Origin of the sequence: Leucobacter chromiireducens (assembly GCF_051993095.1) — a bacterium.
GTDB classification, from domain to species: domain Bacteria; phylum Actinomycetota; class Actinomycetes; order Actinomycetales; family Microbacteriaceae; genus Leucobacter; species Leucobacter chromiireducens.
The window spans coordinates 2,513,187-2,623,313 of record NZ_CP197024.1 but is presented as its reverse complement, the minus strand read 5'-3'; the positions used below and the strand labels follow the sequence as shown (position 1 = coordinate 2,623,313).

The following is a 110,127-nucleotide window of genomic DNA, read 5'->3' as shown; positions in this document are numbered from 1 at the left end:
GCCAGCTTTGGCGATGACGCGCTGCAAAGCTGGGGGTGGCGCATTCCCTTCCTGATCTCGGCAGTGCTCATCATTATTGGTCTGGTGATTCGTGCCCGCGTGGAAGAGTCGCCGGTGTTTGAGCCTGCGCCCGTGAACGCACGCCCCGTGCGCGACGCGATCGTGCAAAACTGGCGATCCCTGCTGCTTGCCATCGGCATTATGGCGGTGCCGAGCGGAAGTTACTACATCACGAGCACCTACTTCACCTCCTATGCGACCGTGGACGCTGGGATCAACGCAACACTCGTGCTCAACGTGCTCACCATCGGCTCATTCGTTGAGCTTGTCGCGACGCTCCCCGCTGCGTGGCTCGCTGACCGCTTTGGGCGCATCCGTGTGCTGGTGATTGGCATGGTGGGGCTTGGAGTGTTCGGAGCGCTGACCTTCCTGGTGGTCAGCCTGAATCTCGGAGGGCCTGGCCTCCTCATCCTGGTGTTCGCGCTGCTGCGGCTCGCAGGATGTAGCGCATACGCCCCACTCGCCGGTGTTATGGCGCAGATGTTCCCGCCGCAGTCGCGCTACACCAGCATTTCGCTCGGGTATCAGGTGGGCGCGGCTATTTTTGGCGGCTTCTCGCCCCTTGCGGCGACGCTCCTCGTCGGCGCAACGGGCAGCGTGTGGGCGGTCGTGGCGTTGCTCGGTGCGCTCGTTACGGTCGCGGTGTTCTGTGCGCTGCGCGCGCCCCAGTACGTTGATGTGGTCGTCGGTGCAGGGCAGGCTGACCCCGTCGTTGCTGCCGAGGTGCCTCGCGTATGAGCGCCGCAGCGTCGGTGCGTCACAACTGGTTCTCGCGGGCAGAGGTCGCGGGCGGGGTGACGCTGCTCCGCGAACCGCGTGTGCACGGACTGTTGCGCTGCAATATCTGGCGCTTCGACGGGGATCGACCGCTCTGGGTGGACGCCGGAACCGGCGTGCGTCCTCCACTCGCAGAGTTTCCGGAGGACGCGGCGAGGTCACCGGTACTGGTGCTCACTCACGCGCACGTTGACCACACGGGCGGTGCGGCCGAGTTCGGGGATGTTCGAATGCATCCCGCTGACATGGGGCGGGCGCGCACGCCGCCACTGCCGCTCACGCGGGAGGCGGTCACCCGACACCTGGGTCTCGGGCCTGCTCCCCTCGGCGTGCCATTGCCGGACTCCCTGGTGCAAGAGTGGGGGACGGCTGGCACCCCTGCCGTTGCAGGGGTAGGGCCAGAGGGGCCCACCACTTCGCTGCACGAAGGAGAACTGCTCATTGCGGGGGACTACCGCTTCGAGGTGCTTGAACTTCCCGGCCACACCCCCGGGAGCATCGGGCTCTGGGATGACCGCTGCGGCGTTCTCGTCTCAGGTGATGCGCTCTATCGGGGCACGCTCCTCGATGATCTCCCCGAATCAAATCGCGCCCGCTACCACGCAACGATGCAGCGAATTCTGAACTTGCGCCCACGCCAGGTGCTTCCGGGGCACGGGCCTCCCCTCACGGCAGAGGAGACCGCTGCAATTGCCAGCGAATACCTCTCCCGCCGGGCACACGCCGCAGATACGTAGCCGAAACACACCGACAGAAAGGATGCACCAATGCACCTGCTCAACCGCGCTGACAGCGCGCTCATGATCATTGATCTCCAGGAGGAGTTCTATCCGATCGCGCGAAGGGACGTGCACCGGGCCACGCTCGCCCGAGTTGTTGACAATGCAGCGTGGCTTGCCGGGGTTGCCAGCGCGCTCGAGATTCCCGTCATCGTGACCGAGGAAGACCCTGCCGGGAACGGGCCAACCGAGCGTGTCATTCTTGACGCTTTGGAACCGAGCGCACAGGTGCTCCCGAAGACCTCGTTTGGGGTGGCCGGTGAGCCGCGAGTTTTGGAAGCGCTTCGTGCCACTGGCAAGGAAACCGTGGTTCTTGCAGGCGCGGAGACGGATGTCTGCGTTGGGCACTCTGCCCTGGGCCTGCAAGCGTTGGGCTTTCGAGTGGTGGTGGTGAGTGACGCAACGTTCTCTCCCGGAGAAGCGCACGATCATGGCGAACGGCGGCTCGCAGCGCGAGGTATCGAGATGCTCGCCGCGAAGGGTGTCTACTACGACTGGCTGCCGCGTCTTGAAGAGACCCGGGCATTCCGGCAAGCGAATCCGGCGCTCGGACACCCTCGCCACTTCAACCTCTAACGCGTTGGTTCCGGGGCGTCCCGCACGCTCCGGAACTGACCGTCCGGCCTAGAGAGGGTCTCTATTTTTCCTGCCCAAAAGTAGAGACTTTCTACAAGCGAGTTCATGGTGGCAACGCAGTGCGTTGTGGGGGAGGGAATGCGCGGTTGTCCCGCCAGGGCGGGGAGCCTAGCCTGGCTGCAGGTCAACCGACGACCGCGGATGCGGTCACGCGCGCACGCCAAAGGAGCACCGATGAGCGACACCACCCCCAAGGACCCCCGCATCAACACCAGCGTCGTGAGCGACGCGCTGCTGGGCAAGTGGAAGAAGGAGCGGCTCGAGTCTCGCGCGCTCGCCGCAGATCCTCGCCTGCACACGATCAACGGTCAGTCGATGGACGAGCACCGCGCACGCGTGCTTGAGCAGCTTGGGATCCTGGTGGAGCACGGCGCGATCCAGCGCGCATACCCGAGTGATCTCGGCGGCGGCGACAACCACGGCGGCAACATTGCCGCATTCCAGGAGCTGGTGCTCGCCGATCCGTCACTGCAGATCAAGAGCGGGGTGCAGTGGGGCCTCTTCGGCGCCGCGATCCTGCACCTCGGCACACGGACGCACCACGAGAAGTGGCTGCCCGACGTGATGAGCTTGAAGCTGCCCGGCGCGTTCGCGATGACGGAGATCGGCCACGGCTCGGACGTCGCCTCCGTGGGCACCACCGCCACCTACGATCCCGAGACGGAAGAGTTCGAGATCCACACGCCCTTTACCGGGGCGTGGAAGGAGTACCTCGGCAACGCGGCACTGCACGGCCAGGCCGCCGTCGTGTTCGCGCAGCTCATCACGCGCGGAGTCAACCACGGCGTGCACGCGTTTTTCGTGCCGATTCGCACTCCCGAAGGGGAGATGCTCCCCGGCGTGGGGAGCGAAGACGACGGCGTGAAAGGCGGCCTGAACGGCATCGACAACGGCCGCCTGCACTTCACGCACGTGCGGATTCCGCGCGAGAACCTGCTGAATCGCTACGGCGACGTCGTCGCGGACGGCACGTACTCCTCGTCGATCGAGAGCCCGGGCCGCCGCTTCTTCACGATGATCGGCACGCTCGTGCAGGGGCGTGTTTCCCTCGACGGATCCGCGGTGAAGGCGATGATGGCCGCGCTGACGATTGCGATCCGCTACGGCAGTGAGCGCCGGCAGTTCCCGGGTGCCTCCGGCCGCGAGACCGTGCTGATGGACTACGGGCAGCACCAGCGCCGCCTGATTCCGCGCCTCGCGCAGACCTACGCGATGGCGTTCGCGAGCGAGCGCCTACTCACCGTGTTTGACGAGGTGTTTTCGGGCGCGAAAGACACGGACGAGAACCGCGAAGACCTCGAGACGCTCGCCGCCGGCCTGAAGTCGCTCTCCACCTGGGCCGCGCTCGACACACTGCAGGAAGCGCGCGAGGCAACCGGTGGGGCGGGCTTCATCGCGAAGAACCGACTCACTGGGCTCCGGGCCGACCTCGACATCTACGTCACCTTCGAGGGCGACAACACGGTGCTGCTGCAGCTCGTGGGCAAGCGCCTGCTCACCGACTACGCGAAGCAGTTTGCGGGCGGCGACAAGGCCGCGATGGCGAAGGCCGCCGCAAGCCAGCTGGGCGACCGCGTGAGCCGCTTCGGCCTGCGCCAGATGGGGCAGAGCATCGCGGATCTCGGACAGGTCGCGCGCTCCGTCGAGAGCCTGCGAGCGCCCGAGTCGCAGCGCGCGCTCCTCACCGACCGCGTCGAGACGATGGTGTCGGAGATCGCCATGGCGCTCCGCGAGGCGACGAAGCACGTGCCGAAGGGTGACGCCCGCGGCAAGGCGATCGCCAACGAAGAAGCGTTCAACGCGCAGCAGCACAAGCTCATCCAGGCGGCGCGCGCGCACGCCGAGCTGCTGCAGTGGGAGGCATTCACGGAGGAGCTCGAGCGCATCTCGGATCCGGGCTCGAAGCAGGTGCTTACCTGGCTGCGCGACCTCTTCGGCTTCGGACTGATCGAGGAGCACGCGGCCTGGTACCTCGTGCAGGGCCGTATCTCGGGGCAGCGCGCTGAGGCCGTCACCGCGTACATCGATCGCCTGATTGCGCGCCTGCGCCCCCACGCACTCGACCTGGTCGACGCGTTTGGGCTCGCCCCCGAGCTGCTCCGCGCCGAGATCGCGACGGGCATCGAGGCCGAGCGGCAGGAGGAAGCGCACGCCTACGTCGAGGCACAGCGCGCGGCAGGAACCTGGCCGATTCACGAGAAGGAACTGCGCAAGCGCGCGAAGCAGGAGGGGCGCGCATAGCGCTCACGTTTTCGCGTGCGACACACGCCGCCACAGGGGCTGCGCAGCATCTGCTGCGCAGCCCCTGTGAGGTATTAGAGTGAGCGGTATGGCACTGCGAACGCTGTATCCGCCGATCGAACCGACCGCGCACGGCATGCTGCCCGTCGGCGACGGGAACGAGATCTACTGGGAAAGCTGCGGCAAGCCCGACGGCAAGCCCGTCGTCTTCCTCCACGGGGGCCCGGGCGGCGGCTGTTCGCCCGACCACCGGCGCTTCTTCGATCCGGATCGCTACCGCATCGTGCTGTTCGACCAGCGCGGCTGCGGGCGAAGTATGCCGCACGCGAGCGCGCCGGACGCAGACCTCAGCGCGAACACTACCTGGCACCTCGTGGCGGACATTGAGCGGCTGCGTGAGCACCTGGGCATTGAGCGCTGGCAGGTGTTTGGCGGCTCCTGGGGCTCCGCGCTGTCGCTCGCGTACGCACAGACGCACCCCGAACGGGTCACGGAACTGGTGCTGCGCGGCATCTTCACACTTCGCGAGAGCGAGCTTGCCTGGTTCTACCAGGATGGCGCCTCGCACCTCTTCCCGGACGCGTGGGAGGACTACCTCGCGCCGATTCCCGCGGCCGAGCAGCATGAGCTGATCGCCGCGTACCACCGTCAGCTCACCGATCCCGATCCCGCGGTGCACACACCGGCCGGAGTCGCCTGGACGGTGTGGGAGAACACCACGATTCGGCTGATTCCCGACGAGGACGCGATCGCTGCGGCACGGGCGAACACCGCGGCAGCGGTCGCCTTCGCCCGCATCGAGAACCACTTCTTCACGAACGCCGGGTGGTTCGAGGAGGGGCAGCTGATTCGCGATGCCGCCGCGAAGCTGAGCGGCATCCCCGGTATCATCGTGCAGGGGCGGTACGACGTGTGCACCCCCGCGCGGACCGCCTGGGATCTGCACCGGGCCTGGCCCGCGGCAGACTTCGAGATGGTCGCCGACGCGGGGCACGCAGCGAGCGAGCCGGGGATCATTGACGCACTGGTGCGCGCGACTGACCGCTTCGCAGAGTCGGGAGTCGCCCAGACTCCCGAAAGCAACCGAGAGTGAGACGCCCATGACGTTCAATGACAACGTGCGGATCGACACCAGTAAGGTGACGAAGCGCGGCGGCGCCCGCCGCGGCGGAATGATCGCGGGCGGGGGCATCGGCGTTGCCCTGCTGCTCGCACTCGGCTCCCAGTTGTTCGGCGTGAACCTCAACATGTTCGCACCCGCCATCAACAGCGCGCTCGGCTCGGGCACCGTGATCTCTGAGCCGCAGTCGGGCTCGCTCGACGGCTGCGCTGCCGGTGCGGATGCGAACCGCGACGTCGAGTGCCGCATGGCCGCGGCGAGCGACTCACTCGACCGCTACTGGGCAACGCAGGTCGGCAACTACCGCGCCCCTGGCCCGGTGGTGCTGTTCAGCGGCCAGACGCAGTCGCCCTGCGGCGCGGCTTCGGCGGCGACGGGTCCGTTCTACTGCCCGTCCGACGAGACGATCTACATTGACGTCGCGTTCTTCAACACCCTGAACCGCGACTACGGCGCATCGGGCGGCTCGCTCTCGCAGATGTACGTGCTCGCGCACGAGTGGGGTCACCACATCTCGAACCTCATCGGTTCGTTGCAGAGCGTCGGCCGCGAGTCCGGCCCCGCCTCGGGTTCCGTGCGGCTGGAATTGCAGGCGGACTGCTTCGCCGGCGCGTGGGTGCAGAATGCCTCGACCGTCACCGACGATCAGGGGGTGCCGTTCCTGAAGCCCGTCTCGCAGCAGGAGATCGCTGATGCGATGAGCGCAGCGGCGGCCGTGGGCGACGACCACATCATGGAATCGGCGGGCATGGGCGTGAACCCCGAGCGCTTCACGCACGGCACCTCCGAGCAGCGCCAGCGCTGGTTCCAGATCGGCTACCAGCAGGGCCCCACGGCCTGCGCGACCTTCGACGTGCCCGCGTCGCAGCTCTAGCTCGCGCGAAGAAAACAGTGCGGGATCCGGGCGACGCATCGCCCGGATCCCGCACTGTTTGTGTGTGTTAGCGCTTCCGACCCGGCCGCGGTGGCTTCTTCTTCGTGGCGGCGAGCTGTGCGCCGCGTGAGCCCGGCTTCGGCCCGGCCTTCTTCTTCTGCGGCTGCTGCGGCTTCTTTTTTGCGGGCTTCGGATCGCGCGCCGGCGGCTCCGTGTCGGCCGCCGTGCGCGAGCTGCGCGCCGTGCGGCCACGAATCACGCCGACGAGCTGCTGCACGTCGGCGCCGTCGCGCGCGACGTCCCAGCTTGCCCACACCGCGGTGCGCGGCACATCGTCAGCGCCGGTGAGCGGAATCAGACGATGGCGGCGCTTGTCCACGAGGTGGCGGGCGAGCATGGTGGGCAGCAGGATCGCGCCTGCGCCGGTAGCGACGAGCTCCAGGGCCGCGGGCACATCCTGCGGCATCCACTCGGGATTCTCCCACGGCGCCGCGTCAGGCCACTCCGCGGGATGATCGGGGTGATCGAGCAGGTGCACCGCGCCGAGCGCATCGAGCGCGATCGATTCGCGCTTCGCGAGCGCGTGATCGACGTCGACGACGAGGGTGATGGTCTCTTCGTAGAGGCGCATGGCGTGGCGGGTGCGCGCCGCTTCCTCGCTACCGGCGGGGCGGCGCCCCGGGAGCGCTCGCTCGAGCATCACGTCGCACGCGACGCTCGCCGAGCGGCCGAAGGCCACGTTCACCGGGACCAGCTCGAGCGGAGATCCCGTGACGGTCTCCCAGCGCTCGGCCCACTTGCTCGGGGCGATGCCGCGCGCGAAGGCAAGCTGCAGCGGGGCGTGAGTGGGCTCGCTCATAGCGCGACCTCCGAATAGATCTCGTGGGTGTAGGGCAGTCGTGCTGCCGAGAGCGCCAGCCGGTAGTCGGGCGATTCCGCGTGCCGCAGCGGGGTGCCCTCCTCCCGGTAGCGGGGGAGCGCGAGTGAGGCGTGCCCCTGCGGCGGCTGACCGCTCGCGGGAACGACGCGCCACCAGGGCACCGCGTGGCCGTAGAGCGCCATCACGCGGCCGACGGCGCGCGGCGCCGAAGAACCGATCGCGAGGGCAACATCGCCGTACGTCATGACGCGCCCCGCCGGGATTCGGTGCACCACGGCGAGCACGGCGTCAACGAACTCGGGGCTGGGCATGGAGTAAGCCTACGGCGTGCGCGACGTCATCACTGGGCACGCGCCGTGTGCGCGGGGCTAACCGATGGCTGAGACGCCCAGCAGTTTGCCGATCGTGTAGGTGACGGCGACTGCGATTCCACCGAAGGTGAGCTGGCGCACCGCACCGAGCAGCCAGTTGCGGCGCGTGGTGCGCGCGGCGAGGCCACCGGCAAGGAGCAGCCCCAGCCCGCCGAACGCGAGCCCCCAGCCGAGCGTGCCGAACCCGAAGAGGAACGGCAGGATCGGGATCAGGGCGCCGACGCTGAACGACAGGAGCGAGGAGATCGCGGCCACCCAGGGTGATGGCTTCTCCTCCGGGCTGAGCCCCAGCTCGTGGGCGAGGTGCACGCGCACCGCCTGCTCGCTGTTCGTGTGCACCTGGCTGGCGGCCACGCGGGCCACCTCCTCCTGCATGCCGAGCCGCTCGAAGAGGAGCGCCAGCTCGGCCTGCTCACCCGCGGGGTTGCGGGTGTGCGCCTCGCGCTCGGTGCGCACCTCGGCGTCGAGCTGCTCGTTCGCGGTGCGCACCGAGGTGAACTCGCCGAGCGCCATGGAGATTGCGCCCGCGATGAGGCCGGAGACACCCGTGACGACAACCATGCCGGGGGAAGCGCCGGCAGCAGCGATACCGGCGATGAGGCCCACATTCGATACGAGTCCATCCATCGCCCCGAAGACCGTCGCGCGCAGCCAGCCCGATGACACGTCTGCGTGGCGGTGGTCGTACTCGTGTGGGTGTGCGATGTTGATCTCGCTCATGGTCGTTCGTTCCCCCGTTTTTCCGCGCGATTCCGCGCACGAAAGGCAACGGTAGCAAGCTTCGGAGGGGAGGGAGAACCCCGCAAAACGCTTCGAATTGACGCCGTGTTGGGGTTCGAGATGCCGAACTTTGAGGAACTGCGAGCCGGCGCCACGGTTTCGCCTAGGTAAGCCACCTGGCACTACGCAATTTCGCTCCTGCGACCCGCAGATTGGGTGTCTGGAGCACGGATTCTGCGGTGCTCGTCTTCCGACGCGCGCATCGCGCGGCGAGACTGGAACCCGTTCCCGCCCCGCTGCGCCCACGAAACGGAGTCTCCGATGCACGCACGCACCCCCGCACTGCGCCGCCTGGCCCAGGCCGCCCTCGGTGCTGCCGTGTGCTCCGGGCTCTTGCTCGCGGGAACGGGTGCGGCGCATGCCGATACCGGCGTCGACGCGAGCGCGCCGCAAACGATCAGTGGCACGGGCATCCCCGAGCTGGGCGGTGCGGAGAGTGCGGGCTGGTTCCTCGTTGCGGGTGCGGCGTACCTGATCGCGGGTGGCGTGCTGTACGCGCGGCGACGTCGTGCCGCGGCGCTTAGCCGGGCGTACCCGGCGGCGTAAGCGCGAGCGTTGCGCCTTGCCACCGGCCACGCAGCCAGCGGTCGTGTGACGCGATGACGAGCGCGCCGGGGTAGTCGGTGAGCGCCGCCTCCAACTCTTCCACGAGCGTGAGGGAGAGGTGATTCGTCGGCTCGTCGAGCAGCAGCACGGGCGGGGGATCCGCGATGAGCAGGGCGAGCGCGAAGCGGCGGCGCTGCCCCACGCTGAGGGCTCCCACGGCGCGCTCCGCATCGCGCGCGGCAATGAGTCCGCTCGCGGTGAGTGGGGTCGCCTCGGCGCGCTCGGGGCTGAGTGCCTCCTGCCACACCTCTGCGAGCGTGCGTGACGGGTCGGGAAATGCGAACTCCTGCGGCAGGAAGCCCACGCGTGCCCGGCGCTGCACGGTGCCCGTCTCGGGGGCGAGTCGTCCGGCGAGCACCGCGAGAAGCGTCGACTTTCCCGCCCCGTTCGGGCCTGTGAGCAGCAGCCGTCCGCGCGGCTCGATCTCGAGTGAGATCGGGGCGAGCCGCCCGGAGAACGCGGCGCGATCTGCGAGCAACACGGCTGTGGTCTCTGTGCCGGGCGGGGTGGTGCCAGACGCCTCGAAGCCCGCGAAGCGCAGTGGCTCGGGCGGCCGCCGCACGCGCTCGCGCTCGAGAGTCTCCAGCCGCACGCGTGCGTTGCGGGCACGCCGCGCGGTGACCCGTGCATCCTTGTCCGCGTAAAACTTCCGCGTGATGCGGCTCTCCGACTTCGATTCGTGCTTCCGGTTGACCTCGCGCGACCCCACCTCGATCTCGTGTGTGAGCGCTGCGAGCTCCGCCGATTCCGCGTCGTAGCGCTCGCGCCAGCGGGCCAGCTCCGCACGCCGCGCCTGCCGTGCCGCCGTGTACCCCACACCCCAGAAGCGGGCGCCGTAGCCCGCGCCGGGATCGCTCGTGCCCGGATCCCGATCTGCCTGGATCGCTCCTGCGTGAGTTCCCACTGCGTGACTTCCGCCGGTGGCGTCCGCTGGCCGCGCATCGTCGAGCTCGCGCGCGGGCAGGGGAAGCGGGTCGAGATCGAGAATGCGGGTCGTCACCGCGTCAAGCAGTGTGCGGTCGTGGCTCGCGAGGATCACGATGCCCGGCCACTCGCGCAGCACGCGCTCAAGATAGGCCGCCGAGGCGTCGTCCAGGTGGTTCGAGGGCTCATCGAGCAAAAGCACAACGGGCGCCTCGAGCAGGATCGCGGCAAGCGCGAGGCGCAGCTGTTGCCCGCCCGAGAGCGTGCCGAGCGCGCGCGACTCCGGGATCCCACCGAGCCCGAGGCCGGCGACCACCTCGCCGCGCTGCGCCGCAGCGGACCATGCACCCGAGCGCTCCGCCTCGGCGAGCGCCGCGGCGTAGCGCTCGGCGGCGTGTGCGTCGTCGGGGCGTGCGGCCAGTTCGGCCCCCAGACGTTCGAGCTCGTGTAGGGCCGCGAGCGCGGGCGCCTGCGCATCATCGAGCACTTGGGCAATGGGAGTGTCCGCGGGGTAGGGCAGTTCCTGCGCAAGGAGCCCCACGGTCGCCGGGTGTGCAGCGGTGCCCGGCAGGGTCACCGTGCCCGCGGTCGGGGTGATGTTGCCCGCCAGGATCCCGAGCAGCGTTGACTTGCCGGTGCCGTTCTCTCCGATGAGGCCAATCCGGTCGCCGCGCGCGGCCGTGAAGCTCACCTCGGTGAGCACGCGGCGATCCGGGTACGAGTGCGAGACGCCTGCGACGGCGAGGTGCCCGCGATCGCTCGCGGTGAGTTCAGCGCCGCGCGACGCGGCCCGGCCCGCTGCGGCGAGACTCGGCGCGGACGGTGTGGGGGTGTTGGAAACAGGGGTGTGGTGCGCGTGCATGCGGCGCCTTTCGGAACGAGCGTGGGTTCCGCCGGGTGTGAGAGGGCAGCGTCTCGGGAGCGGGGCTCGAACCGGGCTGCGTTCCTCGGCCTCAGGCGCGGAACAGGGCTGCGTTAGTGCTTCACATCCCCGAGTGTACGCGAGCCGCCCCGGGGCGACGCAACCCCGAGTACGCTGAGAAGCCTCACGAGAGAATGGGGATCCCATGACGATGCACGCCAGCGGACGGCTGCTCAAGACGCCGCGCGGACGCGACCTCGTACTGGTGCGCTCGCTCGCGCTGCCGATCGCGGAGGCGTGGGAGTACCTCACCGATTCCGATCTCACCGAGCGCTGGTTCGGCCCCTGGGAGGGCGACGCGCGCACGGGCGGCAGCGTGCGCATCCGCATGCGCTTCGAAGAGAGCGAGCCGGCGATCCGTGCCCGCATCGTCGCCTGCGAAGCGCCGCACCGGCTCGCGCTGCACACCGTTGATGAGTACGGCAGCTGGGAGCTCGACCTCACTCTCGAGGAGGACGGCGAAGACGACACCCTGCTGCGCTTCGTGCACCACCTCGACGCCGACGCAGAGGTGGGCGAGATTGGGCCGGGCTGGGAGTACTACCTCGACCTGCTCATCGCCGCGACGGAAGACACCGAACGCGCGGGGTTTGATCAGTACTACCCGGCGCTCCGTGAGGCGTATCTCGCGCTGCGTCCGGAGTAACTTCCCGGGGCGTAGCGCGGCGGGCGACACCCTCATCCGCCTAGGCTGGAGGGCATGGCTGACTCGAGTGGTCTCACGGAGTTCTGGGCGCGCTGCCGCGTCCAGGTGCCCGGGCTCCCCGCTGCGCTTCCCGACGCGTGGCCGTTCGGGGCGACCGCGGCGCACGCGGACGAACTGCTCGGGCTGGTGATCGCGGGCACCAAGACCGGCACGGCGACGTCGATCTGGGACGCTGAGACCACCGGGGAGCAGCTGCCCGAGGTGGGGGACTACAGCATCATTCTTGACGGGGCGGGGGAGCCTCGGGCCGTCATTCGCACGACCGCGCTCGCGACCGTACCGTTCGACCGGGTCACCGCGGAGCATGCACATTCCGAGGGTGAGGGCGACCGCACACTCGCCGATTGGCGCGCCACCCATGAGCACTACTGGCGGAGCTACGCTGCAAGCCCACGCGGTTTCGCACCAGACATGCCGATCCTCTGCGAGCGCTTCGAACTGATCTGGGCGCCGGGCACCGATCCGGCCGGGCACACGAACGGAAAGCTGGGCTGATGGGCAATCGGAACGCGGTGACGATCGAGGATGGCGTGCTCGTGGTGATCCCGCGCGGCATTGACAAGGTGTGGGGATTCCGGCGGCGCATCGAGGTGCCGCTTACGCGCATCACCGAAGTGGCGGTGGAACCCGCTCCGCTTCGCGTGCCCACCGGGTGGCGCGGCCCCGGTCTCGATGTGGGCGGCAAGTTGTCCGGCACCTTCCACCCGAAGGGCGAGCGACACTACTGGAACTACTCGTGGGGTGGCCCGGCGCTGACCGTCGCGATTGCGGGAGGCGATCCTTTCGACCGGCTGTACCTCTCGGTGGGAGATGCTGAGGCGCTGTGCCAGGAGCTGCGTGCCGCGGTCGAGGCTGCGCGCCCCTCAGCGGTGTAGCCCGCCGCAACACCCCCAGTGAGTCGGAAACTGACAGCGTCGGCTACCCCAGGAGTTCAGTCATCAGAGCACGAATTCTCTCCCGAATCTCGTCCCGGATCAGACGGACAACTGCAAGCCCCTGCCCTGCAGGGTCATCGAGCTTCCAGTCCTCGTAGCGCTTGCCCGGGAAGAACGGACACTCATCACCGCAGCCCATGGTGATCACCACATCGGCGTCCTGCACGGCCGCAGAGCTGAGTGCTTGCGGAAGCTCACTGGCGATATCGATGCCCTCTTCCCGCATCGTCTCGACTGCAACGGGGTTGAGCTGCTCCGCGGGAACCGACCCGGCCGAGCGAACTTCGATCCTGTCCCCGGCGAAGTGGCGCAGGTACCCCGCCGCCATCTGTGAACGCCCGGCGTTGTGGACGCAGACGAAGAGTACCGACGGCTTCTGGGCGGTTTTCATGAAGAGTTCCTTTGGTCAGCTGCTGTAAAAGTGTCGAGGAGCTTGCGAGCACGGAACTCGAGGTCGTCGCGAATTGCCTGCACGCCTTCTGGGGAGGCAAGCGCCGGGTCTGGCACGGTCCAGTCCTCGTAGCGGGTTCCGGGGACGATGGGGCAGACATCGCCGCACCCCATCGTCACGACCACATCGGCTGCTCGAACTGCGTCGTCAGTCAACGGCTTCGGAAACGCTTCGTCAGCATGCTGCGGGGGTTCCATCTGCTGCAAGAGCGAGCGCACTGTGGGCAGGACTTCCGGTGCCGGTGCTGAGCCTGCGGAACGAGCGATGACCGTGCCGCCAGCGAGACGGTTCAGTATCGCGGCTGCGAGCTGCGAGCGACCTGCGTTGTGCACGCAGACGAAGAGCACCTGAGGTACTCCGGTCGCCCGATTCCTGGTGAGGTCCGAGAGCCGTTGCCTCGCGAAGTGCCCGGTGCGTGAGAGCGTGTGCGTTGTGTGCTTCGCCGCGCGGATCAGTCCGACATGAGACTCCCGAACGATGGCCAGGACGAGGTCCGTGTGGACCGCTTCGAATTCCTCGCCGAGTTCTTCAGCAAGCCGCGAGAGACGGGCATCCGTCGTGTGCAGAGTTCCTTCGCCCCCCTCATGCGGTCTCAAATCTTCGCGCACGAAGGCAGGGGCAAAGACTTCAAGGAGTGCCTCCGTCGCCGCGCGACGAGATGGGGCGATCCGGTAATAGACCCACGTTCCGCGTCGTTCTGAGACCACGAGCCCTGTCTCCCGGAGCACCTTCAGGTGATGCGAAATTGTTGGCTGCGACACTTCAGCGAGGCCGGTGAGGTCGCAGACGCAGCACTCGCCCCGGGGATCAGCTGCGATGGCTGAGAGCATCCGAATCCGAATGGGATCGGCGATCGCCTTCAACGAGTCAGCGAGTGCGGCCGCCGTCTCAGCACCCATTGCGTGCGATGACGCCGGGAGGCAGTCCTCCGGAGTGCTCGAGGGGTTCACGATGGGATCCCCTCGTACGGGTTCGTATGAAACCAAGCCCGTGCGGCCCAGAGGGATACATAGACCAGGCCGATCAGAACGGGCACTTCGATGAGTGGGCCGACGACGCCGGCAAGCGCTTGCCCAGACGTGGCGCCAAAACTGCCGATTGCGACCGCAATCGCCAGCTCGAAATTGTTGCCGGCGGCGGTGAACGCGAGGGTGGTCGAGCGTGCGTAGCCCAATCCAAGTCTTTTGCCGAGCAGCAGGCCGAGAAACCACATCACAGCGAAGTAGATCAGGAGCGGAAGGGCGATCCGGACAACATCAAGCGGTCGAGACGTGATCGCGTCGCCCTGGAGCGCGAAGAGCAGCACGATCGTGAAGAGCAGACCATAGAGCGCCCAGGGGCCGACTCCGGGAAGGAACCGCTCCTCGTACCACTCGCGCCCTCGGCGCTTTTCGCCGATCCAGCGAGAGACGAAACCCGCGAGGAGCGGGACACCGAGGAATACCAGTACGTTCAGCGCGATCTGCCCGATTGATACTTCGAGTCCCTGAGAGTCGAGGCCGAGCCAGCTGGGAAGCACGCTGAGATACAGCCAGCCGAGCAGAGAGAACGCCACCACCTGGAACACTGAGTTCATCGCGACCAGAACGGCAGTTGCCTCTCGGTCGCCGCATGCAAGGTCATTCCAAATCACCACCATGGCAATGCAGCGCGCCAGGCCAACGATGATGAGCCCGGTGCGGTACTCAGGAAGATCAGGCAGGAACAGCCAGGCCAGGGCGAACATCACCGCAGGGCCGACGCACCAGTTGAGCACCAGCGACGACACGAGGAGTTTTCGGTCGCCGGTGACTGCGGCAACCCTGTCGTACCGCACCCGCGCGAGCACCGGGTACATCATCACGAGCAGACCCAAGCCTATGGGTACCGAGATCCCGGCGATTTCAAGCCGCGAGAGGAGGTGAGCCAAGCCCGGGACGAACCGGCCGAGGACGAGTCCGGCGGCCATGGCGAGTCCAATCCACACGGGCAACCAGCGGTCGAGAGGCGAGAGCCGCTGGGTCGCTGGAACTGGTTCGGCGGGAGCCTGAATTGACATGTATCTATATTGATCGGCATCGATGCAGAACGCAACGTCGCCAGGGGCGGGGATAGCGACTCGCTATCCCCGCCCCTGGCGACGGTGTCAGTGTTCAGCGGTGCGGTTCGCAGGCGGCTGGGCACGACCGGTGACCGCTCGGCTCCCCCGACGGGTGGTGGATTAGACCGCGTCGCCCTCCACCGGGCCCTCCGTGTTCGGCTTCCACCCGAGCGCCGGCGCCACGTGCTCCGCGAATGCCTGCATGACGTGCAGGTTGTACTCGGGGCCGAGCTGACTCGGGATCGGTTAAACTACATCCATGAACAACGCCGCTATCTACTGCCGTATCAGTCGAGACGCTGAGGGCGAGGGCACAGGCGTAGCGCGCCAAGAGGAGCTATGTCGTGAGCTTGCGGCGCGGCACGGGCTAACCGTGGTCGAGGTCTATACAGATAACGACATCGGAGCGAGTGAGAAGACTGACGCGAAGAAGGTGCGGCACGGTTTTAACAAACTTGTAGCGGACACGCGTGCGGGATTGTTTCAGCACATCATTGCATATTCAAATTCAAGGCTCACGCGACGAATTCGAGAGCTTGAAGACCTGATACAGCTCCATGATGAAACGCGCGTGGAGTTCAGAACGGTCGTATCTGGTGATGATGATTTATCAACATCGGACGGGCGCATGATTGCACGACTAAAAGCAACTGTGGATGCTGCGGAGTCGGATCGAATTTCAGAGCGTCAGAAAGCTGCTTTCAGGCATCGAGCCATGCAAGGAGAGCCAAAGATCACCCGCCAGCGTGCTTTTGGATGGGAGCCGGATGGGATTACGGTCAGAGAAGAGGAAGCCGCCAGGGTGCGGGATGCTGTCGAGAAGATTCAGCGAGGGAGTTCAATCACCGCGATAGCACGAGAATGGGAGCGGGCTGGGGTGCTAACTGCGGCGGGCGGGTCGTCATGGGATTGGACTACCGTGCGCCAGGTTTGTATTGGTTGGAGAAGTGCAGGGATTAGAACTTACAGGCGCGAACCGCTCACAGATAGCGCAGGGGAGCTGGTGCGGGGGACATGGGAGCCACTTATCAGCTTGGAAGATAGGGCGTTGGCTCTGGCTGCATTAGAAAAGCGAAGCCGTAAGAAAGTGCGCCAGGGTCGTTGGATGCTCACCGGATTACTGTGGTGCGGTGAATGCGCGAAGCCGCTATATGGTCAGTTGTCTTCTGGCTCCCGAGGGATTGACACATATGCATGCAAGTCGGGCGATGTTTCTATCTCTGCTTTGAAGCTTGAAAACGTTGTTCAATCTGCACTTCTATCGCGTATGAATACGCGAATGCATGAAATCGCTGAGCGTGCTGGGCTACGGGATTCAGTTGCACCTGTTGAATGGGATCAGGCTGAGGAGCTGGAACAAGTGGGCATACAAATCGCGGAGCTAACAGAGGCTTACAAAGCTCAGGAACTTCCGGGCACCGTGTTCATTCCATTAGTTCAAGAAATCGAAGCGAAGCGCACAGAACTGCGGAAGGCGCGCGAGAGTTTCTACGCGTCTCAGGCTCTTGAAGAGAGCGAACTTACTAACTCATTTGAAATCTGGAACAAGCTGGGCGCTGATGTTCTACTTGCTCCGGAGATTCAATATGACTCAGACGGGAACGAGTTCAAGCAAGTCGATGAAAAGCGAGAGGAAAAACTGTTGTTGATGCGGAATGAAATCGAACGCATCATCGTAAAGAAAGGGCTGCGAGGGCGTGCGAATCGCGATTACGACGCATTTTTAGAACGGCTTGAATTCCATTGGAATGATCAAATTTAAGGAACGGGGGCGCCCCCGGACGGCGTGCGCAAAGCGGCGCAAACGCTCACAAATAAGCCGGTTCGATTGTAAAATATAACAGTGTCGAACCGGCTCACTTGTGCAATTCCGCCAGGTCTGCGGATTGGTGTTAAAGGGTCTTGTAATGCTCAAAAGGTAGAAGTGTCTCAGGCGTGGTATCCACATCCATAGGCTCACCCTCCTTGACTGCGCGACGAATTCTTAGAACCCACTCTTCACCAAAATCATTAACGCCCCGGTCAAAAATTTCACCAGCTTCATAATCTCGGTCTGCATAGCTATGAAAAACGCTCATTGCACTCACCTACTTCCAGATTGCGGGTAGCTTGCATTGCTGCCCATTCTGAAAAGTCATCAAGATTTCAGCTGAGCCGTTCGCGTGCGTCTTCCCGGTGAGATGCACCGACTTAGCAACGCCGTTGCTGTTGCATGTAGTTGGAACCGGTGCCGCTGCGTGTGCTGCTGTTGCTCCACCTATTGCAATTAGTGCCGCGAGTGTTGCGGCTAAAATTCCTTTCTTCTTCATTGTCTTGCTCCTTGTTCATGTAGAGGCTTGCGCGCCTCTGCTTTGGTTTGGTCTGTGTGGTCGATGAACTCGCCCGCTCGGGTGATTTCTTCAAATGTGCCAATGGATTCCGTTAGCTCAATGCGCTCTTCTTGCTCCGCGATTTTCTCCGCCTGATATTGCGACTCCCACGGGTATGCGCTTGAAATCACGACAGTGGTAAAGCACGCGGGTTTATTCCTGAATCGCGCTTCCAGCGTCTTGCTGAAAGGGCTAAGAATCTCCGCCAGTCTGCCCATTTTCATGCTCCTGGAATCAAAGCCGGTCAGCAATAGAACGCTCTCGCCTTGGTAGTCATCAAATGGATGCGTGCGGGCTGTGTTAGCGATATACACATTTTCAGCACCGTAGGCTTCCAGCGTCATACGCGTTCTAAAAGCGTTAGTAGCGCCCCAGATGTAGCCGGCTGCAATCTCGCGCGTTGTGCCCCTTGCTGCGGCTCTCTGCTTAGCGTGTTGGAGGTCTTCGAGGTGCTTCCCGTAGCGCCATGCCCCACCGTGCGACAAAATCACATCATCGGGGGTTTTGTTCTGCCAGAGAATCGCGTCTTTCATCGCGTCTAAATCGGTGCGTCTGCCCTGCGTTGTGTCCAGGTCAATGGAACCTTTTTCTAAGCGTTCAATGCCAGGCTCACGGGTGCGCTCTTTGGTGCAATATGTGTAAGCGTCGCGCTTTGTGCCGTATCGAGTGCGCCAGTCTCCGCGTAGCTTGTTCCGTAGTGTGCTGCGGCGTATTTGGTGCGTGTGCTCGATGTAGATGTGGAAGTGTAAGAAGCCCTCGGGGTTCTTCTCTGTGCGTTCTTCGCCGCGTTCCATCTGCCCCACATATGCGGCGTAGGGTTCCAGCGCCTCAATAATCTGCTCGCGGGTGTAGAGGGCTGCGGAGAGAGTGCCCACCCAGCTGCGGGATTCTGTCGTGTCGGTTTCTTTCTTCCAACTTTCTGAATTCTTCGCCATTGCCTTACTCCTGTATTTCTGCGGGGGTGTGCCCTGCTTTCTGTCTCGTGCCTCAAAGCTCTGAGGCTGAATTAATGCCGTAGTCTCGGCGTTTTTGTTGTTGTCTCATAAGTGGGGGGAAACTATACGAACATGCGTTCGCCCCCACTTCTCAGGCGCTACGCGCCTGAGTGCAACGGGTATTCGCCTACTCGGGTTGCTCTCACTCGCCTCCGCTCTCTGCCTCTCCCTGCGGTCGAGTCAGTCGCTCAGCGTGTTCGTGCGCGCCTCGTATTCGCCCACCCGTTGCATTCAGGTTTATAGCTTGTGCGCATTGTGCCGGTGCCAGTCCCGCATAACCGCCACATCTTCAACGGTCAGCCATGCATACCCGTCAATATTTAGCGTCTTGATGTTTAAGCGTCGCGCCAGCTTCCTGACATACTCCGTAGAAGTGCCAGCGCCAAACTCTGCCGCACAATCAACGACACGAACACGCTCCCAGGGCTGCGGGGGCTTCCTGAAAATCTCAGGCGTTGTATCGCTGTAAAAGCTACTTAGCTTCGCCATTTTTGAACGCCGCCCATTCTGTTGCGAGGTCTTCAATCGGCTGCCGCGGCTCTTCCAGAGCCTTGCCATCAGTCTCAAATTCGCGAGTGGGTAGAGGCTCACGAATCTCGGGGATCAGTCCGACAGCGCCGAGAAAGCAATTGCACAAAGATGTATCAACGATTTGCCCGCGTAGCTTCATGCTCATCAAGTGGTCATCGAATTCTTTGAGGGTTCTACATAGGTGCGCCATTATTCTGCGCTCCCAGCTTTGAGAGGCTTAACTGTTGTCGCGGTGATTGAGTAGCCGATGCGCCCATTAGTTGCCACATATGGAACTACCTGAATTTCTCCGGCGGCGACATACATAACACCGGGCGCAAGATCAACAGGTGAGAGCACTGAAAGGCTTACATTCTGCTGCTCGCGAGTAATCTGCCCGTTCTCGTGGTTCAAGGCTTTCAGCCCTGTAATGAACTGCTGTTTTCCGTCCTTGGTGAGTTTTGGCGCTTTTGTCTCAAAGTCGCTCTTAACTTGCTGCTCTCCTGCTGCCTTGGCTACGAGAGTCATAAATATGAATGGGCTTTCTGATGCTTTGAACATAGTGTTCTCCTTGGTTGTTTTAGCTGAGCCGTGTTGCTCACTTTCTAATATCAACATCAGAGACTTTTGAGGGCGAATAGAGTGCGTGAATTTGCATAAAGCCTGGTCAGAGCGCGTATTTGACATGTGCGCACACCCATAAAAATAGGGGCTGATTCAACCAAGAAAATCAGCCCCCAGAGAGCCAAAGCCCTCACTTTTAATATCAGATTGGATACCCCTCAACGGGTCCTTCTGTGTTTGGCTTCCACCCCAGTGCGGGAGCCACATGCTGCGCGAACGCTTCCAAGATGTGCAATGAATAAGCACCACCGAGCTGGTTCGGGATCGTGAGCATGAGCGTGTCCGCCGACATCACCGCATCGTCGGCGAGCAATTGCTCGATGAGCTTGTCGGGGGTGTCCGCGTACGTCTTCCCGAAGGTCGAACGGAAACCATCGATGATCCCGATCTGATCCTGCCCATCGCGGCCGCGCAGACCGAAGTACATTTCGTCCTGCTCGTTCACAATGGGGAAGACGCTGCGGCTCACCGATACGCGCGGGCGACCGGTGTGGCCAGCCTCCTTGTATGCGGTGCGGAACTCGTCGATCTGGCGGGCCTGCAGAATGTGCAGCGGCTCACCTGTTGCCTCGGTCAGCAGGGTGGAACTCATGAGGTTGAGGCCTGCAGTGCCGGTCTGGCGGGCAGTGTCGATGCTGCCGGCGCCCCACCAGACGTGATCGCGGAGGGTGGCCGACTGCGGCTCGATGGCGAGCCGGCCGAGCGGCCCCATGTTCGGGTCGCTGTCGACGAGTGCCTCGCCCTCGATCGCGCGCATGAAGAGGTCGAACTTGTCGCGCGCGATGTCGGCGCCGCGCGGATCCTCGGAGCCCGTGTAGCCGAACGCCTCGTAGCCACGCACTGCCGTCTCGGGGGATCCCCGGCTCACGCCGAGCGCCAGTCGGCCGCCCGCGATGATGTCGAGCGCCGCCGCTTCTTCCGCGAGGTAGAGCGGGTTCTCGTAGCGCATGTCGATCACGCCGGTGCCGACCTCGATGCGCTGGGTGCGCGCGGCCATGGCCGTCAAGAGGGGGATTGGTGATGCGGCCTGGCGTGCAAAGTGGTGCACGCGAACGTACGCGCCGTTCACGCCGATCTCGTCGGCGCCCTCCGCGAGTTCGATCGTTTGGCGCAGCATGTCGCCCGCGGTGCGCACGCGCGACCCGGGGACGGGGCCGTAGTGCCCGAAGGACAGGAATCCGAATGCTCTCATGCTGGGTGCAACGCCCGCGGCGCAACTGTATTCCCGTGCATATAGTTTTGGCTGCGTGGGTGTGCGAGCGGCACCGCGGGACGATCCCGTGCGCGCGGCGCCCGGACAACGGCGGCACCGGGGGACGACGCGGATGGTACCCGGGGGCGATCCCGCCAGGCGCATGCCCTCGTAACTTCGAAGCATGGACATTCAACCGAGCGATATGGGCCTCGTGGCGCGAGTCGCGAACCTCAGCAAGCACTACGGCGCCGGAGACCACCGCGTCACCGCCCTCAACGATGTGTCGATCGGCATTCGGCGCGGGCAGTTCACCGCGATCATGGGGCCATCAGGCTCGGGCAAGTCGACCCTCATGCACGTCATGGCCGGCCTCGACACCCCGACCGAGGGGCGCGTCTGGCTTGGCGACGACGAGATCACCCACCTCGGCGATGCGGAACTCACGCGGCTCCGCCGGCGCCGGATCGGCTTCGTGTTCCAGGCATTCAACTTGGTTCCTACCCTTGACGTGATGGGCAACCTGCGGCTGCCGTTCGAGCTCGACGGACGCAGCGTGCCCGCTGCTGACCGCGAGCGAATCGACGCGCTCGTGCAGGCGCTCGGCCTCGCTGGCCGCACCTCGCACCGCCCCCACGAACTCTCGGGCGGACAGCAGCAGCGGGTGGCGATCGCCCGCGCCCTCGCCACCCAGCCCGACGTGATCTTTGCGGACGAGCCGACCGGCGCGCTCGACTCCCGCACCGGCCGCGAGGTGCTCGGCCTGCTGCGCGCCGCCGTCGTCGAGCAGGGGCAGAGCATCGCAATGGTGACTCATGACCCGATCGCGGCGAGCCACGCCGACCGAATCCTGTTCCTCGCCGACGGCCGCATCGTGTCGGATCGCGGGGCCATGACACCCGAGCAGATCTCCGAGACGATGCTCGGCCTGGAAGCGGTCGCGGCATGAAAACCGGAGCCGGAATCCGTGAACACGGTGCGACGGTCGTTGTCGCGGCGCTCAGCTCCCTGTTCGCCGCAACGCTGATCCTCGGCACCGGGGTGATGGGGGCGGCGCTCGATCCCGCACTGATTGAGGGCTCGGGCACCTTCCGCATGACGCTCCTGATGGTGTCGACCGTTTTCATCATCATCGCCCTCTACGTTGGTGCGATCGTCACCGCGAACACCTTCGCCACGATCATCGCGGGGCGCACCCGCACGATCGCGCTGCTGCGCCTCGTGGGTGCAAGCTCGCGCGCGGTGCGCAGCAAGGTCGCCTCCGAGGGGCTCGCGATGGGCGCGCTCGGCGCGGTAATCGGCTGGGTGCTCGCAGAGGCGCTGGTTATCGGTGTGGTCACGTGGGGTCCGAGCCTCGGCTGGCTGCCTGCGGGACGCGACTATCCGCTCTTCGATCCGCTCGCGCTCGGCGCGATCGTGATTGTGGCGCTCACCACCTGGGCGGCCGCCTGGGCAGGATCCCGCCGCGTGGGATCGGTCTCGCCGATTGCCGCGACCGGCGCCGCGGTCGAGCTGCGCCCTGAGGCCTCGCGTGGCCGCACTGGCCGCACCGTGTGGGCGATCATCCTGGTGCTGCTTGGCGTCGTGCTCATTGCGCTCGGCCTGTTCCTCAGCCTCACCACGCCGATCGCACTGTTTGTGTCGTTCTTCGGGGGGCTGTTCTCCTTCACCGGGATCGCGCTCGGCGCGCACGTCATCATGCCGCCGATCCTGCGCCTCACCGGGAAGATCTTTGGGGCGGGGCCGACCGGGCGCCTGGCCGCGGCGAACGCCGTGCGCTTCCCCGAGCGCAGCTCGCGGTCAACAATCGGGCTGGTGATCGGCGTGACGCTCGTCACGATGTTCGCCGTAGCGCTCGAGACCTATGCCGCGATGACCCTGCAGGCGTTCGACAACGATCCCGCGCTCGAAGCAGCGCTCGCGCAGACGCTTGCCGTGACCACGGCCGTGTTCACCGGACTCGTCGGGTTCTCTGCGATCATCGCCGCGGTGGGCATGGTGAACACCCTGTCGCTCAGCGTGCTGCAGCGTACCCGCGAGCTCGGCCTGCTCCGCGCACTGGGCTTCACCGGTGGCCAGGTGCGCCGCATGGTGATCACGGAGAGCTGCCAGATGACGCTCGCCGCGCTCGGCTTCGGTGTGGTGCTCGGCGCGTTCTACGGTTGGGTCGCCGCACAGTCGCTCGTTGGCTCGCAGGTCGGTTTTGCCGCGCCGTCGATCCCGTGGCCGATCGTGGCGGGCGTTGTGGTGTTCGGCTTCGCGCTCGCGGTGACCGCGGCGGTGGCGCCAGCGCGCCGCGCGATCCGGGTCTCGCCCGTGGCCGCGCTCGCGGTCGACTAGACCGGATGCTCGCCGAGCGGTTCAGGAAGTGGCTGCGCGCTCCCGCCACGCGCGCAGCAGCCAGGGATAGGCTGGAGACATGACCGTTGTGATTGATTCCAGTTTCGATCCCGTCCCTTCTCTGAACCGCTCGGTTGACGTCGCCGTCGCCGACGCCGCTGCGGTCGAGGCCGCACCGGCGCGCGCGTGCTTCGTGCCAGCCGAGGGCGAACTGCCCACGTGCGACTGCCTCGCGGGCCAGACGCGCGACGCGCTCGCCGCAGCAGGGTTCACCGGGGCAAAGAACCAGACGCTCGTGCTGCCGGGGGCGCAGCTGCGCGTGCTCGTCGGCACCGGGGCGGGCCTCGCCACGAGCGCTGATCTGCGCGACGCCGTTGCGGCATTCACCCGCGCCGCCCGCGAAGCCGCGCACCTCGCCATCGATCTCGCCGCCGTGGTCTCCGAGAAGATCCCGGCGCGCGACGCCGCGCTCGCTGCAACCGAGGGCGCACTGCTCGCCCGCTACCGCTTCGAGAGCCTGAAGGGCGAGTCGAAGCACGTGGGACTTGAGAGCCTCACGCTGGGTGTCGCCGAGGGTGACCGCGCCGCCGCGCAGGAGGGCGTCGACCGCGCAATCGTGCTCGCGCGCGCCGCTGCGATCTCCCGAGACCTTGGCAATACGCCGCCCCGACACCTCACCGCGGAGAAGTTCGCGGAACTCGCGGCGAAGCTTGGCCCCGAGTACGGCCTCGAGGTCGAGATCTTTGACCGCGACGCGCTCGTCGAGCTCGGCACGGGCGGTTTGCTCGGCGTCAACGCCGGCAGCACTGACGAGCCGCGCATGATCAAGCTTCGCTACGTGCCCGAGGGTGCGAACGACGCGACTCCGCACCTCGCCCTCATCGGCAAGGGCATCATGTTCGACTCGGGCGGCATCAGCCTGAAGCCCGCGAACTCGATGGGCAGCATGAAGCTCGACATGATGGGCGCGGGATCGGTGTTTGCCGCCATGCTCACCCTCCGCGAGCTCGGCGTGCAGTCGGCCGTGACCGGTTGGCTCATGTGCACCGACAACATGCTCTCCGGCACCGCGACGAAGATCGGCGACGTGCTCACCATGCGTGGCGGCAAGACCGTCGAGGTGAAGAACAGCGACGCCGAGGGGCGCCTCGTGATGGCCGACGGCCTCGTGCTCGCGACTGAGGAGGAGCGTCGCCCGGACGCGATCGTCGACATCGCGACCCTCACGGGCAACGCCATGGCGGCACTGGGTCTCGGCACCGCTGCGACGCTCGCGAACAACGACGATGTCGCCGCACAGCTCAAGGCCGCCGCTGAGGCGACCGATGAGCGGGTCTGGCCGCTGCCGCTCGATCACCGCTACCGCGACCAGCTGAAGTCGAACGTGGCCGACCTGTCGAACATCGGCGGCCCCTACGGCGGCGCGATCCTCGCAGCGCTCTTCCTCAACGAGTTCGTTGCTGATTTCCCCTGGGGGCACCTCGACATTGCGCCGACCATGGAGGTCGAACGCGATGACCTGTGGCGCACGGCGGGCTCGACCGGCTTCGGTGCGCGTCTGCTTGCCCAGCTCGCCGACGATTTCGTGGCCCCGCAGGCCGCGGACGACGCGCAGGGAGCTTAGTCATGACCGGCCTGCTGCGTGATCTCGACGCCTACATCAGTGATTTTGCCGACTTCGTGACGGCTGCGCCCACCTCGTACCACGCGGCGGGGCGCGTCGCTGAGCTGCTCACCGACGCCGGCTTCGCCGTCCACGATGAGGGCGCCGCCTGGGCGCCGCTCGCCGCGGGTGGCGCAGGCTTCGTGGTGCGCGACGGCGCCGTGATCGCGTGGCGGGCCGGATCAGACCTTACCGCGACGAGCCCCGTTCGGGTGCTCGGCGTGCACACTGACTCACCGGGCTTCGTGCTGAAGCCCCACCCCGACTTCCGTGCCGATGGCTGGGCTCAGGCTGGCGTCGAAGTGTACGGTGGTCCGCTGCTCAACTCGTGGCTCGATCGGGATCTGGGCATCGCCGGACGCGTGGTCACCCGCGATGGCGCCGAGCATCTCGTGTGCACGGGCGCGATCGCGCGGATCCCGCAGCTGGCGATTCACCTGGATCGTGAAGCAAACACAGGCCTCGCACTGAACAAGCAGCGGCACACGCAGCCGGTGCTCGCCGTCGGCGACAGCGCGAACGGTGTCACGGTTGCCGGCGTGCTCGCCGATGCCGCAGCGAATGCCGCCAACGCGGCGGGCGTTGCCGCCGCACCGTTTTCCCCAGACGACATCGCTGGAGCCGACGTGCGCCTGTTCGACACGCAGCCGCCGCAGCGGATCGGTGTGAGCGGCGAGTTCTTCGCATCGCCCCGACTCGACAACCTGAGTTCCACGTTTGCCGGACTGGTCGCGCTCCTCGAGACGGAGCCCGCGCCGGGCACGATCTCGATGCTCGCCGCGTTCGATCACGAGGAGCTGGGCTCGGAGACCCGCTCGGGTGCGGCCGGCCCCTTCCTCGCGGATGTGCTTGATCGGCTGCGCGCTGGCCTGGGCGCGAACGCCGACGAGGCCGCACGCGCACTTGCCGCGTCGTGGTGTGTCTCCTCGGATGCGGGGCACTCGGTGCACCCGAACTACCCGGAGAAGCACGATCCGAATGTGCGCCCGCTCGCGGGGAACGGCCCGATGCTCAAGGTGAACGCGAACCAGCGCTATGCCAGCGACGCACACGGCGCTGCGCTGTGGAGTCGCGCCTGCGCGGAAGCCGGGGTGCCGACCCAGGAGTTCGTCTCGAACAACACGGTGCCCTGTGGCACGACGATCGGGCCGATCACGGCCGCCCGCCTCGGCATCCGCACGGTTGACGTTGGGGTGCCGCTCCTCTCGATGCACTCGGCGCGCGAGCTCGCGCACGTCGCAGACCTGCACGGCCTGGCCCGGGCGACCGACGCTTTCTTTGCGGGAGCCTGAGGTTTTCGCGGCGATCCCTGTCCGGTTCTGAGATTGGTTCGCTAGGATCATGGCATGAGTGAGATGCAGCATGCGGGGGCCGGCGGTGTCGCCCTCTCCAACGACCTGCTCGCACCCAGCGTGCAGCGCATCGGGAATCGTGACATCGAGATCACCTTCCTCGGTAAGAACGCCGCGGGGCAGAACACATGGATCATGTGGAACTCCGACGAGCCGTACCTCATCGGCATGCTCTCGCAGGGCAAGATGGGCTACCACTTTGAGCAGCGCACCAGCTCGGGTGTGCTCGTGCACGAAAACATCTCGCTCAGCCGCGTGCAGCGCGCCATTAGTGGCTAACTCGCCATACGGGTTGCGTTAGCCTTCGGCTCCTCGCCAGCCGCTGTTGCCGCCCACGGCGCGCTCGATTGCGCGCTCGTAGTTTTCCTTCACGATGTCGTAGTGCGCCCATGACTCGATGGCGCTGACGCTCGGCAGTGAGCGGAGCTCCTCCGTGGCGCGCAGCAGATGGGCGGCGGAGGGACCCTCGAGCGTTGCCACGTAGTCGAATCGGCCGTGTGTGCGCGCCGCGAAGTCGACGTCGGGGGAGCGCAGTAGGAACTCGCGAACGGGGGCGGCGTCGCCCCGCACGGAGATCCCGAGCCCGATCGCGATGCGCGATCGCGTGAGCTGCCCCGAGGTGATCGCCGAGATGCGGATCACGCCGGCCTCGACGAGTCGATTGACGCGCGCCCGCACCGACGAGGGTGAGAGATGCACGGCGTCTCCCAACGCCCGAAAGCTCATGCGGCCATCGCGCTGGAGGAGCCGGATGAGTTCGGTGTCGAGTTCGTCGATCGTGGCGGGGCTGCGTCGATCCGCCACGAAGAACCCGCTCAGCACGTCAACGTAGGTGGTGACGAGCAGCGAGCGGACTCCCGGGATCGCCCGCACCGCGTCGAGGACCTCGTGGAGTTCAGCTGAGTCACGGTGCCGCGACTCGAACACGAGCGGCATGCTGCCGCTCGTCAGTGACACGAACACGCTGTTGGGCATCGCCGCGATGCGATCGGCGACGGGGCGCAGTGGACCGTCCACGGTGACGGCAGCGTGGGTGAGTACGTGGTGCCCCGCGAAGTGCGGGTCGAGGGCCGCAACGACGCGCACTCCCTCTTGCTCGATGAGCCGCCGCAACCGCAGCGACGCGGCATCCCGCGAGATGTCGAGGGTCTCGGCGAGGTCGTGGATCGATGCGCGGCCGTCCTCTTGCAGGGCGCGAATGAGTGCCGCGTCCACGCTGTCGAAGCCGGACTCGCGCGGGTGCGCACGTCGGGGCGCTGCGGGCTGCGTCATGCCGCCATCCTTTCGTGGTGAGCGCCTCGGTGCGCACACACTGTGGGCGTAGGCCCAGGATACGCGCGAATGCGAAGCAGTGTGCGCATAAAGATCGCACAACGTGCTTGTTGGCGGACTTGCGCCGAAGGTGTTGCCGAATTTGCGCGCAAAACGTTCGTGAATCGGCGAGTTGGGTGATGTTTCGCGGATGCGGCTCAGGCAAATTCGTCCTACAGTTCAAGGTGCGCGCCGCACCCGTCGTCTGAGTTCTCGCGGCGCACCCAGTTGAGCAAGGGAGCTTTGCATGTCATCGTCCACAGCCAGCGCGCCGGTCTTCACGCACCGGCGCGCGCTCCGATCCGGCTTCGCGGCCATGGTCGGCACCACGATTGAGTGGTACGACTTCTACGTCTACGCGACCGCCGCAGCGATCGTGTTCCCCGTGGTGTTCTTCCCCGAGCTTGACCGGGGCATGGCGACGCTCGCGTCGTTCGGCACCTACGCCGTGGCGTTCTTCGCGCGTCCCCTCGGCGGCATCATCTTTGGCCACATCGGCGACAAGATCGGCCGGAAGCCGGCGCTGACGATCACGCTGCTGCTCATGGGCGTGGCCACCACCCTCGTGGGCGTACTGCCCGACTACAACACGATCGGCATCATGGGCCCGATCCTGCTCATCGTGCTCCGCATCTGCCAGGGACTCGCAGTGGGCGGCGAGTGGGGCGGCGCGAGCCTCATGGCGGTGGAGAGCGCCCCGGCGAAGTTCAAGAACTTCTACGGCGGCTTTACTCAGATCGGTAACCCGCTCGGCGCCCTCATGTCCTCCGGAGCGTTCTGGATTCTCGCGCTCATGGGTGACGACGTGCTCTTCTCGTGGGGCTGGCGCATTCCCTTCCTCTTCTCCATCGTGCTCATCTTCGTGGGCATCTGGGTGCGCTACCGCGTTGAGGAGACGCCGGTGTTCGAGGAGAAGGTGGGCGGCCAGCAGCAGTCGACGCCGCTCCTCTTCGCGCTGAAGAACAACTGGTGGCCGATCCTGCTCGGCTTCTGCATCGTTGCGATTTCCTCCGGCGGCTACGTGGTGGCAACCACCTTCGTGCAGAGCTACGCCACGAGCCCCGAGGTCGGGCTGCCGTATGAAACGATCCTCGGTGCGATGACGATTGCTTCGCTCGTTGAAGCGCTGGTCACTCTGCCACTCGCCCTGCTCGGCGACAAGATCGGCGGCAAGTGGGTCATGTACCTCGGCATCGCCGGCTCGTTCGCCGCGGTCGTGCCGCTCGTCCTCTTCATCGAGGGCCACAACGTTGCGATGATCTACCTCTTCGTCTCCGTCCTGCGCCTCGCGCTGAGCGGCGCATGGGCCCCGCTCTCGACGATCATGACGCAGATGTTCCGCCCGCAGGCTCGCTACACCTCGATGTCGCTCTCCTACGGCGTCGGTGCGGCAGTGTGGGGCGGTCTCTCGCCCGCGATCGCGACCGCCCTGCTGAACGCAACCGGCAACTTCTGGTCGGTCATCGCGTTCTACGGCCTCCTCTCGGCCGTCGCCCTGTTCGGCGTGTTCTTCGCGCCGCAGCACTCTGACACCGCGCCGGTCACCGGATCCTTCCGGCCCCGGCTCGACACCACCGCAGTTCCCACCACCGAAGGAAAGTAAGCACTATGCGCTCGCTCGCCACCTATGACGCACGCAACTCGGCTCCGACGATTGTCACCGCCGAGCGAATCCTGACGGTCGACGAGAGTCGGCCCGAGGCGGAAGCCATGCTCACCGCCGAGGGCATGATCCTCGCGGTCGGCACGCTCGCCGAGTGCGAGCAGGTGGCGGCGAGCGCGGGCCTCACGCCCGTGCGCGTCGACCACGCCGGAGCCACCATCGTTCCCGGCTTCGTCGACGCGCACGCGCACCCCCTCATGTACGGGCAGTTGCTCACCTGGGTGGACATCACCCCGGCGAAGGCAGCGAACATTCCCGAAATCATCGAGCTGATGCGCGAGGCCGCGAAGCAGCTGCCCGCCGGTGTGCCCCTTCGCGGCTTCGGCTACGAGCAGCGCAATCTCGCCGAGCAGCGCCACCCCACCCGCCACGAGCTCGACCAGATCGCCACCGACCGCGAGGTCTACATCATGAACGCCTCCGGCCACGGCGGTGTCGTGAACTCGTTCACGTTCGAAAAGTTCGGCGTCACGAAGGACACCCCGAACCCCGAGGGTGGCGAGTTCTTCCGCGACGCGGACGGCGAGCTGACCGGTGAACTCTCGGACGCCGCCTGTAACGTGCTCACCGGCCTGCACGGCGTGAAGGTGGGCCACCACGGCCCCAACTTCCATCTCGGCGATGAGCCCGCTGAGCACCAGCGTCAGCTGGATCTCGTGCAGCAGGAGTTCCTGCGCGGAGGTGTGACCGCCATCGGCGATGCGCAGGTGTCGAAGCGCGAGTTCGCTGCCTACCTCGAGATGGCGGATCGCGGTGCGCTCAACATGCGCGTCTCGATGTACTTCCTCTCACACCTGCTTGACCAGGTGGTCGACCTCGGTTTCACCGGTCCCTTCGGCAACGCGTTCCTCTCGGCCGCGGGTATCAAGCTCTACGCGGACGGCACCCTGGGCGGGTGGACCGCGTACTTCCCCGACGGCTACCTCGGCGATCCCTGCCGCACCGGTCAGCTGTACCACGAGCCCCGCGAGTACACCGAGCTCGTGCGCAAGGCGCACGGTGCCGGTCTTCAGACGGCCACGCACGCGCAGTCGCCGATCGCAATCAAGATGGTAGTCGACGCGATCGAGCAGGCACTCGCCGATCGTCCGGACAGTGACGCGCGACACCGCATCGAGCACTGTGGGCTGCCCACCCCCGAGGACATCACCCGCATGGCGGAGCTCGGCATCCGCCCGGTCAACCAGACCCAGCACTACTACAACTGGGGCGAGGGCGTGGAGCAGGCGATCGGCACCCCCGGTGAGCGCTTCAACCCGCTCGGTGAGTTCCGTGACGCTGGCGTGCCGATCACCATCTCCTCGGACGCGCCCGTCGCTGAGCCCCGCCCGCTCGAGGCAATCCAGGCAGCGGTGACGCGCGTGACCCGCCGCGGCCACAAGCTCGGCGAAGACTCGCTGCGCATCTCGGCGGCGGAGGCGCTGCGCGGCCACACGCTCGAGGGTGCGAAGACGCTCGGCCGCGAGGCCGAGTTTGGCTCGCTCCAGGTGGGCAAGCGCGCCGACTTCGTCGTGCTGGCGCAGAACCCGCTCGACATTGATGGTGCAGAGATCGCCGCGATCCCGGTCCGCGAGACCTGGGTTGATGGCGCAGTGAAGTTCCGTGCGGAGGGGGAGTAACCATGACGGCGCAGACGACCGCAAAGCGCACGACCGGGTGGCTGGTCATCGAGACGATCAAGAACTACGGCGTGGACGCTGTGTTCGGGATCCCGGGCACCCATAACCTTGAGTTCTATCGCCCGCTTGCGGAGTTTGGCATTCGCGCGGTCACGTCCAGGCACGAGCAGGGCGCGGGCTACGCAGCCGATGGCTGGTCGCTCCAGACGGGCAAGCCAGGCGTGGTCATCACGACGAGTGGCCCGGGCCTCCTGAACGCACTGAGCGCGGCGGGCACCGCGTACGCGGAGTCGCGCCCCATGATCATCCTCGCTCCCGGCCCCGCCCGCGGGAAGGAGTTCGCCGATGTGGGGACGCTCCACGAGACGAAGGATCAGCTGAGCGCCGCCGCCGCGATTGTCGAGCGTGCGCGTCGCGTGCAGACCGCCATCGAAGCGGTCGCCGCGGTGCACGAGGCGTTCGAACTGTTCGCCACCACCCGACCCCGGCCGGTGTACATCGAGGTGCCGCTCGACCTCCTCGAGGAGGAGATCGGAGACGAGGTCCCCGCCGCCGCGCTCGAGGCGCGGGAGTTCGCCCCGGTCGCGGATCCCAGCGCGGACGTGGTTGCCGCGGCGGCCGCAGCCCTCGCGGGAGCGCAGGACCCCGTGATTCTCGCGGGCGGCGGGTCGCGCGGTGCGGCTGCGGAGCTGCGAGCGCTCGCCGAGCGGCTGAACGCCCCCGTGGTAACCACGCTCAACGCGAAGGGCGTGCTCGATGAGACGCACCCGCTCGCGCTCGGCTCGAACCTGCGGCTCGCAGCCGCGCGAAATCGCGCACGTGACGCGGACGTGCTTCTCGTTGTCGGGGCGAAGCTCGGCGAGGCGGAGCTCTGGGTCGACGCGCTTGAGGCGCGGGGCCGTGTGATCCGAATCGACCTGCTCGAGACGCAGATCGAGAAGAACCAGACCGCAGAGATTGGGATCGTGGCTGACGCCGCCGCAGCGCTTGCCGCGATCGCTGAGGCGCTCGGGAGTCAGGACCTGTCAGCGCGCGAAGCCGCTGCCGAGACTGCCGCCGCGAGCGTTGTGGCGAGCCGTGCAGCGGTGCGTGCGGAGTCGGCGGAGCTCGATCCCGTGAACACTGGGCTGGGCGAGCTCATCGCGAGTGTGCTGCCGGACAACGCGATCGTCTCAACCGACTCCTCGCAGATCGCCTACTGGGGTCTCCTCAACGCGATTACCGCGCGGGTGCCGAACTCGACGCCGTACATGGGCACCTACGCGACCCTTGGCTACGGTCTGCCCGCCGCGATCGGTTCGCGCATCGCCTCACCCGAGCGCCCGGCGTTCACGGTGCTCGGAGACGGTGCACTGATGTTCTCCATGCAGGAGTTCATCACCGTTGTTGAGCAGGGCATCGACGTGACCGTCATCGTGGTCGACAACGGCGGCTACGCCGAGATCAAGCAGAACGAGGTCGACGCGGGCATCGCGCCCGTCGGAGTGGTGCTGACTCAGCCCGACTGGGCCGCCGTGGCCACCGCATTCGGTGGTGCCGGGCAGCGCGTGGCGAACGCCGCCGAGCTCGCCACCGCTGTCGAGGCCGCCGTAGCGCGTGGTGGGCTGCAGCTCATCCACCTGCCGCAGGATTCCTTCGACCTGGGATCGGCGGCAGCAGCGTGAGCCCGCTCGCCGTCTACACGGACACCGACGATACTGACGTCTCTGCGGGCGTCGCGCTCCTCGAGGCAGCGGGCTACGAGGTCCGCGTGCTCGAGACGCGGGACCCCGCCGCGATCATCGCGGGAGCCCGTGATGCGGAGGTGTTGCTGCTCGGCTACGCGCCCATCACGCGCGAGATCATCGAGGCACTGCCGAAGCTGAAGCTCATCGCGCTGATGTCGATGGGGTTCGACTTCGTCGACCTCGAAGCCGCGAGCGAGCGCGGGATCTGGGTGACCAATGTGCCGGGCGCCGCAACGGAAGAAGTCGCAACGCACGCGCTGGCACTGCTCCTCCACGCCACGCGCCAGTTGCCGTTCTACCTGGGCTCGGCCACCCCCGAGCGGTGGAACGAGCGCGCGGCTGTGGCCCCGCCCCGGCTGAGCGAACTGCAGCTCGGTATCGTTGGCCTCGGCAAGATCGGGCGTGAGTTCGCTCGGGTTGCCGGCCCGCTCTTCGGCGGGATCGTGGGTTACGATCCGTTCCTCCCGGACACCCCAGAGGTGCGCGCCGACCTTGAGGCGCTCGGCATTCGGCGGGCGGAGCTCGTCGACGTGCGCGACAGCGCACACGTGCTCTCGCTGCATCTGCCGCTCACGCCGGACACGGAGCATCTCGTGGGCGCCGAGTTCATCGCCGCGATGCCAGCTGGGGCAGTGGTGCTGAACGTGTCACGCGGCGGCCTCATCGACAGCGCGGCCCTGGCGGCAGCGCTCGACTCGGGGCAGCTCTCGGCCGCGGCACTCGACGTGCTCGACCAGGAGCCGCCCGCGGCAGACCACCCCCTCCTGGGCCGTGACGACGTCGTACTCACCCCGCACATCGCGTACTTCTCCTCGTTCACCGAGGCCGAGTACGTGCGCGTTCAGGCGGCGAACGCCGTCACGTTCGCGCAGACTGGCCGGCCCGAGTCGCCCGTCAACACCCCCGCATAGCCCGGTGCAGCAGGCGGGCCGTCTTCCACATTGGGAGGCGGCCCGTGCTGCACCCGCACTCATTCATTTCCTGTCACACCCGCTTCACCCGAAAGGACACATCGTGACCGCACTCACCGCCGAGGCCAAGCGCACCGCGCAGGCGTGGATCGACGAACACCTCACCGAGCTCACCGAGTGGCACACCCACATTTGGGAGCTCGCCGAGCCCGCCTGGCGAGAGTATCGCTCGCAGGAGTGGTACGTTGCCCGCCTCCGCGAGGAGGGCTTCGAAGTGGAGGACGGCTCCGCGGGGATGCCCACGGCCTTCAGCGCAGTCTGGTCGAACGGTGACGGGCCGACGCTCCTCACTTACGCGGAGTACGACGCAGTGCCGGGCAACAGCCAGGCTGCCACCACCTCGGAGACGCCGCGCGAGGGGCTCAGCCGCTTCGCCCCCGGCCACACCGATCCGCACTCCGTGCTCGGCATTTCCACGCTCGCCGGTGTGCTCGCCACGAAGCACGCGATGACCGCGCACGGCATCGGCGGCACGCTGAAGTACACGGGTGAGCCGGCCGAGAAGATGCACGGCTCGAAGGTGGTGCACGGGCTGCGTGGCTACTACGACGACGCAGACGCAATCGTGTCGTTCCACCCCTTCTACATGCTCCCGCTCTGCAACACGGCCCGCTGGGACACGCAGTGCGGCGCGTACTACAGCAAGGTGTACTCCTTCATCTGCGATGAGCCCGAGACGTGGCAGATCTCGAGCGCGAACCCCAATTCGCCGATCCCCGCCTCGCACTCTGCAGCGCGCGCTCCGGGAGCCAACGTGGCGCTCATGCAGATGTACACGGCCTCGCGCACCATGCTCGACTCGATGCTGCCCGCAACGGGCGGCTGGAGCTTCTCTGACGCGATTTTGAGCGACGGTCAGGCCACCGCCGACAACCTGCCGCAGCGGGTTGCGCGTATCCAGTTCTCATGGCGCACCCCGGACATCGAGATGGCCGAGCACATCCTCGCGATCCTCGACCGTAACGCGCAGGCCGCGGCCAGCATGGCGCACTGCGCAGCGGAGGATCGCTGGATCGCCCGCAGCCGCCCCGGCCGCACGAACCACGTGATGAGCGAGACCCTCTACGCCAACCTCGAGGAGGTGGGCGCACCGAGCTATGGGCCCGAGGCGATCACGGTGGCGCAGGAGATTCAGCGCTCGCTCGGCCGCGAGGCCACCGAGAAGCCCTTCCTCGCCGAGACCGAGCAGCTCATCGCCCCGCAGGAGGCCGAGCGGCTGCTGCGCGAGCACATGCCTGCCTGGCAGCGGAACTGGACGAGCGACGACTACGTCGAGATGAGCCACTACGCCCCGCTCGTGCGTTTCTACGTTTCGCGCCCCGCGCTGCAGCCCGTGCAGGGTGAGGGGCCGTACCCGGCCTGGGTGATGAACGCGCTGGGCGGGATCCCCGAGACGATTGCCCCCACCATCGTCACGGCGGGCAAGACCGTTTCGGGAACCTTCCTTGACCTGCTCACGAAGCCCGAGACGCTCGCTGCCGCGCAGCAGGAGTTCGCGGACCGTATTGCTGCCGAGCCGATGCCCGCGCTGCTGCCCGTCGATTTCGAGCCGCCGATCGACCTGCCCTGGCCCGACTACTCGGGCGCTTCGGAGCACCGTCACTGGTGATCCCGAGCGGCTCGGTGCCGCACCCACTTCGAGGGCCTCGCGCAGTGCGCGGGGCCCTCACGTGTTTCTGCGCCCCAATCTGCGTATTTTTCCCGGATCCGCTTTTCTTGCCCCACGCCTAACGTGAGCGGCATCACGCGGCCGCGGGCGCACGAGCAACGCTCCCGGCGTCTGCCGGCCGTGAGATCGGGGACAGGACAACGGAGTGCTGCCTCCGAATCCCACTGGAGAAGGCAGCACGGCCATGAGACACCATCGAGCCCATCAGTCGTTCCAGCCGAGCGCGCATCGCAGGATGCGCCGTCGGCCGTTCGAAGGCAGCGTGTTCCGTGGGGGCGGTGGGACCCTCAGGGGTGGCGCGGCACTGCTTGCGGCAGTCGCGCTCCTGTTCCCCGCGTTCACGTCGCCGGCGTTCGCTGAAGAACTCGCCCCGGCTGCCGATTCCGCGCTGACTGCGCAGGCGGCGCCAGCGGCAGCAGACGCTGCTGCAGAGCCAGCCCCCGCACCGCAGGAGGCGGCCCCAGAAGTGACCCCAGCGCCGACCCCAACGCCGGAACCGGTACCGGCCCCGGAACCCGCTCCCGTCGTTGAGCCAGCGCCTGCGCCGGCCCCTGCGCCAGAACCCGCTCCTGCGCCGGTCGCAGCGCCGGAGCCTGCCGCCGAGCCGGCGTCAGCGGCTGAGGTCGCTCCGAGCCCAGCTCCGGCTGCGGAACAGGCCCCCGCTGCGCCCACGGTGAGAGCGGCTGCCCCCGAAGCTCAGACGCTGGGGAACGGAGGTCCGAAGAAGGACAAAGTGACGCTCTGTCACGCAACGAAGTCGCAGAAGAACCCGTGGGTGTCGATCAAGATTGCGCCCGATGGCGCGGCGAACGGGCACGCAGGGAGCCATCACCAGGATGGCCGCGACATCATCCCGCCGTTCGAGTACACGGAACGGGGCGTCACGCTGCAGTTCCCCGGACAGAACTGGAATGCTGAGGGCCAGGCGATCTACAACGCGGGCTGCAATAACCCGCCGCCCCAGGTGGATCCCGCGCCGTCGGTGACGTTGACGCCGGGGGAGTGTGTTGCTGATCAGCAGTACCCGCCAGTTGTGGCACTGTTCGCGAACTTGGTTTCGGGTCAGCCGTACAGCTACAAGGTGAACGGTGGCAGCGTGCAGACGTTCACCGCGAGCGGCACCTCGCAGAGTGTGGCGCTGGGCTCGGTGGCGAGCGCGAACATCTCGGTCGAGGTGTGGGGCACCGGCGAGCGGGCCGCGAGCGGCACCGTTTCTCGCGACCTGACCGTCGAGCGGTGCGCGCCACCGGAGGACGTGAAGGTGACGCTGTGCCACGCGACGGAGTCGGATACGAACCCGTGGAACAAGATCACGGTGTCCGCGGAGGCTGCGTACAACGGGCACCGGGGTGCATCGCATCACGATGGGCGCGACATCATCCCGCCGTTCGAGGCGATGATTGCGGGCGCGATGGTGACGTTTGATGGTCAGAACTGGGATGAGGCCGGGCAGGTGATCTTCAACAACAACTGCGAGAACGTTCCGCCGCAGGTGGATCCCGATCCCGCGTTGCTAATCTCCGCCGGTGACTGCCCGGTCGCAGGCGGCTTCGCTCCTGTGACCATCGCGCTCTCCGAGCTCGTGGTGGGAGAGCCGTACACCGTCGAAGTTGACGGTGTCGGCATCGCCGAGACGAGCCCGATGGAGTTCGTTGCTGACGCAGCCACCCACAGCATCACCGTCACCCCGAATGAGGAAGGGACGCTTCTCGTCACCGTTCAGGGCACAGGCGAGCACGCCGGTGACAGCGCTGAAGCGACGATCGAGGTGAGCGAGTGTCCCGAGCCTGAGGCTCCCACGCTGTATCTCGAGGTGGATCAGTGCACCGAGTTTGGGGCAGGGCTTCCCCAGACGCTCCTCGCCCAGCTGGGCGGCCTGGTCGCAGGTGTTGACTACACCGTGACTGTCCGGTCCGGGAGCGGTACGCCGTACCTGAGCCGTACCGTGCAGGCGGGTGAGGGCTCGACCCTCGACGTCTCGCTTGACGTCGCCGGCGCTGGCACCTACACCGTTACGGTGAGCGTGGGTGACGCATCAGTGACCCGTGAGGTGACGATCATCCCCTGTCCCGCAGGTTCGTACGACCTGTCACTCGTGAAGACCGCGAGCGTCGGCGAGGACGGCGCGGTTGCCGAACTGGGGGACACGATCCACTACACGCTCGCCGTGGCGAATGCTGGCCCGGACGCGGCGCTCAACCCGGTAGTCACCGACGAGGTGCCCGCGGGGCTGACTCCGGTCGCAGGGTCTGAGAGCGCGAGCGAAGGATGGACCGTGTCGATCTCGGGCAACGCCGTGACCGCAAGCTTCGAGGGGGCCTTCGATGGCGAAGCCACCATCTCCTTCGATGTGACGGTCACAGCGGCACCCGCGAGCGGTGAGGTGACCAACCAGGCCTGCGTCGCCGCAGATGGTGCCGCAGAGCCTGAGCCAGAGCCGGGTGACGCTCCTCAGATCGACAGCGTAAGTACGCTGCATGCCGTTCTGGCGGGTGATGAGGCCGCCGGCGGTGGGGACAGCACCCCCGGCAATGATTGCGGGTCTGCAACCACCGAGATCCGTGCGGTGAGCGTCGCTGGCAATGCCGTCTGCATCAACGACACCCCGTGGTTCACCTACAACGTCACGCCGAGCGGCACCGCGGACACCGCGACCCTGCCGATCGTCATGATCTGGTGGACGCCGGAGGCATTCGCAAACCGTGATCCTTCGATCCCGGCGAACAATCCGGCGGCGATCTTGGCCAATGGCGCCTCCCAGGTGGATCCGATCGCATATCCGGTCGGGTGGCAGAGCGGCGACGCGGTGACCGGCAAGATGCTGTGGCCGGGCGCCACGATCGACGCGAACGGGAACCCGACCGGCTGGCCCGGCTGGAGCCTCGGAAGTGATGGCGTGTGGGTCCTTGACCCGAGCGCACCGCACTACGACCTCCGCGCCGAGGCAATCGTCGAGATCAGGATCAACCCCACGGCCAACGAGGCCACGGTGTACCCGCCGGCAACGCCGAACTGCTCGGCACAGCCTCCGGTCACCCCGGAGCCTCCGGTCACGCCAGAACCGCCGACCACCCCCGGTGGTGTGGTTCCCGGTGTTGCGCCCCGAGCGCTTCCGGCAGCGATGCCGCCTGTGCACGCGGAGCTCGCGAAGACCGGTGTCTCCGAGAGCGGATCTGAGCAGCTTGGAATGATCGGGCTGGGCCTGCTCCTCGGTGGGACCTTCGTCTGGACGCTAAGTCGCCGCAGGAAGACAGCCGAGTAGAGGAGGGTGAGCAGCCTCGGCCCCGCGGGAGTATCGCCCCGCGGGGCCGAGGTGTGTCTGTCGGGGGCTGTTCGCTGAAAAGATGTTTCCCTGGTCGAATCGGCGTTTCGCGAAGCTGGCGAGCGGGTGTACGCTGTGTGTCAGGCAGGTGCGACACGCCAGGGATGCAGTGTTTTAGGCCCCTGATTTGCGTGCCTGGGTTGAATCAGCATAGTATTTCATCTCGGTAGCAAGCGGAAATAAAAAGCCGCTTCGGCCCCATCGTTTAGCGGCCTAGGACACCGCCCTTTCACGGCGGCAGCACGGGTTCGAATCCCGTTGGGGTCACTAATACCGAATATAATTGAATAACACACTATGGCCCTGTAGCGCAGTTGGTTAGCGCGCCGCCCTGTCACGGCGGAGGTCGCGGGTTCAAGTCCCGTCAGGGTCGCCAGGTGGAGAAGCCCTTCTTCGGAAGGGTTTCTTCGTCTCAGGCGGTCACCCAGTGTGAGTGCCTGGCTCTGTAGCTCAGTTGGTAGAGCGTTCGACTGAAAATCGAAAGGTCACCGGATCGATGCCGGTCGGAGCCACGAAGGAATATTACACCTTCACCGAACCCCCTCGAGGCTTCTACTCGTGGGGGTTCTTTTGTTGGAGTGCTCGAGTGTTTCGCTTCCCTCTGCAGGCCGCGTGCCCTTTTGAAGCGAAACCGAAAAGTCCGTCCCGGCCGCTCCGATCGCGCGTCCCGAATCAACCCCGCATTACGATCACAACCCGCCTGGCTCAGGACTAGCGAGGCATTGCGTCGTGTTTTCTTCTAGGGGCGGGGAACTCTGGCCATGGGCATCACCACTGCCTATCGAGGAACTAACTTCTGCTCACCCCCACCGTTCCGAAGGCCTCGACACTTTTGAGAGGCTCGCTGTGAGCAGCGCTAGCGATGCAGAAATGCTCAAGACTGACGCTTTCTCCGGAAATTGACGTAGTCCGCCCTCGGTAGTACCGCTGTGGTGAAGAATGACGACTCAAGTCAGGGCAATGACTCGGCGATCCCGACCAGCGTCTCTTCGAGGGGAATCGAGTACGCAGCGAGAGCGGTTGCACATTATTCACTCGACAAGAACGGACTGAAGAGCGTCTCCCTCCCAGGCTCGGTCACACGCATTCGGGCTGGCGTGCTGTATCTCAACCAGCTCACTACGTTCGATTTCCCGCAGGGGATTGAAACGATCGACTTCAGCGCGTTTTTCGGGAATCAGTTGGAGCATCTCACCTCCCCTGAATGACTCACTGAGATTTCGATGACGGCACTCCAGGCCCACCAGCTTGAAAGTATCGTGCTCCCGAAGAGTCTGAAGCGTATTGAGGCTGGTCCTTTACGTACAGCACGTTGAAGAGCGTCGTGATACCCGCCTCAGCGGGATCGATAGGAGCCGGAGCGTTCGAAGGCAACGACGAACTTGCCCACATCTGGTTTGAAGGTGCCGCCCCGACAAGCGTGATAGCGGCCGACTCAGACGACCCGAATGAACCCCCAACATTTGGTTCAACGAGCGATGCTACGCTCCACTTTGTGTGCGGGGCGAGTGGGTTCACGTTCTCCACTTGGTTGGGATACCGAACTGCATCTGAGCGCCCAGCGAGCTTTGAACGGGGAGTGGGAGCGCAATTGAAGTTCAGCTTGTCGCCTTGGGCGGCGCTCTCACGGCGCCGGCAGCGCCTCAGCAGGACGGATTCGAATTCATTGGTTGGTCGATTTCAACTGACGGAGCTGATGTCTTCGACTACACCAGCCGAGTGATGGAAGAGATGACTCTGTATGCCACGTGGCGCGATGCCTCTGCTTCCTGCCCGGGAGTGAAGGACAACCGGTCGCCCGGAGGGCCCGTCCCTTGGGAAAAGCCGGCGGAGAAGTCAACAGTATGCTCTGCTCCTCGTGCCAGCGCTCATCGCCGTGGGTGGCGGCTTCCTGGTGTACAAGTGGATTCGAGCGAGAACGGAACTCAGTGCGTGACGCTGGCGCCGGCCGCCCACCCCGGGTCTAGATCGCTTGCCGCCAGCCCCTCCGGGGCGAAGTGAATAGGCGAGCCTGGCACGAAGTGACACCTTCGGAAAAGCAGCGGGGCACTCGAAATTGAGTGCCCCGCTGTAGGGCAGCCAGTCGTCACTTGACTTTCTGGTCAGCCGATTTCAGTGAGCCCTGAAGCGCTGAGTGGATCATAGTCGGGAGCTGAGAAGATCCTCTGCAGCTGCCGCCGTCGCACCCCAGTGTTGCTGCCCTCCATGATGGGATAAGCAATCGCGTCCAGCAAGTGGTGCAGAATCGGGAAACCAGTGTCATACGCTGTGACGCCGACAATTTTGACAAGCGCTGTGATGACTTCTACGGCAGCTTCAGAGCCGAAGATTTTCGCGTGTAGAGCGAGCTCGGGCCCGTCGGGATCCTGGGCAATGACTGCGTCGAGTGCCCGCCAAGACAGGAGACGCATGGCCTCAATCTTGCCTTTCGTGTCGGCGAGAACGTCTGATACTGCTTGGTGATCAATAATCGGCGAGAGTCCCCCGCGCGCTTCCTCGCGCGCAAAGTTGTACGCAATGGACCATGCCTGCCGTGCCGAAGCCGTCGCAAAAGCGCCAATCGAGGCGCCGCTGGCCATGAAAGCGTTGAGGGTAAGGCGAACACCGTCTCCCTCCGAACCAATGAGGTTTGCGTGAGGCACCCTCACATCCTTGAGGTGAACCCTTGTCGTGAGGCTTCCCCGCAGGCCGGGGAGGTCGTAGTATTCCTCGACCTCAATACGTCCCGCGAGTTGTTCCCGTTCCGCCACGATCACGGAGACACCCGCCTGAGTTCGGCAAGTGATGGTCATGATCTCGGGGCCATCGCCGTCCCAGCCGGGAAGATGCGACGCCCAGGCTTTGTGGCCGTTGATGACCCACTCGTCACCATCGAGCACGGCGTGTGTTCTGATGCCGGCAGCCGGCGTCTCAGCCGCGAAATTGGCGCTGCCCGTTGGCTCGCTAAATGCCATCGCCGCGACCGGGGAACCTTCATTTGCTAGGAAAGGTGAGACAAAACGAGAAATCTGCTCAGGGGTCCCTGCCTCGTAAACGGGCCCCAGCGCAATGAGTGGACCTGCGAAAGAGATGAAGAAGTCGGGTGACTCGGCGGCCCATTCTTCGATGAGGATCGCAGCGTCAACACCGTTGGAAGCCGTTCCTCCGAACGGGGCCGGGATCAACCCTCGCAAGAAACCTTCAGAAACGGCCTCGGCGAACACAGGCTGCAGCAACAGTGCCCGTGTGCGCGGGTCGCGTTCGCTTTCGACTCTTTCCATGAGTGGACGAAGCTTCGTCCGAGCGAACGAACGGGCGGCGGCTTTGAGCTGCTTCTGGTGATCGCTGAGCGTGAATGATACGGCCATCTGATTCTCCTCCTCGAGAAAGCTGAGTCACATCAGGCAGGCGACTGAAGTGACCTCTGGCCACACGCTATTTCGTATGCTTCAGCTCGGAGCGGCAGAGTATGCAGTTCTGCTGTGCAGTTTGTGCGGTTGGATGGAGCGGCGTCAGAATTTCGTGACTTCTCGACGGAACTCAATCGGCGAGGCGCCGTACATTCGCCGGAATGCCCGTGAAAACGACGCAGGGTCTTCGTAGCCCACCGCACGTGAGGCGTCTCCGACCGTGGTCTCCGAGCCTGTCAAGATCCGCGCAGCTTGCTCCATGCGAAGACGCCTGAGGGCCACTGCAAAAGTCTCTTCGCCTCCCTCGAATGCGGTGTGGAGCGTGCGAACAGACATGTGAAGTGCGTGCGCTATAGATTGAGCTGACAATGTGGGATCAGCGAGTCGACGCGACACGTGGGCGAGTATCTGAGCTCGACGAGTCACTGGGTCCGCTGCGTGTGCGGTCTGCCCGACAGACAGGAGCGCTGCTGAGACGACGGCGAGGAACGCCGACTCAAGCTCGCCGATAGATCGAGCCGGAGTGGCGCTGCCCAACTCCCAAAGCGACCGCATCGCATCCACGGCGACGGCACCCACGCCTGTTCGGTCGAATGGAAGCCCAACACCCCGTCGCTCCTGAGGTAAACGCGCATCCAGTTCGGGGTGTGGCACGCGAAAAGACAACATGCTCCAGTCCGAGCGATGTTCAAGCCGGAACGGCTCGGACGTGTCGAGCACGACGAGTTGTCCAGGTCCGGCGATGGCGTCGTTGCCTCGTTGCTGTACTCGACAGGTGCCGGTGATCTGGGCGTTTACGAAGAAGTAGGGCCCTTCAGAGGCCGACACCTCCTTGGGGCCGTGGATGGTTGTTTGTGGAACTGAATCTATCCAAGCGCGGGTCACCGTGTTCAGCGGGGCCGACACCACCCTCGACGGAAAGCCTGCGCGTGTGTTGGCCGCTTCAGGTCGCAGTTCGACGAATGTACGGCAGATGCCTTCTCGCCAGAAACTAAACTGCTCGTGTGGCGGCACGGACATCGTTTCCCAGCTCAGCATCTTTGCCCTCCTGTTTCCCGCGATTCTTGTGAGTATAGGCAGCAAAGTTTGCCGACGGGGTGTCTCGCTTTCGAGAATCGGTGTGCACCGCTCGAATGTCTTGCCTCTGGGTTAGCTTAGAAAGCATGAATCTTCTCTTGCTCTCGCTCGATCCAGGGGCTGTTCCGCAGTTTTTGGAACGGAGCACAAGCCTGGCGCCGAGCGAACTGCGCATTGCCTATATTGACGATGCTGCGTACGGTATGCCGTTCGCTGCATCGGAACGTGCTGGTATCGCTGAATTCGGCTACCAGCTCATCGACGTGCGCGTGAGAGGCATGGCACCCGAAGGGTTCGCCTCGGTGCTTGACCGCGCAGACGCAGTGTACGTTGCGAGTGGCGAGACATTCCTGTTGCTCGACGCTCTGCGTTCGAGCGGCGCCGCTGAGGTGCTTTCCGAACGCGTGCACGCGGGGTTGCCGTACATCGGCTGCAGTGCAGGAGCGATCGTTGCTGGGGAGTCAGTCACGCCAGTGGAGCTCATGGACAACCGCTCACTTGCGCCGGACCTTGAAGGTGATGCTGGGCTAGCTTTCTTCGAGTCCGTGATTATTCAGCACGCGGACGGAAAGCTGCCTCCGTATCCGGCCGAACTGATCGCGCGGATCGTTGAGCAGTTCGGTGAGAATTTTTCGCTGACGCTCCTCGAGGATGCCCAGGCATTGCAGGTTTTGGACGGCGTCCCCGAAGTGATTCCCTCAGAAACGAGCTACTGAGCAAGAGCCCCAGCATGGATGATCGAATTGACAGGTTCTTGGTGAGTCTTGAAGAAGACGGGGACGAGCGTTTTTCTGTCGTCACAGGGCTGCGTGACATGGTCCGCTCCACGTTCCCGAGTGCGGAAGAAATGTTTAAGTATGGCGGCCTGCACTACCTGCGCGATGGGGTACCGTTCGCCGGGATCTACGCGTATAAGAAACACGTAAGCGTGGAGATCAACGGCGCAGCACACCTTGCAAACCCGCACGGGCACCTCGTGGGTGCGGGCGGAGGATCGGGCCGGAAGCACGTGCGACTCACGCACGTCACCGACATTTCTGAGAAGCGCGTGGCTGACTACCTTGCGCTGGCGTGGGAGATGCTCTGAGGCGTTCCGCCTGGGGTCGTGGGGCAGTTCCTGAACTGCCCCCCCCGGATCGGGGTCAGTTGGGCACGGTGTCGGCGGATTGAGACTCACGACACCCTGCCGAACTGACCCGGATCCGGGGAGGGACGCGGGAGCGGGAGTGGGAGTGGCGTGCTGCTACGGCGTGCTGCTACGGCGTGCTGCACGAAGCGCACACCCCGAGGTAGGTCACCTCGACCCCGATGATGGTCATGCCCGTCCCGTGAGCACTATCTGCGGACTGGACGTGGCCAGTGTGCTCTGAAGCCGGCACGTCCACCACGCGGCCGCAGCGCACGCACTGCACGTGGTGGTGGGCGTGCTCGTCGGCAATCTCGTAGAGCGCGGCGTTCGATGCGGGCGGGCTGATGCGCTGCAGGATGCCCGCCCCGGCGAGGTCTTGCACGATGTTGTGCACCGACTGCGGGGTGAGGGACGGAAGATGGGCAGACAGGCCGCGATGAATGTCCGCCGCCGAGCTGTGCGGGTGCGCGGCGAGAAACGCGAGCGTAGCCTCACGGCCTGCGGTGACCCGCAGACCGTGAGCGCGCAGCTGACGTGCGTGAGGAGCGGAGGCGTCCAGGGCTACGCCTCCTGGGTGATGCGGTCCTCCGGATTGAGTGCTCGGAACACGAGCCCCGCGAGCAGGCCACCGAGCAGCGGCGCGAGCAGGTATAGCCAGAAGTTCGACCAGGCGAAGGTGCCGTTGAGCGCGAGTCCGAGCGCGACCGCCGGGTTGAACCCGCCCCCGCTCACCGGCCCGACTGCGAGCGCGCCGACGAGCACCGTGCCGCCGATCGCGAGGCCGTAAAAGGAATTGTTCGGATGGTCGCGCGAGGTCGCTACGTTGAGCACCACCGTCACCAGCGTGAACGTCACCACAAGCTCAGCGATGAAGGCGGGCAGCAGTTCGACTTCGACTGCTGCGGTTGCGCGTGGAACAACGAGCGCCGCCAGTGCGACCGCGAGCGCGGCTCCGATCGCCTGGCCCAGTACGTAGAACGCGAAGTCGCGGAGGCCGAGTGCGCCACGCACCACGGCGCCGAGCGACACGGCGGGGTTGAAGTGTCCGCCCGAGATATGACCAAATGCGTAGACCAGCACCATCAGGGCGAGGCCCACCGCAAACGGAGTGAGCGCCCCGGCATTCGCGATCGCGGTGATGATGGCAAACACGAACAAGAACGTGCCGAGGGTTTCGGCGGCGACATTGCGGACGGCAGTGAGCACGGGAACAGGCTTTCTCTCGGGCGTGAACCACCCGGCGGAGAGCGGAGCGATTCATCAGATGATTACCCGTGAACAGTAGCCAGCGGCACGAAACTGGCCGATCGGCGAATTTTCAGCTTGGGATCGATCCCGCTCGAAAGTCGCTCCCGAACTGGGAAAATGTTTCCTGAGAGGATGGAAAAGTACCGCTAGTGAAGCGGTGCACTGAACTCAAGGACCAGCGACGCGACGGGCTGGGGGCTCTTGATGATGGCCTCGTGTCCACGCCCATCGATCTCGTCCATGCGTGAGTGAGGGATTGCGTCGGCTACCTCACGCACCCAGCCTCGCGGGCAGACACGGTCCGTCTCCCCGCGCAGCACGAGCGTGGGGGTGGTGAGCCGCGGGCAAATGAGTTCGAGGCGGTGGTGCAACATGAAGCGCAGTTTCGCGATGAACCAGCGGGGGCTGGTGTGGAGGTACTCCCAGAGCCCGGTAAAGATGACTTTTGGGGTCTCGCCTGCGAGGTCCTGCAGCATCCGCAGAGACTGCCGTACCGCGGTGCGCTCGTGCCGGTTCACCGTCGGGGCGATCAGCACGAGGCCGGCCACGAGATCCGGATGGTGGAGCGCGACTTCGGCGACGATCTGCGTGCCCATCGAGTGCCCCACCAGGATCACTCGGCCGGGAGCCTCCGCCCGGATGAATTGCGCGACCCGCTCGCCGGTCTCCTCCAGGGTTGTCTCGCTGCCCGGCTCAGGGGAGTCCCCGAATCCGGGGAGATCGACCGCAAGCACGCGCCAGTGGCCCGCGAGTTCCTCTGCCACTCCGGCGAATGTGACGCGTCCCATGCCGATCCCGTGGATGAGCACAAAGGTTTGGCCTGCGGGCCCAGGGGTGTCGGTGAACGCCATTTCGAACTCGTCCGTGCGATAGCGCCGTTCCATCCCGCTCATGCTGTTCACCCTAGCGAACCGCAGCCTGCGGAGACGCGGGGTGACGCGGGGTGACGGAGGAGACTGCAGCCTTCTGAAGCGACTTGCTACGGTGGAGGGGATGAGCGACGCGAGCCCCGAGCAGAGTCCCGAGACCGGCCCCATCACGGTGGGCGGATCGCTGGCGCGACCCGCGCGCACGTACACGACCGGGCCCGTCACGCGAACGTTGCGTTGGGTGGCGGTCGGCATCATGGCCGCCACGATCGTGGCGACGCTCGTGAGCTACCCTCATTTGCCCGAGGAGATTCCCGTGCACTTTGGGATTACCGGGCAGGCCGATGGCTGGGGCCCGAGGTCGAGCATCTTTCTGGTGCTCGGCATTGGTGCTGCAGTGATTCTCGGCGTGGCGTGGGTGTCGCGCCACCCCGCCTGGTTCAACTACCTCGCGGTCATCACCGAATCGAACGCGCAGGAGCAGTATCGCAATGGCGAGCAGATGATGGTCGGCGTGCTGTTGTGTTCTTCGGTGCTCTTCGCCGGAATTCCGCTCAGCACCGTCGCGAATCTGAACTTCGGTTGGCTTGTCGCGGTGGCCGGAATTGGCATGGTGGCTTCGGTGATTGTCGGGATCGCGCGGATGATCCGCCTTCCCTGACCCGCGTGCCGCGTGCCGCGCGCTGCGGGGGGAGATCTACTCGGTGTCGTACGCCGCGAACACAGGGAAGTCGGGCGCCCGGGACTCGAGTGCCTGCCACTCGCCCAGAAACGCGGCGCGCGCCGCGACCGGCGGCCAGGGCGCCGTGCGTAGTTCAGGCGGAAGCAGCGGGTCTTGCGCGAGCGCGCGATCCAATCCCTCGGCGAGAGTGAGTGCGCGCGCGGCGATATCGATCGGGCGGTCCGTGCCCGGGCCCGGCGAGGCGAGCACAGCCTCGAGCTCGGCGTAGGCGGCTACTGTCGGTGCCGCCGGCCAGAGCCGCTCGGCGATCGCCCGTGCGTCTGCGCAGCCCGGCACCTCGAGGGCTGCGCTCGTTGCGGTCATGAGGAACTCGGTCACGAGCTCGGGGGTGACCATGTGTTCGAGTTCTGGTCGCAGCTCGTGCGGAGAAACGTACACGCCAGGGACGAGCAGCGCTGCACCCAGCATGGTGAGTGCGCCGCGCAGTGCGTCTCGGTCGGCACGTCGTGCCTCGGGCACCGTGAAAGCGTGGATGCGCCACAGCCCATCCCACGGGGCGCTTCCCGTGTCGTGGGCGAACGCGAACGCGAGGAGCCGCGCCTCGAGCCGCACGCGTTCGGCGCCGCTGACGGTGCGCTCGAGCGTGCCGGCCCGGCCGCGTCCGATCTGACGGAGCTCACCCGCAGCCTGCATGCGCCGGATAGTGAGCCGAACGGTCTGTTCGGAGAGGCCGACTGCAAACCCGAGGTCGTACACCGTGGCAAGCTCGGCGGTGCCGGCCGGTGAGAAGCAGCCCTCGATCACCGTGCGTGCTGACACGGCAATTGCGTGCGGGGCCGGGCGATCCTGATCCTGATCCTGATCCTGATCCTGATCCTGATCCGTGATCACGCCGCGGCCTCCGGAGCGTTGGCGCGCGACGCAGGCGCGTGAGCGGCATCCCCTCGGTGGGGGAGCGACGTTCCCTCCCACGGGTATCCGTGGCGTGTGAAGGCGGCGGCGATTGCGGTGCGGCCGCCCTCGACGTCGTCGTGGAACAGGACTCGGCCCGCTTCCGACTCGATCCGCACCTTGCCGCCGGTGCGGTACACCCCGCCGACGAGTTCGCGGGCGATGGTGCGAGCGTCATCCCCCGTCTGCACGATGATGCGCTCGTCACTGATGGTGAGAGTGGCGCTCTCGTGTGTGATGACGAGGGCGATCACGAGACCCACGGCGCCCAACACTGCGGGGCGGCCGAACACCATAGCCGGGGCATCAAATGAGGCGAGGAACTTGAGCACGTCGAGGTAGGGCAGGGGCCAGCTGGCTACGTACTGCAGGAGCCAGGGCAGGACGAATCCGAGGAGCACTCCTGCGCCCACGCAGAACAGCCACACGACCGCCTTGGTGCCGGGCGTCATCGTGAGCACGGTGGGAGTGCGAGTGTCGGACATGTGGGCCCTTTCGTGTGGTGCGGGGTGAGGTGATTGCCAATCTATCACAATTGACACGGTCGTTTAATTCTAGATACTTTGTTGATGTGTCGGGAGGATCTAAGCTCCCACCGAACCAAACGGAGGCGCACAGTGCACAGCTCGTTCCCCGCAGGAATCGCTGACTTTCGCGATGGGCAACCCGCGCAGGATCCCTGGGTGGGCGGTCCGAGCGAGCCGGAGTCGATTGAGATCGTGTCGTTCTCCCCGCTCTGGGCTGACCGCTACGAGGTACTCGCCCGCGACATCTCCGGAGCGCTCGGCGCAGGGGCCGTGGAGCTTGAACACGTCGGCTCCACCGCCGTCCCCGGCCTCGCGGCTAAGGACGTGATCGATATCGATCTCACGGTCCCGGACCCGGACAATGAGTCCGACTACGTGCCCGCGCTCGAAGCTCTGGGCTATACGCTGCGCGTGCGCGAACCGGAGTTCGAGGAACACCGCATGCTGCGGCTCGCGTCTCCCCGAGTGAACCTGCACGTGTACGGGCCAAATTCTGCAGAGGTCGCTCGACACCGCCTCTTCCGTGATTGGCTGCGAAGGCACCCCGCCGAGCGCGAGCGGTACGCGGCCGCGAAGCGTGTCGCCGCAGCCGCGGGAGCTGCGCGGCCCATGGAGTACAACGCGAAGAAGGCGATCGTGGTGCGTGAGCTCTACGCGCGGGCGTTCGCGGCGAGCGGGATCCCAATCCGCACTCGTGCGCTCGCCCCCGACCGGCTGCCCGCGCTCCCGGGTCAGGTGCTGGAGGGGCCGCTGCGGTGGCGACCGGTCACGGAAGGAGATGTGCCGCAGCTCGCCGAACTCAGCCGGGTCTGTGGGCTGCTCGACCATCCCCGGGCGGCGGTCACTGAGGAACACATCGCGCTGAGCCTCCGGGGAGCGCGGTTTGACCCGGTGCGAGACACGATGATCGCCTTCGATGCCTCGCGCCGCGCGGTTGCCTACGGGGAGGCTCGGCTGCCCGATGCTGAGCCCGCAGCGGAGACGGGTGGGGAATTGCTCGAGGTGTCGCTTGAGGGGATGGTGCACCCCGCGCTCCGCCGCCGTGGCGTGGGGCGCGCGCTCCTCGCCTGGCAGGAGGCCCGCGGACGTCAGCTGCTTGCAGAATCGGCAAGCGCGCTCCCCGCCATGCTGAGTCTCGGCGGCCGTGTGGCACACCCCGGGCTTGCGGCACTCGCGCAGGGAAGCGGATTCGGGCCGGTGCGCTGGTGGTACGAACTTGAACGCACGCTCGAGGGAGAGCTGCCTCGCCGTGAAGCGCCCGAGGGTGTGCGCCTCATCCCGTTTTCGGACCGCTACTCGGAGCGCACGCGCGCCGCGGTGAATGATGCGTTCCGTGACCACTTTGGATTCCACCCGATCACTCGTCGGGAATGGGAGGACGAGGGAGCGCTTGCTGAGTTCTCACCGGCGCTCTCGCGCCTGGCCGTCGCGGGGCGGGGCACGCTGCGCGACCCGCATCGGGTGGTGGGCCTCGCGCTCAGCGAGGTGAAGCGAGCCGAGTTCGCGCTCCGTGGCGGTCCGTTCGGCTACCTGAGCACGGTCGGAGTGGTGCGCGACTGGCGGGGTCATAGGCTCTCCTCGGTGCTCATTGCCGAGGTGCTTCACGCCTACCGCGCCGCCGGGCTCGGCAGCGCAGTGCTCGACGTTGACGCAGCGAACCCGAGCGGCGCGCTCGGCATGTACGAACGGCTTGGTTTTGCCGAGCGCGACCGCTCGGTCACGTACGCAAAGTACTGTTGAGCGCAGGGAGGTTTCAATGTCGCACTGGGGAATGTGGCCGGCAGCGCTCTGGCTCATCGTCGTGGGCGTGGCGTTCGTGCGCTACCTGCGCGTTCTCTACGCCGGTGGGACGCTGAACCATGGTGAGGTGCAACGCGCACGCCAGGCGATGCTCCTGCCCGCGCTGCTGATGGTCGTGTTGCTCGGGGCGATCGTGCTTGCGACCGACCTGCTGCCGGGCCTCGCCTCCTGGCTGCCGCTTGTGCTGGGCGTGGCCACACTTGCCGGTTCGCTCTGGGCCCTCGATCGGGGCACGCGTGCGGTGCGGCGCGGCCGCGCGGAGCCGGGCGCCGAGCGATGACCACGCTCGTCTGGCTGCGCGACGACCTGCGCATCGCCGATCATCCCGCGCTTGCCGCGGCCGCCGAGGACCCCGCGGGCGTTGTGGTGGCCTACGTGCTCGACGAGGAATCCCCGGGTGCGCGACCCCTCGGCGGGGCGGCCAAGTGGTGGCTGCACCACTCTCTTGCGGCGCTCGGCGATCGCCTCGCCGAGTTCGGCGTGCCGCTCGTGCTGCGGCGCGGACCGGCTGCGCGAGAGATTCCCGCGCTCGCCGCAGAGAGCGGCGCGGCCCGGGTGCTGTGGAACCGGCGATACGGGGCCGAGCGAGCGGGCGATGCAGCGCTCAAGCTGACGCTGCGGGAGAAGGGGATCGCGGCTCACTCATTCACGGGTGGCGTGCTCTTTGAGCCGGGATCCGTGGTCACGGCGCAAGGCACGGGCTACCGGGTGTACTCCGCGTTCTGGCGCGCCTGCCTCTCGAACTCGCCGCCCGCTGCGCCGATCCCCGCACCGGCGACGCTGATCCCGGCCAGTGTGCAACCGCGCAGCGATGCGCTGGGAGCGTGGGGCCTGCTCCCCACAACGCCCGATTGGGCGGGCGGACTTGCCGCACGCTGGACCCCCGGTGAGGCCGCAGGGGAGGCGCAGCTCGAGCGCTTCCTGGGCGAGCGGGCACGCCGGTACGCCGCAGAGCGCGACTTCCCAGACGCGGGATCGGGATCAGAGCTGTCACCGTATTTGCGCTGGGGCGAGCTGAGCCCCCGCACTGTCTGGCACCGGGCGCTCGCCGCCGGGGTGGACGCGGGGATGTTTCTCTCCGAGCTCGGCTGGCGCGAGTTTGCCTGGCACACCGCGTTCGCGTCCCCTGACCTCCATGAGCGGGGGCTCAACCCGCAGTTTGATGCGTTCCCGTGGGAGCGGGAGCCCGGCGCAGAGCTCCTCGCGTGGCAGCGAGGTGAGACCGGCTTCCCGCTCGTCGATGCGGGGATGCGTGAGCTATGGGAGACGGGCTTCATGCACAACCGGGCGCGCATGGTGACGGCATCCTTCCTGACGAAGAACCTGCTCATCGATTGGCGCCTGGGGGAGGCGTGGTTCTGGGACACGCTCGTCGATGCGGACGCGGCGAGCAACCCGTTCAACTGGCAGTGGGTGGCCGGCTGCGGGGCCGACGCGGCTCCGTACTTTCGCATCTTCAACCCGCTGACGCAGCAGCAGCGTTTCGATCCGAGCGGCGAGTACGTTTCGCGGTGGGCACCCGAGAGTCTCCTCCTGCCGGAGCTGGTGGATCTCCGTTCGAGCCGTGCACGCGCACTTGCCGCCTACGATCAGGCGCGTGGGGTGGCGCCCGTGGGCTCCGAGAGGGAACGCTGAACGGCATCCTCCGCGGTTTCTGAGGTGAACGTGAAGCCGGACGCGAGCAGGGCGGTCGGCGCAACGTTCGCGTCAGAGAGCAGCAGTGAGTCCGCCGCGGCGCGGCCGAGCCCGAAGCGGAGTGCCCACCGCGGCGCGGGCACGAGAAACGGTCGGTGCAGCTCGCGCGCCAGAGCCCGGCCGATCTCGTTCGCGCTCGCGGGCTGTGGACCCGCCAAGTTCACGGGGCCGGTGAGGCGGTGCTCGATGATGTGGCGGATCGCGCGCACCTCGTCGGTGAGTGAGATCCACGGCCAGATCTGGTGGCCGCTTCCGAGTGGTCCGCCGAGGCCGAAGCGCGTCAGCGTGATCATTGGCTTGAGAACGCCCTCGGGGTGCAGTACCGGCGCCGTTCGAATGAACGCGAGCGGCACGGTGTCGCCGGCCTCGCGCGCCGCGCGCTCCCACTCCACCGTGAGCCCGGCAAGGTAGGTGGTGCCTGCGCCGCTCATCTCCGTGAGCTGCTCGCCCGGCCGGTCTCCGTAGAACCCCACCGCCGAGGCAGACACTATGAGGGGAGCCTCGTCGCCGAGCTGCCTCGCGGCCGCCGCGATTGTGCGGGCGGGGCCCAGCCGAGAGTCGCGAAGCTGGCGCTGGTACCGAGGCGTCCACGGCAGCCGCCCGATGCTCGCACCGCACAGGTTGACGATCGCAGTAGCGCCGCGGAGCCGCGAAGGATCGAGTGGGGCGTCCCCGGGCCGCCACTCCGTCTCGTCTGAAGAGCGGGGAGCGCGCCTCACGAGCCGCTCGACGGCAACTCCGTCGGCTCGGAGTGCGGTGCTGAGCGCACCACCGATCAACCCCGATGCTCCGGCAATGATGACTCGTTCACGCTGCATGGACCCCTCCTCCGTGCGCGCTGTGGCCGCGGTGCGGCGACGGCGCCCCAGTGACAGCCAGCGTACCCGCGAATCTAGAAGCGGTCATCCAGGATCGCGGGGAGGACAAGTTCGCGCACGAATGACGCATCGGAGAGGCCGAGCAGGCTGCGTACCATTGCCAGCACGTCGTGCACGGGGATGAGGGTGCCCGCGCCCCGCGTTGCGGCCTCGTCGCGCGGCACCTCAAGCGCGTCGTCGGTGTTGAGGTTGCCGAGTTGCAGGGTGGTGACCGCGAGATGCTCCGCGCGGTAGCTCTCGCGCAGTGCATCGGCGATGCCGTTGAGGGCGGTCTTCGACGCACCGAAAGCGAGCTCCGGGCGCCCGCTGCGGGGCAGGCCCGAGGTCGACCCGGTGAGGATGACGCGTGGGTGCCCTGCCGCCAATAGTCGGGGGAGGAGCCGCTGCAGCACCAGCAGCGGCCCGGCCACGTTCGCCGCGAGCAGCCCCAGCGTAGTCTCGTCGCGCTCCGCCGCGAACTCGTAGGCGTCGCTGAATGCGGCGGGCTCCCAGATCCCTAGGTTGTAGATCACCACGTCGAGCTCAGCCGGAGCACCAGCCGCAACATCGTCTGCCGCCTGACGAGGGTCGGCGAAGTCGGCGGCGATCCAGCGTGTGGGCGAGCTCGCCTCTGCGGGGAGGCTGCGCGCCACACCCCACACTTCGTGGCCATCGGCGTTCAGGCCGTCGAAGAGTGCTCTACCGAGGCCGCGGCTCGCGCCGACAATCAGAATGCGCATGGCCCACAGTGTGGCACAGGCGTTGCCTCGGCGGCTGGGATCAGCCCGTCAGTCGCGTTCCGCGCGCTCGACATCCGCGTCGGTCGCCGCGATCTGGTCTTCCAGCTCGGTGACGAGGGCGGTGAAGTGCGCGTTGCACGCCTCGATCTCGGCAGTGAGCTTCGCGCGGCCCGCGGCGGTGGGGGTGAGCTCGAGGTCGAGCGCGTGGTCCCGCACGCGGTCGAGTTGCAGGGCGATATCCGCAACGCTGCGGAGGATGTCAGCGGTGTCCGCGCTCGCCGCGAGAAACTCCACCCACTGGCTGAGGGCCCGTGAGAGGATCTTGCGCTCCGTGACCACCTGATCGCGCAGCGCGCTCAGCTCCGTGCCCCAGCCGGTGATGTCGAGATCGGGATCCAGCCCGCGGATTGAGCGGGGCACCACGTGCCCGCGTGCGATCTCGCTCTCATCGTCGTCGGCCAGGTCGTGGAGGAACTCGGTGAGCGCAAGGCGGGTGACCGGGGCCCAGCGGCGTGCGGTCGAGCGCGCAACCACCTTGTCCACGACCAGCACGGTGAAGAGCGAGGTCACGAGCCCGGCAGCGAGACCCGAGAGCACGACGAGCTCCTGCCAGATGCCGGTCGCGACGTCGAGCCAGATCACCACAACAATCACGGCGATGCCGACGAGGATTCCGGCGACGTTGAGGGCGCGCTTGCGCGGCGATGGGTGACTCACAGATCCTCCTGGGAAGGGGGCGGGGTGTCCATAACCATATCCGAGCTGAGGCACAGGGGAGGGTGGACGGCACCGCGCCCCGCGGGGCAGAATTGCGCACAACGAAACTCATATGCTCGAATGCGGAATACCCCATAGGGGTATATGGTTGCAGGTGACGTCGACCGGTTGTGACTGGTGCGACGGAAAGGGGACGAAGATGACCGACACCCAATCGCCCACGCCAGACCCGCACGCAGGGCACACCATGCATGCCGGGCACGATCCGCATGCCGGGCATGACGAGCATGCCGGGCACGACGCCCACGCGGGGCATGACGAGCACGCCGGACACGATGAGCACGCTGGACACGATGCGCACGCGGGGCACGACGCGCACGGCGGTCACGGGGGCCACGCCGGGCACGGCGACCACGTCGCACAGTACCGCCGCCTCTTCTGGATCATGCTCGTGTTGGCCGTTCCCACGGCAGCCCTCTCGGGCATGTTTGCCATGATCCTCGGCTACGAGCTGCCGAGTTGGCCCTGGCTCGCCTGGGTGTCGCCGATTCTCGGCACGGTCATGTACGTGTGGGGTGGCCGCCCCTTCCTTGTCGGCGCAGTCGACGAGATCCGTGCGCGCAAACCCGGCATGATGCTGCTGATCGGCCTCGCCATCACGGTCGCCTTCCTCGCTTCCTGGGGATCCAGCCTGGGGATCCTCGACCACCAGCTCGACTTCTGGTGGGAGCTGGCGCTCCTCATCGTCATCATGCTGCTGGGGCACTGGGTGGAGATGCGCTCGCTCGCGCAGACCACCTCCGCGCTTGATTCGCTCGCGGCGCTCCTGCCCGACACTGCAGAGCGCGTGGAGCACGGCGAGATCGTCGTCGTTGCCCCAGCGGACCTCCGGGTGGGTGACCTGGTCGTCGTGCGGCCGGGCGCAAGCGTGCCCGCTGATGGTCGGGTCGTTGAGGGTCGCGCCGCAATGGACGAGTCGATGGTGACCGGCGAATCACGCACGGTCACCCGTGAGCCGGGGGATTACGTCACCGCTGGCACCGTGGCCACCGACTCCGGCCTGCGCGTCGAGGTCACCGCAACGGGCGACGACACCGCGCTCGCTGGCATTCAGCGCCTCGTGAGCGACGCCCAGAACTCCTCCTCGCGTGCACAGCGGCTTGCGGACACCGCCGCCGGGTGGTTGTTCTGGTTCGCGCTCGGCGCCGCGGTGATCACTGCGATCGCATGGACGCTCTTCGGCATGCCTGACGAGGCGGTCGTGCGCACCATCACGGTCCTCGTGATCGCGTGCCCCCACGCGCTGGGCCTCGCGATCCCGCTCGTGGTGTCCATCGCGACGGAGCGGGCCGCTCGCGGCGGCGTGCTCGTGAAGGATCGCCTGGCGCTCGAGAGCATGCGCGTGGTTGACGCGGTGCTCTTCGACAAGACCGGCACACTCACGAAGGGTGAGCCTACGGTTTCGGAGGTTGCGCTCGCCGACGCGAACGGTGGGCTCGACGCGGACGCGGTGCTCGCGCTCGCCGCAGCGGCGGAGTCGGAGAGCGAGCACCCGCTCGCAAAGGCGATTGTTCGAGCGGCGCGGGATCGGGGACTCACGGTTCCCGTCTCCTCCGAGTTCTCCTCCTCCCCGGCGGTGGGGGTCACCGCAACGGTCGACGGTGCTCGCATTCGCGTGGGTGGGCCGTACCTCCTGTCCGAGGAGGGCGCCGAGGAACTCGCCGCGGTCGAGCCGTGGCGCGAGCGCGGCGCGATCATCCTGCACGTGCTGCGTGACGGTGCGGTGATTGGCGCGCTCTCGCTGAGCGACGAGATTCGTTCCGAGTCGCGGGACGCGGTTGCCGCGCTCCATAAGCTTGGCGTCAGTGTGGTGATGATCACGGGTGACGCACCCGCGGTGGCACACGCCGTCGCGGCCGACCTCGGGATTGACCGCGTGTTCGCCGGCGTCCGTCCGGAGGACAAGGCGGCCAAGGTGCAGGAGCTGCAGGCCGAGGGGCGCCGCGTCGCGATGGTGGGCGACGGGGTGAACGATGCACCCGCGCTCGCGCAGGCAGACGTGGGGCTCGCGATCGGCGCGGGCACCGACGTGGCGATTGCTTCCGCAGGGGTCATTCTCGCGAGTGACGATCCTCGTTCCGTGCTGTCGGTGATCCGCCTGTCGCAGGCGGCCTACCGCAAGATGCAGCAGAACCTGTGGTGGGCGGCCGGGTACAACCTCATTTCAGTGCCGCTCGCTGCGGGCGTGCTCGCACCCATCGGCTTCGTGCTGCCGATGTCGGTCGGCGCGATCCTGATGTCGCTTTCGACCATCGTGGTTGCGCTCAACGCGCAGCTGCTGCGCAGGCTCGACCTGCGCCCGGAGGTGGTGACGCGAGAGATTCTCGGGGGCGCGGGCGCGACGTCGCCGGCGCGTGCGGAGGGGGACGAGTCGCTGTTGGCCTCCCGCTAGGCGCACCGCATTTCCGGCGGTCTACTCGGGATCGGGATCGTGGCCGATGCGCCGCGGTCCCGGTCCCTCGGCGGCCAGTCGGTCGCCGGGGTTGAGCGCGATGCAGGTGTTTAGTGAGAGGCACCCGCACCCGATGCACCCCGTGAGCTCGGCTTCGAGGAGTTCGAGCTCGCGACGGCGCTCCTCGAGCCGGTCGCGCCACGCTTCAGAGATGCGCCGCCAATCCTGTTTCCCGGGCATCCGGTCGTGGGGCAGATCCGCGAACACCTCCGCGACTTCACTGAGCGGCACACCGAAGCGGCGCGAGGCGAGGATGATCCCGATCCGGCGGAGCACGTAGCGCGGGTAGCGGCGCTGGTTCCCTGCCGTGCGCACCGAGCTGATGAGTCCCTGCGCCTCGTAGTACCGCACCGCGCTCGGGGCAATGCCCGCGCGGGTGGCGACCTCGCCGACGGTGAGAAGATCCTTCGGGCTCGTGCGCATCGTGCTCCTTGACTTCAAGTGAACTTGAAGTTTTAGGGTACTCGGTGTGACTGAAACCAACCAGACTTCTTCCCCCGAACCGCCGCACCCCGAGCCGCGTCCGGCTCCGCGCGCCGGCAGCTGGCGCGACCTGTTCAGTCGCGCGCACGCGCCCGCCGTGACGGTGTTGGCGAGTGGCGTGGGGCTCTACGCAATGAATCTCTACTTCACCGCAGCGCTCCTCCCCACGGTCGTGGCCGATATTGGCGGTGCCGAGTACTTCGCGTGGGCCGCCACCGCCTACCTCATCACCGCGGTGGTCGCGACCATGCTGGTCAGCCGGTTGCTTGCCGGGGCTGGCCCCGCCCGCGCCTATGCGCTCGCGTTCGCGCTGTTCGCGCTCGGCACCGGCGTGAGCGCGCTCTCCGCGGGAATGGAGCAGTTCGTGCTCGGCCGTGCGATCCAGGGATCCGGGGCGGGGCTCCTCACCGGGCTCGGCTACGCGGTGATCCGTGGCGCGCTGCCGCCGGCGCTGTGGACGCGGGCGACCGGACTCATCTCTGCGATGTTCGGCGTCGGGACGCTTGTCGGCCCCGTGCTTGGCGGGGCGTTCGCGGAGTTCGCTGCGTGGCGGGCCGCACTCGGCACGCTCGCGGTCCTGGCGCTCGCGCTCCTGCCGGTCGCCGTGCGGGCACTTCCTGCCTCGCTGCTGGGTGCCGACCCGAGCGGCGAGCCGCACCGCCCGGCTCCCGTGCCGCTCGTGCCCATCGCGACGCTCGCGGCCGCCGCGGCAGCGCTGAGTCTCAGCTCGCGCCTCGGCGGTCCGCTTGTTGTGGTGGCGATTGGCGGTGGGTTGTTCTTGCTCGTGGCGTTCCTGCTGCTCGACTCGCGCCACGCAAACGGCGTGCTGCCCCGCCTTGCCTACGCGCGGGGCGGGTCGCTGAAATGGGTGTACCTCACGGTTGCCGCGCTCTGCGCAGGCGTCATGGTGGAGAACTTCGTGCCGCTCTTCGCGCAGCAGATCGGCGGGCTCACGCCGCTCGGGGCCGGGCTGCTCGGCGGTGCGCTCTCGCTCGGCTGGGTCGCCTCGCAGCTGTTCAGCGTCGGGGCGGGGTCAGCGCGCGTGCCGACACTGATTCGCGTGGCGCCGTGGCTTCTCACGGGTGGCCTCTGCACGTATGGCCTGCTGCAAATTGCCGAGCCCGGAATCCCGATTGTGCTCGCGTGGGCGCTCGCGCTGTTCATCGCCGGTGCGGGCATCGGCCTCGCGTTCCCGCACCTCTCGGTGGCCGCGATGATGAGCAGTAGCGACGAGCGCGAGGGTGCGAAGGCGGCCGCCGCCGTGAGCACCACGCAGCTGATCGCCTTCACGCTCACCTCGGCCCTCGCTGGGAACCTCATCGCGCTGGGGGATGGGCCGCTCAGCTCTGCCCGTTGGCTTGCCTTCGGGCTCACTGCGCTCACCGCGCTCGGAATCGCGACCGCGCTCGCGGCAACGCGCGCCTCCCGCCGCGCGCAGGCCGAGCGTCCCTAGCGGGCCGAGCCGGACTCACCTGCCGAGCGGGTCTCGCGTGCCCCGCTGCGCTGGTGTGGGGACGCGTGCCCCGCGCCCAGCGCGAGCACCTCGTCGACGAAGCCCGCTGCCCGGCCGGCGAGCTCCGCGCGGTGCGCGGCAACGAGCTCGTCGGCCGGCGGGTCGAGCGGCGTGAGTGGGCGCAGCGCGTTGACGCGGGCATTGCAGTCGAGATCCACGCACAGGTACGTGCCGAGCGTCGACATGCGCCGCTCCGCGAGGGCGGTCGGCGCAACAAAGAGGGACACCTGCTCGAAGCGGCGCGGGATCCGGCACAGCTCACACATCACCGCGCGGCCCGCCGCGGTGCGCGTGCGTGTGGTGGTGAGCATGATGCCACGGAGGGCTCCGCCGTGCGCGGTGAAGAGGTAGCCACGCTGGGGCGCGCTGGGGTCGCGCCAGCCAATGTAGTCGCGCTCACCCCATGCTGGGCGCAGGGGGTGTCTCGTCATGCGCACGGTGCGCCTCGTGGATTCGTCGATATTGCCGAGCGCGGCGCGCAGCTCGCTCAGGGTGTGCGGGGGCACAAGATCCTCCATTCGGTTCAATTTGTACAGTCGTACAGATTAGCTCGCTAGTCTGGATCCGTCCACTCAGGAAACGAGGAACGATGGCCTACCTGCCCCGAGAAGCGCGTCGCGAGGCGATGATTGGTGCTGCGCTCGAGGTGATTCGCGCGGATGGTTTCGCGGCTGTGTCTGCCCGTTCGGTCGCGCAGGCGGTGGGCGGGTCGCCCGGGCTCGTGCATCAGCACTTCACCTCGGTCACCGAGCTCACCGGGCTCGCCTGGCGGCACTACGTCGCCGAGAACCTTGCGGAGTTCACAGCCGCGGTCGCCGAGCCCGGAGGTGGCGCAGTTGCCGAGTTCTTCGCAAACCACCTGGACGAGACGCGAGCGGCCGAGCTCTGGCTCTGGGCAGACGCGTGGGCGCACGCGCTCCGTGTGCCCGAGTTCGCGGGCGTCTTTGCTGGCACGGTCGCCGAGCTCACTGACGCGCTTCGCGGCGCGGATCCCGGTCTCACGGAGGCCGAAGCGGATCGCGCGGTGCTCCTGGGGATCGGCCTTGCGGGGATGAGGCGCGTGGCTCCGGATCGCTACGGGACCGAGCGGGTCGCCGCAATTGTGGGCGTGGGAGGCGGCCGGGCGGTGGCGTCGGATACGCAGGGCGCACTCAGCGAGAACTGACACGATACGGGGTATGGGTATCTCAGTCGCGCGCGTGCGCCCCGCTCTTGTTGGCTCGGCGATTGCCGCAATCGTGCTGCTGGCCGGCTGCTCAGCGGCCGGTGCCGCGGAGCAGCCGGCCACCTCCGGTGAGGTCTCGGCCGAGGAAGCTGGCGCCGCCGCCGTGCTCGCTGAGCTGGGTATCGATGCGAGCGACCCCGTCGCGCTCGTGGAGGGCCTGGAGGCGTTGCCGGTGGCCGAGCGCCCTGCGGATTTCGTGGCGCAGGTGATGCCCACGGAGGTGAAGGTGCAGCCTGAGCAGCCGGGCGAACTCGTGCTTCCCGTTGCGGGCGATCAGTTCTACCTCTCGGTCGCGCCGTATCGTGCCCAGACGCATCCGTGCACGTTCCACGTGCCCACCTCGTGCCTGGGGGAGATGCAGAACGCGGACATTCAGCTGCGCATCACGGACGCCGCGAGCGGAGACGTGATCGTTGACGAGGCGCGTACGACCGAAGACAATGGCTTCGCCGGGGTGTGGCTGCCGCGCGATGGTGAGTTCACGATCGAGATCACCGCCGACGGCGATACCGGCGTGCAAACCGTGCGCACGGGGGCGAACGACCCGACCTGCATCACGACGCTGCAGCTCAGCTAGCCGCGGCGCCCGAGGCCAGCTGCGCGAGCAGAATCTCACGGAAGCGCTCGGCCGCGGGGGTCGGGTTGAACGCGTCCCAAATGAGCACCTCGTGTCGACGCGGTGCGGGCGTCACGGCGAAGGTTGCGAGCCGGTGTGCCTCTCGCTGCGCCACGATCGTGGGGAGTAGGCCCACGGCGAGCCCCGCTTCGATCAGCCGGAGCGACGAATCAAACGCGCTGCTCTCGAACTGCACCTCGCGCTCGATTCCCGCGCGCGCAAAGGCTCGATCGCTCTGCTCGCGCGCGGGGGAGCCGGCGGGAAAATCGACGAATGGCTCCGCCGCGAGTTGGGCGAGCGAGACTCGCTTCCGCCCCGCAAGCGGGTGGCTGCGGTTCACCGCACCCACGAGGGCCTCGTCTCCAAGGAGCCTCGCACCCACCTCCTCCGGCAGCTGGGGATCCGGCAGGCCGAGCACCGCCACGTCGATGCGGCCTGCGCGCACGTGCTCGAGGAGTCGATCGCTGTGGTGCGTGCGGAGGGTGATTCGCACGCCCGGGTGGCGCGCGCGAAAATGCGCGAGTGCCGCAGGCACGTCGACGGTTCCCGTCGTGGGGATCGTGCCAATGGTCAGCGTGCCGCGGATGTCCCCGGTGGCTGCCGCGCCCGCCGCAGCCGCTCGTGCGGCCGCGTCGAGTGCGGCGCGAGCGTGTGGCAGAAACGCCTCGCCCGCGGGGGTGAGCGCCACTTTGCGGCTCGTCCGCGCGAACAGGGGGTAGCCGAGCTCGCGCTCGAGCGCGGCAACCTGATGGCTGAGCGCGGACTGCACGACGTGGCACTGCTCGGCCGCGCGCGTGAAGTGTTTCGTCTCGGCAACCGCCACGACGTACCTGAGCTGTTGAAGTTCCACGGATCAATCGTGAATCACGATTGATCTCATGTCAATCATGTGTTGGACTCATGGGTCTGGTGGCGCCGAAGATGGGACTGTCCCGGAGATGCTGGGGCGGAAACGGAGACCCATGCGTATCGGAGTGCTGAGTGGCAGCATCGCGAGCGATTCGATCAACACGGCCCTGCTCGGGGCGCTCGGCCACATCATCGGTGAGCGCGCTGAGATCGTGCCCATCGCCATCTCGACGCTGCCGCTGTATGGCCGCGACGCGGATACTGGGCATCCCGAGGTTGCGGTCGCGTACAAGGAACTCGTGCGCGGCCTCGACGGGCTCATCATCGCGACACCGGAGTACAACCGTGCGCTCCCGGCTGCGCTGAAGAACGCGCTTGAGTGGGGCTCGCGCCCGTGGGGGGAGAATGTCTTTGCGGGGCTTCCGGTGGGCATCGTCGGGGCCTCGCCCGGCACGATTGGCACCGCACTGGCGCAGCAGCAATTGCGCGCCGGTCTCGCGTTTCTCGACGCCCCGACGCTCGCGCAGCCGGAGGTGTACCTCCGCTGGCGCGACGACATGCTCGATAGCGCGGGGCGCATCGCCGATGCGGGTACGCGCGAGTTCCTGAGCCTCTGGGTCGAGCGTTTCTTCGCGCACGTGACCGTCCACGCTCGGGCAGCGGTGCTCGCGTGAGCATGACTGCCGCGCCCACTCGTGCCGCGCGGGGGAGCGGCGCGGCGACCGCACTCACGGCGCTTGCGCCAATGATCTGGGGCACCACCTACTTTGTCACCACCGAGTTCCTGCCGACGGGGCACCCGCTCTTCGCGTCGCTCGTGCGGGCGCTTCCCGCGGGCCTCGTGGTGCTCGCGGCGACGCGCGTGCTGCCGCGGGGGCGCTGGTGGTGGCGGTCGCTGGTGCTCGGCGCGCTGTTTATCGGGGTGTTCTTCCCGCTTCTGTTTGTTGCGGCAGAGCGGCTCCCCGGTGGCGTCGCGGCGACGGTGGGCGCGCTGCAGCCGATCATTGTTTCGGTGCTCGCGCGGGTGATGCTCGGCGAAGCCGTTGCGCCCGCGCGCCTGGCCTTCGGCGGCCTGGGTGTCATCGGGGTGGCGCTCATCACCCTGACTCCGCAGGCGAGACTCGATCCGATCGGGATCCTGGCGGCGCTCGGCACCGCCGTCTCGCTCGCGCTCGGCATGATTCTTGCCCGGCGCTGGGGGCGACCCGCCGGAGTGGGGGCCGTGGCGTTTACGGGCTGGCAGCTGACCGCAGGCGGGCTCATGCTCCTCGTGCCCGCGCTGGTGTTCGAGGGTGTTCCCGCACAGATTGATGCGCCCGCGCTGGGCGGTTACCTGTGGCTGGCGCTCTTCGGTGGGCTCATCTCGTACACGCTCTGGTTTGGCGGGCTCGGGCGAATCTCGATTGCCGCGGCCTCGTTCTTGGGCCTCCTCTCGCCGGTGGTTGCGGTGGCGATTGACGTGCTCGTGCTGCGCGCCGAGTTCTCTGGCGGGCAGGTGGTGGGCCTGGTGCTCACGCTCGCGGCGCTGCTCGGCGGGGCGCTTGGCGGGGGACGTGATGCACAACGGAAAAAGTCGTGATACTCTCGATCTGCAACGAAATCAGTTGCAAAATGATTGTTAAGCTACTGTATCCGCGCATAGCGTGAGTGTCCAAAGGGGGCGCTCCGCGGACAGTAGGTCTCTCTGGAGTGATACCGTGACCGCCACCGGCCACACCTCAAGCGCGCTCGCGCCGTCCCTGTCCACCGTCGCAGACACGATCGCCGAGGTCGTCGATACCGCGACGAACCGCGTCGTGGGAAGCGGCTCCGCTGAGCGCCCGCGGCGCTTCTTCCAGGCGCACCCCGTGCTCCGTCGTGTCACCTTCGTGGCCGGCTACGAGGGCCTCAGCGTGCTCTTCACCGTCGTGGTGCTGAGTTCGCTGCTCGGCCACGGCGGCGGGCAGTCCACGCTCACCGCGGTGCTGCTCTCCACGACCGCGACCATCTGGAACTACGTCTGGAACACTATCTTTGAGTCGATCGAGCGCCGCACCGGCGCCACGGGTCGCGGTGCGGGATCCCGTGCGCTCCACGCGATCGGGTACGAGGGCGGGGTGCTCTTCTTCACGATCCCGCTCGTCATGTTCATGCTCGGGCTGGGCTTCGTGGAGGCGATCCTGCTCGAGGGCGGGCTGCTCGTCTTCTTCCTCGTGTTCACGGTGGTCTACACCTGGGCGTTTGACCGTGTGTTCGGGCTGCCGGCCTCGGCGCTCGCGGCGCACGACGCCGAGTAGGCCGCAGGCTCGCTGCGGCATCCATGCGCCGCGGGCGCGTAGCCGGGGACTCCCGACCACGCGCCCGCGGCGTCGTGTGTTCCGAGGATTAGGACATGATCTTCGCGAAGGTATCGCGGATGCCCTGCTCGTTCCATGACCAGATGTCGTCCCCACGCAGTACTGCGTCGGCGCCGCCGTCGCAGTAGATCGTCTGGCCACAGCAGTGCGTGTTCTGCTCGGAGGTGAGCCAGATCAGCAGGTTGGCGATGCTCTCGGGTGGCTGATGCGAGTTCAGCGGCATCGGCACGGAGCGGTCCACCAACTGTCGGCCTTCCTCGCTCGAGAGCAGCTCCTGGGTCATTGGGGTGATCACCGTGCCGGGTCCAACCGCGTTCACGGGGATGCCCGCGCCCGCCCAGCGAGCAGTGGGGGCTTCGCGGCGCACCCAGCGGGAGATCGCCTGCTTCGAGGATGAGTAGATGAGGTTGCCGGTCTGTGGATCGGCCTCGAGCTGCTCTGCGATCGCGCGGGCGGCGGCTTCGTCGCCGCTGAGCAGCGCGTCGACGAGTGGTGGTGCGACCGGCTGCAATGACGCCATTGAGGAGATGAGTGCGACGCGGGGTGCAGCTGACTGCGTGAGCGCCGGCTGCATCGCCTCCAGGAACTCGGTCATGCCGAAGTAGTTCACCGATGCGGTGATCACCTTCGGGATGGCGAGGCCCGCGCACGCGATGACCGCATCGACGGTGCCGCCCGCCAGGCGGGTGGCCTCCTCTGCTGCAGCGATCCGACCCTCACGCGTGGACAGATCGCCGGATACCTCGACGCCCTTCAGGTCGACCCCGATCACGGTGTTTCCGGCCTCCCGGAGCAACTGCGTGGTGGTCTTGCCGATTCCGGAAGCGGCTCCCGTGACAACATAGATGCGTGGCATGAGTGTTCCTTTCACTGTGGTGGTGTTGCGAGTAGCCCCGCCACAAAGCGGGGAAGCAGTGCGGTGAACGTGCGGAGGTCTTCGGCATCCCAATCAAGCGTTGCCGCCGTGATCATCGCGACCCCGGCGCCGAACAGCTTTTCGAAGATTTCTTGTCCGCGCCGAGAAAGCCCGATCGACACCGAGCGTCGGTCGTGCGGTGTCGCGTTGCGGGCGAGGAGGTCGACGCTCTCGAGCCGTGCGATGAGCTTCGAGGCGGACGGGCGGCTGAGGTGAAGGTCGTCTGCCAGCTTGCTCGGGGTGGTTTCCCCCTGTGCGATGCCCAGCAGGTACAGCGCGCGCACCGCAACCGGGTCGAGGGTAATCCCCGATGCGCCGACCACGCTGCGCTGCATCTCCTGCGATGACCAGTGCGAGATGAGGCGGGTGAGTGCGAGGAGCACCTCCCCGGTCTCGCGTGTGCTCGGCCGCCGGGTGGGCTCAGGTTTCGAGAGCTCCGGATCGTAGGCATCTCGGAGCGGCGTGTTCACCATGCCTCGCACTCTACGCCCGATAGTTGCCCGAGGCAACTATATTTTCCTCGCGACTTTCAGGCTTGAGGCCTAGGGTGGCCGCATGGCACGCATCATTCTCTTCGGCGGCCACGGCCGCGTCGCACTCTTGACCGAACCGCTCCTGGCCGCACGCGGCGACCAGGTCACGGCAATCATCCGATCCGCAGACCAGGCCGAGGCGGTGATCGCCGCTGGTGCGACGCCGCACGTCGCTGACGTTGAGACGCTCGACGAGCACGCGATCGCCGAGCTCATCATCGGGCACGACGCGGTCGTGTGGTCGGCCGGCGCCGGGGGCGGGAACCCCGCGCGCACGCGCGCCGTGGATCAGGACGCCGCAATTCGCACGATGACCGCGTCGGCGCTCGCTGGGGTACCGCGATTCATCATGGTGTCGTACTTTGGGTCTTCGCCAGACCACGGAGTTCCCGAGGACCACTCGTTCTACGCGTACGCCGAGGCGAAGGCTGCAGCAGATGAGCACCTCCGCAGCACCGCCCTTGACTGGACTGTTCTCGGGCCGAGCACATTCACTGCAGATGCGGGGACCGGGCTCATCGAAGCGCGCGCCGAGGCGTCGAGTTCGGTGTCACGCGCAAACGTCGCCGCGGTCATCGCGGCAACGCTCGCCGATGCCGGAACGACGCATCGCACGATCCGCTTCAACGACGGCGAGACACCGATCCTGCACGCGCTCGCCGCGCGCTAACACGCCCACCAGGGCTGGGGGAAAACGTTAGGGGGCGTCCGGCCACTCGATCGTTGCGTCGAAGTCCGGGTGGCGGCGCAGCCAGGCGGCGACAAACGGGCAGCGCGGAATGATGATGAGTCCCTCGGCGCGGGTCTGCTCGAGCGCGGCGGAGACCAGCGTGCCGCCCAGCCCACGGCCACCGAATGCCGGGTCGATCTCCGTATGCATGAAGTCGCGGCGCGTGCCGCCCGCGCGGCTGCGGTACTCGGCAAAGCCGGCGAGCTCGCCCTCGACGGTCACGGCAAAGCGCTGCTTTGCGGGCTCGTGGATCACCTGGATCTGGTCGCTCATGTGGAACTCCTTCGGTCGTGGGTGGGAGGGGATAAGAACTACTGCCGGCGCGGCACGAGCTTCGTGATGGGCAGCGGTGGCGCCGGGAGCGGGGGCGCAGGCTCATCGTCGGGCAGCGCGAAGCGCAGCGGGTCGACGGGCGCCGCGTGGTTGCGGGCCGAGCCGGGGTGGCTTGCTGAGGGGGCGTCGTTGGCGGGGTCGGCGACTCCGGCGGCGGCGATTCGCGCCTGCCAGTCGGCTCGTGCCCGCGCAATCTCATCGTGGCTGCGCCCCATGAAGTTCCACCACATGATCAGCTGCTCACTGAGCGGTTCGCCCCCGATGAAGAGCAGGCGTGCTCCGTCAGGGCCTGCGGTGAGGCAGATGGTCTCGACGCCGAGCGGTGCAAAACCGAGTTCGGTGGGGGCGATCGGGAGCTCCTGCGCATGCTCGCCGCTGCCACGCATCAGCGTGACGCTGCCGGCGTCAACGAGCACCGCGTGCTCGAACCCTGCCTGCACCTGCAGCGGCAGCACGGCGCCCGGCTCGAGCCGCAGTTCAGCGCCCACGAGCGGGGAGAACGTGGCAACGGGGGAACGCTCGCCAAGCAACTCGCCGAGGAACACCTGCGCAGCCCAGCCGAGGCCGCGCTTGGTGGGCGGTTCATAGTGCGCAAAGCCCGGGTCGGTGTCGGCGGCACCCTGCGGCAGCGCAACCCACAGCTGCGCACCGTGGAGCACGGTCGTGGTCTTCGTGGAGCGCTCCGAGTGGCTGATACCGCGGCCCGCGGTCATGAGATTCAGCTCGCCCGGGCGCACGAAGGCGTGGTGCCCCGCGCTGTCGCGGTGCTCGATCTCGCCGGAGAACAGCCAGCTGACGGTTTGCAGGCCCGTGTGAGGGTGCGCGGCGACGTCCATGCCGCCCGACACCGACACGTCTTCGGGGCCGTAATGGTCCAGGAAGCACCACGCCCCCACAAACGACCGTGCACGCTGAGGGAGGGTCCGCCGCACGTTCATGGCGCGTACGCCGCCGAGCGGAACATCGCGGGGCTCGATGATCATGGGTGGCTGCGCCGCACCCGCCTCATCGCGGTTGGCGCAGAGCGTCTCCTCGGGCGCAGCCTCTGGGTTGCTCATCGGGACTCCCTTCGGACGCTGCGATCCTGATCGAGATCGCAGATCACTCTCAGTCTGTCACGCGGTCTTGCGAACGTGGCTGAACGCTCGGGCGCCGCGAGCGAACATCGTCAGGCGCGCTGGGTGCGTACACGCCGGCGCGCGCCTGTCCTGTGAGCTGCTGGATCGCGCGCATGATGCGTTCAGTTGCCTCCCGCCTCGCCTGCCCGGCAGGAAGCTCTGCGAGATCTGCGAGTGGCACGGGAGCCCCGTAGCGCACCGCAACCCGCGGCGGGCGGGAGCTGTCGGGGTTGCGCAGCGCGCGGTTGGTGCCGACGAGCCCCACGGGAACGACCGTCGCACCCGTCTCAAGTGCCAGCCACGCCGCCCCGCCCCGCCCGCGGTAGAGCCGACCGTCACGGGAGCGGCTGCCCTCGGGAAACACGACGAACACCTCGCCCGCGGCGAGCACTTCGCGCCCTGCCTCGAGTGCGAGCTGAGCCGCGTTCGACGCCTCGCGGTGCACGGGCACCGCGCCGATGCCGCGGAAGAACCAGCTGCCCAGCCGCCCCTCGAAAAGCGACGCCTTGGCGAGGAACTGCACCTTGCGCCGCGAGGTGGTGGGGATCAGTACGGTGTCGAGGCCGGAGAGATGGTTGCTCGCGAGCAGCACCGGACCGGCCTTGGGAATGTGCGTGCGGCCGGCGACCCGGGGGCGGTAGCGCATCCAGAGGAGCGGGCGGAGCAGCGCGCGGCCGATGAAGAACACCGGGCCCGGTCGAGCACGACTGCGCTCGGGCCGCACCTCGTCCGCCTCGCGCTCGGTCACGATATTGAGGGTTCGGTCGTCGTGGGGTCCGCCGTCGCGGCTCCCGCCGCCTGCTCGGCGAGTAGCGCAGGGAACACCAGCTCCGTGTTCAGCGGCGCGAGATCGTCGCGAGCGAGGGTTGGATCGACCCACTCGAGCTGTGCGATCTCCGCCTGCGGCGTCGCGGTGGCCGCTTCGGGCACCAGTGGGTGCTCGAATACGGTCGCCTCAACGAGATGACCAGGCTCGTTTGCGGCTGCCGTGCGGAACACACCGAGAGGGCGCAGCGCAGCGCGATCCAGTGCGAGGTCCAGCTCTTCCGCGCACTCGCGCACTGCGGTGTCGCGGGGATCCTCACCGGGTTCGTGCTTGCCGCCGGGGAGCATCAGCGCGCTCGTGCCGCGCTTGCGGACGTTGAGCACGCGCCCAAGCTCGTCACGCAGCACCACCGCGCTCACCCGAATGATGCGGGCCTCCGCGCCTCCGCGCTCCGCGGTGTGCTCGCGGGTGCTCGCCGGGACTGTGGACTGCGAAGAGTCGGGTGCGTTGCTCATTCGATGATGATAGCCGCGCCGCTAGTTCAGGTAGGTGGGTGCCGCTGGCAGCTCGAAGAACTCCTCGAGTGTCGTCGTGCCCGTACGCTCCATCTCCGCGGCAAGCTCTGGGCCGACGTACCTGAAGTGCCAGGGCTCTGGGGTGAAACCGGTGATTTCCGGCTTGCCAACCGGGTACCGCACGATGAAGCCGTAGTCCGCAGCGTGTTCACCGAGCCAGGCTCCCGCTGGGGTATCGCCGAAGCACGCGTCGAGGTAGCACGCACCGTGGTCATCGAGGTCAACGACGAGGCCGGTCTGATGCTCGGAGTGCCCGGGGCGCGCGGAGTACGTGTCTGCCGCGGCGGCACCGTCGCGCGCAACATAGTTGTCATAGAGCGCCACCTGTGTCGCGTAGTCGCGGTAGGCGCTGATGACGCGAACCTCGTGGCCCGCCTGCGCGGCGCCCGCGATCAGGGCCTCCACGGCGCGTGCCGCGGGCTCGCGGAGGGGCTGTGAAAACTCGTTCTCGATCCCCTCAGGCATGACGAGGTCGCTCGGCGCGAAGTCCACGGGAGCGAGCGGCCGCGCCTTGTTGCTCACCACCCAGATCGAGGCTGGGTCGTCGAGCGAGTGCGCGGCGCGATCGAACGCGGGATCCTCACTGGACGCAGGCGGTGCGGGCTCGGGTGCGGGCTCCGAAGCGGGGGACGTGTCGCTCGGGCTCGGGCCTGCCTCGCCCACGGGCTCGGGGGCACAGCCGGCAACACTGAGGCTGAGTGCGAGGGCCGTGCCGAGCATGAGGAACGTTCGAAGCGGCCGGGCGGCGCGGTCGGCAGAGCAGAGGTGACGCATGGCGCCAGCCTAGTCGCGGCTGGGCCGCGGCTAGGCTGAGTGCATGACGGATGGCAGAGATCAGCACACGCCGATGCCGGGCAGCGAAGATCCTGGTCGCGCACGAGTTCGACGCGAAATGTCGCGCGGCAAGAAGCTGACGGTGTGGATCGCGGTCGCCGCGCTCGTGTTGGCGGCAGCCGCGGCGGGGGCGCTGGCGCTCCTTCCGAAGCGGGCCGAGGCCCCGGCCGCGTCTCCGAAGCCGACGCAGGCGCCAACTGAGGCACCGACGCCAAGCCCCGATCCCACGCCCGCGTCACCCGCCCCCGTGCACATGATTGCCATGGGCGACATGCTGCCGCACGACGCCGTGAACGCGGCCGCTGAGCAGCAGGGCGGCAGTTACGACTACGCGCAGTTCTTTGCGGGGATTCGTGCGCAGCTCGATGCAGCCGATGTGACCTTCTGTAACCAGGAGGTGCCGAGCGCCGGGGTCGAGTTCGGCATCAGCGGCTATCCCACGTTCAACGCGCCTACCGAGTTCGCGCGCGATCTGCGTGGCGGCGCAGGGTGCGATCTCGTGAACACCGCAACGAACCACACCGCCGACAAGGGCACCGCTGGCATCGCCGCCACCCGGGCCGCGTGGGACGGCCTCGCGCCCGCGGTGGTCTCAGGGGCAAACCGCAGCGCGGCCGAGCAGCGCGAGGTGCACGTCTTCGACGCCGAGGGCGTGAACGTCGCACTCATCTCGTTTGCCGAATACTCGAACGCACCCATCGACGGGGTATCGCTCAACATGATGTCGGATACTGCCCTCGTCACCGAGTTGCTGGAGAAAGCACGTGCCGCAGCCGATGTCGTCGTGGTGTCGGCGCACTGGGGCACCGAGGACTCGCACGAGGTGAACGATGCGCAGCGCGCCTTCGCGCAACAGGTTGCGGATCTCGGCGCAGACGTGGTCATTGGAACCGGTCCGCACGTGCTGCAGCCCGTCACCTGGCTCGACCGTGCGGGCGGCGGCCGCACCCTCGTCTGGTACTCGCTCGGCAACATGCTCAACACGCAGCTCGAGCTCGATCAGCGCACCGGTGTGATCGCGGCCTTCGACCTCGTGCGCGAGGCCGAAGGTGGGCCGGTGCGGGTGGAGTCGCCCACCGCGGTACTCACGTACATGCATTACGACTGGAGTGCAGAGGAGGAAGCCGCGGGTGATCTGATGGCACGAAAGAACCTGAGCATCACGCCGCTCGCCGGGGCGGATGCGCTGCTTGAACGCACGCGCTTCGGAACGACCGCGGCCGCGCAGGTGGCAGCATCCACAGCGATCCTCGGCCCCGACGTGCAGGTGATGCCGGAGTAGGCCGGCCCGGCGCGGGCTCGGCTGATCGGTGCTCGCGCTCGGCGCCTGCGCTAGGCGCTGAGCCCGCGGTACCGTGCGGCGTCGAGCCGGTCAGCGATCACCGGGAACTCCGTGCGAACGGCGGCGCTGCGGCCGAGGTCGACCTCGACGATGCGCACTTCCTCGTCAGCGCCGAGCTCGGCGAGCACCACGCCCGCGGGATCCACGATGCGGCTGTATCCGCCCAGCTCGACGTCGCCCTGTGCGCCGCACGCGTTGACCGCGACGACCCACATTTGGTGCTCAATCGCACGGGCCTGCGTGAGCACGCGCCAGTGCTCTCGCCGCGCGGCGGGCCAAGCCGCCGGGACGATGACGGTTTCTGCGCCGCGGTCGCTGAGCTCCTGCCAGAGCCCAGGGAAACGGAGGTCGTAGCACGTGATGCTCGCGGTGGGGCCGAGCGTGCTGCTGCTCACGCCAAGCGAGGTGCCCGGCGTGAGCAGCTCGGACTCGAGCGACTGATAGCCGAACACGTGGATCTTGCGGTAGGTCTGTGCGATTTCTCCGGTCGCGTCGACGAGCACGGCGGTGTTGTGCAGCGCGCCGTCGGCGGCGCGCTCGATGATGCTGCCGAGATGGATCGACGCACCGAGCTCGCGTGCGAGGTGCTGCGCCATCGCCACGGTCGGACCAGCAAGCGTCTCTGCAAGCTCGTCGTAGCGCTCAAACGAGAAGTACCCCGCGCTCCACAGCTCCGGCAAGACGTAGAGATCGGCGCCGGGGTGCGCGCGCAGCAGTCCGGCGACCCGCGCGATTCGTTCTTCGCGTGACTCCGAACGCGGGCTCGCGATCTGCACGAGAGCGACGCGGCGCGGCTGCGCGGTGGCCAGGGAGTTGGGGTGCTGCGCTGCGGGGGAAGACATGCTTCCACCATAACTCGGCACGGCAAGTCACTGCCGGCCGCGTGGCCTGGAATAATTGGCGCTGGCGCGGTGTGGTGCCGCCGGGGACGAAAAGAGTGACGTGCGCGGACACAGATTTCAACGCGGAGTGGGTCTCCTCGTGCTACTCATTGTGGTTGCGGCTGCGGCGATCCTGATCTGGGTCGTTTCGGCGACCGAACCGCCGCCGCTCTGGGCTCCTGCACACGCCACGCTCGCTGGCGTGTGGACCGTGCTCTACAACTCGCAGCTGCCCTCAACAAGCGTGTTGCTCACCGCGATCGCGATCGCGCTGCTTGTTGGCGCTGGGATTGCGCTCGTGGAGCGTTTCGTGACGAACCGGTATCGTCGCAGTCCCGCGACCGTGCAGCGTCGTGTCCTCACCCCGCGGCGTGTGATGGCGGAGACGCGGGGCGTGTACCACGGGCCGGTCACAGTGACCGTGCTGATCCCGGCGCACAACGAGGAAGCGGCACTTCCCGGGGCCCTCGCTTCGCTCGCTGCGCAAACGCGCCGCCCAGACCGCGTCATCGTCGTCGCAGACAACTGCACCGACAAGACTGTTGAGGTTGCCCTCAACGCGGGAGTTGACGTACGTGAGACCGTCGCGAATCAGCACAAGAAGGCAGGCGGACTTAACCAGGCGCTGCGCGAACTCCTTCCGAAGCTCGGCCCGAATGACACGGTGATGATCATGGACGCGGATACCGGGCTCGGGGAGAAGTTCCTCGAGACCGCAGAGCGCCGCTTCACTGACGACCGAGCGCTGATGGCGGTCGGAGGCCTATTCCACGGGGAGGACGGGCACGGCCTCATCGGGCAGTTTCAGCGCGACGAGTACACGCGCTATGCGCGGCAAATCGAGCGGCGACAGGGGCGCCCGTTCGTGCTGACGGGAACTGCTACGGTCTTCCGATCCGCTGCGCTGCGCGCGGTTGCCTCTGCGCGTGGTGTTGATCTCCCCGGCATTGCCGGCGATGTGTACGACACCGTCGCGTTGACGGAAGACAACGAACTCACCATCGCGTTGAAGTCGTTGGGGGCACTGATGACCTCGCCGAGCGAGTGCACGGTGACGACAGAACTCATGCCGAACTGGCGGATGCTGTGGGCGCAGCGCCTGCGTTGGCAGCGCGGTGCGCTCGAGAACCTGGGTGCGTATGGGCTGACGCCCGTCACGTTTCGCTACTGGGCACAGCAGCTCGGGATCGGGTACAGCACGATTGCACTGTCAAGCTACCTCGCACTCATGATCATCATGCTGCTCGCGATGGACACCTGGGTGTGGTTTCCCTTCTGGTTGGGTGTGGGCGCGCTCTTTGTGCTCGAACGCGTAGTGACCGTCTGGCGGGGCGGGTGGCGTGCACGACTGCTCGCGCTCACTGTCTTCCCTGAATTGGCCTACTCGCTCTTCCTGAACATTGTGTTCTTGAAGGGCATCCTCGATATCAGCCTGGGGCGGCAAGGAGCCTGGAAACACCTGCCGAGCCCTGAGAAGGCGGGAAGTGCCGACGCATGAACGCGGAGATGGTGCATACGGTGATCCGGCATGGCGGCATCCTGTTCGAACAGAGCCTGCTGAGCGAACCCTGGTTCACCGTGTTCGCGACGTTCGTGGCGATCAACACACTCGGATATGTTGCGATCACCGTTGCGAAGGTGCTGCCGCTGCCGAAGTTCGGTCGCCGCAGCGGGCGGAATCGGCGGGCTGAGACGCGCGGGATCGTGCCTGACAATCTGGCACGGGAGATCGGTGATCCGGCGGATCCGCGGCTTCGTGGGGCACAATGGCCTCATGAGCATTGACACCGCCGAACTGCCGGAACCCGAGGGGCCCGAGGATCGCCCGGCGCCCGCGGGGAACCCTGGCTGGCTGAGCGCGGAGGAGCTTGAGTTCGTGCGTGGGCGACTGCCCATCGTGTACGTCGAGGCGGTTCCCGTGCGCCTGGACGGGCTCGGCCAGGTGTCAGAGGTGGGGTTGCTGCTGCGCAGCACTCCGGACGGCGTGATGACCCGCGCTTTCGTGTCGGGCCGCGTGCGTTTCGGCGAGCCGCTGCGTGAGGCGCTGTTCCGGCATCTCGAGGACGATCTGGGGCCAATGGCGTTCCCGCAGATGCCCACGGCTCTGGTGCCCGTGCAGGTGGCCGAGTACTTTCCGATGCCGGGCATCTCTGCGTTCGTTGATGAGCGCCAGCACGCGGTGTCGCTCGTGTATGTGGTGCCGGTGACGGGCACGTGTAACCCGCGACAGGACGCCCTCGAAGTCACCTGGATGGCGCCGGAGGAGGCGCTCTCGGCGGACACGCTCGCCGAGCTCGGCGGCGGCCGGGGTGCATTGCTGCGCCAGGCGCTCGCCAGCGTCGGCTGCTAGCCGGATTCTGACTTCCGTGAGCGCCGCGCTGCTCGTGCCGGCGGTCAGGCGCGTCGGCGCCAGGCGATGAGGTGCTTGGGGGAGAACCCGCGGCTGCACTTGCCGCACGAGGTCTGCCGCGTGGGGCGGCGAAAACGATAGTGCTCGTGGCCCCCCGGACACTGGCCGACCCAGGGCGCATGCTCGTGAGCGATCTCGCCGTCGTGGGTGCGGCCGCCGACATACCCGAGCTCGGCCGCGATGCGACGCCAGGACGGGCCGTGCCCCGCGGTGGGGCCCGCGATTGCGTGCGCCACCTCGTGTAGGAGCACCTGATGGATCTCGTCGTCCTCGAACTTTGCGGCGAGGTAGCGCGACACGGTGATCCGGTGATCCGTGAAGTTGCACTGCCCAGCCCGGCGCTTCGCGTGGTCGAAGCCAAACGACCACAGCGCTGGGTCGAGGTGCGTGCGGATCAGGGCGTCGGCCCACACTCGCACTCGGGCGAGGTCAGCCACGTTCGAACAGCTCCCGAGCGGGCAGCGGCGAGGCGACCGCCGTCTCGTCGGTGATCGCGCGAGCTCCGCGGCTGAAGTCTCGAAACTCCTGGCCCACGAGCATGCGCGCTGGGTGCGGGCCGCCCGCGAGGAGGCGCGGCAGCCAGTCGAGCGCCTCGAGGTCCGTCTGCGACGCAACGAACACGACGTTGCCGAAGCGGCGTCCCTTGAGGACCTGCGGTTCCGCGATCGCGGCGACCGAGGTGAAGAGTTGGGCCAGCGTAGCCGCCTGGCCGCGGACGAACGGGAGGCCCGCACCGTCAGCGGCGTTCACGACAACCAGCCCGTTCGGGGCGAGGAGCGGCCGAATGAGCTCGTAGAACTCGATGCTCGAGACGTGAGCCGGGGTCTGCGCGCCCGCAAAAATGTCGACGACGACGAGGTCCATAGCGCCCTGCATGCCGGCCGGGAGCTTGCTGAGCACCGCGCGCGCATCGCCGCGGCGAACACGAATGCTCGCGCGCTTCGGGAGGGGGGCAGCCTCGCGCACGAGGTCAACGAGCGCACCCTCGAGTTCAACGACCTGCTGCCGGCTTCCGGGGCGAGTGGCCTCGACGTAACGCGGCAGCGTGAACGCTCCGCCGCCGAGATGCAGCGCTGAAATCGGTGCACCGGGCGTGCGGAAGAGGTCGATCACGTGACCGATCCGGCGGATGTATTCGAAGAACAGTTCGCTCGGGTCTGCCAGATTGACGTGCGACTGCGGTGTGCCGTCAACGACAAGTTGGACGGCACCGGGAACCCAGCGATCTTCCTCGACCTCCGCGCTCAGCCCCGAGGACAGCGTGATCGGCTCCGGCAGGTTCATCGCTGTGCACCTCGCGTGGGGTCAGGCACGCCCGAGCCCGAGCTCTTCGATTTTGCGCTGCAGGTCAGCGTTCGACGGCTCAACCTGGTGGCTGGCGTCGGGATACAGAATCACGGGAATGTTCGTGCGGCCGCTGATGTCTTTTGCCACGTCCGCTGCAGCCGGATCCTGCACCAAATCGACGTACCGGTACTGCACCCCGGCGCGGTCGAAGATCATCTTGGCGCGGCGGCAGTCGCCGCACCAATCGGCGCCGAACATCACCGTTTCGTTCGGCGTGGTATCGCCCTGCGCGGTGGTGTCGCCCTGCCCCGCGGTGTCATTCTGATCGATCATGCCGTCATCCTACGCGCGCTCGAGCGAAGCCGAGGGGCATTCCGCGGCGGGCGTAGTGCGCCGTGGAAAACTCCGAGTTTCGGGCCCGGGATGCCGGGTGTGAGCGAGAGGCGTGCGATCGTCAGCTCGTGCGGCGACGGCCCAGGGTAGGCGGCGGCGCGTTGCGGAACCACAGCCACCGAGACAGAATCGCCACGCATGCGCCGAGGAGACCGCCGGCGAGCACGTCGCTCAACCAGTGCGCGTGGAGCGCCGTGCGGCTCCACATCATGAGGAGCGGCCAGGCGCACGCGAGCACCCACGTCAACCGAGTGATCCGCGCGGAGACCTCTGGGGCGTACGCAACGACGAGCGCAATCGAGACCGCGAGTGATGCTGCGCCGAGCGAGTGACCTGAGGGGAAGGAACTGCCGTGCACCGGGTAGAGCTGATCCCAGGGCCTCGGGCGCAGCGCGAACGACTTCAGCGCCTCCGAGAGCAGCACCCCGCCGAGCATCGCCGTTGCCACTGCTGCGGCATCACGGCTCCGCCGAATCGCGAGGAGGAGCGCTGCGACGATCGCGGCGCAGGCCGCCGCGCCGAGGCCCCCGCCGATCTCGGCAAAGAACACGGCGACAGCGTAGGGGAGCGAACCCCGAGTGACTCCGGCAACGCCGTGCCACCACACATCCACACCGAATGGACCGCCGGTCGTGAAACGGAAGAAGCAACTCACCCCGATGACGAGCGCGACTCCTACCCAGGCCCAGGGCGCCGCGGCACGAAGCCGCCGGCTCTGTAGGGCAGGCGTCGCGGCTGATCGCGGGGCCGATTTGGGGGAGAGGGAAGCCATGTCGATACCCTAGAGGGTTGGCGCTGGACAGTCCGTGAAGATCCTGTTATTATCAATAGTTGCACTTCGGACACTAGTGTGCCTGCATATGGCGGTGGGCCCCGGGAGCTGGCGCGAAAGCGCAGATGAGCCCCGAATTGTGTTTCGTTACATGCAATTCTCGCAAGACCAGGTCAACCGGCCCGACGGGGCCCACGGAGGTAGTTTCCTTGGCTGCTGCGCGCAACGCATCGTCATCCACCCAACCGAAGAACGGGCGCGCCCACCAGCGCCTCTCCTTCGCCAAGATTTCCGACACGCTGTCGGTGCCTAACCTGCTGGCACTGCAGCTCGAGAGCTTCGACTGGCTCGTCGGTAACGATGTCTGGAAGGAGCGCGTCGCCGAAGCCCAGGCCGAGGGACGCGACGACATCGCACTGAAGAGCGGTCTGGAGGAGATCTTCGACGAGATCTCCCCGATCGAGGACAACGCTGGCACCATGCAGCTGTCCTTCGAGAACCCGATTCTCGACGAGCAGAAGTTCACCATCGAGGAGTGCAAGGAGCGCGGCAAGACGTACGCGGCTCCGCTGTACGTCGAGGCGGCGTTCTACAACACCGAGACGCAGGTGCTCAAGAGCCAGACGGTCTACATGGGCGATTTCCCCATCATGACCGACAAGGGCACGTTCATCATCAACGGCACCGAGCGCGTCATCGTCTCGCAGCTCGTCCGGAGCCCCGGCGTGTACTTCGACCGCACGCAGGAGAAGACCTCCGATAAGGACGTCTTCACCGCTCGCGTGATCCCGAGCCGCGGTGCGTGGCTCGAGTTCGAGGTCGACAAGCGCGACCAGGTCGGCGTGCGTATCGACCGCAAGCGCAAGCAGTCGGTCACCGTGTTCCTCAAGGCGCTCGGCATGACGAGCGAGGAGATCCTCGAGGAGTTCGCCGGCTACGAGTCGATGGCTCTGACGCTCGAGAAGGACGGCATCCTCACTCAGGAGGAAGCCCTCAAGGACATCTACCGCAAGCAGCGTCCGGGCGAGCAGGTGGCCATCGAGGCTGCGCGTGCGCTCCTCGACAACAGCTACTTCAACCCGAAGCGCTACGACCTTGCCAAGGTGGGTCGCTACAAGATCAACCGCAAGCTCGGGATCGATGCACCCATCACCGATTCGGTGCTCTCCCTCGAGGACATCGTCTCGACGATCAAGTACCTCGTTGGCCTGCACGCCGGCACCGAGACGCTCCCCGGCGTCCGTGACGGCGAGGTCATCGACGTGCGTCTCGATACCGATGACATCGATCACTTCGGCAACCGTCGTATCCGCGCGGTTGGCGAGCTGATTCAGAACCAGGTCCGCACCGGTCTCTCGCGCATGGAGCGCGTGGTCCGCGAGCGCATGACCACGCAGGACATTGAGGCGATCACGCCGAACACCCTGATCAACACGCGTCCCGTGCTGGCCGCGATCAAGGAGTTCTTCGGCACTTCGCAGCTGTCGCAGTTCATGGACCAGAACAACCCGCTCGCGGGTCTGACGAACAAGCGTCGTCTTTCCGCGCTCGGCCCCGGCGGTCTCTCGCGTGACCGCGCAGGCGTCGAGGTGCGAGACGTTCACCCCTCGCACTACGGCCGCATGTGCCCCATTGAGACCCCTGAAGGCCCGAACATTGGTCTGATCGGTGCACTCGCAACCTTCGCGCGCATCAACGCGTTCGGCTTCATCGAGACGCCGTACCGCCGCGTGCTCCAGGGCAAGGTCACCGACCAGGTGGACTACCTCACCGCGCACGAGGAGGACGAGTACCTCATCGCGCAGGCCGGCGCCCCGCTCACGAAGGACGGCAAGTTCTCCGAGAAGCAGGTGCTCGCGCGCCCCCGTGGCTCCGAGGTGGTGCTCGTCGACGCCGAGCGCGTGGACTACATGGACGTCTCGCCGCGCCAGATGGTGTCGGTTGCGACCTCGCTGATCCCGTTCCTCGAGCACGACGATGCGAACCGCGCCCTCATGGGTGCCAACATGCAGCGTCAGGCCGTGCCGCTCGTCCGTTCCGAGTCGCCCGTTGTGGGCACCGGTATGGAGGGCTACGCCGCAATCGACGCCGGTGACGTGGTCACCGCGGCGAAGGCGGGCGTTGTTGCAGACGTCTCGGCTGACGTCGTCACCATCCAGGAGGATGAGGGCGGCACGAAGAGCTACTTCATGCGCAAGTTCGACCGCTCGAACCAGGGCACGAACTACAACCACCGCGTGATCGTCAAGGCTGGCGAGCGGATCGAGGCCGGCGAGGTTATCGCCGATGGCCCCGCAACGGAGAACGGCGAGCTCGCGCTCGGCAAGAACCTCCTCGTCGCGTTCATGTCCTGGGAGGGTCACAACTTCGAGGACGCGATCATCCTGAGCCAGAACCTGGTGAAGGACGACACGCTCTCGTCGATCCACATCGAGGAGTATGACGTTGATGCCCGCGACACCAAGCTCGGCAAGGAGGAGATCACCCGTGACCTCCCGAACGCCAGCATGGAGGCGCTCAAGGACCTCGACGAGCGCGGCATCATCCGCATCGGCGCCGAGGTTGCGCCCGGCGACATCCTCGTCGGCAAGGTCACGCCGAAGGGCGAGACTGAGCTCTCAGCTGAGGAGCGCCTGCTCCGTGCGATCTTCAACGAGAAGAGCCGCGAGGTGCGCGACACGTCGCTGAAGGTGCCGCACGGCGTCTCCGGCACGGTCACGTCCGTCAAGGTCTTCGACGCGGAGAACGACAACGACGACGAGCTCGGCTCGGGTGTCAACCAGCGCGTGGTGGTCTACATTGCGCAGAAGCGTAAGATCACCGAGGGCGACAAGCTCGCAGGCCGTCACGGCAACAAGGGCGTCATCTCGAAGATCCTCCCCGTTGAGGACATGCCGTTCCTCGCGGACGGTACGCCGGTTGATGTCATCCTGAACCCGCTCGGTATCCCCGGCCGAATGAACTTCGGTCAGGTCCTCGAGATCCACCTCGGCTGGATCGCGAAGCAGGGCTGGAAGGTCGACGGGTCTCCCGAGTGGGCTGCGAAGCTCTCCGAGGCAGCGCTCGAGGCTGCGCCGAACACGAAGGTCGCGACCCCCGTGTTCGACGGTGCGTCGGAGGCGGAGATCGCAGGTCTTCTCGATTCGACCCTCGAGACCCGCGATGGCGAGCGTCTCATCGGTTCGAGCGGCAAGACCCGCCTGTTCGATGGTCGCTCCGGCGAGCCGTACCCGTACCCGATCTCGGTCGGCTACATGTACATCCTGAAGCTGCACCACCTGGTCGACGACAAGATCCACGCGCGTTCGACGGGCCCCTACTCGATGATCACCCAGCAGCCGCTCGGCGGTAAGGCCCAGTTCGGTGGCCAGCGCTTCGGTGAGATGGAAGTGTGGGCACTCGAGGCCTACGGCGCCGCATACGCGCTGCAGGAGCTCCTGACGGTCAAGTCCGACGACATCCTGGGTCGCGTGAAGGTCTACGAGGCCATCGTGCGCGGCGAGAACATTCCGGAGCCGGGCGTGCCCGAGTCGTTCCGAGTGCTCATGAAGGAGATGCAGTCGCTCTGCCTGAACGTCGAGGTGCTCGGGGCTGACGGCAACGCCGTCAACCTGCGCGACAACGACGATGAGGCTCACCGTACGGCAGAAGAGCTCGGCATTAACCTGTCCAGCCGCTTCGAGACCTCGTCTGTGGACGAGATCTAAGCCGGACCAGACTTTTAGCTACCAAGGAGAACATTTTGCTCGAGGGTACGAGTTTTAACGAGCTGCAGATCCGCCTGGCGACCGCCGAGGATATCCGCAGCTGGTCGTTCGGTGAGGTTAAGAAGCCGGAGACCATCAACTACCGCACGCTGAAGCCGGAGAAGGACGGCCTGTTCGGCGAGCAGATCTTCGGTCCCAGCCGGGACTGGGAGTGCGCTTGTGGCAAGTACAAGCGTGTCCGCTACAAGGGCATCGTGTGTGAGCGCTGTGGCGTCGAGGTCACGAAGTCGTCGGTGCGCCGTGAGCGTATGGGCCACATCGAGCTCGCCGCGCCGGTTACGCACATCTGGTACTTCAAGGGTGTGCCGTCGCGTCTCGGCTACCTGCTCGATATGGCGCCGAAGGACCTCGAGAAGGTCATCTACTTCGCTGCGTACATGATCATCGACATCGATGAAGAGGGCCGCCACGAGGATCTCGCTGAGCTTGAGGCCGAGCTGCGGCTCGAGCTGAAGGCGCTCGAGGACCAGCGCGACATCCAGATCGCTCAGCGTCAGCAGCAGGCCGAGTCTGACCTCGCCGCGCTTGAGGCAGAGGGGGCGAAGGCTGATCAGCGTCGCCGCGCAGAGGCGTCCGCTGAGAAGGAAATGACCGCCATCCGCAAGGGCTTCGACGACGACATCGCTCGTCTGCAGCGCGTGTGGGAGGACTTCCGCAACCTGAAGGTCGGCGACCTCAAGCCCGAGGACGCGGTCTTCGCGGACCTCATGGACCGCTACGGCGATTACTTCGAGGCCTACATGGGCGCCGAGGCGATCAAGAAGCGCCTTGAGGCATTCGATCTGGAGGCTGAGGCGGAGACGCTGCACCTGCAGATTGCTGAGGGCAAGGGCCAGAAGAAGATCCGCGCGATCAAGCGCCTGAAGGTCGTCAGCGCCTTCCTGCAGACGGGTGCAAGCCCGGCCGCAATGGTGCTCGACGTTGTTCCGGTGATCCCGCCGGAGCTGCGCCCGATGGTGCAGCTCGACGGTGGCCGCTTCGCGACCTCGGATCTCAACGATCTGTACCGCCGCGTGATCAACCGCAACAACCGTCTGCGCCGCCTGCTTGACCTCGGGGCTCCCGAGATCATCGTGAACAACGAGAAGCGCATGCTGCAGGAAGCTGTCGACGCACTGTTCGACAACGGCCGCCGCGGCCGCCCCGTCACGGGCACCGGCAACCGTGCGCTCAAGTCGCTCTCCGACATGCTGAAGGGCAAGCAGGGCCGGTTCCGTCAGAACCTGCTCGGCAAGCGCGTCGACTACTCGGGCCGTTCGGTCATCGTTGTCGGCCCGCAGCTGAAGCTGCACCAGTGTGGTCTGCCCAAGCAGATGGCGCTTGAGCTCTTCAAGCCGTTCGTGATCAAGCGCCTCATGGATCTGTCGCACGCGCAGAACGTGAAGGCCGCGAAGCGTATGGTGGAGCGCGCGCGTTCCGAGGTCTGGGACGTGCTCGAGGAGATCATCCGCGAGCGCCCCGTGCTGCTCAACCGTGCACCGACCCTGCACCGCCTCGGTATCCAGGCGTTCGAGCCGCAGCTCGTTGAGGGCAAGGCGATCCAGCTGCACCCGCTCGTGTGTGCCGCGTTCAACGCCGACTTCGATGGTGACCAGATGGCAGTGCACCTGCCGCTCTCGGTTGAGGCGCAGGCTGAGGCCCGCGTGCTCATGCTCGCGTCGAACAACATCCTGAAGCCGTCGGACGGCCGCCCGGTGACCCTGCCCTCGCAGGATATGATCATCGGTCTGCACCACCTGACGACCATCAAGGAGGGTGCGGTCGGCACCGGCCGTGCGTTTGGCTCGATCGCGGAGGCAATCCTCGCGATGGACGAGGGTACCCTCGACCTCGGCGCCAAGGCGAAGATCCGTCTTATCGGCTACACCGATGCCCAGGGTGTGACCCACGACAAGCCCGTGCTCGTCGAGACCTCGCTCGGTCGCGCGATCTTCAACGAGGCGCTGCCCGCGGACTACGTCTACTTCGAGGCTGTGGCCGACAAGGGCTCGCTCTCGACTCTGGTCAACGACCTGGCCGAGCGCTACCCGAAGGTGGAGGTCGCTGCGACCCTCGACCGCATCAAGGACGCCGGCTTCTACTGGGCTTCGCGCTCGGGCGTGACGGTTGCCCTGTCGGACATCGTGACGCCGTCGAACAAGGCAGAGATCATCGCGGAGCACGAGAAGCGCGCCGCGAAGGTTCAGCGCGACTACGATCGCGGCATGATCCAGGACAGCGAGCGCCACAAGGCACTCACCGAGATCTGGACGGAGGCAACCGACGAGGTCGCCGCCGCGATGCGCGACGCGTTCCCCGCGGACAACACCATCTTCCGTATGGTGTCGTCGGGTGCTCGTGGTAACTGGCTGCAGATCCGCAACATCGCCGGTATGCGTGGCCTGGTGTCGAACCCGAAGGGCGAGATCATCCCCCGCCCGATCATCAACTCCTACCGCGAGGGCCTGTCGGTGGCGGAGTACTTCATCGCGACCCACGGTGCGCGAAAGGGTCTGGCCGATACCGCTCTGCGTACCGCTGACTCGGGGTACCTGACCCGTCGTCTGGTGGACGTTTCGCAGGATGTCATCATCCGCGAAGAGGACTGCCGCACCCGCCGTGGTCTCGACCTCCCGATCGCTGAAGCAGACGCCAACGGCGTGCTGGTCGGCGACGAGAACGTTGAGAACTCGGTCTACGCCCGTACGCTCGCAGCTGACGCTGTGGATCCCTCGGGTGCCACCGTTGCTGCGGCCGGCTCTGACGTGGGCGACGTGCTCATCGATCAGCTCATCGCCGCAGGCGTTACCGAGATCAAGGTGCGCTCCGTGCTCACCTGTGAGTCTGCGGTCGGCGTGTGCGCCACCTGCTACGGCCGTTCGCTTGCGACCGGTCAGCGCGTGGACATCGGCGAGGCTGTCGGTATCATCGCGGCACAGTCGATTGGTGAGCCCGGTACCCAGCTGACGATGCGTACCTTCCACACGGGTGGTTCGGCATCGGCTGACGACATCACGCAGGGTCTGCCCCGCGTGCAGGAGCTCTTCGAGGCGCGTACCCCGAAGGGCGCCTCCCCGATCGCCGAGGCCGCAGGCCGCGTGACGATCGAGGACACCGAGAAGAGCCGTCGCATCCTCCTCACGCCGGATGACGGCACCGAGGAGAAGGCGTACCCCGTGCTGAAGCGTTCGACGCTGCTCGTCGCGGACGGCGATCACGTCGAGCTCGGCCAGCCGTTCCTCGCGGGCACGCTGGATCCGAAGGACATCCTGCAGGTCGGCTCCACCGAGAATGGCAAGCACATTCCCGGTGAGCGCGCGGTGCAGAAGTACCTCGTTGAGGGCGTCCAGGGCGTGTACCGTTCGCAGGGCGTGCCGATCCACGATAAGCACATCGAGGTCATCGTGCGCCAGATGCTGCGCAAGGTCACCGTCGTCGACCACGGCGAGACCGAGCTGCTTCCGGGTGAGCTCGTTGATCGCTCGCGCTACCAGCGGATCAACCGCGAGGCGCTGATCGAGACGAAGCGCGTGGCAACGGCCCGTCCCGAGGTCATGGGTATCACCAAGGCCTCGCTCGCGACCGAGTCGTGGCTGTCGGCGGCTTCCTTCCAGGAGACCACTCGCGTGCTCACGCAGGCTGCGATGGAGGGCTCGAAGGATCCGCTGATCGGTCTCAAGGAGAACGTCATCATCGGTAAGCTCATCCCGGCCGGTACCGGCCTGAGCACCTACCGCGACGTGACCGTTGAGGCGACCGAGGAGGCGAAGGCGGAGCGCTACCCGAACCGCCTCTTCGCCACCGAGGGCACCTTCGACGAGAACGACCTCTCGTTTGTGGACTTCGACAGCTTCACGGCTGACGAGTTCAACCCCGGCAACTACAGCTAGGGCACCCGCCGGCTGAGTCGGCACGCACGCGCGCGGGCGCTCGCACTTCGGTGCGGGCGCCCGCGCTGCGTTTTTCGCGGGCGCTCGCGATCCCGATCGAGACACGCCGAATTTCGTGGCATCCGGGCGCGTACGCGGGCGAAAGCCCGCGCAAGCTTGTACTGTGGCGGCACAGACACCGCATTTGGTGATCCCAGATTCGGCGCAGCAACGAGAGGTGAACCCATGAGCGAGGACCGCGAGACGCCCGGCGCGAGGGCAGCGGAGACCCCCGAGGCCGCAGGTGTGCCCGGGGCGCCCGTCGAGGAAGTTCAGGCGAGCGAGACCGAGGTGCTGCGCGCTGTGCAGCGCTCGCGCGACACCGTTGCTGACGAGACCGCGACGCCCGCGAACGAGGCCGCTGCCGAGGCTGACTCGTCTGAGAACTCGGGGGAGGGCATCGCCGCTCCCGCGAGCGAGCTCGACGACGCAGAGCGCGCCCGCCGCGAGGTAGTCAGCGAGGTCGACACGCAGCTCGATATGAGCCCCGCGCCGACCGCGGCGCCGGCCGCTCCCGCGGTCGCACCGCAGTACGATGAGCTGCCGAGCGCGGCGCCCGCTGCGGTGCCGTTCGGTGCCGCGCTTCCGCCCGAGCGCGACGGCGAGATCCGTGTGAGCGCAGACCACCCGATGGCGGCGCTGTACACGCAGACGCCGATGCCGCCGGAGCTGCGCGGCAACCGCGGTGCGGGCGTACTCATCTCGCTACTCTCCACTGTGGTGTTCGCGGCGCTCTACCTCGGCGTTATTGCGGCATGGATCTCACAGTACTTCCCGCCGTCCACTTTTGTGGACGAGGGTCTGTTGCCGTGGCTCACCTCGCTCAGCTTCATCATTCCAGTCGCCACCTTCTTCATCGCGTCCGTGCTGCTCGTCCTGATCGTGGGCCGCGCTGGCTGGTGGGCATACGTGCTCGGCGGCTTCCTCGTGGCCGCGCTCGTGTGGGGCTCCGCGACGCTCTCGCTCGGTCAGTTCGGGACACCCTACGCGACGCCCGATGAGCTGCTTCCCGGGTTCTCGATCGGGATCGATTCCGCCATGACGCTCGTGCACCGCTTCGGCCTGACGGTGCCGGCCCTTGCCGCGGCAGCGGTGGCCCGCGAGGTGACCGTGTGGTTCGGGGCGTGGATCGGTGCCCGTGGTCGCCGCATGAAGCTGCGCAACGCGGAGGCGCTCGCGGAGTATGAGGCCGCACTCGCAGAGGTCCAGGCGACGCAGCCATGAGTGACGGGCCCCGCCGTGGGGTCACCCGCGGGTACGTGGGGGCCCTGATCCTCGCCGCAGTGATCGTCTGCGTCGCACTGCTCATCGCAGCGTGGGGCGGGCTGACACTTGCGCTGTCGCGTCCACCGGTCGCCACGGAGAGCGTGCCCGTGTGGGCTGCGCCGCTTGTGCTGTTTCTTGCGCTCGGGATGCTCGCGGCAGCCCTGTGGGGGCAAGCGCTCACGCTCCTGCGGGGTCGTCGCTCGCCAGCGTGGGGGCAGCTGATTGCCGTGGCGGCGGGCGCCTATCTGCTCTGGGGGCTCGGCGGAAGCCTTGCCGGAATGGACCAGGGCGACGCCTGGTTCAGCCCGTTCGGTGGCATCATTCCGATCATTTGGCTCCTCGCGCAGCTGCTGTTCTGGGCGGTGCTCGCGCGGCGCGTCTACACCGATCGGCCGCCGCCCCGCTGGCCGTGGGAGCGTGCGGAAGACGAGGAGTGAGCGTGGCGGCCACGATCGAGGATCGGGTCTCCGCGGCGGTCGACGCATGGCTGCGCTGGGTGCCCCGCTGGAGCCCCGGCACGCACCGCGGCCGCGCAAAGCCGTGCGCACGATGCACGGGATCCCCCTTCCTCACCGCGGCGGGGCTCTCCGGCGATGTACCGCACCAGGTCACGCACGCGCTCATCTCCCGGCTGCAGCGCATCATTGACCGGGAGGTGGATGAGTTCACCGCGGCAGCGCTCCCGGCGCTGCACGCGGAACTCACGCAGGACGAGCTCTGGCGCGCGGGCGGCTACGATCCCGCCGCGAATCTCGCGCCGGAGTACGAGGGGCTCGATCCCGATCCCGAACCGGGTGATGCGGCCCAGCCCTTCCTCTTCACTCTGACGGGTCTTGCTGAGGAGACACAGCCGGAGCCCCCGCTTCCGCGCCCGCCGCTCAGCTCCGACGAGAAGCGGCAGATCCGTGACGAGATCGGGCGAGCAGACGCGCACGCAGAGGAGTGCGGGCGTGCAGTGTGCTTTGCGCTGCTGACGCACCGCGAACGCATCACCTCGGCGGTCGCCCGTTTCATCGAACCACAGATCCGCGCGATGCTCGACGAGTTGAGTCTGGGACTTGAGCCGCCGCAGTAGCGGGCCATAGCACCGGATCGGATGGATCCTTGCGCGACCCGGCGCGAGCGCGTAAAGTTGCTTCTTGGTGTGCTCCAGCGTACTGAGCCGTGCCCGCATGGCAGTGGATGGGGGAGCGCACCATGGGATCACCGCCTCTCGGGGCGGTACCCCCACGGCATAGCTGCACTCGGGTGGAGACCTCGCGTTCGCGTGGGCAATCGACCAGCAGCTCCGCGTCCGCGCAAGCGGTCGCACATGCTCAAACCATTTGAAGCATTCCTGTCACCGTGCAGGAGTACATAGGAGAATCAGTGCCAACTATTCAGCAGTTGGTTCGCAAGGGCCGGTCGCCGAAGGTCTCAAAGACCAAGGCTCCCGCTCTGAAGGCGAACCCGCAGCAGGCCGGGGTGTGCACCCGTGTCTACACCACCACCCCGAAGAAGCCGAACTCGGCGATGCGTAAGGTCGCTCGTGTGAAGCTCCGTAACGGGACCGAGGTCACCGCCTACATTCCCGGCGAGGGCCACAACCTGCAGGAGCACTCGCTGGTGCTCGTGCGCGGTGGTCGTGTCAAGGACCTCCCCGGTGTCCGCTACAAGATCGTGCGCGGCGCGCTCGACACGCAGGCGGTCAAGGACCGTCAGCAGGCTCGTAGCCGCTACGGTGCAAAGAAGGTGAAGTAATGCCCCGTAAAGGTCCTGCTCCCAAGCGCCCTGTCGTCGCCGATCCCGTATACGGCGCCCCCATCGTGAGCCAGCTCGTCAACAAGATTCTTCTTGATGGCAAGAAGGGTCTCGCCGAGCGCATCGTGTACGGTGCACTCGAAGCAGTTGCAGAGAAGTCCGGTCAGGACGCTGTGACGGTTCTCAAGAAGGCGCTCGACAACGTGCGCCCCACCCTTGAGGTTCGTTCGCGTCGCGTCGGCGGCAGCACCTACCAGGTGCCCGTCGAGGTGAAGCCGCACCGCGCGAACACGCTCGCGCTGCGCTGGCTGACCAGCTACGCAAAGGCTCGTCGCGAGAACACGATGACCGACCGTCTCACCAACGAGATCCTCGATGCATCCAACGGCCTCGGTGCCGCTGTGAAGCGCCGCGAGGACACTCACAAGATGGCCGAGTCGAACCGCGCCTTCGCTCACTACCGCTGGTAAACACCACCCGGTAGAACCCAGCGGGTGGGGAGCAGCGCCTCGTGCGTTGATCCCCACCCACTGCGGGGCCGAGCCCCGCAATCCAAACTTTCACCCCCACCCGGAGGAGACCCCGTGGCACAAGACGTGCTCACCGACCTGAGCAAGGTCCGCAACATCGGCATCATGGCTCACATTGATGCCGGCAAGACCACCACCACCGAGCGCATCCTGTTCTACACGGGTGTGAACCACAAGCTGGGCGAGACCCACGACGGTGGCGCGACGACTGACTGGATGGAGCAGGAGAAGGAGCGCGGCATCACGATCACGTCGGCCGCCGTGACCTGCTTCTGGAACAAGAACCAGATCAACATCATCGACACCCCGGGCCACGTCGACTTCACCGTTGAGGTGGAGCGCTCGCTCCGCGTGCTCGACGGCGCAGTCGCAGTGTTCGACGGCAAGGAGGGCGTTGAGCCCCAGTCCGAGACCGTGTGGCGTCAGGCCGACAAGTACGGCGTTCCCCGCATCTGCTTCGTCAACAAGATGGACAAGATGGGCGCGGACTTCTACTTCACGGTGGACACCATCGTCAACCGCCTCGGTGCGAAGCCGCTCGTGATGCAGCTTCCCATCGGCTCGGAGTCGGACTTCGTTGGCGTTGTCGATCTGCTCTCGATGCAGGCCTTCGTCTGGGAGGGTGACTCCAAGGGCGACGTGACCCTCGGTGCGAACTACGAGACCCGCGAGATTCCCGCTGACCTCCAGGCTAAGGCCGAGGAGTACCGCGCGAAGCTCGTCGAGACCGTTGCTGAGACCGACGACGTGCTGCTCGAGAAGTTCTTCGGCGGTGAGGAGCTGTCGATCGAGGAGATCAAGGGCGGCATCCGCAAGCTCGTCGTGAACAACGAGATCTACCCCGTGTACTGCGGCTCGGCGTTCAAGAACCGCGGCATCCAGCCGATGCTCGACGCGGTTGTTGACTTCCTGCCGAACCCGCTCGACGTGGGCGCCATCGAGGCGCACGATCCCCGCGACGAGTCCGTGGTTATCGAGCGTCTCCCGAAGGCTGATCAGCCGTTCTCGGCGCTCGCGTTCAAGATCGCCGTTCATCCCTTCTTCGGTCGCCTCACCTACGTGCGCGTGTACTCCGGTCACGCACCGTCGGGCGTCCAGGTCGTCAACTCGACCAAGGGCAAGAAGGAGCGCATCGGCAAGATCTTCCAGATGCACGCCAACAAGGAGAACCCTGTTGACGAGCTGACCGCCGGCAACATCTACGCTGTGATCGGCCTCAAGGACACCACGACCGGTGACACGCTGTCGGATCCGGACAACCAGGTTGTTCTCGAGTCGATGACCTTCCCTGAGCCCGTCATCGAGGTCGCCATTGAGCCCAAGACCAAGGGCGACCAGGAGAAGCTCGGCGTCGCCATTCAGAAGCTCGCCGAAGAGGATCCCACGTTCCGCGTGAGCCTCAACGCCGAGACCGGCCAGACGGTTATCGCCGGCATGGGCGAGCTGCACCTTGACATCCTTGTCGACCGCATGAAGCGCGAGTTCAAGGTTGAGGCCAACGTGGGCAAGCCCCAGGTTGCGTACCGCGAGACGATCCGTCGCGCGGTCGAGAAGTACGACTACACCCACAAGAAGCAGACCGGTGGTTCCGGTCAGTTCGCAAAGGTGCAGATCGCGCTTGCTCCGCTCGAGGTTGAGGGCGACAAGATCTACGAGTTCGAGGACAAGGTCACGGGTGGCCGCGTTCCGCGCGAGTACATCCCGTCCGTCAACGCTGGTATCCAGGACGCGATGGAGTACGGCATCCTCGCCGGCTTCCCCGTCGTGGGTGTCAAGGCGAGCCTGCTCGATGGTCAGTACCACGACGTCGACTCCTCGGAGATGGCGTTCAAGATCGCCGGCTCGATGGCGTTCAAGGAAGCGGCTCGCCTGGCGCAGCCCGTCATCCTCGAGCCCATGATGGCCGTCGAGGTCCGTACTCCTGAGGAGTACATGGGCGACGTCATCGGCGATCTGAACTCGCGTCGCGGTCAGATCCAGTCGATGGAGGATGCCTCGGGCGTGAAGGTTGTGCGCGCACTTGTGCCGCTTTCCGAGATGTTCGGGTACATCGGTGACCTGCGGTCGAAGACCAGCGGTCGTGCGGTGTTCTCGATGACCTTCGACTCCTACGCGGAGGTTCCGAAGGCAGTGGCCGATGAGATCGTTCAGAAGGCTAAGGGCGAGTAATTTCGTCCACCGGTCGGCGGCAACGCACCCTGTTGCCGCCGACCACCCCGCTCGGGTCGCGATCACCGTCCTGAGCTTGTAACATAGGTACACACCCCGTACTCGTGCTCTCCGAAACCGTCGGAGGGTGGCGGTACTCGATGTCCTGAGGAGGACCATAGTGGCGAAGGCCAAGTTCGAGCGGACCAAGCCGCACGTAAACATCGGAACGATCGGTCACGTCGACCACGGTAAGACCACCCTTACCGCGGCGATCTCGAAGACGCTCGCCGACAAGTTCCCGTCTGACGTGAACGTGCAGCGCGACTTCGACACGATCGATTCGGCTCCTGAGGAGCGCCAGCGCGGCATCACCATCAACATCTCGCACGTTGAGTACGAGACCGACAAGCGCCACTACGCTCACGTTGATGCCCCCGGTCACGCTGACTACATCAAGAACATGATCACCGGTGCCGCTCAGATGGACGGCGCAATCCTCGTGGTTGCGGCGACCGACGGCATGATGGCGCAGACCAAGGAGCACATCCTGCTCGCGAAGCAGGTTGGCGTTCCCTACCTGCTCGTCGCGCTCAACAAGTGCGACCAGGTCGACGACGAGGAGATCCTCGAGCTCGTCGAGATGGAGGTCCGTGAGGAGCTCTCCAAGCAGGGTTACCCCGGAGACGACGTCCCCGTCGTCCGCGTTTCGGGCTACCAGGCGCTGCAGGGTGAAGAGAAGTGGGTGAACTCGGTTCTCGAGCTCATGGAGGCCGTGGATGCGAACATCCCCGATCCCGTGCGCGACAAGGACAAGGCATTCCTCATGCCCGTCGAGGACGTCTTCACGATCACCGGCCGTGGCACGGTCGTCACGGGCCGCGCCGAGCGTGGCACGCTGAAGATCAACTCCGAGGTCGAGATCGTGGGTCTGCGCCCGACGCAGAAGACCACCGTCACCGGCATCGAGATGTTCCACAAGCAGCTCGACGAGGCGTGGGCTGGCGAGAACTGTGGCCTTCTCCTCCGCGGCACCAAGCGCGAGGATGTTGAGCGCGGTCAGGTTATTGTCGAGCCCGGCTCGATCACCCCGCACACCAACTTCGAGGGCACTGCCTACATCCTGAAGAAGGAAGAGGGTGGCCGCCACAACCCGTTCGAGACGAACTACCGTCCGCAGTTCTACTTCCGTACGACTGACGTGACCGGTGTCATCACCCTCCCCGAGGACAAGCCGATGGTTATGCCCGGCGACACCACGGACATGACGGTCGAGCTGATCCAGCCGATCGCTATGGAAGAGGGCCTCGGCTTCGCGATCCGTGAGGGTGGCCGCACCGTCGGCGCCGGCACGGTGACCAAGGTCGTCTCCTAAGTTCTGACGAACTGAGAGAAGCGGCTTCGGCCGTTGAGCCCCCCGGGATTCTTCCCCGGGGGGCTCTTTCCATTCCAAGCTGGGCGTTTCCGGGTGGGGCGCCCGGCCCAGCCGCGGCCGCGCGGTATCCTCGAGGGTGACCCTCTCGTTGGGTCGCTGCTTGTCGACGGAATGGAGCCCGGGTGCCGGAAACCCTCAGCGAACGGATCGCGCACTTCGCGAGACAATACGGTCTCCTGTTTGCGCTCGATGCGCTCTCTTGGGCAGGAGCGGTGCTCGCGGCGCTCGTGCTGCGCTTCGACTTCAACCTCAGCCACATCCACTGGGGCTGGACCGCCGTGGTGATTGCCGCCGCGATCGCGTTCCAGCTGGTGGGCGGCTGGATGTTCTGGATCTATCGCAATCGCTACGAAGTGGGCAGCTTCGACGAGGTGCGCGCCCTCGTGCTGAACGTCACGGGCGTAATGGTGTGTACCTGGCTGGTCGCCTACTTCGTTGGTTACGGCAATGGGATCCCACGCAGCACGCTCATCATCGCTGCGCCCATCGCGTTCAGCCTGATGGGAGTTGCGCGCTACGTGCTGCGGCTCTATGCGGAGCGTCAGATGAAGCCCGGCGCCGAGGCCGAGCGCACACTCCTCTACGGTTCCGGCTACCTCGGCGTGCAGACCGCGAAGCGCCTACTCACGGACGCCGCGGGCGCAGCGCTTCCCGTGGGGTTCATCGACGACGACCCCATGAAGCGCAACCATGAGGTGCGAGGCGTTCGTGTGCTCGGCGGCTTCGAGGATCTTGCACGTGTCGCGCGGAAGACTCGGGCCACACGCATCATTGTGTGTATCGGTGACGCGGACGCCGCGCTCATGCGACGCGTCGATGAGGCCGCAGACCGGATTGGCATGACGGCGATGGTCCTGCCACCGCTGGACCAGATTCTGCGCAACGCCTCCGCGATCTCCGATGTGCGCGCGCTCAGCATTGAGGACATCATCGGACGTCACCCCGTGCGCCTCGAGACCGAGTCGATCGCTTCGTACCTGCAGGACAAGCGCGTGCTCGTCACGGGGGCCGGCGGGTCGATCGGTTCGGAGTTGTGCCGTCAGCTCGCCCGCTTCGCGCCTGACGAGTTGATCATGCTTGATCGCGACGAGACGGCGCTGCAGGAGACGCAGCTGTCGATTAGCGGGCACGGGCTACTTGACACGAATGATGTGGTCCTCGCTGACATCCGCGACGCAGCCACGCTTGAGCAACTCTTCGTCGAGCGCCGTCCCGAGGTCGTGTTCCACGCGGCGGCGCTCAAGCATCTTCCGATGCTCGAGCAGTACCCCGACGAGGCGTGGAAGACGAACGTGCTCGGCACCTTGAACGTGCTGCGCGCGGCGCAGGCCGCGAACGTCGGCACCTTTGTCAATATCTCGACGGACAAGGCGGCAAACCCCACGAGCGTGCTGGGGCACTCGAAGCGAGTCGCCGAGAAACTGACCGCGTGGATGGCGGAACAGACCGGTCAGCGGTATCTCTCCGTGCGTTTTGGCAACGTGCTGGGCAGCCGGGGATCGATGCTGCCCACGTTCCGCTCGCTCATTGAGGCAGGCGGCCCGCTGACGATCACCCATCCCGATGTGACCCGCTTCTTCATGACCATTCCCGAGGCATGCCAACTCGTGGTGCAGGCCGGCGGTCTCGGGCGGCCCGGCGAGGTACTCATCCTCGACATGGGCGAGCCCGTGAAGATCATTGATGTTGCCCGGCGCATGATTGCGCAGTCCGGGAAAGATATCGACATCGTCTATACCGGCCTCCGGCACGGCGAAAAATTGCACGAGGAACTCGTGGGGGAGGGTGAGGGAAATGAGCGTCCCTTCCACCCGAAGATTTCGCACGCCCACGTGGATACGATTTCACCCGAGGTGCTGAACCACGACGGCTGGATCGCGCGTCTTGACCTCACTGAGGCGGCAGAGGAGCGTGTCCAGTGACCCCGCTCGCCGTTGCGTTCCTCGCGGGCGCACTGACGCTCGCGCTCAGCCTGTCTCTCCCCATCGCGGTGAAGCCATGGCTCGTGCGTCTGGGCATCATGGACGTGCCCAATGAGCGGTCATCGCACGAGCGGCCGGTGCTGCGAGGCCTTGGGCTCGCAGTGTTGATTGCCATGCTCGTCGGCGGGGTCTTCGCCGTTGTGCTGTTCGCCGTACCCGGTTGGGGCGGGCACGCGGTGTGGGACGCGCTCCTTGTAGCGGTCATTGGCTCGCTACTTGCCGGCATGCTTGGGCTCGCCGAAGATCTCCGGGGGATCAGTGTTCCCGTGCGCAGCGCCGCGCTCCTGCTGATCGCCGCTGGCTCGGCCGTGGGGGTGCTGTTCGCCGCAGGACAGTTCGGCGGCGCCGGCCTGGGGCACGGACCCGGGCTCGCCGGAGGCGACGCCCGGCCGCTTGTGGGCCCGCTCGCCGGTGTCGATCCCTTGAGCTCGGTGACCGTGTCGACCGAGCCTCTGCCATTCTGGGGCGCCGCGGTGCTCGTCGTGTACGCGGTGCTCTTCATCTCGAGCTACATCAACGTGGCCAACTTCATGGATGGGCTCAACGGGATCAGTGGCTTCCACGGCGTGATCGCGGGGCTGACGTTCGGTGTGGTCGGCTGGGTACAGGACATGCCCTGGCTCGTTGCTGCGGGCCTCGTGCTGGCCGCCGGCTTCGCGGGCTTCTTGCCCTGGAACCTCACGAAGCCCGGCGCGTTCATGGGAGACGTTGGCAGCTACCTTCTTGGAGGCGCGACCGCGCTCACCAGCTTTGCTGCGCTCGTCTCGGGAGCCCCGCTCCTCGCAACGATCGGGCCGATGGTCATCTACTTTGGGGATGTGGGCGTCACCCTGGTAAAGCGCGTGCGCGCGGGCAAGCGCTGGGACGAGCCGCACAAGGAGCACACGTACCAGCGGATTCAGCAGCGCGGCTACACGCACGTCCAGGCATCGGGGCTCACCGCAGCGTGCACGCTCGCGGCGTCGGTGCTCGGGGTCGCGTCCTGCTTCACGCCACTCTGGGGCACGCTCGTGCTGCTTGCGGGCGGCTTCGCGGTGCTGCTTGTCTACTTGGCGCTCCCACGCCTGCTGCCGGATCGCTCCGCTGCGATCCAGCACTGATTTTTCGGGTGCCCGCTGCCTCGTCCGGGGGAGCTGAGAGGCGCGTTTCGGTACAGGATTCCCGCCCGAATACGTGCGACACGCAGCGCGACACGCCCGGGTTGCATGATGCATATTCCGTGTGTCAGAATAGACAGGTTCAGTACTCCGCGCTTCGGTGCGGATCACTGCCAGGCAGTGCATAATCTCCCGGTCCGCCGGGGTTAGGCCGCGGGTAGCGAACACAACCCGCACGCCAGTCGGCGGCCAGACTTTGTCCGGCCGTTTTTGTGTGTGCGGGGCCGCTTGCGCAAGCAGGTGGTTTTGACAGGTGAACAGAGACCCAGCACATGCGCCTCCTTGTGGGGTGCCGCTGCCAGGGCGCTGGTACGCAAGACGTCCAATGCCGCTCGCCCCTCGGGGCGCGCAGTACGACGCAAGTAGAAAGTAGAGATGTCATGGCGGGACAGAAGATCCGCATTCGACTGAAGTCGTATGACCACGAGGTCATCGACAACTCCGCGCGCAAGATTGTCGACACGGTAACCCGCGCGGGTGCAACCGTGATCGGCCCCGTGCCGCTCCCGACGGAGAAGAACGTGATCGCAGTGATCCGTTCGCCCCACAAGTACAAGGACAGCCGCGAGCACTTCGAGAAGCGCACGCACAAGCGCCTGATCGACATTGTCGATCCCACCCCCAAGGCCGTCGATTCGCTCATGCGTCTCGATCTCCCGGCCGACGTCAACATCGAGATCAAGCTCTAAGGGGGGATCGAATCATGGCAGTAGAACGCAATGTGAAGGGTCTCCTGGGCACCAAGCTCGGGATGACGCAGGTGTGGGACGAGAGCGGCAAGGTCGTTCCCGTTACCGTGATCGAGGTTGCTCCCAACGTCATCACGCAGATCCGCACCCCCGAGGTCGACGGCTACAACGCCGTTCAGATCGCCGCGGGCGCAATCGATCCCCGCAAGGTCAACAAGCCGACCGCTGGTCACTTCGAGAAGGCCGGCGTCACGCCGCGCCGTCACGTGACCGAGGTCCGCACGGCCGACGCCGCTGAGTACACGCTGGGCCAGGAGCTCACCGTCGATGGCACCTTCGAAGCCGGTCAGAAGATCGACGTCGTTGGCACCTCGAAGGGCAAGGGCTTCGCGGGCACCATGAAGCGTCACAACTTCAAGGGTGTCTCCGCATCGCACGGCGCTCACCGTAACCACCGTAAGCCCGGCTCCATCGGCGGCGCAGCGACCCCCGGTCGCGTGTTCCGTGGACAGAAGATGGCCGGCCGTATGGGTGGCGATCGCGTGACCGTGCAGAACCTCACCGTGCAGGCAATCGACGCCGAGAAGGGGCTCATCCTGGTTAAGGGTGCAGTTCCCGGTGCGCGCGGTCGTCTCGTATTCGTTCGCAACGCAGTGAAGGGGGCGTAGTTCATGGCTACCGCTACCAAGCTCGAGGTGCTCGACGCGAAGGGCAAGAAGGCCGGGTCGGTTGACCTGCCCGAGGCTCTCTTCGGCGCCGAGACCAACGTCCCGCTGATCCACCAGGTGGTCACCGCTCAGCTCGCAGCTGCGCGTCAGGGTACGCACAAGACCAAGAACCGTGGCGAGCGCTCCGGTTCGGGTGTCAAGCCGTTCAAGCAGAAGGGCACCGGCCGCGCCCGTCAGGGTTCCGTCCGCATGCCTCAGCACCGCGGCGGCGGCATCGTCCACGGGCCCGTGCCCCGCGATTACTCGCAGCGCACCCCCAAGAAGATGATTGCTGCGGCTCTCCGCGGCGTGCTCTCGGACCGCGCTCGCGCGAACCGCCTGCACGTTGTTGACGGCTTCGGCATCGGTGACAAGCCCAGCACCAAGACCGCACGCGAGTTCCTCGCTCAGGTCGCGCCGGGCAAGCGCGTGCTCGTGGTCGTTGACCGCGCGGACGAGCTGACCACGCTGAGCGTGCGCAACCTGCCGTTCGTTCACGTGCTGTTCCAGGACCAGCTCAACGCTTACGACGTTGTCGTCAGCGATGATCTCGTCTTCACCAAGGCTGCCTTCGACCAGTTCGTCGCCGGCCGTGCCGCTCAGGAGGACACGAAGTGAGCCTGAACAAGTCTGCACACGACGTCATCATCCGCCCGATCGTTTCTGAGAAGAGCTACGGTCTGATCGATACCAACGGCCAGTACACCTTCGAGGTGGCGCCGACGGCGAACAAGACCGAGATCAAGCTCGCTATCGAGCAGGTCTTTAGCGTCAAGGTCGAGAAGGTCCGCACGCTGAACCGCAAGGGCAAGACCCGCCGCACCAAGTTCGGTGCGGGTAAGCGCAAGGACACGAAGCGTGCCATCGTCACGCTGAAGTCCGGCTCCATCGACATCTTCACGGCTGCGCTGTAGAAGGGGCGAAAAGGAACACACTATGGCTATTCGCAAGTACAAGCCGACGACCCCGGGTCGTCGCGGTTCGAGCGTTGCTGATTTCGCTGAGATCACCCGCTCCACGCCCGAGAAGTCGCTGCTTCGCCCGCTCCCCAAGACGGGCGGCCGCAACAACCAGGGCCGTATCACCACCCGCCACATCGGCGGTGGCCACAAGCGCCAGTACCGCGTCATCGACTTCCGTCGCAATGACAAGGACGGCGTCAACGCCAAGGTTGCGCACATCGAGTACGACCCCAACCGCACGGCGCGCATCGCGCTCCTGCACTTTGAGGACGGCACGAAGCGTTACATCATCGCGCCCAACAAGCTGAAGCAGGGCGATGTCGTCGAGTCGGGTCCGGCCGCCGATATCAAGCCCGGCAACAACTTGCCGCTGAAGAACATCCCGACCGGTACCGTGATTCACGCGATCGAGCTGAAGCCCGGCGGGGGTGCCAAGATGGCGCGCTCCGCAGGTGCATCCGTTCGCCTCGTTGCGAAGGACGGCCCCTACGCTCAGCTGCGTCTCCCCTCGGGCGAGATCCGCAACGTCGATGCGCGCTGCCGCGCGACCATCGGCGAGGTCGGCAACGCCGAGCAGTCGAACATCAACTGGGGCAAGGCTGGCCGTATGCGCTGGAAGGGCGTCCGCCCGACCGTCCGCGGTGTTGTCATGAACCCGGTTGATCACCCGCACGGTGGTGGCGAAGGCCGCACCTCGGGTGGCCGTCACCCGGTCAGCCCCTGGGGCCAGAAGGAAGGCCGTACGCGCCGTCCGAACAAGGAAAGCGACAAGCTCATTGTGCGTCGCCGCAATGTTGGCAAGAAGCGTTAGTCGGCGGGTAGGAGAATAGAAGATGCCTCGTAGTCTCAAGAAGGGCCCCTTCGTCGATAACCACCTGCTGAACAAGGTGGTTGTCCAGAACGAAGCTGGCACCAAGAACGTGATCAAGACCTGGTCGCGCCGCTCGATGATCATCCCCGCAATGCTGGGTCACACCATCGCAGTGCACGACGGTCGCAAGCACATTCCCGTGTTCGTAACGGAGACCATGGTCGGTCACAAGCTGGGCGAGTTTGCGCCCACTCGTACCTTCCGCGGTCACGTGAAGGACGACAAGAAGGGCCGTCGCCGCTAAGCGGCGACGTGAAGGAGGAGAGAGAAATGGTGGAATCGACCGCACGCGTGCGTCAGATCCGCATCACCCCCCAGAAGGCCCGTCGCGTTGTTGACCTGGTTCGCGGGAAGAACGCTCAGGAGGCACTTGCCATCCTGAAGTTCGCCCCCCAGGCTGCCGCTGAGCCCGTGTTCAAGCTGGTCGCTTCGGCGATCGCGAACGCCCGGGTGAAGGCCGACGCGGAGAACCTGCGTCTCAACGAGGACGAGCTGGTCATCGCTCGCGCCTACGTCGACGAGGGCACGACGCTCAAGCGTTTCCGCCCCCGCGCGCAGGGCCGTGCGTTCCGGATCAACAAGCGGACCAGCCACATCACCGTCGTTCTGCAGACGGCCGATGAGCTCCAGTCCGCGAAGAAGGGAGCCAAGTAAATGGGCCAGAAGATTCATCCCTACGGCTTCCGCCTCGGGATCACCACTGACCACGTCTCGCGTTGGTTCTCGGACTCGACCAAGAAGGGTCAGCGTTACGCTGACTACCTGGCCGAGGACATCAAGATCCGCCAGCACCTGACGAAGCAGCTTGATCGTGCGGGCGTGTCCCGCGTGGAGATCGAGCGCACCCGCGATCGCGTCCGCGTGGACATCCACTCGGCGCGTCCCGGCATCGTGATCGGCCGCCGTGGCGCCGAGGCTGAGCGCATCCGCGCTGACCTCGAGAAGCTCACGGGCAAGCAGATCCAGCTGAACATCCTTGAGGTCAAGAACCCCGAGGCTGACGCTCAGCTCGTCGCACAGGGCATCGCCGAGCAGCTCGCTGCGCGCGTGGCTTTCCGCCGCGCAATGCGTAAGGGCCTGCAGGGTGCTCAGCGCGCCGGTGCCAAGGGCATCCGTATCCAGGTCTCCGGCCGTCTTGGCGGCGCCGAGATGAGCCGTTCGGAGTTCTACCGTGAGGGTCGCGTGCCGCTGCACACGCTCCGCGCGAACATCGACTACGGCTTCTACGAGGCGAAGACCACCTTCGGCCGCATTGGCGTGAAGGTCTGGATCTACAAGGGTGACCTCACCAACAAGGAACTCGCTCGCGAGCAGGCGGCCCAGAAGCCGTCTCGCGACCGTGGCGACCGCCGCCGTGCGCCCCGTGGCGCTCAGGCCGAGGCTGCACCCGCTGCAGCAGGAGCGGAGAAGTAAGCATGCTGATTCCTCGTCGAGTCAAGTACCGCAAGCAGCACCACCCCAGCCGCAGCGGCCAGTCCAAGGGCGGCAACACCGTCGCCTTCGGTGAGTTCGGTATCCAGGCACTGACCCCCGCCTACGTGACCAACCGTCAGATCGAGTCCGCTCGTATCGCGATGACCCGTCACATCAAGCGTGGTGGCAAGGTGTGGATCAACATCTACCCCGACCGTCCCCTCACCAAGAAGCCTGCGGAAACCCGCATGGGTTCCGGTAAGGGTTCGCCCGAGTGGTGGGTGGCCAACGTCAAGCCGGGCCGCGTCCTCTTTGAGGTCGCCGGCGTCGATGAGCAGCTCGCACGTGAGGCGCTGACCCGCGCCATCCACAAGCTGCCGCTCAAGGCCCGTATTATCAAGCGCGAGGAGGGCGACGCGTAATGGCGATCGGTACCAAGGAACTGGCCATCACGGAGCTCGACTCGTTCGAGAACGAGCGTCTGGCCGAGGAGCTCAAGAAGGCAAAGGGTGAGCTCTTCAACCTGCGATTCCAGTCGGCCACCGGCCAGCTGGAAAGCCACGGTCGTGTGCGCCAGGTGAAGCGCGATATCGCGCGCATCTACACGGTGCTCCGCGAGCGTGAGCTCGGCATTCGGGTCACCCCCGCTGCCGAGACTGCTCCCGCCAAGGCGAAGAAGAGCACCAAGAAGACCGAGCAGGCGGACGCCGCCGCTGAGACGAAGGAGGCCTAAGAATGGCTGAGGTCGAGAAGGAACAGCGCGGCTACCGTAAGGCTCGCCGTGGCTACGTCGTCAGCGACAAGATGGATAAGACCATCGTCGTCGAGGTCGAGGACCGCGTGAAGCACCCGCTCTACGGCAAGGTCATGCGCCGTTCGTCGAAGGTGAAGGCCCACGATGAGCAGAACACCGCCGGCATCGGCGATCTCGTGCTCATCCACGAGACCCGCCCGCTGAGCGCTTCGAAGCGCTGGCGTCTGGTCGAGATCCTCGAGAAGGCGAAGTAAGCCCTCGCGGCTTACTGATTGAAGGAGTAACAAGTGATTCAGCAGGAATCCCGACTCAAGGTTGCCGATAACACCGGCGCCAAGGAGTTGCTCACGATTCGCGTCCTCGGTGGCTCGCGACGTCGTTACGCCGGTCTCGGCGACACGATCGTTGCAACCGTGAAGGACGCAATCCCCGGCGGCAACGTGAAGAAGGGTGAGGTCGTCAAGGCCGTCATCGTTCGCACGCGCAAGTCGACCCGTCGCGTTGATGGCTCGTACATCAGCTTCGACGAGAACGCTGCCGTCATTCTCAAGGCAGACGGGGAGCCCCGCGGCACCCGTATCTTCGGGCCGGTCGGTCGTGAGCTGCGCGACAAGCGCTTCATGAAGATCGTCTCGCTCGCACCGGAGGTGATCTAGTCCTATGGGCCAGAAGATCAAGAAGGGTGACCTCGTCGAGGTCATCACGGGTCCGTCGCAGGATCGCGGCGGCTACAAGGGCAAGCAGGGCAAGGTCATCGAGGTCTTCACCGAGACCGACCGTGTGATCGTCGAGGGCGTCAACTTCGTGACGAAGCACGTCCGCGTCGGCCAGTCCGAGCGTGGCACCCGCGAGGGTGGGATCGAGACCGTCGAGGCCCCGATCCACATCTCGAACGTCGCAGTTGTCGACCCCGAGACGAAGAAGCCGACTCGCGTTGGTTTCCGCGTCGAAGAGGTCGAGAAGGATGGCGTCAAGAAGACCGTCCGCGTGCGCTACGCCAAGTCGTCTGGGAAGGACCTCTAATGTCTGAGACCAAGATCCAGCCCCGCCTCAAGGAGAAGTACCGCGGCGAGATCGTCGAGCAGCTCCGCGAGGAGTTCAGCTACTCGAACATCATGCAGGTTCCCGGCGTCGTCAAGGTCGTCGTGAACACTGGTGTTGGTGAGGCAGCTCGCGACAGCAAGGTGATCGAGGGCGCAATTGCCGACCTCGTGAAGATCACCGGCCAGAAGCCCATGGTCACGAAGGCCCGCAAGTCCATCGCGCAGTTCAAGCTGCGTGAGGGCCAGGCCATCGGCGCGCACGTCACCCTCCGTGGTGACCGCGCGTGGGAATTCCTTGATCGTCTCATCAACCTCGCACTGCCGCGTATCCGCGATTTCCGCGGACTTTCGCCCAAGCAGTTCGATGGCAACGGCAACTACACCTTCGGTCTGACCGAGCAGAGTGTGTTCCACGAGATCGATCAGGATAAGATTGACCGCGTGCGTGGCTTCGACATCACTGTCGTGACCACCGCTAAGTCGGACGACGAGGGCCGTGCGCTGCTTCGCGCACTTGGCTTCCCGTTCAAGACTGACAACTAAATAGTCCAAGCGGTGCGGGTGCCCGGGGGATTCCCCGGGCACCCCATCCGCATGTCACCCAGGTCGCGCTCCGTGTAACGGTGCGTGATACCAGGCGAGAAAGAAGAGTCACTCATGACGATGACTGATCCGGTCGCAGATATGCTGACCCGGCTGCGCAACGCCAACTCTGCGCATCATGACGACGTTTCGCTCCCCGGCTCCAAGCTGAAGGTGCGGATCGCGGAGATCCTCAAGCGCGAGGGCTACATCAAGGACTGGAAGGTCGAGGACGCACGCGTCGGCACGACCCTCACCATGTCCCTGAAGTACGGCCCGAACCGCGAGCGCTCCATCGAGGGCATCAAGCGCGTGTCCAAGCCCGGTCTCCGGGTGTACGCACGCTCGACCGAGATCCCGAGCGTGCTCGGTGGCCTCGGCATCGCGATCCTGTCCACGTCCTCCGGTCTCCTGACCGACCGCGAGGCTGACCAGAAGGGCGTTGGCGGGGAAGTCCTCGCTTACGTGTGGTAAGCCGTCATGTCACGTATTGGTAAGCTTCCCATCACCGTTCCCGGTGGTGTAGACGTCAAGATCGAGGGCCAGAAGGTCACGGTCAAGGGTTCGAAGGGCGAGCTCTCGCTCGTCGTTGCTGAGCCCATCCGCGTTGCTGTCGAGGAGGGCCAGGTTGTGGTCTCTCGTCCCGACGACGAGCGCGACTCCCGAGCGCTGCACGGCCTGACCCGCACGCTCATCAACAACAACATTATTGGTGTCACCGAGGGCTACTCCAAGCAGCTCGAGGTCGTCGGCACCGGCTACCGCGTGCAGCAGAAGGGCGCGGGCCTCGAGCTGGCGCTCGGCTTCTCGCACCCGGTGCTCGTTGACGCTCCTGAGGGCATCACGCTCGCTGTTGAGGGCAACACCAAGATCACCGTGAGCGGGATCTCCAAGCAGGCGGTCGGCGAGGCCGCTGCGAACATCCGCAAGCTGAAGAAGCCGGAGCCCTACAAGGGCAAGGGCATCCGCTACGCGGGCGAGAACGTTCGCCGCAAGGCTGGAAAGGCTGGTAAGTAACCATGGCCGCTAACATCACCCGTGCAAAGGGTCGTTCGGCTGCGCGTGTGCGCCGTCACGCCCGCCTGCGCAAGAAGATTGTCGGCACGGAGCTCCGTCCCCGTCTCGTGGTGACCCGCTCGTCGCGTCACGTCTTCGTTCAGGTTGTTGACGACTCGAAGGGCATCACCCTCGCGTCGGCGTCGACCATGGAAGCCGATCTCCGCGCTCACGAGGGCGACAAGACGGCAAAGGCCCGCAAGGTTGGCGAGCTCGTCGCCGAGCGTGCGAAGAGCGCTGGCGTTGAGGCAGTCGTCTTCGACCGTGGCGGCAGCAAGTACGCCGGCCGTGTTGCAGCGATCGCCGATGGCGCTCGCGAAGGGGGGCTGACCCTGTGAGCAAGGAAACGAAGGAGCAGGAAGTGTCCGCAGAGACCCAGACCGCTGAGTCCTCGGCCACCGAGGCCCAGGGCGCGGATCACCGCAACGAGCCCCGCGAGCAGCGTCGGGGGAGCCGCGACCGCGGCACCCGTGGCGAGCGCGGCGGCCGTGATCGCAACGAGAGCCAGTTCCTCGAGCGCGTCGTCACCATCAACCGCGTCTCCAAGGTCGTCAAGGGCGGCCGTCGCTTCAGCTTCACCGCGCTCGTCGTGGTGGGCGATGGCAACGGCACCGTTGGCGTCGGCTACGGCAAGGCGAAGGAGGTGCCTCTCGCCATCGCTAAGGGTGTCGAGGAGGCCAAGAAGAACTTCTTCCGCGTGCCCCGCGTTGGCAGCACCATCCCGCACCCGGTGCAGGGTGAGGCAGCAGCCGGTGTGGTGCTCCTCCGCCCCGCAGCGGCAGGTACCGGTGTTATCGCCGGTGGCCCCGTCCGCGCCGTGCTTGAGTGCGCCGGCATCCACGACGTGCTGAGCAAGTCGCTCGGTTCGTCGAACACCCTGAACATCGTGCACGCGACCGTTGAGGCGCTGCAGCTGCTTGAGGAGCCCCGCTCCGTTGCAGCTCGCCGTGGCCTTGACTTCGACCGCGTCGCCCCGGCTCGCATTGTGCGCGCTGAGGCGAAGGCTGCGGCCGACGCTGCCGCGAAGGCAAAGGCAGGTGCGTAATGGCGAAGAGCCTGAAGATTACGCAGACGAAGTCCGTTATCAGCGAGAAGCAGAACCAGCGTGACACGCTGCGGAGCCTCGGCCTCAAGAAGATCGGCCAGTCGGTCGTTCGCGAGGACACCAAGGCCAACCGCGGCTACGTTCGCGCCGTTGCTCACCTGGTAGAGGTTGAGGAGATCGACGCATGAGCGAGAAGAACGAGGAGCGCGAGCAGGTGCTGAAGGCTCACCACCTTCGCCCCGCACCCGGCTCGAAGAAGGCCAAGACCCGCGTGGGTCGTGGCGAGGCGTCCAAGGGTAAGACCGCTGGTCGCGGCACCAAGGGCACCAAGGCCCGTTACCAGGTCAAGGCTGGCTTCGAGGGTGGGCAGATGCCGCTGCACATGCGCACCCCGAAGCTGCGCGGGTTCAAGAACCCGTTCCGCACCGAGTACCAGGTCGTCAACGTTGCCAAGCTCGCTGAGCTCTACCCCCAGGGTGGCGACGTCACGATCGAGGATCTCGTGGCCAAGGGTGCCGTCCGCAAGAACCAGCCCGTCAAGGTGCTGGGCAACGGCGACATCCAGGTCAAGCTCACCGTTTCGGTGGACAAGGTCTCCAGCTCGGCTGAGCAGAAGATCGTCGCAGCTGGCGGAGAGGTCAAGTAAGGATCCCTCTCGGATCCTGACTTCCTCGAGCTGAGCTCGAACCGCGGGGGCGGTGGAACGGCAGAAATGCCGGGCCACCGCCCCCGTTTTTTTGTCTCCGGGCGTTCAAGAATGGCCCGGATATTGGTGAGGCAGCCCGCACAGCGTGTAGGCTGGAGCAATTGGTTCTCGTCGTCAGGCGACGGCCCCGTACGACGCCCCCAGGAGGCAGCTTTTGTTCAGCGCTATCGGACGGATCTTTCGGACACCCGATCTGCGGCGAAAGATCGTCTTTACGCTCGCGATTGTTTCGCTCTTCCGGCTCGGATCGTTCATCCCCGCCCCGTTCGTTGACTTCAACAACGTGCAGGCCTGTCTGATCGCGAACCAGGCACAGGGCACCTCCGGGCTGTACGACATGATCAACCTGTTCAGCGGCGGTGCGCTGCTGCAGCTCTCGATCTTCGCGCTCGGAATCATGCCGTACATTACGGCGTCCATCATTACCCAGCTGCTCCGCGTGGTGATCCCTCACTTCGAGGCACTGCACAAGGAGGGCCAGGCTGGCCAGGCGAAGCTGACGCAGTACACGCGTTACCTCACCATCGCGCTCGCGATCCTGCAGTCGACCACGCTCATCACGGTGGCACGCTCGGGTCAGCTGTTCGGCGCCTCGGCGAACCAGGCCTGCCAGAACCTCGTGTCGCAGGAGTGGTGGGCGATCCTCATCATGATCATGACGATGACCGCCGGTACCGGCCTCATCATGTGGTTCGGTGAGCTCATCACCGAGCGCGGCATCGGCAACGGCATGTCGCTCCTTATCTTCACGTCGATCTCGGCGACCTTCCCCGCTGGCATGTGGGTCATCAAGGAGTCGAAGGGCTGGGAGGTCTTCTTCCTGGTACTACTCGTTGGGCTCCTGGTCGTCGCTGCCGTGGTGTTCGTCGAGCAGTCGCAGCGCCGCATCCCGGTGCAGTACGCCAAGCGCGTGGTCGGCCGCCGCACCTATGGTGGCTCGAGCACCTACATCCCGATCAAGGTGAACATGGCGGGCGTGATCCCCGTGATCTTCGCATCGGCGATTCTCTACCTCCCCGCCCTCATTACGCAGTTCAACCAGCCGCAGATTGGCGAGGATCCGAAGCCCTGGGTCGTCTGGGTGCAGAACAACCTCGTGATGGGCGATCAGCCGCTTTACATGCTGGTCTTCTTCCTGCTGACGATCGGCTTCACCTTCTTCTACGTGCAGATCACCTTCAACCCGGAGGAGGTCGCAGACAACATGAAGCAGTACGGCGGCTTCGTCCCGGGGATCCGCGCCGGCCGCCCGACGGCCGAGTACCTCAACTACGTGCTGACCCGGATTACGAGCGCTGGTTCGCTCTACCTCGGTCTCATCGCGCTCATCCCGCTGATTGCGCTGTCGTTCTTCGGCGCCAACCAGAACTTCCCGTTCGGCGGCTCGTCGATCCTCATCATCGTGGGCGTTGGCCTCGAGACGGTGAAGCAGATTGACGCACAGCTGCAGCAGCGCCACTACGAAGGGCTCCTCAAGTGACGGAAACCACCACACGCCTCCTCATCATCGGCCCTCCCGGGGCCGGCAAGGGCACCCAGGCCACTCAGATCGCTGAGCGCTTCGGCGTTCCCGCCATCTCGACGGGCGACATCTTCCGCGCCAACATCAAGGGCGGTACGGAGCTTGGCCAGCAGGTCCAGGCAATCATTGAGCGCGGCGAGCTCGTTCCCGACTCGCTGACCAACGAGATCGTTGCAGATCGCCTCGCCCAGGCTGACGCCGCCGGCGGCTTCCTGCTCGATGGTTACCCCCGCAATGTTGAGCAGGTGCACGCGCTCGACGGCATGATCGAGGGCGATGCCCTCGACGCCGTGGTGCTGCTCGAAGTCGACACCGACGCGGTCGTTGCTCGTCTACTGAAGCGCGCGGAGCTCGAGGGTCGTGCGGACGACACCGAAGAGGTCATTCGTCATCGCCAGGACGTGTACGCGGAGCAGACCGCACCGCTCGTCGAGCTGTTCTCGGAGCGCGGGATCCTGGTCTCGGTTGATGGCCTCGGCAGCGTCGAAGAGGTCGCCGAGCGCATCGCATCGGGCCTCGATGCCCAGCTCGCAGCGAAGGCGGGTCGCTAGGTCGTGGCTCGTCGGGGATTGTTGCGCCGCTCGATCTACAAGTCGCCGGCCCAACTGCGGTTGATGGTTGAGCCTGGCCTCGCTGCCGCCGCCGCGATTGCGGCGATGCGGGAGGCCGTGCGCCCGGGCATCACCACCCTGGAGCTTGACGCGATCGCGGAAGACGCGATTCGTTCGCGAGGCGGTGCGCCCAACTTCATGTTGGAGCCCGGCTACCGTCACACGATCTGCGCGAACGTGAATGATCAGGTGGTCCACGCGATCCCTGGTGACCGTCCACTCGCGCCCGGTGACATCGCATCGCTCGATGTTGGCGCAGTGATTGATGGTTGGCACTCAGATACCGCGATCACGGTGACCCTGCCAGATCATGCTCGTCCGGAGCTGACGGCAGCGAACCAGAAGCTCAGTGACGTGACGGAGCAGGCCATGTGGCGCGGTATCGCCCGGCTCGCGACGGCGAAGCACCTGAACGAGGTGGGAGAGGCCGTCTCCAGCTACGTGCGTGCGAACAGCGACTTTGGGGTGCTCGAGGATTACATCGGGCACGGCATCGGACGCAGCATGCACGAGGATCCGCCGGTCTTCAATGTCCCGGTCCGCCCGCGCGGGCCGGAGGTGAAGCCTGGCCTCGTCGTGGCAATCGAACCGATCATCTCCGCAGGTGGCATTGACACCGATATTGAGGACGACGACTGGACCGTCACGATCGCCGACGGCTCGATGAGTGCCCAGTGGGAGCACTCGGTTGCGGTGCACGCCGACGGAATCTGGGTGCTCACCGCCGCCGACGGTGGGGCGAGCGGCCTTGTGCCGCTCGGCATCACGCCCGTACCGATTCCATAGAAAAGGATCGGGCCGTCCGAGCCGCTGGCTCTGGGCTTCGCCCGCTCGCTCCGCCCCGTGTCCGCGCAGTTTGCGCGCCGCGGGGCGGAACTGTTTCCGCAACTTTACAAACGCCCGATCGGCGAGTACTCTTGACATTTGGTGCTTTGCGCCTGTTTTCGTGTTCGCGAAAGCGGGCGCTTGGCATTCGCAAGACCAGTACATCCTACGCAAGCGATAGTGAGGCTATGGCGAAAAAAGACGGCGTCATCGAGATCGAGGGACAGGTTGTCGAGGCTCTGCCGAACGCGATGTTCCGCGTCGAGCTGACCAACGGACACAAGGTTCTCGCCCACATCTCGGGCAAGATGCGCCAGCACTACATCCGCATTCTCCCCGGGGACCGCGTGATTGTGGAGCTGACGCCCTACGATCTGACCCGCGGCCGCATCGTCTACCGCTACAAGTAGGGGCTGCTGGAAAGTAACGGCAGCCGGCATCCCGGCTGTACGAGGACAGCGAACTCCGCGAAGGAAACATCATGAAGGTTAATCCCAGCGTCAAGCCGATCTGCGATCACTGCAAGGTCATCCGCCGCCACGGCCGCGTCATGGTGATCTGCAAGAGCAACCCCCGTCACAAGCAGCGCCAGGGCTAAGTCCCTGTCGCTCGGCGGTCTCGCAGAGCACACAACTGAATATCTGATCCAGCGCATCGAAGAACCCGGCTACTGAGTGGCCGGGGGACACCTCGGGGTGGAGGCCCGAACCCCCGATGCGCGAAATACCTCCACTACCGCAAGGAGAGCCACACATGGCACGTCTCGCAGGAGTCGATATCCCACGCGACAAGCGCGTTGAGATTGCACTCACCTACATCTACGGCGTTGGGCGCACTTCCGCGCTGAAGACGCTCGCCGACACCGGCATCGATGGCAACATCCGCGTCAAGGACCTCACCGACGATCAGCTCGTCGCGCTCCGTGACTACATTGAGGGCAACTTCAAGGTTGAGGGTGACCTCCGCCGTGAGGTCGCCGCCGATATCCGCCGCAAGGTTGAGATCGGAAGCTACCAGGGCCTCCGTCACCGCAAGGGCCTGCCCGTGCATGGTCAGCGCACCAAGACGAACGCTCGTACCCGCAAGGGCCCGAAGCGCACCGTCGCCGGCAAGAAGAAGTAATAGCCGGTCCTCTCGACCATCACATAAAGCTTTTCAGGAGAATACTCAATGGCTGCACCAAAGACGGCGGCTCGCAAGCCGCGTCGCAAGGACAAGAAGAACGTGGTCGTGGGCCAGGCCCACATCAAGTCGACGTTCAACAACACGATCGTTTCGATCACCGACACCACCGGTGCCGTGATCAGCTGGGCTTCCTCCGGCGGCGTGGGCTTCAAGGGCTCGCGCAAGTCGACGCCCTTCGCCGCTCAGCTCGCTGCTGAGTCTGCTGCCCGCAAGGCGCAGGAGCACGGCATGAAGAAGGTTGACGTCTTCGTGAAGGGTCCCGGCTCGGGCCGCGAGACCGCAATCCGCTCGCTGCAGGCTGCCGGCCTCGAGGTGGGGTCGATCAACGACGTCACCCCGCAGACGCACAACGGCTGCCGCCCCCCGAAGCGCCGTCGCGTTTAAGGAGCTTGCGCTACTTCCCGGCGCGGTGGGTTCCCCGCCTCGCCGGGAAGGCGCCGAGACCTGGTTTTCCGGGTCTCGGGTGCACAGAGGACACACCTCATTCCCGATACCGCATGAGTCATATAGCGGACTCCAGCGAAAGGACCACACACCTTGCTCATTGCACAGCGACCCACTCTGACCGAGGAGTCGATCTCCGAGTACCGTTCGCGCTTCGCAATCGAACCGCTTGAGCCTGGCTTCGGCTACACGCTCGGCAACTCGCTGCGTCGCACGCTGCTGTCGTCGATCCCCGGCGCCGCAGTTACGAGCGTCCGCTTCGAGGGCGTTGCCCACGAGTTCACGACCATTGCGGGCGTGACCGAGGACGTTACTGAGATCATCCTCAACATCAAGGACCTTGTCGTCTCGAGCGAGCACGATGAGCCCATCACCGCCTACCTGCGCAAGACCGGCGCAGGCGAGGTCACCGCTGCCGACATCTCCGCACCCGCTGGTGTTGAGGTGCACAACCCTGAGCTCGTCATCGCGACGCTCAGCGACTCGGCGCAGTTTGAGCTCGAGCTGACGATCGAGCGTGGCCGTGGCTACGTTTCGGCCGCTCAGAACCGCAACGAAGACGCCGAGGTTGGCCGGATCCCCGTTGATTCGATCTACTCGCCGGTGCTCAAGGTCACCTACCGCGTGGAAGCCACGCGTGCCGGTGAGCGCACCGACTTCGATCGTCTCGTCGTTGACGTTGAGACGAAGCCCGCCATCAGCCCCCGCGACGCGATCGCGTCGGCTGGTTCGACCCTGGTCGAGCTCTTCGGGCTTGCGCGCGAGCTCAACACCGCTGCCGAGGGCGTCGAGATCGGCCCCGCGCCGGTTGAGGTGGTCACGGAGGGCGAGCTCTCGATCCCGATCGAGGACCTCGACCTGTCGGTGCGCAGCTACAACTGCCTCAAGCGTGAGGGCATCAACACGGTGAGCGAGCTCGTTGCGCTCTCCGAGGCTCAGCTGATGAACATCCGGAACTTCGGCCAGAAGTCCGTCTTCGAGGTGCGCGACAAGCTCACCGAGATGGGACTGTCGCTGAAGGACGCCGTGCCCGGCTTCGACGGTGCGCAGTTCTACAGCTACGAAGACGACAACAACTAATTCACGATCCGTCGACCTCGACCCGATCGTAAACTTACTGGAGTAAACAATGCCGAAGCCCAACAAGGGCCCCCGCCTCGGAGGCGGCCCCGCTCACGAGCGCCTGATGCTCAACCAGATGGCTG

General features: G+C 66.2%; 120 protein-coding genes, 3 tRNA genes and 1 pseudogene (2 of these 124 running past the window's edge). 85 read left to right on the top strand and 39 right to left on the bottom strand.

Features of this window, described 5'->3' with window-relative positions:
• From ACR81A_RS11925 to ypfJ, 6 genes are all read left to right on the top strand, one after another.
• Positions 1–798, top strand: partial view of an MFS transporter gene (locus tag ACR81A_RS11925; protein ID WP_440311918.1) — the 3' portion only. It extends 522 nt beyond the left edge of the window; 798 of the gene's 1,320 nt are visible here — the last part of the coding sequence; its start codon lies off the left edge, out of view; the stop codon is at positions 796–798.
• Positions 795–1,574, top strand: a complete 780-nt coding sequence (locus tag ACR81A_RS11920; RefSeq protein WP_440311917.1) for an MBL fold metallo-hydrolase — start codon at positions 795–797, stop codon at positions 1,572–1,574. The genes ACR81A_RS11925 and ACR81A_RS11920 overlap by 4 nt, the downstream gene beginning before the upstream one ends.
• 30 nt (positions 1,575–1,604) lie before the next feature.
• Positions 1,605–2,192 carry an isochorismatase family protein gene (locus ACR81A_RS11915; RefSeq protein WP_440311916.1) on the top strand — a complete coding sequence of 196 codons (588 nt, stop codon included), beginning with the start codon at positions 1,605–1,607 and terminating at the stop codon, positions 2,190–2,192.
• A gap of 234 nt (positions 2,193–2,426) precedes the next feature.
• Positions 2,427–4,493, top strand: a complete 2,067-nt coding sequence (locus ACR81A_RS11910) for an acyl-CoA dehydrogenase family protein (protein WP_440311915.1) — start codon at positions 2,427–2,429, stop codon at positions 4,491–4,493.
• A gap of 88 nt (positions 4,494–4,581) precedes the next feature.
• Positions 4,582–5,586: a prolyl aminopeptidase gene (gene pip, locus ACR81A_RS11905; RefSeq protein ID WP_440311914.1), complete on the top strand. Its 1,005-nt coding sequence runs from the start codon at positions 4,582–4,584 to the stop codon at positions 5,584–5,586.
• Between the two features lie 7 nt (positions 5,587–5,593).
• Positions 5,594–6,487, top strand: a complete 894-nt coding sequence (gene ypfJ, locus ACR81A_RS11900; protein WP_440311913.1) for a KPN_02809 family neutral zinc metallopeptidase — start codon at positions 5,594–5,596, stop codon at positions 6,485–6,487.
• A 67-nt stretch (positions 6,488–6,554) separates the two neighbouring features.
• Here ypfJ and ACR81A_RS11895 read toward each other — a convergent pair whose 3' ends face one another.
• From ACR81A_RS11895 to ACR81A_RS11885, 3 genes are read right to left on the bottom strand one after another with little or no spacing between them, the layout of a single operon-like run.
• Positions 6,555–7,346, bottom strand: coding sequence for a LysR substrate-binding domain-containing protein (locus ACR81A_RS11895; RefSeq protein ID WP_440311912.1), 792 nt, complete (start codon positions 7,344–7,346; stop codon positions 6,555–6,557).
• Positions 7,343–7,678, bottom strand: coding sequence for an MGMT family protein (locus ACR81A_RS11890; protein WP_202380916.1), 336 nt, complete (start codon positions 7,676–7,678; stop codon positions 7,343–7,345). The genes ACR81A_RS11895 and ACR81A_RS11890 overlap by 4 nt, the downstream gene beginning before the upstream one ends.
• 57 nt (positions 7,679–7,735) lie before the next feature.
• Positions 7,736–8,458: a VIT1/CCC1 transporter family protein gene (locus ACR81A_RS11885; RefSeq protein ID WP_202380917.1), complete on the bottom strand. Its 723-nt coding sequence runs from the start codon at positions 8,456–8,458 to the stop codon at positions 7,736–7,738.
• 321 nt (positions 8,459–8,779) lie between these two features.
• Here ACR81A_RS11885 and ACR81A_RS11880 point away from each other — a divergent pair, with 321 nt between their 5' ends.
• On the top strand, positions 8,780–9,064 hold the full coding sequence (locus tag ACR81A_RS11880) for an LPXTG cell wall anchor domain-containing protein (RefSeq protein ID WP_440311911.1): 285 nt from the start codon (positions 8,780–8,782) through the stop codon (positions 9,062–9,064).
• Here the strand turns inward: ACR81A_RS11880 and ACR81A_RS11875 are convergent.
• Positions 9,039–10,910: an ABC-F family ATP-binding cassette domain-containing protein gene (locus ACR81A_RS11875; protein WP_440311910.1), complete on the bottom strand. Its 1,872-nt coding sequence runs from the start codon at positions 10,908–10,910 to the stop codon at positions 9,039–9,041. The genes ACR81A_RS11880 and ACR81A_RS11875 overlap by 26 nt on opposite strands.
• A gap of 205 nt (positions 10,911–11,115) precedes the next feature.
• Between ACR81A_RS11875 and ACR81A_RS11870 the strand changes: the two genes are divergently transcribed.
• Genes ACR81A_RS11870 through ACR81A_RS11860 form a run of 3 tightly spaced genes read left to right on the top strand, consistent with a single transcriptional unit; the run spans position 11,116 to position 12,551 of the window.
• Complete coding sequence (locus tag ACR81A_RS11870) at positions 11,116–11,616, top strand: SRPBCC family protein (RefSeq protein WP_202380920.1); 501 nt, start codon at positions 11,116–11,118, stop codon at positions 11,614–11,616.
• Positions 11,617–11,670: 54 nt separating this feature from the next.
• Positions 11,671–12,171 (top strand): ASCH domain-containing protein, encoded by a 501-nt coding sequence (locus ACR81A_RS11865; protein ID WP_202380921.1) that lies wholly within the window; start codon positions 11,671–11,673, stop codon positions 12,169–12,171.
• Entirely contained in the window at positions 12,171–12,551 is a 381-nt protein-coding gene (locus ACR81A_RS11860; protein ID WP_440311909.1) for a hypothetical protein, read from the top strand. The genes ACR81A_RS11865 and ACR81A_RS11860 overlap by 1 nt, the downstream gene beginning before the upstream one ends.
• 43 nt (positions 12,552–12,594) lie before the next feature.
• Here the strand turns inward: ACR81A_RS11860 and ACR81A_RS11855 are convergent, their stop codons facing one another.
• The 4 genes and pseudogenes from ACR81A_RS11855 to ACR81A_RS11840 all read right to left on the bottom strand — a co-directional run.
• Positions 12,595–13,002, bottom strand: a complete 408-nt coding sequence (locus ACR81A_RS11855) for an arsenate reductase ArsC (protein ID WP_440311908.1) — start codon at positions 13,000–13,002, stop codon at positions 12,595–12,597.
• Entirely contained in the window at positions 12,999–13,961 is a 963-nt protein-coding gene (locus tag ACR81A_RS11850; RefSeq protein WP_440313151.1) for a metalloregulator ArsR/SmtB family transcription factor, read from the bottom strand. Before ACR81A_RS11850 ends, ACR81A_RS11855 begins: the two co-directional genes overlap by 4 nt.
• Before the next feature lie 47 nt (positions 13,962–14,008).
• Positions 14,009–15,100 (bottom strand): ACR3 family arsenite efflux transporter, encoded by a 1,092-nt coding sequence (gene arsB / locus ACR81A_RS11845; protein WP_202380924.1) that lies wholly within the window; start codon positions 15,098–15,100, stop codon positions 14,009–14,011.
• A gap of 162 nt (positions 15,101–15,262) precedes the next feature.
• Positions 15,263–15,385, bottom strand: a pseudogene (locus ACR81A_RS11840) (LLM class flavin-dependent oxidoreductase); the annotation flags it as partial.
• 16 nt (positions 15,386–15,401) lie between these two features.
• On the opposite strand from ACR81A_RS11840, the gene ACR81A_RS11835 reads away from it, so the two are divergent.
• The gene (locus ACR81A_RS11835) at positions 15,402–16,904 is read left to right on the top strand and encodes a recombinase family protein (protein ID WP_440311907.1); all 1,503 of its coding nucleotides are present in this window, start codon (positions 15,402–15,404) and stop codon (positions 16,902–16,904) included.
• Positions 16,905–17,034: 130 nt separating this feature from the next.
• Here the strand turns inward: ACR81A_RS11835 and ACR81A_RS11830 are convergent, their stop codons facing one another.
• The 5 genes from ACR81A_RS11830 to ACR81A_RS11810 form a co-directional block, all read right to left on the bottom strand.
• Positions 17,035–17,220, bottom strand: coding sequence for a hypothetical protein (locus ACR81A_RS11830; protein ID WP_440311906.1), 186 nt, complete (start codon positions 17,218–17,220; stop codon positions 17,035–17,037).
• 227 nt (positions 17,221–17,447) lie between these two features.
• The gene (locus ACR81A_RS11825; RefSeq protein WP_440311905.1) at positions 17,448–18,446 is read right to left on the bottom strand and encodes a hypothetical protein; all 999 of its coding nucleotides are present in this window, start codon (positions 18,444–18,446) and stop codon (positions 17,448–17,450) included.
• 532 nt (positions 18,447–18,978) lie between these two features.
• Complete coding sequence (locus ACR81A_RS11820) at positions 18,979–19,182, bottom strand: hypothetical protein (RefSeq protein WP_440311904.1); 204 nt, start codon at positions 19,180–19,182, stop codon at positions 18,979–18,981.
• Positions 19,183–19,226: 44 nt separating this feature from the next.
• The gene (locus tag ACR81A_RS11815; RefSeq protein WP_440311903.1) at positions 19,227–19,577 is read right to left on the bottom strand and encodes a hypothetical protein; all 351 of its coding nucleotides are present in this window, start codon (positions 19,575–19,577) and stop codon (positions 19,227–19,229) included.
• A gap of 205 nt (positions 19,578–19,782) precedes the next feature.
• Positions 19,783–20,832 carry an LLM class flavin-dependent oxidoreductase gene (locus ACR81A_RS11810; RefSeq protein WP_440311902.1) on the bottom strand — a complete coding sequence of 350 codons (1,050 nt, stop codon included), beginning with the start codon at positions 20,830–20,832 and terminating at the stop codon, positions 19,783–19,785.
• A 184-nt stretch (positions 20,833–21,016) separates the two neighbouring features.
• Between ACR81A_RS11810 and ACR81A_RS11805 the strand changes: the two genes are divergently transcribed.
• The 5 genes from ACR81A_RS11805 (at position 21,017) to ACR81A_RS11785 (ending at position 26,466) form a co-directional block, all read left to right on the top strand.
• A complete protein-coding gene (locus ACR81A_RS11805; RefSeq protein ID WP_202380926.1) occupies positions 21,017–21,781 on the top strand; it encodes an ABC transporter ATP-binding protein in 765 nt (254 codons plus the stop codon).
• A complete protein-coding gene (locus ACR81A_RS11800; RefSeq protein WP_440311901.1) occupies positions 21,778–23,172 on the top strand; it encodes an FtsX-like permease family protein in 1,395 nt (464 codons plus the stop codon). Before ACR81A_RS11805 ends, ACR81A_RS11800 begins: the two co-directional genes overlap by 4 nt.
• 79 nt (positions 23,173–23,251) lie before the next feature.
• On the top strand, positions 23,252–24,796 hold the full coding sequence (locus ACR81A_RS11795) for a leucyl aminopeptidase family protein (RefSeq protein ID WP_440311900.1): 1,545 nt from the start codon (positions 23,252–23,254) through the stop codon (positions 24,794–24,796).
• Between the two features lie 2 nt (positions 24,797–24,798).
• Positions 24,799–26,127: a M18 family aminopeptidase gene (locus ACR81A_RS11790; protein ID WP_440311899.1), complete on the top strand. Its 1,329-nt coding sequence runs from the start codon at positions 24,799–24,801 to the stop codon at positions 26,125–26,127.
• Between the two features lie 54 nt (positions 26,128–26,181).
• Positions 26,182–26,466, top strand: coding sequence for a hypothetical protein (locus ACR81A_RS11785; RefSeq protein WP_202380930.1), 285 nt, complete (start codon positions 26,182–26,184; stop codon positions 26,464–26,466).
• Between the two features lie 18 nt (positions 26,467–26,484).
• On the opposite strand, the gene ACR81A_RS11780 is transcribed toward ACR81A_RS11785, so the two are convergent.
• Positions 26,485–27,459, bottom strand: a complete 975-nt coding sequence (locus ACR81A_RS11780; RefSeq protein WP_202380931.1) for an Lrp/AsnC family transcriptional regulator — start codon at positions 27,457–27,459, stop codon at positions 26,485–26,487.
• Positions 27,460–27,745: 286 nt separating this feature from the next.
• Here ACR81A_RS11780 and ACR81A_RS11775 point away from each other — a divergent pair, with 286 nt between their 5' ends.
• The 11 genes from ACR81A_RS11775 to ACR81A_RS11725 all read left to right on the top strand — a co-directional run bounded on the left by ACR81A_RS11775 (position 27,746) and on the right by ACR81A_RS11725 (position 40,470).
• On the top strand, positions 27,746–29,101 hold the full coding sequence (locus ACR81A_RS11775; RefSeq protein ID WP_202380932.1) for an MFS transporter: 1,356 nt from the start codon (positions 27,746–27,748) through the stop codon (positions 29,099–29,101).
• Positions 29,102–29,106: 5 nt separating this feature from the next.
• Positions 29,107–30,780, top strand: a complete 1,674-nt coding sequence (locus ACR81A_RS11770) for an amidohydrolase (protein WP_440311898.1) — start codon at positions 29,107–29,109, stop codon at positions 30,778–30,780.
• 2 nt (positions 30,781–30,782) lie between these two features.
• Positions 30,783–32,444: a thiamine pyrophosphate-binding protein gene (locus ACR81A_RS11765; protein WP_440311897.1), complete on the top strand. Its 1,662-nt coding sequence runs from the start codon at positions 30,783–30,785 to the stop codon at positions 32,442–32,444.
• Positions 32,441–33,418, top strand: a complete 978-nt coding sequence (locus ACR81A_RS11760; protein WP_440311895.1) for a C-terminal binding protein — start codon at positions 32,441–32,443, stop codon at positions 33,416–33,418. The genes ACR81A_RS11765 and ACR81A_RS11760 overlap by 4 nt, the downstream gene beginning before the upstream one ends.
• 103 nt (positions 33,419–33,521) lie before the next feature.
• Positions 33,522–35,087, top strand: coding sequence for an amidohydrolase (locus ACR81A_RS11755; RefSeq protein ID WP_440311894.1), 1,566 nt, complete (start codon positions 33,522–33,524; stop codon positions 35,085–35,087).
• 244 nt (positions 35,088–35,331) lie between these two features.
• Positions 35,332–38,409 carry a DUF11 domain-containing protein gene (locus ACR81A_RS11750; protein ID WP_440311893.1) on the top strand — a complete coding sequence of 1,026 codons (3,078 nt, stop codon included), beginning with the start codon at positions 35,332–35,334 and terminating at the stop codon, positions 38,407–38,409.
• Positions 38,410–38,663: 254 nt separating this feature from the next.
• Positions 38,664–38,736, top strand: a tRNA-Glu gene (locus tag ACR81A_RS11745).
• A 32-nt stretch (positions 38,737–38,768) separates the two neighbouring features.
• Positions 38,769–38,845: transfer RNA gene (locus tag ACR81A_RS11740), tRNA-Asp, on the top strand.
• Between the two features lie 63 nt (positions 38,846–38,908).
• Positions 38,909–38,981, top strand: a tRNA-Phe gene (locus ACR81A_RS11735).
• 417 nt (positions 38,982–39,398) lie between these two features.
• Entirely contained in the window at positions 39,399–39,677 is a 279-nt protein-coding gene (locus tag ACR81A_RS11730) for a leucine-rich repeat protein (protein ID WP_440311892.1), read from the top strand.
• Positions 39,678–40,059: 382 nt separating this feature from the next.
• A complete protein-coding gene (locus tag ACR81A_RS11725) occupies positions 40,060–40,470 on the top strand; it encodes an InlB B-repeat-containing protein (RefSeq protein WP_440313150.1) in 411 nt (136 codons plus the stop codon).
• A 101-nt stretch (positions 40,471–40,571) separates the two neighbouring features.
• Here the strand turns inward: ACR81A_RS11725 and ACR81A_RS11720 are convergent, their stop codons facing one another.
• Both ACR81A_RS11720 and ACR81A_RS11715 read right to left on the bottom strand, forming a co-directional pair.
• Positions 40,572–41,816, bottom strand: a complete 1,245-nt coding sequence (locus ACR81A_RS11720; RefSeq protein ID WP_440311891.1) for an acyl-CoA dehydrogenase family protein — start codon at positions 41,814–41,816, stop codon at positions 40,572–40,574.
• A 144-nt stretch (positions 41,817–41,960) separates the two neighbouring features.
• Positions 41,961–42,896: an AraC family transcriptional regulator gene (locus ACR81A_RS11715; RefSeq protein WP_202380956.1), complete on the bottom strand. Its 936-nt coding sequence runs from the start codon at positions 42,894–42,896 to the stop codon at positions 41,961–41,963.
• 125 nt (positions 42,897–43,021) lie between these two features.
• Here ACR81A_RS11715 and ACR81A_RS11710 point away from each other — a divergent pair, with 125 nt between their 5' ends.
• Together ACR81A_RS11710 and ACR81A_RS11705 are read left to right on the top strand one after the other, a co-directional pair.
• Positions 43,022–43,651 carry a Type 1 glutamine amidotransferase-like domain-containing protein gene (locus ACR81A_RS11710; protein WP_440311890.1) on the top strand — a complete coding sequence of 210 codons (630 nt, stop codon included), beginning with the start codon at positions 43,022–43,024 and terminating at the stop codon, positions 43,649–43,651.
• Between the two features lie 14 nt (positions 43,652–43,665).
• Positions 43,666–44,022: a DUF1801 domain-containing protein gene (locus ACR81A_RS11705; RefSeq protein WP_202380958.1), complete on the top strand. Its 357-nt coding sequence runs from the start codon at positions 43,666–43,668 to the stop codon at positions 44,020–44,022.
• A 169-nt stretch (positions 44,023–44,191) separates the two neighbouring features.
• Here ACR81A_RS11705 and ACR81A_RS11700 read toward each other — a convergent pair whose 3' ends face one another.
• The 3 genes from ACR81A_RS11700 to ACR81A_RS11690 all read right to left on the bottom strand — a co-directional run bounded on the left by ACR81A_RS11700 (position 44,192) and on the right by ACR81A_RS11690 (position 46,205).
• Entirely contained in the window at positions 44,192–44,578 is a 387-nt protein-coding gene (locus ACR81A_RS11700) for a Fur family transcriptional regulator (RefSeq protein WP_440313149.1), read from the bottom strand.
• Positions 44,579–44,625: 47 nt separating this feature from the next.
• The gene (locus ACR81A_RS11695; protein WP_440311889.1) at positions 44,626–45,270 is read right to left on the bottom strand and encodes an aquaporin; all 645 of its coding nucleotides are present in this window, start codon (positions 45,268–45,270) and stop codon (positions 44,626–44,628) included.
• Positions 45,271–45,458: 188 nt separating this feature from the next.
• Positions 45,459–46,205, bottom strand: coding sequence for an alpha/beta fold hydrolase (locus ACR81A_RS11690; RefSeq protein WP_440311888.1), 747 nt, complete (start codon positions 46,203–46,205; stop codon positions 45,459–45,461).
• A 100-nt stretch (positions 46,206–46,305) separates the two neighbouring features.
• On the opposite strand from ACR81A_RS11690, the gene ACR81A_RS11685 reads away from it, so the two are divergent.
• A complete protein-coding gene (locus tag ACR81A_RS11685; protein WP_440311887.1) occupies positions 46,306–46,842 on the top strand; it encodes a DUF1648 domain-containing protein in 537 nt (178 codons plus the stop codon).
• A 36-nt stretch (positions 46,843–46,878) separates the two neighbouring features.
• Here the strand turns inward: ACR81A_RS11685 and ACR81A_RS11680 are convergent, their stop codons facing one another.
• Both ACR81A_RS11680 and ACR81A_RS11675 read right to left on the bottom strand, forming a co-directional pair.
• Entirely contained in the window at positions 46,879–47,754 is an 876-nt protein-coding gene (locus ACR81A_RS11680) for a PaaX family transcriptional regulator (protein ID WP_440311886.1), read from the bottom strand.
• Positions 47,751–48,299, bottom strand: a complete 549-nt coding sequence (locus tag ACR81A_RS11675; RefSeq protein WP_202380963.1) for a YqeB family protein — start codon at positions 48,297–48,299, stop codon at positions 47,751–47,753. Before ACR81A_RS11675 ends, ACR81A_RS11680 begins: the two co-directional genes overlap by 4 nt.
• Before the next feature lie 132 nt (positions 48,300–48,431).
• Here ACR81A_RS11675 and ACR81A_RS11670 point away from each other — a divergent pair, with 132 nt between their 5' ends.
• The 3 genes from ACR81A_RS11670 to ACR81A_RS11660 are packed head-to-tail and all read left to right on the top strand — an operon-like array spanning position 48,432 to position 51,776.
• On the top strand, positions 48,432–50,081 hold the full coding sequence (locus ACR81A_RS11670; protein WP_440311885.1) for a GNAT family N-acetyltransferase: 1,650 nt from the start codon (positions 48,432–48,434) through the stop codon (positions 50,079–50,081).
• Between the two features lie 16 nt (positions 50,082–50,097).
• Positions 50,098–50,421, top strand: coding sequence for a hypothetical protein (locus ACR81A_RS11665; protein ID WP_202380965.1), 324 nt, complete (start codon positions 50,098–50,100; stop codon positions 50,419–50,421).
• Complete coding sequence (locus ACR81A_RS11660) at positions 50,418–51,776, top strand: cryptochrome/photolyase family protein (protein ID WP_202380966.1); 1,359 nt, start codon at positions 50,418–50,420, stop codon at positions 51,774–51,776. Before ACR81A_RS11665 ends, ACR81A_RS11660 begins: the two co-directional genes overlap by 4 nt.
• Here ACR81A_RS11660 and ACR81A_RS11655 read toward each other — a convergent pair.
• From ACR81A_RS11655 to ACR81A_RS11645, 3 genes are all read right to left on the bottom strand, one after another.
• Positions 51,731–52,654 carry a TIGR01777 family oxidoreductase gene (locus tag ACR81A_RS11655; RefSeq protein WP_440311884.1) on the bottom strand — a complete coding sequence of 308 codons (924 nt, stop codon included), beginning with the start codon at positions 52,652–52,654 and terminating at the stop codon, positions 51,731–51,733. The genes ACR81A_RS11660 and ACR81A_RS11655 overlap by 46 nt on opposite strands.
• Positions 52,655–52,728: 74 nt before the next feature.
• Complete coding sequence (locus tag ACR81A_RS11650; protein WP_202380968.1) at positions 52,729–53,433, bottom strand: SDR family oxidoreductase; 705 nt, start codon at positions 53,431–53,433, stop codon at positions 52,729–52,731.
• A gap of 48 nt (positions 53,434–53,481) precedes the next feature.
• On the bottom strand, positions 53,482–54,150 hold the full coding sequence (locus ACR81A_RS11645) for a hypothetical protein (protein WP_237462209.1): 669 nt from the start codon (positions 54,148–54,150) through the stop codon (positions 53,482–53,484).
• Positions 54,151–54,349: 199 nt separating this feature from the next.
• Here ACR81A_RS11645 and ACR81A_RS11640 point away from each other — a divergent pair, with 199 nt between their 5' ends.
• Positions 54,350–56,602 (top strand): heavy metal translocating P-type ATPase, encoded by a 2,253-nt coding sequence (locus tag ACR81A_RS11640; RefSeq protein ID WP_420029079.1) that lies wholly within the window; start codon positions 54,350–54,352, stop codon positions 56,600–56,602.
• A gap of 21 nt (positions 56,603–56,623) precedes the next feature.
• Here ACR81A_RS11640 and soxR read toward each other — a convergent pair whose 3' ends face one another.
• Positions 56,624–57,085, bottom strand: coding sequence for a redox-sensitive transcriptional activator SoxR (gene soxR / locus ACR81A_RS11635; RefSeq protein WP_202380969.1), 462 nt, complete (start codon positions 57,083–57,085; stop codon positions 56,624–56,626).
• Between the two features lie 46 nt (positions 57,086–57,131).
• Between soxR and ACR81A_RS11630 the strand changes: the two genes are divergently transcribed.
• Positions 57,132–58,598 carry an MFS transporter gene (locus ACR81A_RS11630; protein ID WP_440311883.1) on the top strand — a complete coding sequence of 489 codons (1,467 nt, stop codon included), beginning with the start codon at positions 57,132–57,134 and terminating at the stop codon, positions 58,596–58,598.
• On the opposite strand, the gene ACR81A_RS11625 is transcribed toward ACR81A_RS11630, so the two are convergent.
• Positions 58,595–59,164, bottom strand: a complete 570-nt coding sequence (locus ACR81A_RS11625) for an FBP domain-containing protein (RefSeq protein ID WP_202380971.1) — start codon at positions 59,162–59,164, stop codon at positions 58,595–58,597. The two genes, ACR81A_RS11630 and ACR81A_RS11625, sit on opposite strands and share 4 nt — an antisense overlap.
• Positions 59,165–59,247: 83 nt before the next feature.
• On the opposite strand from ACR81A_RS11625, the gene ACR81A_RS11620 reads away from it, so the two are divergent.
• Together ACR81A_RS11620 and ACR81A_RS11615 are read left to right on the top strand one after the other, a co-directional pair.
• Positions 59,248–59,823 carry a TetR family transcriptional regulator gene (locus ACR81A_RS11620; protein ID WP_202380972.1) on the top strand — a complete coding sequence of 192 codons (576 nt, stop codon included), beginning with the start codon at positions 59,248–59,250 and terminating at the stop codon, positions 59,821–59,823.
• A gap of 13 nt (positions 59,824–59,836) precedes the next feature.
• The gene (locus ACR81A_RS11615; protein WP_202380973.1) at positions 59,837–60,460 is read left to right on the top strand and encodes a CueP family metal-binding protein; all 624 of its coding nucleotides are present in this window, start codon (positions 59,837–59,839) and stop codon (positions 60,458–60,460) included.
• Here ACR81A_RS11615 and ACR81A_RS11610 read toward each other — a convergent pair.
• A complete protein-coding gene (locus tag ACR81A_RS11610; protein ID WP_440311882.1) occupies positions 60,453–61,349 on the bottom strand; it encodes a LysR family transcriptional regulator in 897 nt (298 codons plus the stop codon). The genes ACR81A_RS11615 and ACR81A_RS11610 overlap by 8 nt on opposite strands.
• Positions 61,350–61,461: 112 nt before the next feature.
• Here ACR81A_RS11610 and ACR81A_RS11605 point away from each other — a divergent pair, with 112 nt between their 5' ends.
• The 3 genes from ACR81A_RS11605 to ACR81A_RS11595 all read left to right on the top strand — a co-directional run bounded on the left by ACR81A_RS11605 (position 61,462) and on the right by ACR81A_RS11595 (position 63,624).
• Positions 61,462–62,022, top strand: coding sequence for an NADPH-dependent FMN reductase (locus ACR81A_RS11605; RefSeq protein WP_440311881.1), 561 nt, complete (start codon positions 61,462–61,464; stop codon positions 62,020–62,022).
• A gap of 2 nt (positions 62,023–62,024) precedes the next feature.
• Positions 62,025–62,927: an EamA family transporter gene (locus ACR81A_RS11600; RefSeq protein ID WP_440313148.1), complete on the top strand. Its 903-nt coding sequence runs from the start codon at positions 62,025–62,027 to the stop codon at positions 62,925–62,927.
• A 118-nt stretch (positions 62,928–63,045) separates the two neighbouring features.
• Complete coding sequence (locus ACR81A_RS11595) at positions 63,046–63,624, top strand: PACE efflux transporter (RefSeq protein WP_440311880.1); 579 nt, start codon at positions 63,046–63,048, stop codon at positions 63,622–63,624.
• 88 nt (positions 63,625–63,712) lie between these two features.
• Here ACR81A_RS11595 and ACR81A_RS11590 read toward each other — a convergent pair whose 3' ends face one another.
• Entirely contained in the window at positions 63,713–64,540 is an 828-nt protein-coding gene (locus ACR81A_RS11590; protein WP_202380977.1) for an SDR family oxidoreductase, read from the bottom strand.
• Positions 64,541–64,551: 11 nt separating this feature from the next.
• Positions 64,552–65,073 (bottom strand): MarR family winged helix-turn-helix transcriptional regulator, encoded by a 522-nt coding sequence (locus tag ACR81A_RS11585; RefSeq protein ID WP_440311879.1) that lies wholly within the window; start codon positions 65,071–65,073, stop codon positions 64,552–64,554.
• An 82-nt stretch (positions 65,074–65,155) separates the two neighbouring features.
• Here ACR81A_RS11585 and ACR81A_RS11580 point away from each other — a divergent pair, with 82 nt between their 5' ends.
• The gene (locus tag ACR81A_RS11580) at positions 65,156–65,803 is read left to right on the top strand and encodes an NAD(P)H-binding protein (RefSeq protein WP_440311878.1); all 648 of its coding nucleotides are present in this window, start codon (positions 65,156–65,158) and stop codon (positions 65,801–65,803) included.
• Positions 65,804–65,830: 27 nt separating this feature from the next.
• Here ACR81A_RS11580 and ACR81A_RS11575 read toward each other — a convergent pair whose 3' ends face one another.
• Genes ACR81A_RS11575 through ACR81A_RS11555 form a run of 5 tightly spaced genes read right to left on the bottom strand, consistent with a single transcriptional unit; the run spans position 65,831 to position 69,375 of the window.
• Entirely contained in the window at positions 65,831–66,169 is a 339-nt protein-coding gene (locus ACR81A_RS11575; protein ID WP_337248912.1) for a GNAT family N-acetyltransferase, read from the bottom strand.
• A 5-nt stretch (positions 66,170–66,174) separates the two neighbouring features.
• Positions 66,175–67,254, bottom strand: coding sequence for a pirin family protein (locus ACR81A_RS11570; RefSeq protein ID WP_440311877.1), 1,080 nt, complete (start codon positions 67,252–67,254; stop codon positions 66,175–66,177).
• A gap of 49 nt (positions 67,255–67,303) precedes the next feature.
• Positions 67,304–68,062, bottom strand: a complete 759-nt coding sequence (locus ACR81A_RS11565) for a lysophospholipid acyltransferase family protein (protein ID WP_440311876.1) — start codon at positions 68,060–68,062, stop codon at positions 67,304–67,306.
• On the bottom strand, positions 68,059–68,595 hold the full coding sequence (locus tag ACR81A_RS11560; protein ID WP_440311875.1) for an NUDIX hydrolase: 537 nt from the start codon (positions 68,593–68,595) through the stop codon (positions 68,059–68,061). The genes ACR81A_RS11565 and ACR81A_RS11560 overlap by 4 nt, the downstream gene beginning before the upstream one ends.
• A gap of 21 nt (positions 68,596–68,616) precedes the next feature.
• Positions 68,617–69,375: a M15 family metallopeptidase gene (locus ACR81A_RS11555; protein WP_440313147.1), complete on the bottom strand. Its 759-nt coding sequence runs from the start codon at positions 69,373–69,375 to the stop codon at positions 68,617–68,619.
• Between the two features lie 97 nt (positions 69,376–69,472).
• On the opposite strand from ACR81A_RS11555, the gene ACR81A_RS11550 reads away from it, so the two are divergent.
• On the top strand, positions 69,473–70,771 hold the full coding sequence (locus ACR81A_RS11550; protein WP_440311874.1) for a CapA family protein: 1,299 nt from the start codon (positions 69,473–69,475) through the stop codon (positions 70,769–70,771).
• Between the two features lie 50 nt (positions 70,772–70,821).
• Here the strand turns inward: ACR81A_RS11550 and ACR81A_RS11545 are convergent, their stop codons facing one another.
• Complete coding sequence (locus tag ACR81A_RS11545; RefSeq protein ID WP_202380983.1) at positions 70,822–71,673, bottom strand: carbon-nitrogen family hydrolase; 852 nt, start codon at positions 71,671–71,673, stop codon at positions 70,822–70,824.
• Positions 71,674–71,812: 139 nt separating this feature from the next.
• Here ACR81A_RS11545 and ACR81A_RS11540 point away from each other — a divergent pair, with 139 nt between their 5' ends.
• From ACR81A_RS11540 to ACR81A_RS11530, 3 genes are read left to right on the top strand one after another with little or no spacing between them, the layout of a single operon-like run.
• Positions 71,813–73,210, top strand: coding sequence for a glycosyltransferase family 2 protein (locus tag ACR81A_RS11540; RefSeq protein ID WP_440311873.1), 1,398 nt, complete (start codon positions 71,813–71,815; stop codon positions 73,208–73,210).
• Complete coding sequence (locus ACR81A_RS11535) at positions 73,207–73,497, top strand: hypothetical protein (RefSeq protein WP_202380985.1); 291 nt, start codon at positions 73,207–73,209, stop codon at positions 73,495–73,497. Before ACR81A_RS11540 ends, ACR81A_RS11535 begins: the two co-directional genes overlap by 4 nt.
• On the top strand, positions 73,487–74,062 hold the full coding sequence (locus tag ACR81A_RS11530) for an NUDIX hydrolase family protein (RefSeq protein WP_202380986.1): 576 nt from the start codon (positions 73,487–73,489) through the stop codon (positions 74,060–74,062). Before ACR81A_RS11535 ends, ACR81A_RS11530 begins: the two co-directional genes overlap by 11 nt.
• A gap of 44 nt (positions 74,063–74,106) precedes the next feature.
• Here ACR81A_RS11530 and ACR81A_RS11525 read toward each other — a convergent pair whose 3' ends face one another.
• From ACR81A_RS11525 to ACR81A_RS11510, 4 genes are all read right to left on the bottom strand, one after another.
• Positions 74,107–74,559, bottom strand: coding sequence for a SprT-like domain-containing protein (locus ACR81A_RS11525; protein WP_202380987.1), 453 nt, complete (start codon positions 74,557–74,559; stop codon positions 74,107–74,109).
• Positions 74,552–75,406 carry a spermidine synthase gene (locus tag ACR81A_RS11520; RefSeq protein WP_440311872.1) on the bottom strand — a complete coding sequence of 285 codons (855 nt, stop codon included), beginning with the start codon at positions 75,404–75,406 and terminating at the stop codon, positions 74,552–74,554. Before ACR81A_RS11520 ends, ACR81A_RS11525 begins: the two co-directional genes overlap by 8 nt.
• 21 nt (positions 75,407–75,427) lie before the next feature.
• Positions 75,428–75,667: a glutaredoxin domain-containing protein gene (locus ACR81A_RS11515; protein WP_237462404.1), complete on the bottom strand. Its 240-nt coding sequence runs from the start codon at positions 75,665–75,667 to the stop codon at positions 75,428–75,430.
• 196 nt (positions 75,668–75,863) lie between these two features.
• Entirely contained in the window at positions 75,864–76,574 is a 711-nt protein-coding gene (locus ACR81A_RS11510) for a phosphatase PAP2 family protein (protein ID WP_440311871.1), read from the bottom strand.
• A 209-nt stretch (positions 76,575–76,783) separates the two neighbouring features.
• On the opposite strand from ACR81A_RS11510, the gene rpoB reads away from it, so the two are divergent.
• From rpoB to rplQ, 40 genes are all read left to right on the top strand, one after another.
• The gene (gene rpoB / locus ACR81A_RS11505; RefSeq protein ID WP_440311870.1) at positions 76,784–80,281 is read left to right on the top strand and encodes a DNA-directed RNA polymerase subunit beta; all 3,498 of its coding nucleotides are present in this window, start codon (positions 76,784–76,786) and stop codon (positions 80,279–80,281) included.
• 35 nt (positions 80,282–80,316) lie between these two features.
• Entirely contained in the window at positions 80,317–84,210 is a 3,894-nt protein-coding gene (locus tag ACR81A_RS11500; protein ID WP_440311869.1) for a DNA-directed RNA polymerase subunit beta', read from the top strand.
• 225 nt (positions 84,211–84,435) lie between these two features.
• Positions 84,436–85,473 carry a hypothetical protein gene (locus ACR81A_RS11495; protein ID WP_202380993.1) on the top strand — a complete coding sequence of 346 codons (1,038 nt, stop codon included), beginning with the start codon at positions 84,436–84,438 and terminating at the stop codon, positions 85,471–85,473.
• Positions 85,470–85,952 carry a hypothetical protein gene (locus ACR81A_RS11490; RefSeq protein WP_202380994.1) on the top strand — a complete coding sequence of 161 codons (483 nt, stop codon included), beginning with the start codon at positions 85,470–85,472 and terminating at the stop codon, positions 85,950–85,952. The genes ACR81A_RS11495 and ACR81A_RS11490 overlap by 4 nt, the downstream gene beginning before the upstream one ends.
• Positions 85,953–85,954: 2 nt before the next feature.
• On the top strand, positions 85,955–86,590 hold the full coding sequence (locus tag ACR81A_RS11485; RefSeq protein ID WP_202380995.1) for a spermidine/putrescine ABC transporter substrate-binding protein: 636 nt from the start codon (positions 85,955–85,957) through the stop codon (positions 86,588–86,590).
• Positions 86,591–86,883: 293 nt separating this feature from the next.
• Positions 86,884–87,255 carry a 30S ribosomal protein S12 gene (gene rpsL, locus ACR81A_RS11480; protein WP_025134286.1) on the top strand — a complete coding sequence of 124 codons (372 nt, stop codon included), beginning with the start codon at positions 86,884–86,886 and terminating at the stop codon, positions 87,253–87,255.
• Positions 87,255–87,725, top strand: a complete 471-nt coding sequence (rpsG, locus tag ACR81A_RS11475) for a 30S ribosomal protein S7 (protein WP_202380996.1) — start codon at positions 87,255–87,257, stop codon at positions 87,723–87,725. Before rpsL ends, rpsG begins: the two co-directional genes overlap by 1 nt.
• A gap of 114 nt (positions 87,726–87,839) precedes the next feature.
• Positions 87,840–89,954, top strand: coding sequence for an elongation factor G (fusA, locus tag ACR81A_RS11470; protein ID WP_440311868.1), 2,115 nt, complete (start codon positions 87,840–87,842; stop codon positions 89,952–89,954).
• 160 nt (positions 89,955–90,114) lie between these two features.
• Positions 90,115–91,308, top strand: a complete 1,194-nt coding sequence (gene tuf, locus ACR81A_RS11465; RefSeq protein WP_202380998.1) for an elongation factor Tu — start codon at positions 90,115–90,117, stop codon at positions 91,306–91,308.
• 182 nt (positions 91,309–91,490) lie between these two features.
• The gene (locus tag ACR81A_RS11460; RefSeq protein ID WP_440311867.1) at positions 91,491–93,290 is read left to right on the top strand and encodes a polysaccharide biosynthesis protein; all 1,800 of its coding nucleotides are present in this window, start codon (positions 91,491–91,493) and stop codon (positions 93,288–93,290) included.
• Positions 93,287–94,450: a UDP-phosphate alpha-N-acetyl-D-fucosaminephosphotransferase gene (locus tag ACR81A_RS11455; RefSeq protein WP_440311866.1), complete on the top strand. Its 1,164-nt coding sequence runs from the start codon at positions 93,287–93,289 to the stop codon at positions 94,448–94,450. Before ACR81A_RS11460 ends, ACR81A_RS11455 begins: the two co-directional genes overlap by 4 nt.
• A 437-nt stretch (positions 94,451–94,887) precedes the next feature.
• Positions 94,888–95,196, top strand: coding sequence for a 30S ribosomal protein S10 (gene rpsJ / locus ACR81A_RS11450; RefSeq protein ID WP_025133701.1), 309 nt, complete (start codon positions 94,888–94,890; stop codon positions 95,194–95,196).
• Between the two features lie 14 nt (positions 95,197–95,210).
• Positions 95,211–95,864 (top strand): 50S ribosomal protein L3, encoded by a 654-nt coding sequence (gene rplC / locus ACR81A_RS11445; RefSeq protein WP_202381001.1) that lies wholly within the window; start codon positions 95,211–95,213, stop codon positions 95,862–95,864.
• A 3-nt stretch (positions 95,865–95,867) separates the two neighbouring features.
• Positions 95,868–96,521 carry a 50S ribosomal protein L4 gene (gene rplD, locus ACR81A_RS11440; RefSeq protein ID WP_125099079.1) on the top strand — a complete coding sequence of 218 codons (654 nt, stop codon included), beginning with the start codon at positions 95,868–95,870 and terminating at the stop codon, positions 96,519–96,521.
• The gene (gene rplW / locus ACR81A_RS11435) at positions 96,518–96,817 is read left to right on the top strand and encodes a 50S ribosomal protein L23 (RefSeq protein WP_202381002.1); all 300 of its coding nucleotides are present in this window, start codon (positions 96,518–96,520) and stop codon (positions 96,815–96,817) included. The genes rplD and rplW overlap by 4 nt, the downstream gene beginning before the upstream one ends.
• Positions 96,818–96,839: 22 nt before the next feature.
• Positions 96,840–97,676 (top strand): 50S ribosomal protein L2, encoded by an 837-nt coding sequence (rplB, locus tag ACR81A_RS11430; RefSeq protein ID WP_202381003.1) that lies wholly within the window; start codon positions 96,840–96,842, stop codon positions 97,674–97,676.
• 22 nt (positions 97,677–97,698) lie between these two features.
• Positions 97,699–97,980, top strand: a complete 282-nt coding sequence (gene rpsS, locus ACR81A_RS11425; RefSeq protein WP_025133706.1) for a 30S ribosomal protein S19 — start codon at positions 97,699–97,701, stop codon at positions 97,978–97,980.
• Positions 97,981–98,006: 26 nt separating this feature from the next.
• Positions 98,007–98,390 carry a 50S ribosomal protein L22 gene (gene rplV, locus ACR81A_RS11420; protein WP_202381004.1) on the top strand — a complete coding sequence of 128 codons (384 nt, stop codon included), beginning with the start codon at positions 98,007–98,009 and terminating at the stop codon, positions 98,388–98,390.
• On the top strand, positions 98,391–99,149 hold the full coding sequence (gene rpsC / locus ACR81A_RS11415) for a 30S ribosomal protein S3 (RefSeq protein ID WP_024356779.1): 759 nt from the start codon (positions 98,391–98,393) through the stop codon (positions 99,147–99,149).
• 2 nt (positions 99,150–99,151) lie between these two features.
• On the top strand, positions 99,152–99,571 hold the full coding sequence (gene rplP / locus ACR81A_RS11410) for a 50S ribosomal protein L16 (RefSeq protein WP_017885320.1): 420 nt from the start codon (positions 99,152–99,154) through the stop codon (positions 99,569–99,571).
• Positions 99,571–99,882: a 50S ribosomal protein L29 gene (rpmC, locus tag ACR81A_RS11405; RefSeq protein WP_125099084.1), complete on the top strand. Its 312-nt coding sequence runs from the start codon at positions 99,571–99,573 to the stop codon at positions 99,880–99,882. The genes rplP and rpmC overlap by 1 nt, the downstream gene beginning before the upstream one ends.
• Before the next feature lie 2 nt (positions 99,883–99,884).
• Positions 99,885–100,157 (top strand): 30S ribosomal protein S17, encoded by a 273-nt coding sequence (gene rpsQ, locus ACR81A_RS11400; protein ID WP_025133710.1) that lies wholly within the window; start codon positions 99,885–99,887, stop codon positions 100,155–100,157.
• A gap of 33 nt (positions 100,158–100,190) precedes the next feature.
• Complete coding sequence (gene rplN / locus ACR81A_RS11395) at positions 100,191–100,559, top strand: 50S ribosomal protein L14 (RefSeq protein WP_025133711.1); 369 nt, start codon at positions 100,191–100,193, stop codon at positions 100,557–100,559.
• 4 nt (positions 100,560–100,563) lie between these two features.
• Positions 100,564–100,926: a 50S ribosomal protein L24 gene (gene rplX / locus ACR81A_RS11390; RefSeq protein WP_202381005.1), complete on the top strand. Its 363-nt coding sequence runs from the start codon at positions 100,564–100,566 to the stop codon at positions 100,924–100,926.
• On the top strand, positions 100,926–101,489 hold the full coding sequence (gene rplE, locus ACR81A_RS11385) for a 50S ribosomal protein L5 (RefSeq protein WP_202381006.1): 564 nt from the start codon (positions 100,926–100,928) through the stop codon (positions 101,487–101,489). The genes rplX and rplE overlap by 1 nt, the downstream gene beginning before the upstream one ends.
• A 114-nt stretch (positions 101,490–101,603) precedes the next feature.
• Complete coding sequence (gene rpsH, locus ACR81A_RS11380; RefSeq protein ID WP_025133714.1) at positions 101,604–102,002, top strand: 30S ribosomal protein S8; 399 nt, start codon at positions 101,604–101,606, stop codon at positions 102,000–102,002.
• A gap of 6 nt (positions 102,003–102,008) precedes the next feature.
• Entirely contained in the window at positions 102,009–102,545 is a 537-nt protein-coding gene (gene rplF / locus ACR81A_RS11375; RefSeq protein ID WP_202381007.1) for a 50S ribosomal protein L6, read from the top strand.
• Positions 102,546–102,547: 2 nt separating this feature from the next.
• The gene (gene rplR / locus ACR81A_RS11370; RefSeq protein WP_202381008.1) at positions 102,548–102,922 is read left to right on the top strand and encodes a 50S ribosomal protein L18; all 375 of its coding nucleotides are present in this window, start codon (positions 102,548–102,550) and stop codon (positions 102,920–102,922) included.
• The gene (gene rpsE, locus ACR81A_RS11365; protein WP_202381009.1) at positions 102,919–103,629 is read left to right on the top strand and encodes a 30S ribosomal protein S5; all 711 of its coding nucleotides are present in this window, start codon (positions 102,919–102,921) and stop codon (positions 103,627–103,629) included. Before rplR ends, rpsE begins: the two co-directional genes overlap by 4 nt.
• Entirely contained in the window at positions 103,629–103,817 is a 189-nt protein-coding gene (gene rpmD / locus ACR81A_RS11360; protein WP_202381010.1) for a 50S ribosomal protein L30, read from the top strand. Before rpsE ends, rpmD begins: the two co-directional genes overlap by 1 nt.
• On the top strand, positions 103,814–104,275 hold the full coding sequence (gene rplO / locus ACR81A_RS11355; protein ID WP_237462212.1) for a 50S ribosomal protein L15: 462 nt from the start codon (positions 103,814–103,816) through the stop codon (positions 104,273–104,275). The genes rpmD and rplO overlap by 4 nt, the downstream gene beginning before the upstream one ends.
• 214 nt (positions 104,276–104,489) lie before the next feature.
• Complete coding sequence (secY, locus tag ACR81A_RS11350; RefSeq protein WP_202381011.1) at positions 104,490–105,815, top strand: preprotein translocase subunit SecY; 1,326 nt, start codon at positions 104,490–104,492, stop codon at positions 105,813–105,815.
• Entirely contained in the window at positions 105,812–106,408 is a 597-nt protein-coding gene (locus ACR81A_RS11345; RefSeq protein WP_440311865.1) for an adenylate kinase, read from the top strand. The genes secY and ACR81A_RS11345 overlap by 4 nt, the downstream gene beginning before the upstream one ends.
• Before the next feature lie 3 nt (positions 106,409–106,411).
• Positions 106,412–107,254, top strand: coding sequence for a type I methionyl aminopeptidase (map, locus tag ACR81A_RS11340; RefSeq protein WP_202381013.1), 843 nt, complete (start codon positions 106,412–106,414; stop codon positions 107,252–107,254).
• 227 nt (positions 107,255–107,481) lie between these two features.
• Positions 107,482–107,703: a translation initiation factor IF-1 gene (gene infA, locus ACR81A_RS11335; protein WP_025133723.1), complete on the top strand. Its 222-nt coding sequence runs from the start codon at positions 107,482–107,484 to the stop codon at positions 107,701–107,703.
• Between the two features lie 71 nt (positions 107,704–107,774).
• Positions 107,775–107,891: a 50S ribosomal protein L36 gene (gene rpmJ / locus ACR81A_RS11330; protein ID WP_005050492.1), complete on the top strand. Its 117-nt coding sequence runs from the start codon at positions 107,775–107,777 to the stop codon at positions 107,889–107,891.
• Positions 107,892–108,046: 155 nt separating this feature from the next.
• Positions 108,047–108,415 carry a 30S ribosomal protein S13 gene (gene rpsM, locus ACR81A_RS11325; protein ID WP_017885302.1) on the top strand — a complete coding sequence of 123 codons (369 nt, stop codon included), beginning with the start codon at positions 108,047–108,049 and terminating at the stop codon, positions 108,413–108,415.
• A 48-nt stretch (positions 108,416–108,463) separates the two neighbouring features.
• Complete coding sequence (gene rpsK / locus ACR81A_RS11320) at positions 108,464–108,862, top strand: 30S ribosomal protein S11 (RefSeq protein WP_025133724.1); 399 nt, start codon at positions 108,464–108,466, stop codon at positions 108,860–108,862.
• A gap of 153 nt (positions 108,863–109,015) precedes the next feature.
• Positions 109,016–110,002: a DNA-directed RNA polymerase subunit alpha gene (locus ACR81A_RS11315; RefSeq protein WP_025133725.1), complete on the top strand. Its 987-nt coding sequence runs from the start codon at positions 109,016–109,018 to the stop codon at positions 110,000–110,002.
• Positions 110,003–110,051: 49 nt separating this feature from the next.
• Positions 110,052–110,127 carry the start of a 50S ribosomal protein L17 gene (rplQ, locus tag ACR81A_RS11310; RefSeq protein ID WP_202381014.1) on the top strand. It continues 428 nt past the right edge of the window, so the window shows 76 of its 504 coding nt (coding positions 1–76); the start codon lies at positions 110,052–110,054; its stop codon lies beyond the right edge, outside the window.

What these genes read in the sequence shown, in the direction of transcription:
- ACR81A_RS11550 (WP_440311874.1), top strand. Translation starts at nt 69,473, where the DNA reads ATGACGGATGGCAGAGATCAGCACACGCCGATGCCGGGCAGCGAAGAT.
- ACR81A_RS11825 (WP_440311905.1), bottom strand. Translation starts at nt 18,446, where the DNA reads ATGGCGAAGAATTCAGAAAGTTGGAAGAAAGAAACCGACACGACAGAA.
- ACR81A_RS11570 (WP_440311877.1), bottom strand. Translation starts at nt 67,254, where the DNA reads ATGAGCAACCCAGAGGCTGCGCCCGAGGAGACGCTCTGCGCCAACCGC.
- ypfJ (WP_440311913.1), top strand. Translation starts at nt 5,594, where the DNA reads ATGACGTTCAATGACAACGTGCGGATCGACACCAGTAAGGTGACGAAG.
- ACR81A_RS11770 (WP_440311898.1), top strand. Translation starts at nt 29,107, where the DNA reads ATGCGCTCGCTCGCCACCTATGACGCACGCAACTCGGCTCCGACGATT.
- ACR81A_RS11850 (WP_440313151.1), bottom strand. Translation starts at nt 13,961, where the DNA reads ATGGGTGCTGAGACGGCGGCCGCACTCGCTGACTCGTTGAAGGCGATC.
- ACR81A_RS11915 (WP_440311916.1), top strand. Translation starts at nt 1,605, where the DNA reads ATGCACCTGCTCAACCGCGCTGACAGCGCGCTCATGATCATTGATCTC.
- ACR81A_RS11590 (WP_202380977.1), bottom strand. Translation starts at nt 64,540, where the DNA reads ATGCCACGCATCTATGTTGTCACGGGAGCCGCTTCCGGAATCGGCAAG.
- ACR81A_RS11640 (WP_420029079.1), top strand. Translation starts at nt 54,350, where the DNA reads ATGACCGACACCCAATCGCCCACGCCAGACCCGCACGCAGGGCACACC.
- ACR81A_RS11895 (WP_440311912.1), bottom strand. Translation starts at nt 7,346, where the DNA reads ATGAGCGAGCCCACTCACGCCCCGCTGCAGCTTGCCTTCGCGCGCGGC.
- ACR81A_RS11605 (WP_440311881.1), top strand. Translation starts at nt 61,462, where the DNA reads ATGCGTATCGGAGTGCTGAGTGGCAGCATCGCGAGCGATTCGATCAAC.
- ACR81A_RS11520 (WP_440311872.1), bottom strand. Translation starts at nt 75,406, where the DNA reads ATGAACCTGCCGGAGCCGATCACGCTGTCCTCGGGGCTGAGCGCGGAG.
- ACR81A_RS11615 (WP_202380973.1), top strand. Translation starts at nt 59,837, where the DNA reads ATGGGTATCTCAGTCGCGCGCGTGCGCCCCGCTCTTGTTGGCTCGGCG.
- ACR81A_RS11830 (WP_440311906.1), bottom strand. Translation starts at nt 17,220, where the DNA reads ATGAGCGTTTTTCATAGCTATGCAGACCGAGATTATGAAGCTGGTGAA.
- ACR81A_RS11515 (WP_237462404.1), bottom strand. Translation starts at nt 75,667, where the DNA reads ATGTTCGGCGCCGATTGGTGCGGCGACTGCCGCCGCGCCAAGATGATC.
- ACR81A_RS11815 (WP_440311903.1), bottom strand. Translation starts at nt 19,577, where the DNA reads ATGTTCAAAGCATCAGAAAGCCCATTCATATTTATGACTCTCGTAGCC.
- rplP (WP_017885320.1), top strand. Translation starts at nt 99,152, where the DNA reads ATGCTGATTCCTCGTCGAGTCAAGTACCGCAAGCAGCACCACCCCAGC.
- ACR81A_RS11530 (WP_202380986.1), top strand. Translation starts at nt 73,487, where the DNA reads ATGAGCATTGACACCGCCGAACTGCCGGAACCCGAGGGGCCCGAGGAT.
- rpmD (WP_202381010.1), top strand. Translation starts at nt 103,629, where the DNA reads ATGGCGAAGAGCCTGAAGATTACGCAGACGAAGTCCGTTATCAGCGAG.
- ACR81A_RS11620 (WP_202380972.1), top strand. Translation starts at nt 59,248, where the DNA reads ATGGCCTACCTGCCCCGAGAAGCGCGTCGCGAGGCGATGATTGGTGCT.
- ACR81A_RS11655 (WP_440311884.1), bottom strand. Translation starts at nt 52,654, where the DNA reads ATGCAGCGTGAACGAGTCATCATTGCCGGAGCATCGGGGTTGATCGGT.
- ACR81A_RS11585 (WP_440311879.1), bottom strand. Translation starts at nt 65,073, where the DNA reads ATGGTGAACACGCCGCTCCGAGATGCCTACGATCCGGAGCTCTCGAAA.
- ACR81A_RS11775 (WP_202380932.1), top strand. Translation starts at nt 27,746, where the DNA reads ATGTCATCGTCCACAGCCAGCGCGCCGGTCTTCACGCACCGGCGCGCG.
- rplO (WP_237462212.1), top strand. Translation starts at nt 103,814, where the DNA reads ATGAGCGAGAAGAACGAGGAGCGCGAGCAGGTGCTGAAGGCTCACCAC.
- rplV (WP_202381004.1), top strand. Translation starts at nt 98,007, where the DNA reads ATGGTGGAATCGACCGCACGCGTGCGTCAGATCCGCATCACCCCCCAG.
- ACR81A_RS11555 (WP_440313147.1), bottom strand. Translation starts at nt 69,375, where the DNA reads ATGCTCGGCACGGCCCTCGCACTCAGCCTCAGTGTTGCCGGCTGTGCC.
- ACR81A_RS11865 (WP_202380921.1), top strand. Translation starts at nt 11,671, where the DNA reads ATGGCTGACTCGAGTGGTCTCACGGAGTTCTGGGCGCGCTGCCGCGTC.
- rplE (WP_202381006.1), top strand. Translation starts at nt 100,926, where the DNA reads ATGTCTGAGACCAAGATCCAGCCCCGCCTCAAGGAGAAGTACCGCGGC.
- ACR81A_RS11650 (WP_202380968.1), bottom strand. Translation starts at nt 53,433, where the DNA reads ATGCGCATTCTGATTGTCGGCGCGAGCCGCGGCCTCGGTAGAGCACTC.
- rpsM (WP_017885302.1), top strand. Translation starts at nt 108,047, where the DNA reads ATGGCACGTCTCGCAGGAGTCGATATCCCACGCGACAAGCGCGTTGAG.
- ACR81A_RS11790 (WP_440311899.1), top strand. Translation starts at nt 24,799, where the DNA reads ATGACCGGCCTGCTGCGTGATCTCGACGCCTACATCAGTGATTTTGCC.
- ACR81A_RS11685 (WP_440311887.1), top strand. Translation starts at nt 46,306, where the DNA reads ATGAGCGACGCGAGCCCCGAGCAGAGTCCCGAGACCGGCCCCATCACG.
- rplC (WP_202381001.1), top strand. Translation starts at nt 95,211, where the DNA reads ATGGCAGTAGAACGCAATGTGAAGGGTCTCCTGGGCACCAAGCTCGGG.
- ACR81A_RS11560 (WP_440311875.1), bottom strand. Translation starts at nt 68,595, where the DNA reads ATGAGCAACGCACCCGACTCTTCGCAGTCCACAGTCCCGGCGAGCACC.
- ACR81A_RS11665 (WP_202380965.1), top strand. Translation starts at nt 50,098, where the DNA reads ATGTCGCACTGGGGAATGTGGCCGGCAGCGCTCTGGCTCATCGTCGTG.
- ACR81A_RS11710 (WP_440311890.1), top strand. Translation starts at nt 43,022, where the DNA reads ATGAATCTTCTCTTGCTCTCGCTCGATCCAGGGGCTGTTCCGCAGTTT.
- arsB (WP_202380924.1), bottom strand. Translation starts at nt 15,100, where the DNA reads ATGTCAATTCAGGCTCCCGCCGAACCAGTTCCAGCGACCCAGCGGCTC.
- ACR81A_RS11495 (WP_202380993.1), top strand. Translation starts at nt 84,436, where the DNA reads ATGAGCGAGGACCGCGAGACGCCCGGCGCGAGGGCAGCGGAGACCCCC.
- ACR81A_RS11600 (WP_440313148.1), top strand. Translation starts at nt 62,025, where the DNA reads ATGACTGCCGCGCCCACTCGTGCCGCGCGGGGGAGCGGCGCGGCGACC.
- ACR81A_RS11675 (WP_202380963.1), bottom strand. Translation starts at nt 48,299, where the DNA reads ATGTCCGACACTCGCACTCCCACCGTGCTCACGATGACGCCCGGCACC.
- ACR81A_RS11835 (WP_440311907.1), top strand. Translation starts at nt 15,402, where the DNA reads ATGAACAACGCCGCTATCTACTGCCGTATCAGTCGAGACGCTGAGGGC.
- rpsS (WP_025133706.1), top strand. Translation starts at nt 97,699, where the DNA reads ATGCCTCGTAGTCTCAAGAAGGGCCCCTTCGTCGATAACCACCTGCTG.
- rplD (WP_125099079.1), top strand. Translation starts at nt 95,868, where the DNA reads ATGGCTACCGCTACCAAGCTCGAGGTGCTCGACGCGAAGGGCAAGAAG.
- ACR81A_RS11490 (WP_202380994.1), top strand. Translation starts at nt 85,470, where the DNA reads ATGAGTGACGGGCCCCGCCGTGGGGTCACCCGCGGGTACGTGGGGGCC.
- ACR81A_RS11785 (WP_202380930.1), top strand. Translation starts at nt 26,182, where the DNA reads ATGAGTGAGATGCAGCATGCGGGGGCCGGCGGTGTCGCCCTCTCCAAC.
- rplB (WP_202381003.1), top strand. Translation starts at nt 96,840, where the DNA reads ATGGCTATTCGCAAGTACAAGCCGACGACCCCGGGTCGTCGCGGTTCG.
- rpsG (WP_202380996.1), top strand. Translation starts at nt 87,255, where the DNA reads ATGCCCCGTAAAGGTCCTGCTCCCAAGCGCCCTGTCGTCGCCGATCCC.
- ACR81A_RS11800 (WP_440311901.1), top strand. Translation starts at nt 21,778, where the DNA reads ATGAAAACCGGAGCCGGAATCCGTGAACACGGTGCGACGGTCGTTGTC.
- ACR81A_RS11910 (WP_440311915.1), top strand. Translation starts at nt 2,427, where the DNA reads ATGAGCGACACCACCCCCAAGGACCCCCGCATCAACACCAGCGTCGTG.
- rpsC (WP_024356779.1), top strand. Translation starts at nt 98,391, where the DNA reads ATGGGCCAGAAGATTCATCCCTACGGCTTCCGCCTCGGGATCACCACT.
- ACR81A_RS11890 (WP_202380916.1), bottom strand. Translation starts at nt 7,678, where the DNA reads ATGCCCAGCCCCGAGTTCGTTGACGCCGTGCTCGCCGTGGTGCACCGA.
- rpsK (WP_025133724.1), top strand. Translation starts at nt 108,464, where the DNA reads ATGGCTGCACCAAAGACGGCGGCTCGCAAGCCGCGTCGCAAGGACAAG.
- ACR81A_RS11855 (WP_440311908.1), bottom strand. Translation starts at nt 13,002, where the DNA reads ATGAAAACCGCCCAGAAGCCGTCGGTACTCTTCGTCTGCGTCCACAAC.
- ACR81A_RS11545 (WP_202380983.1), bottom strand. Translation starts at nt 71,673, where the DNA reads ATGTCTTCCCCCGCAGCGCAGCACCCCAACTCCCTGGCCACCGCGCAG.
- ACR81A_RS11820 (WP_440311904.1), bottom strand. Translation starts at nt 19,182, where the DNA reads ATGAGCATGAAGCTACGCGGGCAAATCGTTGATACATCTTTGTGCAAT.
- rplR (WP_202381008.1), top strand. Translation starts at nt 102,548, where the DNA reads ATGGCCGCTAACATCACCCGTGCAAAGGGTCGTTCGGCTGCGCGTGTG.
- rpmC (WP_125099084.1), top strand. Translation starts at nt 99,571, where the DNA reads ATGGCGATCGGTACCAAGGAACTGGCCATCACGGAGCTCGACTCGTTC.
- ACR81A_RS11510 (WP_440311871.1), bottom strand. Translation starts at nt 76,574, where the DNA reads ATGGCTTCCCTCTCCCCCAAATCGGCCCCGCGATCAGCCGCGACGCCT.
- ACR81A_RS11805 (WP_202380926.1), top strand. Translation starts at nt 21,017, where the DNA reads ATGGACATTCAACCGAGCGATATGGGCCTCGTGGCGCGAGTCGCGAAC.
- rpsJ (WP_025133701.1), top strand. Translation starts at nt 94,888, where the DNA reads ATGGCGGGACAGAAGATCCGCATTCGACTGAAGTCGTATGACCACGAG.
- infA (WP_025133723.1), top strand. Translation starts at nt 107,482, where the DNA reads ATGGCGAAAAAAGACGGCGTCATCGAGATCGAGGGACAGGTTGTCGAG.
- rpsQ (WP_025133710.1), top strand. Translation starts at nt 99,885, where the DNA reads ATGGCTGAGGTCGAGAAGGAACAGCGCGGCTACCGTAAGGCTCGCCGT.
- ACR81A_RS11870 (WP_202380920.1), top strand. Translation starts at nt 11,116, where the DNA reads ATGACGATGCACGCCAGCGGACGGCTGCTCAAGACGCCGCGCGGACGC.
- rplF (WP_202381007.1), top strand. Translation starts at nt 102,009, where the DNA reads ATGTCACGTATTGGTAAGCTTCCCATCACCGTTCCCGGTGGTGTAGAC.
- ACR81A_RS11660 (WP_202380966.1), top strand. Translation starts at nt 50,418, where the DNA reads ATGACCACGCTCGTCTGGCTGCGCGACGACCTGCGCATCGCCGATCAT.
- ACR81A_RS11860 (WP_440311909.1), top strand. Translation starts at nt 12,171, where the DNA reads ATGGGCAATCGGAACGCGGTGACGATCGAGGATGGCGTGCTCGTGGTG.
- ACR81A_RS11880 (WP_440311911.1), top strand. Translation starts at nt 8,780, where the DNA reads ATGCACGCACGCACCCCCGCACTGCGCCGCCTGGCCCAGGCCGCCCTC.
- ACR81A_RS11765 (WP_440311897.1), top strand. Translation starts at nt 30,783, where the DNA reads ATGACGGCGCAGACGACCGCAAAGCGCACGACCGGGTGGCTGGTCATC.
- ACR81A_RS11715 (WP_202380956.1), bottom strand. Translation starts at nt 42,896, where the DNA reads ATGCTGAGCTGGGAAACGATGTCCGTGCCGCCACACGAGCAGTTTAGT.
- ACR81A_RS11750 (WP_440311893.1), top strand. Translation starts at nt 35,332, where the DNA reads ATGAGACACCATCGAGCCCATCAGTCGTTCCAGCCGAGCGCGCATCGC.
- ACR81A_RS11875 (WP_440311910.1), bottom strand. Translation starts at nt 10,910, where the DNA reads ATGCACGCGCACCACACCCCTGTTTCCAACACCCCCACACCGTCCGCG.
- pip (WP_440311914.1), top strand. Translation starts at nt 4,582, where the DNA reads ATGGCACTGCGAACGCTGTATCCGCCGATCGAACCGACCGCGCACGGC.
- rplX (WP_202381005.1), top strand. Translation starts at nt 100,564, where the DNA reads ATGGGCCAGAAGATCAAGAAGGGTGACCTCGTCGAGGTCATCACGGGT.
- ACR81A_RS11780 (WP_202380931.1), bottom strand. Translation starts at nt 27,459, where the DNA reads ATGACGCAGCCCGCAGCGCCCCGACGTGCGCACCCGCGCGAGTCCGGC.
- soxR (WP_202380969.1), bottom strand. Translation starts at nt 57,085, where the DNA reads ATGCGCACGAGCCCGAAGGATCTTCTCACCGTCGGCGAGGTCGCCACC.
- rpsH (WP_025133714.1), top strand. Translation starts at nt 101,604, where the DNA reads ATGACGATGACTGATCCGGTCGCAGATATGCTGACCCGGCTGCGCAAC.
- rpmJ (WP_005050492.1), top strand. Translation starts at nt 107,775, where the DNA reads ATGAAGGTTAATCCCAGCGTCAAGCCGATCTGCGATCACTGCAAGGTC.
- ACR81A_RS11920 (WP_440311917.1), top strand. Translation starts at nt 795, where the DNA reads ATGAGCGCCGCAGCGTCGGTGCGTCACAACTGGTTCTCGCGGGCAGAG.
- ACR81A_RS11705 (WP_202380958.1), top strand. Translation starts at nt 43,666, where the DNA reads ATGGATGATCGAATTGACAGGTTCTTGGTGAGTCTTGAAGAAGACGGG.
- ACR81A_RS11535 (WP_202380985.1), top strand. Translation starts at nt 73,207, where the DNA reads ATGAACGCGGAGATGGTGCATACGGTGATCCGGCATGGCGGCATCCTG.
- ACR81A_RS11885 (WP_202380917.1), bottom strand. Translation starts at nt 8,458, where the DNA reads ATGAGCGAGATCAACATCGCACACCCACACGAGTACGACCACCGCCAC.
- ACR81A_RS11690 (WP_440311888.1), bottom strand. Translation starts at nt 46,205, where the DNA reads ATGAGCGGGATGGAACGGCGCTATCGCACGGACGAGTTCGAAATGGCG.
- ACR81A_RS11795 (WP_440311900.1), top strand. Translation starts at nt 23,252, where the DNA reads ATGACCGTTGTGATTGATTCCAGTTTCGATCCCGTCCCTTCTCTGAAC.
- ACR81A_RS11580 (WP_440311878.1), top strand. Translation starts at nt 65,156, where the DNA reads ATGGCACGCATCATTCTCTTCGGCGGCCACGGCCGCGTCGCACTCTTG.
- ACR81A_RS11810 (WP_440311902.1), bottom strand. Translation starts at nt 20,832, where the DNA reads ATGAGAGCATTCGGATTCCTGTCCTTCGGGCACTACGGCCCCGTCCCC.
- ACR81A_RS11720 (WP_440311891.1), bottom strand. Translation starts at nt 41,816, where the DNA reads ATGGCCGTATCATTCACGCTCAGCGATCACCAGAAGCAGCTCAAAGCC.